At 37.4% G+C, this 115343-nt stretch carries 128 protein-coding genes and 4 pseudogenes (1 of these 132 running past the window's edge); 100 read left to right on the forward strand and 32 right to left on the reverse strand.

Going from position 1 to position 115343, the window contains the following annotated elements; translation table 11 throughout:
• Window positions 1-536: pseudogene (locus CIL05_RS09470) on the forward strand (peptidase S8); the annotation flags it as partial.
• Window positions 537-676: 140 nt separating this feature from the next.
• Here the strand turns inward: CIL05_RS09470 and CIL05_RS09475 are convergent.
• Window positions 677-906 (reverse strand): annotated as a pseudogene (locus CIL05_RS09475) (IS3 family transposase); the annotation flags it as partial.
• Window positions 907-1524: 618 nt separating this feature from the next.
• On the opposite strand from CIL05_RS09475, the gene CIL05_RS09480 reads away from it, so the two are divergent.
• From CIL05_RS09480 to CIL05_RS09495, 4 genes are all read left to right on the forward strand, one after another.
• A complete protein-coding gene (locus tag CIL05_RS09480; protein WP_095655296.1) occupies window positions 1525-2241 on the forward strand; it encodes a FadR/GntR family transcriptional regulator in 717 nt (238 codons plus the stop codon).
• 132 nt (window positions 2242-2373) lie between these two features.
• The gene (mqo, locus tag CIL05_RS09485; RefSeq protein ID WP_095655297.1) at window positions 2374-3852 is read left to right on the forward strand and encodes a malate dehydrogenase (quinone); all 1479 of its coding nucleotides are present in this window, start codon (window positions 2374-2376) and stop codon (window positions 3850-3852) included.
• Window positions 3853-3968: 116 nt separating this feature from the next.
• Window positions 3969-5114, forward strand: coding sequence for a trans-sulfuration enzyme family protein (locus tag CIL05_RS09490; protein ID WP_095655298.1), 1146 nt, complete (start codon window positions 3969-3971; stop codon window positions 5112-5114).
• A gap of 324 nt (window positions 5115-5438) precedes the next feature.
• Window positions 5439-6125 carry a copper homeostasis protein CutC gene (locus CIL05_RS09495; RefSeq protein WP_095655299.1) on the forward strand — a complete coding sequence of 229 codons (687 nt, stop codon included), beginning with the start codon at window positions 5439-5441 and terminating at the stop codon, window positions 6123-6125.
• A gap of 123 nt (window positions 6126-6248) precedes the next feature.
• Here CIL05_RS09495 and CIL05_RS09500 read toward each other — a convergent pair whose 3' ends face one another.
• Window positions 6249-6902, reverse strand: coding sequence for a glycine betaine ABC transporter substrate-binding protein (locus tag CIL05_RS09500; RefSeq protein WP_095655300.1), 654 nt, complete (start codon window positions 6900-6902; stop codon window positions 6249-6251).
• 1176 nt (window positions 6903-8078) lie between these two features.
• Between CIL05_RS09500 and CIL05_RS09505 the strand changes: the two genes are divergently transcribed.
• The gene (locus CIL05_RS09505) at window positions 8079-9488 is read left to right on the forward strand and encodes a PQQ-binding-like beta-propeller repeat protein (RefSeq protein WP_095655301.1); all 1410 of its coding nucleotides are present in this window, start codon (window positions 8079-8081) and stop codon (window positions 9486-9488) included.
• Window positions 9489-9553: 65 nt separating this feature from the next.
• The gene (locus CIL05_RS09510) at window positions 9554-10291 is read left to right on the forward strand and encodes a hypothetical protein (protein ID WP_095655302.1); all 738 of its coding nucleotides are present in this window, start codon (window positions 9554-9556) and stop codon (window positions 10289-10291) included.
• 127 nt (window positions 10292-10418) lie between these two features.
• Here CIL05_RS09510 and CIL05_RS09515 read toward each other — a convergent pair whose 3' ends face one another.
• A complete protein-coding gene (locus CIL05_RS09515; protein WP_095655303.1) occupies window positions 10419-11321 on the reverse strand; it encodes a glycine betaine ABC transporter substrate-binding protein in 903 nt (300 codons plus the stop codon).
• 537 nt (window positions 11322-11858) lie between these two features.
• Between CIL05_RS09515 and CIL05_RS09520 the strand changes: the two genes are divergently transcribed.
• The 6 genes from CIL05_RS09520 (at window position 11859) to CIL05_RS09545 (ending at window position 17083) form a co-directional block, all read left to right on the forward strand.
• Window positions 11859-12044 carry a PspC domain-containing protein gene (locus tag CIL05_RS09520; protein WP_095655304.1) on the forward strand — a complete coding sequence of 62 codons (186 nt, stop codon included), beginning with the start codon at window positions 11859-11861 and terminating at the stop codon, window positions 12042-12044.
• Between the two features lie 111 nt (window positions 12045-12155).
• Window positions 12156-13385, forward strand: a complete 1230-nt coding sequence (fabF, locus tag CIL05_RS09525; RefSeq protein WP_095655305.1) for a beta-ketoacyl-ACP synthase II — start codon at window positions 12156-12158, stop codon at window positions 13383-13385.
• 37 nt (window positions 13386-13422) lie between these two features.
• Complete coding sequence (locus CIL05_RS09530; RefSeq protein ID WP_095655306.1) at window positions 13423-15168, forward strand: class I adenylate-forming enzyme family protein; 1746 nt, start codon at window positions 13423-13425, stop codon at window positions 15166-15168.
• A 51-nt stretch (window positions 15169-15219) separates the two neighbouring features.
• Complete coding sequence (locus tag CIL05_RS09535; protein ID WP_095655307.1) at window positions 15220-15684, forward strand: acyl-CoA thioesterase; 465 nt, start codon at window positions 15220-15222, stop codon at window positions 15682-15684.
• A gap of 215 nt (window positions 15685-15899) precedes the next feature.
• Complete coding sequence (locus CIL05_RS09540; RefSeq protein ID WP_095655308.1) at window positions 15900-16550, forward strand: hypothetical protein; 651 nt, start codon at window positions 15900-15902, stop codon at window positions 16548-16550.
• Window positions 16547-17083, forward strand: a complete 537-nt coding sequence (locus CIL05_RS09545; protein ID WP_095655309.1) for a redoxin domain-containing protein — start codon at window positions 16547-16549, stop codon at window positions 17081-17083. Before CIL05_RS09540 ends, CIL05_RS09545 begins: the two co-directional genes overlap by 4 nt.
• A 328-nt stretch (window positions 17084-17411) precedes the next feature.
• Here CIL05_RS09545 and CIL05_RS09550 read toward each other — a convergent pair whose 3' ends face one another.
• Window positions 17412-18065: a carboxymuconolactone decarboxylase family protein gene (locus CIL05_RS09550; RefSeq protein WP_095655310.1), complete on the reverse strand. Its 654-nt coding sequence runs from the start codon at window positions 18063-18065 to the stop codon at window positions 17412-17414.
• 384 nt (window positions 18066-18449) lie between these two features.
• On the opposite strand from CIL05_RS09550, the gene CIL05_RS09555 reads away from it, so the two are divergent.
• The 16 genes from CIL05_RS09555 (at window position 18450) to CIL05_RS09630 (ending at window position 36760) form a co-directional block, all read left to right on the forward strand.
• Complete coding sequence (locus CIL05_RS09555; protein ID WP_240510154.1) at window positions 18450-19664, forward strand: Rho termination factor N-terminal domain-containing protein; 1215 nt, start codon at window positions 18450-18452, stop codon at window positions 19662-19664.
• A 78-nt stretch (window positions 19665-19742) separates the two neighbouring features.
• Window positions 19743-20372 (forward strand): ribonuclease H1 domain-containing protein, encoded by a 630-nt coding sequence (locus tag CIL05_RS09560; RefSeq protein WP_095655535.1) that lies wholly within the window; start codon window positions 19743-19745, stop codon window positions 20370-20372.
• Window positions 20373-20480: 108 nt separating this feature from the next.
• Window positions 20481-20813, forward strand: a complete 333-nt coding sequence (locus CIL05_RS09565) for a hypothetical protein (protein ID WP_095655311.1) — start codon at window positions 20481-20483, stop codon at window positions 20811-20813.
• A 539-nt stretch (window positions 20814-21352) separates the two neighbouring features.
• Complete coding sequence (locus CIL05_RS09570) at window positions 21353-21967, forward strand: NEAT domain-containing protein (RefSeq protein WP_095655312.1); 615 nt, start codon at window positions 21353-21355, stop codon at window positions 21965-21967.
• Between the two features lie 30 nt (window positions 21968-21997).
• The gene (locus tag CIL05_RS09575; protein ID WP_095655313.1) at window positions 21998-23752 is read left to right on the forward strand and encodes an NEAT domain-containing protein; all 1755 of its coding nucleotides are present in this window, start codon (window positions 21998-22000) and stop codon (window positions 23750-23752) included.
• 623 nt (window positions 23753-24375) lie between these two features.
• Entirely contained in the window at window positions 24376-25326 is a 951-nt protein-coding gene (gene isdE, locus CIL05_RS09580) for a heme ABC transporter substrate-binding protein IsdE (RefSeq protein ID WP_095655314.1), read from the forward strand.
• A 25-nt stretch (window positions 25327-25351) separates the two neighbouring features.
• Window positions 25352-26335 (forward strand): FecCD family ABC transporter permease, encoded by a 984-nt coding sequence (locus CIL05_RS09585; protein WP_095655315.1) that lies wholly within the window; start codon window positions 25352-25354, stop codon window positions 26333-26335.
• The gene (locus tag CIL05_RS09590) at window positions 26325-27095 is read left to right on the forward strand and encodes an ABC transporter ATP-binding protein (RefSeq protein WP_095655316.1); all 771 of its coding nucleotides are present in this window, start codon (window positions 26325-26327) and stop codon (window positions 27093-27095) included. Before CIL05_RS09585 ends, CIL05_RS09590 begins: the two co-directional genes overlap by 11 nt.
• Window positions 27096-27125: 30 nt before the next feature.
• A complete protein-coding gene (srtB, locus tag CIL05_RS09595) occupies window positions 27126-27896 on the forward strand; it encodes a class B sortase (protein WP_095655317.1) in 771 nt (256 codons plus the stop codon).
• A 933-nt stretch (window positions 27897-28829) separates the two neighbouring features.
• Window positions 28830-29966, forward strand: coding sequence for an ABC transporter ATP-binding protein (locus tag CIL05_RS09600; protein ID WP_095655318.1), 1137 nt, complete (start codon window positions 28830-28832; stop codon window positions 29964-29966).
• Window positions 29967-30632, forward strand: a complete 666-nt coding sequence (locus CIL05_RS09605; RefSeq protein WP_095655319.1) for an ABC transporter permease — start codon at window positions 29967-29969, stop codon at window positions 30630-30632. It abuts the gene before it with no gap.
• 16 nt (window positions 30633-30648) lie between these two features.
• Window positions 30649-31536, forward strand: coding sequence for a glycine betaine ABC transporter substrate-binding protein (locus CIL05_RS09610; RefSeq protein WP_095655320.1), 888 nt, complete (start codon window positions 30649-30651; stop codon window positions 31534-31536).
• Window positions 31537-31548: 12 nt separating this feature from the next.
• On the forward strand, window positions 31549-32181 hold the full coding sequence (locus CIL05_RS09615) for an ABC transporter permease (RefSeq protein WP_206207769.1): 633 nt from the start codon (window positions 31549-31551) through the stop codon (window positions 32179-32181).
• A 280-nt stretch (window positions 32182-32461) separates the two neighbouring features.
• The gene (locus CIL05_RS09620; RefSeq protein WP_240510155.1) at window positions 32462-33421 is read left to right on the forward strand and encodes a C-terminal binding protein; all 960 of its coding nucleotides are present in this window, start codon (window positions 32462-32464) and stop codon (window positions 33419-33421) included.
• Between the two features lie 82 nt (window positions 33422-33503).
• Entirely contained in the window at window positions 33504-35174 is a 1671-nt protein-coding gene (locus CIL05_RS09625; protein ID WP_095655322.1) for a thiamine pyrophosphate-binding protein, read from the forward strand.
• 113 nt (window positions 35175-35287) lie between these two features.
• Window positions 35288-36760, forward strand: a complete 1473-nt coding sequence (locus CIL05_RS09630) for an aldehyde dehydrogenase family protein (RefSeq protein WP_095655323.1) — start codon at window positions 35288-35290, stop codon at window positions 36758-36760.
• Between the two features lie 111 nt (window positions 36761-36871).
• On the opposite strand, the gene CIL05_RS09635 is transcribed toward CIL05_RS09630, so the two are convergent.
• The gene (locus CIL05_RS09635) at window positions 36872-37441 is read right to left on the reverse strand and encodes a TetR/AcrR family transcriptional regulator (RefSeq protein WP_095655324.1); all 570 of its coding nucleotides are present in this window, start codon (window positions 37439-37441) and stop codon (window positions 36872-36874) included.
• 268 nt (window positions 37442-37709) lie between these two features.
• Between CIL05_RS09635 and CIL05_RS09640 the strand changes: the two genes are divergently transcribed.
• Together CIL05_RS09640 and CIL05_RS09645 are read left to right on the forward strand one after the other, a co-directional pair.
• Window positions 37710-39656, forward strand: a complete 1947-nt coding sequence (locus CIL05_RS09640) for an efflux RND transporter permease subunit (protein ID WP_240627127.1) — start codon at window positions 37710-37712, stop codon at window positions 39654-39656.
• A 2-nt stretch (window positions 39657-39658) separates the two neighbouring features.
• Complete coding sequence (locus CIL05_RS09645) at window positions 39659-41470, forward strand: YhgE/Pip domain-containing protein (RefSeq protein ID WP_338066930.1); 1812 nt, start codon at window positions 39659-39661, stop codon at window positions 41468-41470.
• Between the two features lie 314 nt (window positions 41471-41784).
• Here the strand turns inward: CIL05_RS09645 and CIL05_RS09650 are convergent, their stop codons facing one another.
• The 3 genes from CIL05_RS09650 to CIL05_RS09660 form a co-directional block, all read right to left on the reverse strand.
• A complete protein-coding gene (locus CIL05_RS09650; protein ID WP_095655327.1) occupies window positions 41785-42090 on the reverse strand; it encodes a monooxygenase in 306 nt (101 codons plus the stop codon).
• Window positions 42091-42197: 107 nt separating this feature from the next.
• Entirely contained in the window at window positions 42198-43109 is a 912-nt protein-coding gene (locus CIL05_RS09655; protein ID WP_095655537.1) for a DsbA family protein, read from the reverse strand.
• A gap of 95 nt (window positions 43110-43204) precedes the next feature.
• Entirely contained in the window at window positions 43205-43765 is a 561-nt protein-coding gene (locus tag CIL05_RS09660) for an NADPH-dependent FMN reductase (protein WP_095655328.1), read from the reverse strand.
• Window positions 43766-43947: 182 nt separating this feature from the next.
• Here CIL05_RS09660 and CIL05_RS09665 point away from each other — a divergent pair, with 182 nt between their 5' ends.
• From CIL05_RS09665 to CIL05_RS09675, 3 genes and pseudogenes are all read left to right on the forward strand, one after another.
• The gene (locus CIL05_RS09665; protein WP_095655329.1) at window positions 43948-44514 is read left to right on the forward strand and encodes a TetR/AcrR family transcriptional regulator; all 567 of its coding nucleotides are present in this window, start codon (window positions 43948-43950) and stop codon (window positions 44512-44514) included.
• Between the two features lie 170 nt (window positions 44515-44684).
• A pseudogene (locus tag CIL05_RS09670) lies at window positions 44685-45771 on the forward strand (oxidoreductase).
• Window positions 45772-46047: 276 nt separating this feature from the next.
• Window positions 46048-46176 (forward strand): acyl-CoA dehydrogenase family protein, encoded by a 129-nt coding sequence (locus CIL05_RS09675; protein ID WP_439144832.1) that lies wholly within the window; start codon window positions 46048-46050, stop codon window positions 46174-46176.
• A 78-nt stretch (window positions 46177-46254) separates the two neighbouring features.
• On the opposite strand, the gene ytxJ is transcribed toward CIL05_RS09675, so the two are convergent.
• The 3 genes from ytxJ to CIL05_RS09690 all read right to left on the reverse strand — a co-directional run bounded on the left by ytxJ (window position 46255) and on the right by CIL05_RS09690 (window position 48480).
• Window positions 46255-46605 carry a bacillithiol system redox-active protein YtxJ gene (ytxJ, locus tag CIL05_RS09680; protein WP_095655331.1) on the reverse strand — a complete coding sequence of 117 codons (351 nt, stop codon included), beginning with the start codon at window positions 46603-46605 and terminating at the stop codon, window positions 46255-46257.
• A gap of 251 nt (window positions 46606-46856) precedes the next feature.
• Window positions 46857-47678, reverse strand: a complete 822-nt coding sequence (locus CIL05_RS09685) for an SDR family oxidoreductase (RefSeq protein ID WP_165769094.1) — start codon at window positions 47676-47678, stop codon at window positions 46857-46859.
• Window positions 47679-47718: 40 nt separating this feature from the next.
• Window positions 47719-48480, reverse strand: a complete 762-nt coding sequence (locus CIL05_RS09690) for an SDR family oxidoreductase (protein ID WP_095655333.1) — start codon at window positions 48478-48480, stop codon at window positions 47719-47721.
• A 144-nt stretch (window positions 48481-48624) separates the two neighbouring features.
• On the opposite strand from CIL05_RS09690, the gene CIL05_RS09695 reads away from it, so the two are divergent.
• Entirely contained in the window at window positions 48625-49209 is a 585-nt protein-coding gene (locus tag CIL05_RS09695) for a TetR/AcrR family transcriptional regulator (RefSeq protein ID WP_240510156.1), read from the forward strand.
• Window positions 49210-49374: 165 nt separating this feature from the next.
• Here the strand turns inward: CIL05_RS09695 and CIL05_RS09700 are convergent, their stop codons facing one another.
• Genes CIL05_RS09700 through CIL05_RS09710 form a run of 3 tightly spaced genes read right to left on the reverse strand, consistent with a single transcriptional unit; the run spans window position 49375 to window position 51342 of the window.
• Complete coding sequence (locus tag CIL05_RS09700) at window positions 49375-50109, reverse strand: glucose 1-dehydrogenase (protein ID WP_095655335.1); 735 nt, start codon at window positions 50107-50109, stop codon at window positions 49375-49377.
• Window positions 50110-50124: 15 nt separating this feature from the next.
• A complete protein-coding gene (locus tag CIL05_RS09705) occupies window positions 50125-50559 on the reverse strand; it encodes a MarR family winged helix-turn-helix transcriptional regulator (RefSeq protein WP_095655336.1) in 435 nt (144 codons plus the stop codon).
• Between the two features lie 27 nt (window positions 50560-50586).
• A complete protein-coding gene (locus tag CIL05_RS09710; protein WP_095655337.1) occupies window positions 50587-51342 on the reverse strand; it encodes an SDR family NAD(P)-dependent oxidoreductase in 756 nt (251 codons plus the stop codon).
• Between the two features lie 163 nt (window positions 51343-51505).
• Between CIL05_RS09710 and CIL05_RS22190 the strand changes: the two genes are divergently transcribed.
• The 8 genes from CIL05_RS22190 to CIL05_RS09745 all read left to right on the forward strand — a co-directional run bounded on the left by CIL05_RS22190 (window position 51506) and on the right by CIL05_RS09745 (window position 60804).
• Window positions 51506-51670 carry a hypothetical protein gene (locus CIL05_RS22190; RefSeq protein ID WP_165769095.1) on the forward strand — a complete coding sequence of 55 codons (165 nt, stop codon included), beginning with the start codon at window positions 51506-51508 and terminating at the stop codon, window positions 51668-51670.
• A gap of 333 nt (window positions 51671-52003) precedes the next feature.
• Window positions 52004-52279, forward strand: a complete 276-nt coding sequence (locus CIL05_RS09715) for a DUF485 domain-containing protein (RefSeq protein WP_095655338.1) — start codon at window positions 52004-52006, stop codon at window positions 52277-52279.
• Window positions 52276-53820, forward strand: coding sequence for a solute symporter family protein (locus tag CIL05_RS09720; protein ID WP_095655339.1), 1545 nt, complete (start codon window positions 52276-52278; stop codon window positions 53818-53820). Before CIL05_RS09715 ends, CIL05_RS09720 begins: the two co-directional genes overlap by 4 nt.
• Entirely contained in the window at window positions 53817-55583 is a 1767-nt protein-coding gene (locus CIL05_RS09725) for a LytS/YhcK type 5TM receptor domain-containing protein (protein ID WP_095655340.1), read from the forward strand. Before CIL05_RS09720 ends, CIL05_RS09725 begins: the two co-directional genes overlap by 4 nt.
• On the forward strand, window positions 55580-56344 hold the full coding sequence (locus CIL05_RS09730; RefSeq protein WP_095655341.1) for a LytR/AlgR family response regulator transcription factor: 765 nt from the start codon (window positions 55580-55582) through the stop codon (window positions 56342-56344). Before CIL05_RS09725 ends, CIL05_RS09730 begins: the two co-directional genes overlap by 4 nt.
• A 707-nt stretch (window positions 56345-57051) precedes the next feature.
• Window positions 57052-57402 (forward strand): DUF485 domain-containing protein, encoded by a 351-nt coding sequence (locus CIL05_RS09735; RefSeq protein WP_095655342.1) that lies wholly within the window; start codon window positions 57052-57054, stop codon window positions 57400-57402.
• Complete coding sequence (locus tag CIL05_RS09740) at window positions 57402-58937, forward strand: solute symporter family protein (RefSeq protein ID WP_095655343.1); 1536 nt, start codon at window positions 57402-57404, stop codon at window positions 58935-58937. Before CIL05_RS09735 ends, CIL05_RS09740 begins: the two co-directional genes overlap by 1 nt.
• A 154-nt stretch (window positions 58938-59091) precedes the next feature.
• A complete protein-coding gene (locus CIL05_RS09745; protein WP_240510157.1) occupies window positions 59092-60804 on the forward strand; it encodes a sulfate adenylyltransferase in 1713 nt (570 codons plus the stop codon).
• A gap of 76 nt (window positions 60805-60880) precedes the next feature.
• Here the strand turns inward: CIL05_RS09745 and CIL05_RS09750 are convergent, their stop codons facing one another.
• Complete coding sequence (locus CIL05_RS09750; RefSeq protein ID WP_240510158.1) at window positions 60881-61249, reverse strand: hypothetical protein; 369 nt, start codon at window positions 61247-61249, stop codon at window positions 60881-60883.
• 220 nt (window positions 61250-61469) lie between these two features.
• Between CIL05_RS09750 and CIL05_RS09755 the strand changes: the two genes are divergently transcribed.
• The 3 genes from CIL05_RS09755 (at window position 61470) to CIL05_RS09765 (ending at window position 63834) form a co-directional block, all read left to right on the forward strand.
• Window positions 61470-62114, forward strand: a complete 645-nt coding sequence (locus CIL05_RS09755; protein ID WP_095655345.1) for a YczE/YyaS/YitT family protein — start codon at window positions 61470-61472, stop codon at window positions 62112-62114.
• A gap of 49 nt (window positions 62115-62163) precedes the next feature.
• Window positions 62164-63123, forward strand: coding sequence for a cation diffusion facilitator family transporter (locus tag CIL05_RS09760; protein WP_095655346.1), 960 nt, complete (start codon window positions 62164-62166; stop codon window positions 63121-63123).
• Window positions 63124-63306: 183 nt separating this feature from the next.
• Window positions 63307-63834, forward strand: coding sequence for an AAA family ATPase (locus CIL05_RS09765; RefSeq protein WP_095655347.1), 528 nt, complete (start codon window positions 63307-63309; stop codon window positions 63832-63834).
• A gap of 288 nt (window positions 63835-64122) precedes the next feature.
• Here the strand turns inward: CIL05_RS09765 and CIL05_RS22800 are convergent, their stop codons facing one another.
• The gene (locus tag CIL05_RS22800) at window positions 64123-64518 is read right to left on the reverse strand and encodes a helix-turn-helix domain-containing protein (RefSeq protein ID WP_107505451.1); all 396 of its coding nucleotides are present in this window, start codon (window positions 64516-64518) and stop codon (window positions 64123-64125) included.
• 188 nt (window positions 64519-64706) lie between these two features.
• Between CIL05_RS22800 and CIL05_RS09770 the strand changes: the two genes are divergently transcribed.
• Window positions 64707-65402, forward strand: a complete 696-nt coding sequence (locus CIL05_RS09770; protein ID WP_095655348.1) for a hypothetical protein — start codon at window positions 64707-64709, stop codon at window positions 65400-65402.
• Window positions 65403-65572: 170 nt separating this feature from the next.
• Here the strand turns inward: CIL05_RS09770 and CIL05_RS22195 are convergent, their stop codons facing one another.
• Window positions 65573-65716, reverse strand: a complete 144-nt coding sequence (locus CIL05_RS22195) for a hypothetical protein (protein WP_165769096.1) — start codon at window positions 65714-65716, stop codon at window positions 65573-65575.
• Between the two features lie 246 nt (window positions 65717-65962).
• On the opposite strand from CIL05_RS22195, the gene CIL05_RS09775 reads away from it, so the two are divergent.
• The 3 genes from CIL05_RS09775 (at window position 65963) to CIL05_RS09785 (ending at window position 68663) form a co-directional block, all read left to right on the forward strand.
• Window positions 65963-67420: a SulP family inorganic anion transporter gene (locus CIL05_RS09775; protein WP_095655349.1), complete on the forward strand. Its 1458-nt coding sequence runs from the start codon at window positions 65963-65965 to the stop codon at window positions 67418-67420.
• Between the two features lie 44 nt (window positions 67421-67464).
• Entirely contained in the window at window positions 67465-67881 is a 417-nt protein-coding gene (locus CIL05_RS09780) for a universal stress protein (protein ID WP_095655350.1), read from the forward strand.
• Between the two features lie 218 nt (window positions 67882-68099).
• A complete protein-coding gene (locus tag CIL05_RS09785) occupies window positions 68100-68663 on the forward strand; it encodes an SCO family protein (protein WP_095655351.1) in 564 nt (187 codons plus the stop codon).
• A gap of 38 nt (window positions 68664-68701) precedes the next feature.
• Here the strand turns inward: CIL05_RS09785 and CIL05_RS09790 are convergent, their stop codons facing one another.
• A complete protein-coding gene (locus CIL05_RS09790; RefSeq protein ID WP_095655352.1) occupies window positions 68702-69817 on the reverse strand; it encodes an NAD(P)/FAD-dependent oxidoreductase in 1116 nt (371 codons plus the stop codon).
• Window positions 69818-70270, reverse strand: coding sequence for a DinB family protein (locus tag CIL05_RS09795; RefSeq protein ID WP_240510160.1), 453 nt, complete (start codon window positions 70268-70270; stop codon window positions 69818-69820).
• 135 nt (window positions 70271-70405) lie between these two features.
• Here CIL05_RS09795 and CIL05_RS09800 point away from each other — a divergent pair, with 135 nt between their 5' ends.
• Window positions 70406-70957: a hypothetical protein gene (locus CIL05_RS09800; RefSeq protein WP_095655354.1), complete on the forward strand. Its 552-nt coding sequence runs from the start codon at window positions 70406-70408 to the stop codon at window positions 70955-70957.
• Between the two features lie 126 nt (window positions 70958-71083).
• Window positions 71084-72013 carry a manganese-dependent inorganic pyrophosphatase gene (locus tag CIL05_RS09805; protein WP_095655355.1) on the forward strand — a complete coding sequence of 310 codons (930 nt, stop codon included), beginning with the start codon at window positions 71084-71086 and terminating at the stop codon, window positions 72011-72013.
• Between the two features lie 158 nt (window positions 72014-72171).
• Here the strand turns inward: CIL05_RS09805 and CIL05_RS09810 are convergent, their stop codons facing one another.
• The 3 genes from CIL05_RS09810 to CIL05_RS09820 form a co-directional block, all read right to left on the reverse strand.
• The gene (locus CIL05_RS09810) at window positions 72172-73095 is read right to left on the reverse strand and encodes a glycine betaine ABC transporter substrate-binding protein (protein ID WP_095655356.1); all 924 of its coding nucleotides are present in this window, start codon (window positions 73093-73095) and stop codon (window positions 72172-72174) included.
• 491 nt (window positions 73096-73586) lie between these two features.
• On the reverse strand, window positions 73587-73787 hold the full coding sequence (locus tag CIL05_RS09815) for a cold-shock protein (protein ID WP_095655357.1): 201 nt from the start codon (window positions 73785-73787) through the stop codon (window positions 73587-73589).
• 195 nt (window positions 73788-73982) lie between these two features.
• Window positions 73983-75722 carry a SulP family inorganic anion transporter gene (locus CIL05_RS09820; protein ID WP_095655358.1) on the reverse strand — a complete coding sequence of 580 codons (1740 nt, stop codon included), beginning with the start codon at window positions 75720-75722 and terminating at the stop codon, window positions 73983-73985.
• Between the two features lie 128 nt (window positions 75723-75850).
• On the opposite strand from CIL05_RS09820, the gene CIL05_RS09825 reads away from it, so the two are divergent.
• Together CIL05_RS09825 and mscL are read left to right on the forward strand one after the other, a co-directional pair.
• Entirely contained in the window at window positions 75851-76003 is a 153-nt protein-coding gene (locus tag CIL05_RS09825; protein WP_095655359.1) for a small acid-soluble spore protein P, read from the forward strand.
• Between the two features lie 210 nt (window positions 76004-76213).
• Window positions 76214-76606 (forward strand): large conductance mechanosensitive channel protein MscL, encoded by a 393-nt coding sequence (mscL, locus tag CIL05_RS09830; protein WP_095655360.1) that lies wholly within the window; start codon window positions 76214-76216, stop codon window positions 76604-76606.
• A 52-nt stretch (window positions 76607-76658) separates the two neighbouring features.
• On the opposite strand, the gene yidC is transcribed toward mscL, so the two are convergent.
• The 3 genes from yidC to iscB form a co-directional block, all read right to left on the reverse strand.
• Window positions 76659-77438, reverse strand: coding sequence for a membrane protein insertase YidC (yidC, locus tag CIL05_RS09835; RefSeq protein WP_095655361.1), 780 nt, complete (start codon window positions 77436-77438; stop codon window positions 76659-76661).
• Window positions 77387-77761 (reverse strand): hypothetical protein, encoded by a 375-nt coding sequence (locus tag CIL05_RS09840; RefSeq protein WP_095655362.1) that lies wholly within the window; start codon window positions 77759-77761, stop codon window positions 77387-77389. Before CIL05_RS09840 ends, yidC begins: the two co-directional genes overlap by 52 nt.
• Before the next feature lie 84 nt (window positions 77762-77845).
• A complete protein-coding gene (iscB, locus tag CIL05_RS09845; RefSeq protein ID WP_095655363.1) occupies window positions 77846-79081 on the reverse strand; it encodes an RNA-guided endonuclease IscB in 1236 nt (411 codons plus the stop codon).
• A gap of 425 nt (window positions 79082-79506) precedes the next feature.
• On the opposite strand from iscB, the gene CIL05_RS09850 reads away from it, so the two are divergent.
• From CIL05_RS09850 to CIL05_RS22860, 7 genes are all read left to right on the forward strand, one after another.
• On the forward strand, window positions 79507-80340 hold the full coding sequence (locus tag CIL05_RS09850; RefSeq protein ID WP_095655364.1) for an MBL fold metallo-hydrolase: 834 nt from the start codon (window positions 79507-79509) through the stop codon (window positions 80338-80340).
• 187 nt (window positions 80341-80527) lie between these two features.
• Window positions 80528-81511: an ABC transporter ATP-binding protein gene (locus tag CIL05_RS09855; RefSeq protein ID WP_095655365.1), complete on the forward strand. Its 984-nt coding sequence runs from the start codon at window positions 80528-80530 to the stop codon at window positions 81509-81511.
• Window positions 81489-82262: an ABC transporter permease gene (locus tag CIL05_RS09860; RefSeq protein WP_095655366.1), complete on the forward strand. Its 774-nt coding sequence runs from the start codon at window positions 81489-81491 to the stop codon at window positions 82260-82262. The genes CIL05_RS09855 and CIL05_RS09860 overlap by 23 nt, the downstream gene beginning before the upstream one ends.
• A 95-nt stretch (window positions 82263-82357) precedes the next feature.
• Window positions 82358-82813 (forward strand): spore coat protein, encoded by a 456-nt coding sequence (locus CIL05_RS09865; RefSeq protein WP_095655367.1) that lies wholly within the window; start codon window positions 82358-82360, stop codon window positions 82811-82813.
• A gap of 65 nt (window positions 82814-82878) precedes the next feature.
• Window positions 82879-83433: an SLOG family protein gene (locus tag CIL05_RS09870; protein ID WP_095655368.1), complete on the forward strand. Its 555-nt coding sequence runs from the start codon at window positions 82879-82881 to the stop codon at window positions 83431-83433.
• 152 nt (window positions 83434-83585) lie between these two features.
• On the forward strand, window positions 83586-84242 hold the full coding sequence (locus tag CIL05_RS09875) for an SIMPL domain-containing protein (RefSeq protein WP_095655369.1): 657 nt from the start codon (window positions 83586-83588) through the stop codon (window positions 84240-84242).
• Window positions 84243-84360: 118 nt separating this feature from the next.
• Window positions 84361-85266, forward strand: coding sequence for a GNAT family N-acetyltransferase (locus CIL05_RS22860; protein ID WP_095655370.1), 906 nt, complete (start codon window positions 84361-84363; stop codon window positions 85264-85266).
• A 300-nt stretch (window positions 85267-85566) separates the two neighbouring features.
• Here CIL05_RS22860 and CIL05_RS09885 read toward each other — a convergent pair whose 3' ends face one another.
• The 4 genes from CIL05_RS09885 to CIL05_RS09900 all read right to left on the reverse strand — a co-directional run bounded on the left by CIL05_RS09885 (window position 85567) and on the right by CIL05_RS09900 (window position 87663).
• Window positions 85567-86328, reverse strand: a complete 762-nt coding sequence (locus CIL05_RS09885) for a glycoside hydrolase domain-containing protein (protein ID WP_095655371.1) — start codon at window positions 86326-86328, stop codon at window positions 85567-85569.
• A gap of 362 nt (window positions 86329-86690) precedes the next feature.
• Complete coding sequence (locus CIL05_RS09890; RefSeq protein WP_095655372.1) at window positions 86691-86966, reverse strand: YesK family protein; 276 nt, start codon at window positions 86964-86966, stop codon at window positions 86691-86693.
• Between the two features lie 46 nt (window positions 86967-87012).
• Complete coding sequence (locus CIL05_RS09895; RefSeq protein ID WP_095655373.1) at window positions 87013-87411, reverse strand: type II toxin-antitoxin system death-on-curing family toxin; 399 nt, start codon at window positions 87409-87411, stop codon at window positions 87013-87015.
• Window positions 87412-87663: an AbrB/MazE/SpoVT family DNA-binding domain-containing protein gene (locus tag CIL05_RS09900; protein ID WP_095655374.1), complete on the reverse strand. Its 252-nt coding sequence runs from the start codon at window positions 87661-87663 to the stop codon at window positions 87412-87414.
• 143 nt (window positions 87664-87806) lie between these two features.
• Here CIL05_RS09900 and CIL05_RS22200 point away from each other — a divergent pair, with 143 nt between their 5' ends.
• The 19 genes and pseudogenes from CIL05_RS22200 to CIL05_RS09985 all read left to right on the forward strand — a co-directional run bounded on the left by CIL05_RS22200 (window position 87807) and on the right by CIL05_RS09985 (window position 97195).
• Window positions 87807-87980, forward strand: coding sequence for a hypothetical protein (locus CIL05_RS22200; RefSeq protein WP_165769092.1), 174 nt, complete (start codon window positions 87807-87809; stop codon window positions 87978-87980).
• 136 nt (window positions 87981-88116) lie between these two features.
• Window positions 88117-88605 (forward strand): GNAT family N-acetyltransferase, encoded by a 489-nt coding sequence (locus CIL05_RS09905; protein WP_095655375.1) that lies wholly within the window; start codon window positions 88117-88119, stop codon window positions 88603-88605.
• A gap of 48 nt (window positions 88606-88653) precedes the next feature.
• A complete protein-coding gene (locus CIL05_RS09910; protein WP_095655376.1) occupies window positions 88654-88911 on the forward strand; it encodes a hypothetical protein in 258 nt (85 codons plus the stop codon).
• Between the two features lie 17 nt (window positions 88912-88928).
• Window positions 88929-89282, forward strand: a complete 354-nt coding sequence (locus CIL05_RS09915) for a cupin domain-containing protein (protein WP_095655377.1) — start codon at window positions 88929-88931, stop codon at window positions 89280-89282.
• 48 nt (window positions 89283-89330) lie between these two features.
• Entirely contained in the window at window positions 89331-89843 is a 513-nt protein-coding gene (locus CIL05_RS09920) for a GNAT family N-acetyltransferase (protein ID WP_095655378.1), read from the forward strand.
• A 13-nt stretch (window positions 89844-89856) separates the two neighbouring features.
• Window positions 89857-90054, forward strand: coding sequence for a hypothetical protein (locus CIL05_RS09925; RefSeq protein WP_095655379.1), 198 nt, complete (start codon window positions 89857-89859; stop codon window positions 90052-90054).
• A 34-nt stretch (window positions 90055-90088) separates the two neighbouring features.
• Window positions 90089-90982: a GNAT family N-acetyltransferase gene (locus CIL05_RS09930; RefSeq protein WP_095655380.1), complete on the forward strand. Its 894-nt coding sequence runs from the start codon at window positions 90089-90091 to the stop codon at window positions 90980-90982.
• A gap of 28 nt (window positions 90983-91010) precedes the next feature.
• Window positions 91011-91286, forward strand: coding sequence for a 2TM domain-containing protein (locus CIL05_RS09935; RefSeq protein ID WP_095655381.1), 276 nt, complete (start codon window positions 91011-91013; stop codon window positions 91284-91286).
• A 108-nt stretch (window positions 91287-91394) separates the two neighbouring features.
• Window positions 91395-91742: pseudogene (locus CIL05_RS09940) on the forward strand (ASCH domain-containing protein).
• Window positions 91743-91830: 88 nt separating this feature from the next.
• The gene (locus CIL05_RS09945; RefSeq protein ID WP_095655382.1) at window positions 91831-92547 is read left to right on the forward strand and encodes an alpha/beta fold hydrolase; all 717 of its coding nucleotides are present in this window, start codon (window positions 91831-91833) and stop codon (window positions 92545-92547) included.
• A gap of 85 nt (window positions 92548-92632) precedes the next feature.
• Window positions 92633-93229 (forward strand): YgaN family protein, encoded by a 597-nt coding sequence (locus tag CIL05_RS09950; RefSeq protein WP_095655383.1) that lies wholly within the window; start codon window positions 92633-92635, stop codon window positions 93227-93229.
• Between the two features lie 72 nt (window positions 93230-93301).
• Window positions 93302-93802 carry an NUDIX hydrolase gene (locus tag CIL05_RS09955; protein ID WP_095655384.1) on the forward strand — a complete coding sequence of 167 codons (501 nt, stop codon included), beginning with the start codon at window positions 93302-93304 and terminating at the stop codon, window positions 93800-93802.
• Between the two features lie 81 nt (window positions 93803-93883).
• Window positions 93884-94171, forward strand: a complete 288-nt coding sequence (locus CIL05_RS09960) for a hypothetical protein (protein WP_095655385.1) — start codon at window positions 93884-93886, stop codon at window positions 94169-94171.
• Window positions 94172-94353: 182 nt separating this feature from the next.
• Window positions 94354-94458 (forward strand): small protein YxzF, encoded by a 105-nt coding sequence (yxzF, locus tag CIL05_RS23055; RefSeq protein WP_500691346.1) that lies wholly within the window; start codon window positions 94354-94356, stop codon window positions 94456-94458.
• 194 nt (window positions 94459-94652) lie between these two features.
• Window positions 94653-95129 carry a GNAT family N-acetyltransferase gene (locus CIL05_RS09965; protein ID WP_095655386.1) on the forward strand — a complete coding sequence of 159 codons (477 nt, stop codon included), beginning with the start codon at window positions 94653-94655 and terminating at the stop codon, window positions 95127-95129.
• 34 nt (window positions 95130-95163) lie between these two features.
• On the forward strand, window positions 95164-95649 hold the full coding sequence (locus tag CIL05_RS09970; RefSeq protein WP_095655387.1) for an HIT family protein: 486 nt from the start codon (window positions 95164-95166) through the stop codon (window positions 95647-95649).
• 67 nt (window positions 95650-95716) lie between these two features.
• Window positions 95717-96139 (forward strand): FosM family fosfomycin resistance protein, encoded by a 423-nt coding sequence (gene fosM / locus CIL05_RS09975; RefSeq protein WP_095655388.1) that lies wholly within the window; start codon window positions 95717-95719, stop codon window positions 96137-96139.
• A gap of 13 nt (window positions 96140-96152) precedes the next feature.
• Complete coding sequence (locus CIL05_RS09980; RefSeq protein ID WP_095655389.1) at window positions 96153-96539, forward strand: VOC family protein; 387 nt, start codon at window positions 96153-96155, stop codon at window positions 96537-96539.
• Window positions 96540-96628: 89 nt separating this feature from the next.
• A complete protein-coding gene (locus CIL05_RS09985) occupies window positions 96629-97195 on the forward strand; it encodes a DUF6241 domain-containing protein (RefSeq protein ID WP_095655390.1) in 567 nt (188 codons plus the stop codon).
• A 113-nt stretch (window positions 97196-97308) separates the two neighbouring features.
• Here the strand turns inward: CIL05_RS09985 and CIL05_RS09990 are convergent, their stop codons facing one another.
• Entirely contained in the window at window positions 97309-97746 is a 438-nt protein-coding gene (locus CIL05_RS09990; protein ID WP_095655391.1) for a DUF6376 family protein, read from the reverse strand.
• Between the two features lie 183 nt (window positions 97747-97929).
• Here CIL05_RS09990 and CIL05_RS09995 point away from each other — a divergent pair, with 183 nt between their 5' ends.
• Entirely contained in the window at window positions 97930-98484 is a 555-nt protein-coding gene (locus CIL05_RS09995; protein WP_095655392.1) for an NADPH-dependent FMN reductase, read from the forward strand.
• A 27-nt stretch (window positions 98485-98511) separates the two neighbouring features.
• Window positions 98512-99300: an ABC transporter ATP-binding protein gene (locus CIL05_RS10000; RefSeq protein ID WP_095655393.1), complete on the forward strand. Its 789-nt coding sequence runs from the start codon at window positions 98512-98514 to the stop codon at window positions 99298-99300.
• 62 nt (window positions 99301-99362) lie between these two features.
• Here CIL05_RS10000 and CIL05_RS10005 read toward each other — a convergent pair whose 3' ends face one another.
• On the reverse strand, window positions 99363-99926 hold the full coding sequence (locus CIL05_RS10005) for a YusW family protein (RefSeq protein ID WP_095655394.1): 564 nt from the start codon (window positions 99924-99926) through the stop codon (window positions 99363-99365).
• Window positions 99927-100610: 684 nt separating this feature from the next.
• Between CIL05_RS10005 and CIL05_RS10010 the strand changes: the two genes are divergently transcribed.
• The 9 genes from CIL05_RS10010 (at window position 100611) to CIL05_RS10050 (ending at window position 108537) form a co-directional block, all read left to right on the forward strand.
• Window positions 100611-101528, forward strand: a complete 918-nt coding sequence (locus CIL05_RS10010) for an aldo/keto reductase (RefSeq protein ID WP_095655395.1) — start codon at window positions 100611-100613, stop codon at window positions 101526-101528.
• A gap of 155 nt (window positions 101529-101683) precedes the next feature.
• A complete protein-coding gene (locus CIL05_RS10015; protein WP_095655396.1) occupies window positions 101684-103102 on the forward strand; it encodes an MDR family MFS transporter in 1419 nt (472 codons plus the stop codon).
• Between the two features lie 152 nt (window positions 103103-103254).
• Window positions 103255-103914, forward strand: a complete 660-nt coding sequence (locus CIL05_RS10020) for a DUF3889 domain-containing protein (RefSeq protein WP_107505452.1) — start codon at window positions 103255-103257, stop codon at window positions 103912-103914.
• Window positions 103915-104073: 159 nt separating this feature from the next.
• Complete coding sequence (csaA, locus tag CIL05_RS10025) at window positions 104074-104403, forward strand: chaperone CsaA (protein WP_095655397.1); 330 nt, start codon at window positions 104074-104076, stop codon at window positions 104401-104403.
• A gap of 238 nt (window positions 104404-104641) precedes the next feature.
• The gene (locus tag CIL05_RS10030) at window positions 104642-106009 is read left to right on the forward strand and encodes an FAD-binding oxidoreductase (protein ID WP_123056249.1); all 1368 of its coding nucleotides are present in this window, start codon (window positions 104642-104644) and stop codon (window positions 106007-106009) included.
• A 17-nt stretch (window positions 106010-106026) separates the two neighbouring features.
• Complete coding sequence (locus tag CIL05_RS10035) at window positions 106027-106980, forward strand: carbon-nitrogen hydrolase family protein (RefSeq protein ID WP_095655399.1); 954 nt, start codon at window positions 106027-106029, stop codon at window positions 106978-106980.
• Window positions 106981-107014: 34 nt separating this feature from the next.
• Window positions 107015-107407, forward strand: a complete 393-nt coding sequence (locus CIL05_RS10040) for a hypothetical protein (RefSeq protein ID WP_095655400.1) — start codon at window positions 107015-107017, stop codon at window positions 107405-107407.
• A gap of 104 nt (window positions 107408-107511) precedes the next feature.
• A complete protein-coding gene (locus tag CIL05_RS10045) occupies window positions 107512-107781 on the forward strand; it encodes a nitroreductase family protein (protein ID WP_095655401.1) in 270 nt (89 codons plus the stop codon).
• Between the two features lie 378 nt (window positions 107782-108159).
• Window positions 108160-108537 (forward strand): YdeH family membrane protein, encoded by a 378-nt coding sequence (locus CIL05_RS10050; RefSeq protein WP_095655402.1) that lies wholly within the window; start codon window positions 108160-108162, stop codon window positions 108535-108537.
• A 237-nt stretch (window positions 108538-108774) separates the two neighbouring features.
• On the opposite strand, the gene CIL05_RS10055 is transcribed toward CIL05_RS10050, so the two are convergent.
• Entirely contained in the window at window positions 108775-109260 is a 486-nt protein-coding gene (locus tag CIL05_RS10055; RefSeq protein ID WP_095655403.1) for a hypothetical protein, read from the reverse strand.
• 167 nt (window positions 109261-109427) lie between these two features.
• Between CIL05_RS10055 and CIL05_RS10060 the strand changes: the two genes are divergently transcribed.
• The 9 genes from CIL05_RS10060 to CIL05_RS10100 all read left to right on the forward strand — a co-directional run.
• Window positions 109428-110219, forward strand: coding sequence for an HAD family hydrolase (locus CIL05_RS10060; RefSeq protein ID WP_095655404.1), 792 nt, complete (start codon window positions 109428-109430; stop codon window positions 110217-110219).
• 148 nt (window positions 110220-110367) lie between these two features.
• Window positions 110368-110877, forward strand: a complete 510-nt coding sequence (locus CIL05_RS10065; protein ID WP_095655405.1) for a YfiT family bacillithiol transferase — start codon at window positions 110368-110370, stop codon at window positions 110875-110877.
• Window positions 110878-111491: 614 nt separating this feature from the next.
• Window positions 111492-111566 (forward strand): hypothetical protein, encoded by a 75-nt coding sequence (locus tag CIL05_RS10070; protein ID WP_240510166.1) that lies wholly within the window; start codon window positions 111492-111494, stop codon window positions 111564-111566.
• Between the two features lie 118 nt (window positions 111567-111684).
• Window positions 111685-112017, forward strand: a complete 333-nt coding sequence (locus tag CIL05_RS10075) for a GntR family transcriptional regulator (RefSeq protein ID WP_240510167.1) — start codon at window positions 111685-111687, stop codon at window positions 112015-112017.
• Between the two features lie 16 nt (window positions 112018-112033).
• Window positions 112034-112915, forward strand: a complete 882-nt coding sequence (locus tag CIL05_RS10080) for an ATP-binding cassette domain-containing protein (protein WP_095655407.1) — start codon at window positions 112034-112036, stop codon at window positions 112913-112915.
• Window positions 112902-113684, forward strand: coding sequence for a hypothetical protein (locus CIL05_RS10085; protein WP_095655408.1), 783 nt, complete (start codon window positions 112902-112904; stop codon window positions 113682-113684). The genes CIL05_RS10080 and CIL05_RS10085 overlap by 14 nt, the downstream gene beginning before the upstream one ends.
• A gap of 160 nt (window positions 113685-113844) precedes the next feature.
• Window positions 113845-114348: a hypothetical protein gene (locus CIL05_RS10090; RefSeq protein WP_095655409.1), complete on the forward strand. Its 504-nt coding sequence runs from the start codon at window positions 113845-113847 to the stop codon at window positions 114346-114348.
• An 89-nt stretch (window positions 114349-114437) separates the two neighbouring features.
• Entirely contained in the window at window positions 114438-115220 is a 783-nt protein-coding gene (locus CIL05_RS10095; RefSeq protein WP_095655410.1) for a class I SAM-dependent methyltransferase, read from the forward strand.
• Between the two features lie 107 nt (window positions 115221-115327).
• A protein-coding gene (locus CIL05_RS10100; protein ID WP_095655411.1) for a helicase crosses the window boundary here: on the forward strand, window positions 115328-115343 show its 5' end (the start). 542 nt of this gene lie beyond the right edge of the window; 16 of the gene's 558 nt are visible here — the first part of the coding sequence; its start codon is at window positions 115328-115330; the stop codon falls past the right edge of the window.

A 115343-nucleotide genomic window follows, 5' to 3' on the forward strand; every position in this document is an offset into this window, starting at 1 on the left:
CTGATGGTGATGAAACAAACCGTGAAACAGTGACAGTTGAAGGTACTGTATCAGATGCTAATCTTGACTATGTAGAAGTAAATGGTCGAGAGGCAGCTGTAACGGATGGAAGTTATTCCAAACGTATCCTGCTTGATGAAGGGGAAAACACAATAGAAGTTGTTGCAGCTGATTTAACTGGAAAAATATCAGAGGAATCTGTAACAATTAATGTGGACTTCACTCAACCGAAAATTGAAAACTTAACACCAACTGAAGATGTATATATCAATGCTGGTGAAAACGTGAAATTTGAATTTGATAGTGAGCCTGGATTAAGAGCAACATACTTTATCCACATGCCACTAACAAATACTGTTGCCAATGCGACAGAGCTTCCAATGATGGAAACATCTGAAGGTCACTATGTTGGTTACTGGACAGCAACAAGTGATGCTTATGCTGAAGGTGCGGTTATTGAAGTGAAAGTAGTAGATGACTTTGGTAATGAAACCCGTGAGCAAGCGGAAGGTAAATTGTTTATTAATGTTGATTGATCTAACATTAGTTGAGCTTTGAATAAGAAAAAGCATAGGGGCGTTTTGAAATGTACCTTTTGTCAAGGACATTTTAAAGAAGACTATGCACCATCCAAAAGATGATTCCTGTAATGTACGGGAGTCATCTTTTTTAGATTCTATTGATATCTATAGTTATTGTAGTAAATCATGTATTGTTTAACTTCTTTCTTTAGCTCTTCTAGCGTTTCACGCAGTTTTATATACGCTTCACCTTTAAAATGGCCAAAGAACGATTCCAGGGAAGCGTGATCCCACAGTTTCCCCGTCGTGACATTGATTGTCCTAAGTTGTACTTCTTTAATAATGCTTGGAACTCTGGGCTAGTATAGTGAGCTCCTTGGTCAGTAATGACGACGCCCACTCGGTTTTATCCTTACATATCAACGATTATTTGATTTTAACATATGATTTAGCATACGAAATCACAAATCAAAGATTATTGACAACAGATGACATTATTTAGTGAGTTTTAAAGAGATTTATAAAACATTCAAAGTGTGGTTGAACAGTTTTGCAGGCCGTTATTCAGTAGAAATGTCTATTGATGAAAAGGGGCAAAGGTTATATTGGAACTTTTAATAAACGTCTCGATAAAATGAAGAAAGAATTTGCTTAGTTTTTTATCAAAATAGATTCTTTCTTTGCTTAGGTAATACTGAACTTATATTCAATTTATTGCACTTGCTAATTATAATGAAAGCGTTTAATATATATAGGTGAGGTCATCAGATGACCTTACCGGTTGTTTTTTCATTGTTTTTGTTTTTTAAACTTAGATTCTAGCAACTTTGAAAAGATTGTTAGGGAGATTATCCAAATTGGATATTTAATCTGGTTGTAAGCATGGTACAACAGGATTTGTATTACTAACCTTATTTAAAAAGGTTTCCAAAGCCTAAGTTCTTCTATTGAAATTCATCTTTTTTCTTTGCAGATAGATTATAGAAACAAGGGGGATCATGTTTTGGAGTATAAGAGCATTCGTGCAAAAAAAGTTTATGAAGAAGTAGCAGACTCTCTTTTAGAGATGTTAAAGACTGGAGTGCTAAAGCAAGGAGATAAATTGGATTCAGTTGATCGGATGGCGGTTCATTTTAATGTGAGTCGATCAACCATTCGGGAAGCACTTAGTGGATTGCGTGCAAAGGGGATAGTTGAAACGCGCCAAGGTGAAGGTACCTATATTACCAAGTTTGATCCTTCAACGTTTTCCATTCCAATTGAAACTGGCCTATTAATGAATCAAGAAGACATTAAAGAACTGAATGAAGTTCGTAAAATACTTGAAGTTGGTGCGGCTAGATCAGCAACCATACATCATCAATTAGAGGATTTAAAACCAATGGAAGAAGCCTTACTCGCAATGGAACAGGCAAATGGCGAAGGAATGATTGGAGAACAAGCGGATTTAGATTTCCATATGGCAGTCGCTGATGCAACCCATAATCAAATGTTAATTAATTTAGTACGAAGTGTATCAGATACAATGGTTATGTCAATGAGAGAGACTCGGAGATTATTATGGCAATCGGAAGAAGGAATGACTTCGTTACTAAGGGAACATCAATTAATTTTTGAAGCAATCAAATCAAGGCAGATGGATTTGGCCGATAAGAATATGTTAAGTCATTTGCTAGAAGTAGAAAAAGCACAATCCAAATACTTAGATTTAGGAGAGTAATAACCCACATTCCGCACCCTTATAAAGAATAAAATTATTTGAGTTCCCTTTAGCAGGTGCGGAATATAGGTAACTTAGATGTTTACTTAATCTTATAATACATGTTTTGGATATAATCTGGAGGTAAAAAAGATGTATGATAAACAAAAAAAAGATGTTATTTTAATTGGTGCTGGTATCATGAGCGCAACACTTGGCACGCTCTTAAATAAATTAGAACCAAATTGGAATATTAAACTTTTTGAAAAGCTTGACCAAGCCGGAGATGAAAGCTCTAATGAATGGAACAATGCTGGTACAGGACATGCTGCATTATGTGAGTTGAACTATACCGTTGAACAACCAGATGGCTCCATTGATGCAAGTATGGCGGTTGAAATTAATGAACAGTTTCAAATATCAAAACAATTTTGGGCCCATTTAGTAGAAGAAAATGACATCCATGATCCACAAAGCTTTATTCGAGCCTTACCACATATCAGTTTTGTATATGGTGAAAAACATGTCGACTTTCTAAGGAAACGTTTTAACGCCCTATCCCCCCTTCCAATGTTTGAAACAATGATATATTCTGAGGAACCAAAACAATTATCAGAATGGATGCCATTAATAATGGAAGGGCGTACGTCGGAAGAACCTATTGCTGGAACTAAAATGGATTCGGGAACAGATGTTAATTTTGGTGAGCTGACTCGTAAAATGGCTACCAACTTAGAAAAGCAAGATAATATAAGTGTCCAATACAACAGTACTGTCACAGATATAAAACGCGTAGAAAATGGAAAATGGGAGGTTAGCGTACGTAATTTGGAAGATGATACAATTGAACACCATACAGCTGATTTCGTATTTATTGGTGCAGGTGGCGGTGCTATTCCTTTATTACAAAAAACAAAAATTCCTGAAAGTAAGCACATTGGTGGCTTCCCAATCAGTGGAGAATTTTTAGTTTGCACGAATCCTGATATTGTCAATCAACATGAAGCGAAAGTTTATGGAAAAGAACCCGATGGTACCCCACCAATGACCGTACCTCATCTGGATAGACGTTATATAGAAGGTAAAAGTACCCTATTGTTTGGACCGTTTGCAAGTATTGGTCCAAAGTTTTTGAAGAAGGGTTCTAATATGGATTTTTTCAAATCAATTAAACGAGATAATATGTTGACACTGCTGGCTGCGGGTGCTAAAAATACTTCACTTATCAAATATTCAATTGAAGAAGTTCTTGCTTCCAAGGCAAAACGGATGGAAAAATTGCGTACTTTTGTGCCACATGCAAAAGATGAAGATTGGGAATTAGTCGTAGCTGGTAAACGTGTACAAGTAATTAAGGATATCGATGGTTCGGGAAGAGGAATGATTCAATTTGGAACAGAAATTATCCATTCAGAAGACCATTCAATGGTAGCATTGCTCGGCGAATCACCAGGTGCCTCAACATCTGTCGCAATTATGCTCGATGTATTGAAGTACAACTTTTCCCAATATCTCGGGAGTTGGCAACCAAAACTAAAGGAAATGATTCCTTCTTTTGATGAATCATTAGCGGAAAATGCAGAACTTCTCCAAGCGGTGGATAACTCAAGTTCACGATCATTAAATTTGTAAAATGACGTAAGATAAGTAGCTTAGTTTTCGGTGCAAACCGTATGTTGGTATTTTTACTTTTGGTGCGTTAAAGTAGATAGTATTATTATGTGAATAGGGTAAGGGAGAGAGATAATATGACACGACATTTTGATACAAGAGCAGTCCACCTATCCAATAAAGAAAAGAAATCATTTACTAGCAAGGTAACTCCCATCTATCAGACCTCTGCCTTCAAGTTTACCGATCTTGATGATATAGAAGATTTTTTTAGCGGGAAGAATGATTATTTATACACCCGGGTTGGCAATCCAAATCCGGATGAATTGGGTGAAGCAATTGCACAGTTGGAAGGTGCCCCGCATGGTGTGGCAACTTCTTCAGGGTTGTCGGCGATTTTAGCAGGGATATTGAGTGTGGCTAAGCATGGTGACCATATTGTTGCATCTAAGGATATCTATGGGGGTACATATGAACTGTTAGCAAATGAATTGCCGGATTTTGGGATTGAGGTTACATTTGTTGACTTTACTAGCCGGGAAGAAATCTCCGGAAATATTAAATCTACTACAACACTGGTTTATTCGGAGTCTGTAACGAACCCATTACTGCGTGTGGAAGATTTGTCTGCACTAGTTACTATTGCGAGGAACCACAATCTTTACACGATGATTGACAATACATTCGCAACCCCTTATTTCTGTACGCCATTTGAAGAGGGCGCTGACCTGGTTGTGCATAGTGCAACAAAATATATTGGCGGGCATAGTGATATTACTGCAGGTGTGCTAGTCGGCAGGGAAGACCTGATTGCCAAAGCGAAATCAAAAGTAGTTAATTTAGGCAGTAATTTGAGCCCATTTGAAGCATGGCTTGCTTGCCGCGGTTTAAAGACTTTAAGCGTAAGAATGGAGCGTCATGCCAAGAACGCTCAAGCTTTAGCCAATGCACTAAAAGAAAACAAAGCCGTGCAAAAAGTTTATTATCCTGAGAATGTGTCATCGAAAGGAAACGGAGCGATCGTCACAATTGATATCACCGGGAAATGTAAGGTAGCCGACTTTTTCAAATCGTTAGACTGGATAAAAATAGTTCCTACGTTGGCAGGTGTGGAGACATCTGTTTCATATCCACTATCCACTTCGCACCGTTCTGTTCCTGAAGCTTCCAGGAAGGAGCTTGGCATTACAAAAGGCCTCGTACGGATTTCGGTAGGAATAGAGGATGCAGCCGATATTATCGCTGCCTTTGAACATGCATTAAAGGAATCTGTTCTGTCTTAGAGATAACTAATAATGCTAGAATTAAAATAGAAGCAAGCCAGAAAAATGGAAATAATAATGATTTTGTGAATAGATTTGTTGGGGCGATTTCAGCACATCGCTATTGAGATCGGAAAGTTAATTAAAGAAGATACGCTTTTGATTGAAATAAGTGTGAGACCGCCTGTAAATATACGGGCGGTTATTATTTTTTAGACCTTTATTTATTAAACTTTCAGGCAGTATTATCGAAAAACAACATAATATTAGAGAAGATGATACGATGTTTCTAAAGCATCGGGATTTAGCGTGTGGCTATTGAACTAAATTAGGGGGAGAACAATTATGATTATCGAAGTAATCGTCCAAAACAAAGAAGAAGCAATGGAAGCTCAAAAGCTAGGTGCAGAAAGACTTGAATTGGTATCAGCAATTGGCGAAGGTGGATTAACTCCAAGTTTCGGAACCATTAAACAGGTGCTCGGCAGTGTTTCCATACCTGTGCAAACAATGATACGACCACATAGTTATCATTTTGAATACACAGAAAGTGATTTAGCTACGATTTATGACGATATCAAAAATGTAATTAATCTTGGAGGCACTGGTATTGTTTTCGGTGCACTTCATAAGGATAAGACGATTAACCAGGAAGTACTGCGAGACATCATAAATATTTCAGCAAAACTGGATATCACGTTTCACCGTGCATTTGATGAAGTACCTTCTCAAGAAAAGGCTTATCATACATTACTGGAATTCAAACAAAACGTGCGACGTATTTTAACGTCAGGAGGAAAAGCCGATTGTGAGACTGGTAAATATAATCTTAGTAAATTAGTAGAGCTGTCCAAAAAATACGATGGACCAAAGATACTGCCTGGTGCAGGTTTATCGGGGAATAATATCGAAATGATTCATCAGACTGTCAGGGCGGATCAATATCATTTTGGAAAAGCAGTAAGGAAGGAAAATAGTTTTGCAAACGGATTTGATGAACAGGAGTTTGAAAAAGTAAAGAAATTGAGGTAAATATAATCTCTAGAACTAACTATTGTATAGCAGCATGAGATAGTGGGACTTCGTATAGGAGTTTGTAAAACAACGAAATAAAAAAGAGAACTCACGTTTGAAGTTCTCTTTTATTGTTAGCTTTTATTCTTTTGGTTGTAAATCTTCAATGGAATCAATATCCATATACGATGGGACAGCTAGTCCAACCTTGGCACCGTTTAAGTTTGGACCTATATCCTCAAAATCACCCTCATACTCATCGTATAATGCTGCATGTGTCGATGGCATCCATACTGCTAGGGATGCATCAGCGTCTCCTGTTGCTATTGCTTCAAACATAATAGCTGGAAATCGATCAATAATTGTATAAGCCTCAGGCATTTCATTCTTTAAATCTTTTTTTACAATTGTTGTGATTTGCTCATCCTCTCCATAAATACCTTGGGGATCTTCTAAATACTTTAAATCCCATTTGGCAAACTTATAATGAGGAGACCATGCACTAAAGACGATTGGTTCTTCATTATCAATAGCTTCACTTAATTGTGTTAACATTGCACCTGCTGAAGATAAGTCCTGTTTCCAACCAGCAAGATTTTCGTATGCAACTAAAGCTTCTTCATTTTTTTCCGTTTGTCCAGCACCAGGCTCGGTACCAGTAATTGTGTATTCCATTTTTTCACTAACAGTAGCATCAGCCTGTGCATTCCCGTCATTGGATCCACAACCTGCAACAATAAGGGATAAAGTTAAACCAGTAATTAATCCTACTTTTTTCCATTTAAAGTTAATCATGTTGTATAATATTCCTCCATATTTACATATTGCCATTCCATTATATGTATGAAGGGTGCGCACCACTTTCATCACGAACAACTTATTTAATGTTACATCCTTCATTTGTATAACTCAAACGGTAAATATAGTTATTTCTGCGCAAATAATACGTACATCTGGCAGAAAACACTGCATGGATGATTGAGAAGTTCATTTTATTCGCTTTACTTTGTAATACACCCCTATTTGATGTTTCGGTTATGTTGCAAAATAACAACAGTTGCCCAAAAGTCACTGACTATTTTGGAATATCGTCTGTAATGGTTAGATTACTTTTTATCCTTTTTTGTCTGCTAATTTGATCATTTATATTACTCTTGCAAACTCAATTCCTGACAGCCCTCCAACACTAGTGGCATGGGTGGATATTTAGCCCTTGATCTAGAAAATTGTAGTAATGATAATGCTACACTGTGGTTTACCAATGATCAGCCAGAATACGGTGTTGAATTTTGGGATGTTGCAGATGAATGGTTCTTCATTGGATTTGAAGAATAGTAACTTTAATTATGACAAATTAATGTATACACTTAAATTTGATTCATTTTAATCAAGTAATACCAACTTAAATTGCTCTTTCAATTGTTGCGGAAATAATTGCATTTGCCCGACTATCTATAAAAGATCCGAGATTTTACTCGAAAAAAGGAGATGATAAGGCAGGTATATGAAAAGATAAAGATACACACCCGAATTCAAATATCATATCGGGGTTGGAAATCTTGCAGGAAGAAAAGACAATGAGCCAGTTTGCATTGGAACGCGATATTCATGTGAATCTGCATAAATGAAAAAGTACATTCTCCAAGAAATGGCAAGGGATTCATAAAGAATTTCAAACAAGTAACAATTTGAAAAATGGATGCAGGTTCATCAGCTATGCCCTCAAGGAGAGTAATAATTGTTCCAAATGATTTTAAGATTATTATTGAAACGTTTAAATAATTGATGTTTTTTTGAAAAATGCTAGGATAAAGTGAAAGCCAAAATATAGTAATGCGAGGTGAAAAAAAGGAAGATTAAAAGTAATTATGACAATTGTAGCGACAACTTTAGGAGGGGTGAAATTTCACTGAAAAATAAAATTGATTTAATGATACTATCAAATTTCTTAAAAGCGGAAGGTGAAGAATATTGAAAAAATACATAACGGTTTTTGCCATTTTATTTACATGCAGCTTTATATTAATGGGATGTAGTGATGATAGCGAGGAAAAGACAAATGGTGAAGAAAATATTGCTGAAGGAACTGAGAATGATGATCAACAAGATAATCATGAGTCGGATAATGAAGATACAGTAGATAATGGAACACAAGATGAAGAGATATCCGGTGATGATGAAAAGTTGCAAGAGGAAGAGAAAAATCAACCAGATAACACTGGAAAGTTGATAGACACGGATATTGATAGTGTATATGAAGACATTGTTCAAAATGAATTATTGAATGAAGATGCGATGGAGATGGAAAATTCTAATTTGGATTGGAACGTTACTGAATTAGCGAGTTTTTCAAATAAGAGTATTACGTTTCATAAGGACAAAGCTTTTTTTACATATTATATGGGTACGTATTCAATAAATATGAAAGATATCACTTATTCAGAAGAAATAGATGTAGAAACAGACGCGCAAATGGTTTCTTATGAAGATAATTTAGTGTTTTTACAAACGGATAAAGGTGAAGTTTACCTTCATTTCTTAGATACGGAAACGGAAAAAGTAATAGATACGACAAAGCATGATTTAAAAAAGCAGACAGATTCTATTTCTAATACTTTTTTGTATGGAAATAAACTAATTGGAATCACAGGGTTGAATGGGGATATTTACATATTTGATCTTGCAAGTAAATCGCTAGAAAACATAATTAGTATGGAAAAAGTATTAGGAGCAAAAACGGATATTAATACTTTGGGCTTTGATGAAGGATTATTGTATATGGGAAATATGGGAATAAATAGTTTCTTGTATGCCCTTGATGTAGATACAGGGGAATTAGCCTGGGAGTTGGAATTAGGAGAAGAAGATATTTATGCACAGGTACCAACCTACCCGAGGGAAGCGGTATTTATGGGAGATTCCATGCATATTCTTTTAGAAAATAAAGCCTACGTGGAACTCGATAAAAACACAGGAGAAGTATTGAATGCTGCTGAATTTGGTGTAACAGCCCATCTTTTGCATGTGACAGAAGAAAATATCATTATGGCACATGAAAATATGAATGAAGAAAATGAGTACATTGTGTCGTTGAACAATAAAACATTTGAACCCAATTGGGCTGTTCGTGTTGATGGGGAGCATCATGATTATTCTGCTGCTGTCCATGATGATTATTTATATACCAGTGTTTTAAATCGATCTTTGGACTCTGATGGAACCGACTGGTATAAAATAGACATTCATACAGGAGAAGTACTGGCAACAGATACGATTGAAGAACTTCAGCACCAGAATGCAGAAGGGTTGTTTTTTGAAATTTCCAATGAAAGGATGTTTTTGTCCGATGGTAGTACATTGGCCATTACACCTATAGAATAAGTTTAGATAATTTATGGAAAGAATGAAACCAATTTATAATATAATAGTAAACAAGGGGAATTTATATGAAAAAATTAACAAGTTTATTAATGTTACTTATTTTTTTAACTGGATTGTTGGTGGCATGCTCATCAGGTGAGTCAAATGAATCCGGTGCGGACAAGGGGAAAGAGAAACAAGATAGTGAAGACTCAGGTCTGAATGGTAAACAGTATCATGTTGTTGGTGAAGATGTATTCACTGATTATGTTGAAGACCGCTATAAAGGATTAGAGATTAAGCTTATATCAGCAGGTTATGTGTCACCGATGACAGATGAGATACACGAAAGATACCCTATACCTGAAACTCATGATGGCCATCTTTTGTTAGAAGTTGAAATCACAAATACTACGGATGAGCCAATTTATAATTACGAACTCGCTTTAGCTTCTGAACCAATAGAAGATTGGCAGGATGATGAGGAATTTAATGACAAATACATTGCCAGTTCAGCGACTATCATGTTAGAGGATTATGATTTTGATCAGGAAGAATTTGAGGAACAATTGGATTTCTTAGAAAAATATAAACTCCTAGAAAATGCTGAGCATGCGTATTTACCTAATTCTAGTGAAAGAGGTTTACATTTGATTTCGTTTCCAAGTGATGAACTATCAGGGAATGTTTTTATTCATAGCACAACTTTAGAAGGAGAATTAATGTTTGAATTGGAACCTTCTGAGAAATCTTGGAGTTTTTCTGATGTAGAGTATACAGTTGACTATGAAAACTACGAAGAAGAGCTTGACAAATACGAGTGATTCAAGATCTACAGTATACAAACAGAACGCCTGGATTTGAATATCCAAGCGTTCTGTTTGTAATTTGTACTGATAACCACGGTATCGGAACTACTGAATTATAGAAGTTCTCTTTTATTGTTAGCTTTTATTCTTTTGGTTGTAAATCCTCAATGGAATCTATATCCATATAAGATGGTACAGCTAGTCCAATCTTGGCACCTTCTACGTTTGCTCCAAGATCTTCAAAATTGCCTTCATGCTCAGCATATAATGCGCCATGTGTTGCTGGCATCCATGGTGCTAGCGATGCATCAGCGTCATCTGTTACTATTGCCTCAAACATAATAGCTGGATCAACTGGTGTAAGCGTGACATTAAATCCTTGTTGTTCTAATACAACTTTAGCTACATTTGATGTAAAAGTTTCTGCATCCCAAGGAGTTAAAACTAATTCGATTGAAGTGCCATCTACAGGCTCTACTTCTTCTGTCCATTGTGCAACTGTTTCTTGATTTTCATCTACCCACTCTTGGGCTACTACTTCAAATTCCTTATCTTGGGCTGCTAATAAGGCTTCTTCTACGTCTGATATCTCCCACTTTAATCGATCAAGAATTGTATAAGCCCCAGGCATTTCATCTTTTAAGCCTGTTCTTGCAATTGTAGTGATGGCTTCATCTTCGCCATAGAGACCTTTAGGATCTTCTAAGTACTTTATATCCCAATTAGCAAACATATAATGAGGAGACCATGCACTAACGACAATTGGTTCTTCATTATCAATTGCTTCACCTAATTGTGTTAACATTGCTCCTGTTGAAGCCAGTTCCTGTTCCCAACCATCGAGACTATCGTACGTAGATAAAGCTTCTGTATTTGTTTCCGATTGTCCAGCACCAGGCTCAATACCAGTAATTGTATACTCCATTTCTTCACTAACAGTAGTTTCAGTCTGTGCATTCTCATCATTGGATCCACAACCTGCAACAATAAGGGATAAAGTTAAACCAGTAATCAATCCCGATTTTTTCCATTTAAAGTTAATCATGTTGTATTACATTCCTCCATCTTTAGCCATTCCATTATTTTTATGTATGAAGGGTGCGCACCACTTTCATCACGAACAACTTAATTAATGTTACATCCTTCACATGTATAACTCAAACAGTAAATATAGTTATTTCTGCGCAAATAATACGTACAGCTGGCAGAAAACGCCGCATGGATGATTGAGTAGTTCATTTTTTTCGCTTTACTTTGTATTACACACCTATCTGATGTTTTGGTTATAATAATTGCATTTGGGAAGTGTTGTTATTTTGCCCGAAGAACAACTTTGATATACAGGTTCACCTAAAGAATGTATGGAACATTTTAATGTAAACAATTTGATTAAAAAGGATTATTCATATCTTTGTAGAACTTAATTAAAAACACCAAAATATGTAGGCGGGATTAATTGATTAATAAAATCGGATAGATTAAGTTGTATGTAAACAACTGGCAAAGTATTTAACTTTGCCGATAGTGAAAATAATTATTTTGCGGTCATGCAATAGAGAGTTAAATAAGGGAGGGATCCATATTGCAAAAGAAGTTAAGAAAATCATCAACAGATAAGGCAATATCCGGAGTTTGTGGAGGAATCGCTGACTTTTTTGGAATATCCTCTTTCGGGGTTAGATTACTTTTCATCCTTTTTTTGCCTGTTAATTTGATCGTATATATTATTCTTGCAAATACAATTCCTGATAGCCCACCATCATTGTAGATACATGTTTTGGTCAGAACTCCTAATTCACAAAATAACAAACTAATCCTAATTATGATAAAATACGATTGTATGAATCGAAAACTAAAAACGTTGAAAGGAAGATAAAACTTGAAACGTAGAGTTGTGGTAACTGGAACAGGTGTTGTTTCACCGCTCGGAAATGATATAGAAACCCTTTGGGATAACATAAAAAAGGGAAAGTCCGGTATTAAGCGGTTGGAATCCGATGAATTTAAAGATATTAACACAAAAATTGCAGGTTATATAGATGATTTTGACAGCGAGAAGTATCTTGAAGCAAAAGAAATAAAAAGATATGATTTGTTTACACAATATGGATATGCTGCGGCCATGCAGGCATTGGAACAGTCAAAAGTAAATTTGGATAAGGTGGATAAAGATCGTGTTGGGATTTATATTGGATCTGGTGCTGGGGGTCTGCAAACACTATTAGATAATCACAAAACAATGCTGGAAAAGGGAGCGAAGCGGGTGTCACCGTTCTTAATTCCAATGGCGATAAATAATATGGTTTCGGGATTAGTTGCGATTAAGACAGGGTTTCGTGGGCCAAGCTTTGCTGTCGTGTCAGCTTGTGCGACGAGCAATCATGCTATTGGTGAAGCTTATTTTAATATAGCGCATGGGTACTCTGATGCGATTTTAGCTGGAGGGGCTGAGGCTACCATTACTCCACTTTATTTTGCCGGTTTTTCGAAAATGCGTGCAATGTCAACGAAAAATGATACGCCTGAAAGAGCTTCACGTCCGTTTGATCTAGATCGTGACGGATTTATTATGTCTGAAGGTGCAGGTGTATTATTTTTGGAAGAATATGAACATGCAAAGAAACGTGGTGCTACGATACTTGGTGAAATTATCGGTTATGGAAGTACGACGGACGCTTACCATATAACCGCACCGGATTACCAGGGTGCTGCAAAAGCAATGAAGCTGGCAATTGAGCGTGCAGAGATTCAGCCGGAAGATGTTGACTACATTAATGCTCATGGGACAAGCACTCCAGCAGGCGACATATCTGAGACAAAAGCGATTAAGGAAGCCTTCGGTGAGTCTGCATATGATCTCAAGGTTAGTTCCACCAAATCCATGGCTGGACATTTGTTTGGTGCAGCAGGGGCAGTCGAGGCTATAATTACCTTGAAAAGCATGGCAGAAAGTATTTTTCCACCAACGATAAACCTGGAAAATCCAGATCCGGAATGTGACCTGGATTATGTAGAAAATAAAGCAGTGGAAGGTAATATTAATCTTGCTTTATCCAATGGGTTTGGATTTGGCGGCCATAATGCTGTCATTGCTTTTAAAAAGGGCTAAGTCATCATTAACTTTATTTTTATAGAGGAGGAGTAAAATGTCTACAACAACGAAACAAACAACTCTAAGTCAAAGTGTTTTGGACAGACGAAAGGCACTCGAGAACCGTTTTCCAGTATGGCCGCGGGATACAATTGCCGGACACTTTCGAAAAGCATGTGCTCAATATAAAGATAGACCGTATATCTACATAAATGATGAAGAATTTACATATGGGGAAGTTTGGGACAGGGCAGTTCAATATGCAAAGGCATTTATAAAGCTTGGTGTGAAACGAAGAGATCATATTGCGGTTTTAATGAATAATGATTCCACCTATCCATCATTGATGATTGCCTCTTCCATCGTTGGAGCAGTATTTATTCCGATCAATGCAATGCTTGCAAAAGACGAATTGAGATATATTATTTCCCAGTCAGATACACAGTTTTTGATTTTGCAGCAAAAGTTAAAGGATAAACATCATGGTGTGGCAGTTTCGGAATTACTGAATGAAGCGGATTTCCAGGAAAATAGTAAGTTGGATCAGGTTATTTGTTTTGAAAATGAAAAACAGGATTCCGTTGATGACAGTTTTTTAACATGGGGTGATTTTATCAACGAATCAGAATCTGTTACAGATGAGGAACTAGAACAAAGGTGGAGTGAATCGCATTATCCGGATGAAGTTGCGATTATTATGTATACTTCAGGTTCTACCGGGAGTCCAAAAGGTGTCATGCTTTCAGATGATATGCTTCTTCGCGCTGGGTATGGTACATGTATGAGCAGGGCAATCGAGGACGGAAGGGTGACGTTTGCTCCGCTGCCATTTTATCATTGTTTTGCTATTATTGAAGCGATTTTTGCCATGTCGTTTGTTGGGGGTTCGTTCATCTCAGCACTCGGCGCATCTCCACTTTTATCACTGCAATTAATGGAGAAATACAAAGCTAATGATTATCTATGTGTACCATCGACATTAGTACCATTATTAAATCACCCGCGTGTTTCGGAATTTGATTTATCCAATCTTTTTGCCATGTGGTGTGGCGCAGCACCAGCGCCGGTTCCTGTATGGCAGCAGGCAGTGGACGTGCTTGGGTTAACCGAAATAATTACCGGTTATGGGCAAACAGAGGTGGCATCATCAGGTGTCACGACGGAAATTGGTGATTCGCTGGAACGTATTTCCTCACGGGTTGGCCGTCCGAAACTTAATGGAGTCAGTGGTCTGCCAGAATTTAATGGCAGTTCCGTTCAGTATAAAACGATTGATCGGGATACAGGGGCAGACTTGCCAGCAGGTTCCGTTGGCGAACTTGCCGTCAGGGGCGTTACAGTTACCCGCGGTTATTATAAAAAACCGGAGGAAACGGCGAAAGCAATTGATAAGGATGGATGGCTGCGTACGGGGGATGTTGGACGGATTGATGAAAACGGATATCTTCAGGTTCTTGGCAGAAGTAAAGAGATGTACAAGGTATCTGGAGAATTGGTGTCGCCTCGTGAGGTAGAAATCGTAATCTCCAATCACCCAGCAGTAAGTCAGGTTAACATTATTGGCGTCCCGGATGCTTTAACAACGGAAATAGGTGCAGGATTTATTGAACTAAAACAGGGTGAAACCTGTAAACGTATGGATATTATTGACTGGTGTTCTTCCCGTCTTGCCCGTTTCAAAATTCCTCGGCATATTTGGTTTATTGATTCTTCTGAGTGGCCAATGACGAGCACAGGTAAAGTGCAAAAATTTCGTTTACAGGAAATGGCTGAAGAAAAACTTTCGGGAAAAAACAGCTAAACTTTTAAGGAAATTATGTTATGAGAAATTTTAATATCAGGGGGGATTCAAATGGCAGAAGCCTGGCATCAGCATAATATGCGTGTCCAGTATAAGGATACGGATCGAATGGGCGTCGTGCATCATGGCAATTATGTAACCTGGTTCGAAGTTGGCCGTACGGAATGGATGCGTCATCACGGGATGGCTTATCATAAAATGGAAGATCAGGGCCTTCTACTTCCAGTAATGGATGTAAATGTGACCTATAAAAAATCCGCCTACTTTGACGACTGTGTCGCTATTTTTACGAAAATAGCCAACTATTCTCCGGTGCGATTAGAGTTTGAATACGAAGCGAGAAAGATTAGTGAGGAAGAGTTTGTTCGGAGTGGGGAAAAAGAAACAATTGAGTCTTTTGGGGAACTGCTCGCAAAAGGTTCTACGATGCATATGTGGGTGAATTCGGATTGGAAACCGGCACGGATTAATAAGGTTGCTCCTGAGGTTTATGGTGTTCTTCAGAAATTGGGGTAGAGCAAGAAGATGGGGTAACGATTTTAACGTGTTAAATTCTTGTTGAATCTACTATATAATTAAAACTATTAAACGGACAACGAAGGTAAATCTTGTTGTCCGTTTTATCGCTATAAAAAGGACTATAGTCTTCCTGATTGGCATTATTTTCATCAAATCTTCATAATGAGTATGTACCATTGGAATTGAAAGTCGTGAAATGGAGGAAATGCCTTATGGTGATTTTAAGCAAATTAATACCAATCAGCATCATTGTTTTGAGTTTTGCCGTAGGAATTACTTCCTTCTATATAATGAGTGATCTATCAAAGGAACAGAAGAAAAAGCAGATGGAGGAATTGATTTCACAGCTTGTTAATTTCGTTATCTTTATCTGGCTTGGTAAAATCATATGGCATTTATCTGTTTTTATAAAAGATCCTTTGGCAATATTGGCTTACCCAAGTAATTCGGATTCATTTTACATAGCTGTATTATTTATCGCAGGTTTACTTGTTTATAAGTCTTTCAGAAAACAGCTGAATGTGCTTACATTTATGGAATCCTTTTTGCATGTATTTTTAGTGGCCTCCTTTTTGTATGAATTTATTCAGTTCGTCTGGAATAACAATCCATACGCTTTTGGATATCTGATTTTACTATCTGTTCTTCTGATTTTATACTTTCTCCTTTCTAGAAGGATTACGGGAAGTTTATTGATCATAGTGATATTAATCGGATGGACTCTGGGAATGTTGATTTTAACAAGTATCCAGCCATTCGTAACGGTATTTGGTTATATTATGGAAGCCTGGTTTGTGGGATTATTTTTTGTCTTAAGTTTTGCAATACTTATTTATAAGCGAAGAAAAGGTGATGTTCAATGAAGAAGGGAATTTTCATCGTCATTATTGTAGGAATGATCGGTTGGGCTATTTATGATTTTATCGATTCATCTGAAAATAGTTCGTCGGGAGAGAACAACGGCTCGGGCGCTGCGGATGAAATTGGAATTGCTATGGGGGATATTGCCCCTGATTTTGAACTGGAAACTTTAGAGGGGGAGCCAGTACGTTTATCTGATTACAGAGGTAGTCGCGTTATGCTTAACTTCTGGGCAACCTGGTGTCCGCCATGCAGGGCAGAAATCCCTGATATGCAAAAGCTGTATGATAATAAAGATGTTACCATATTGGCAGTTAACATGGCAGAATCACAGGATACAGTTACTAAATTTGTGAAAGAATTTGAAATGACTTTCCCAGTGCCGATGGACGTGGAATCTGAAGTCATGGAGACCTATCAAGTTCAGGCATACCCAACATCCTATATGATTGATTCAAATGGCCGTATACAATTCATACGATTGGGCGCCATGAATTATGATCTTATGGTACAGGAATTGGAGAAGATGGAATAGCGGCAGGGGGAATTTTCAAAAGGTTATTGGACAGTGGGTACTAATTTTGTCTCTGTTCGGTCGTATAGAGGCGTTCTATTGGACAGTGAGCCCTAGTTCTGACTCCGTTTGGTCGTATAGAATCAGTCTATTGGACCGTTTGTACCAGTTTTATCTCCGCTCGGTCGAATAGAAACGTTCTATTGGACAATGAGCACTAGTTTTGTCTCCGCTCGGTCGTATAAAAGCACTCTATTGCACTTGACTAGTGAAAATTAAATTATGAAAACATACAACGGAAAATTTAAATTAAGCCCCCAAATCCTCCTGGGGACTTATGCATATTCACTTATTCCTGATAACTATCAAACATAATCCGCATATGAGCATAGGATCCACCCGCACGCAATGCGGCAGTTACCATAATCGCTTCTGCAAGTTCCTCACTTGTTGCACCTTCACGCTCTGCACTTTTGGTATGAACGTCAATGCAATAAGGGCATTGCGTTGCATGTGCCACAGCCACGGCAATGATTTCCTTAAATTTTGTACTTAATTTCCCTGCTTTTGTTGCGGCATCACTAAAGGCCTGATATCCTTTAAAGCTTTCTCCAGCAAGTTTATTTAACTCATTTAAATGCTTCAAATTGGAACGCTGATAGAGTGAATCTGGTGCTTCTTTATCTGTTGCATTATGAACATGAGTACTATGGGTGACTGCACTTCCAGCCTCCACAGCAGCTGTTACAAATGCAGCTTCTGTTAGTTCTTCCAGTGTTGCTCCAGCTTTTTTAGCATTTTTTGTATGTGACTCAATACAATATGGACATTGCGTCACATGTGTAGTCGCAACAGCAACTAATTCTTTTTCCTTCCGTGTTAAGGCCCCATCCTTAAATACCTTCATGTTAAATTCATTAAATGCTTTCAATTGATCAGGTGCGTGTTCCTTTAGTTGCTTGGGGAAATCATGCGTATGTTCTTTTGAATAAAATGAAGACATGGACAAAACTCCTTTACAATTTTTATTAATGATTCTGTATATTTATGGTAACACTGTATATTATTATTTATAAAGATTATGCTTATTAAGGAACATTCGTTGGAGGATTACCTGATGTTCGGAGAATTTATTACAAAAATACAAATTAGAGAATAGCTTCATTAAAATGGACGGCGATAACCTTTATATTCATTTTCTCAAAACTATCAAAGCTGTATAACCCTCTAGGTTAATCGGATTTTCGTTTATCATGGTACCTATGCTAAAATATATTTAAATTAATATAAAGGAAAAGGGAGTAAAAGATACTGGATAAAGGACGATCACACTGGGCTAGGACAGCGTGCATCAATATTATAATTCCATAGAAAGCAGGTATATGTTTTGACTAAAAAAGCGGATGTAGAATTGGAAAAGAATATAAAAAAGGTTATTACCGGAGCAAAGAAATTCAGAAAAGAGCAGGAAGAAAAACAGTATCAAAAGTTCTGGGCTGAAATAAAAGTTCCTTTTACGCTCGATGAAGGTCTAAAAAAATATACAAAATATGAACTGGATGCGATCCGAAAAACATTAAACATAAAAAATGCCAGCACCTTGAAAAAGGGCGAGCTGATTGCATTGTTACAAGAGAGAATACCTGAATATCTTGAGTATATCGCTTTTCATTTGGATTTGGAACGGTTCAGATTACTGACAAATATAGCGAATAATAGCGGTCAAATGATTGCACCAATGCTAAAGGATAATCAAATTGAGTATTTTCGCAAAAATGGTTTGCTTTATACGGGAACTTTTGAAGGGAAAAAGATATTGGCTGTACCTGATGAGCTTGTCGAACAAATTTCTGCCTGGAAAAATAATGTGAAGCTAAAGGCAGCTGTAAGCAGAAATACAGAGTGGATCAAGCTAACACGAGGAATTTTGTATTATTATGGAACTTTAAGTGGAACACAGCTGGTAAATATGCTGGAAGAGTTTACAAAGGAAACAGTAGATTTTGCAGAATACCTTACAGTAATTCACCGGGCCAATTCTTATCATAAGGAAATATATATAGATGAGCGTTACTTTTCAAATAATCGAGTGCTTGATCCGGAAAGAGTACAAAAGGAACATCAATCCAGAAGCAGTGTACCATTTTATCCATTTACAAAACAGCAGCTTCTTGCAGCTGGTGAACCTGGATTCGTTGAAAAGAATCAAAGCTATATGCAATTAGTCAAATTCCTCACCAATAACTTTGAAATAGATAGAGAGGAAGCGGATGACTATGCGGAAGAAATGGTTTATGCAGCCAGAATCGGGGATGGACCGAATGATGTTTTAAGTTATTTAAGTCACACATTTGAACTTGATGATATGGAAATCGTCCAGTATTTAACGGATAAAATTACCCATCTAATGAATAACACGAGGGAATGGTTCCTGAAAGGATATACGTCAACAGAGTTATTTGCACAGGAGAAAAAACATTTACGCCCATTGCCAACAACCAAACTGAACAGTAGTGACGACAAAAAAGCTGTAAAAGTAGGCAGGAATGATCCCTGTCCATGTGGAAGCGGGAAAAAGTATAAGAAATGTTGTGGGAGATAGGCAAGTGGAAATATATAACATCAGAATATGACCGGGAAACCTGATAATTTAAATGATATTGTTGCTAAGGAGGATACCATGGCTAAAAAGAAATTCTATGTTGTTTGGTCTGGAAACAAAACGGGTGTTTTCGAAACCTGGGACGATTGTAAAAAACAAGTTAATGGAGTAAAAGGTGCAAGATACAAATCTTTTCCTTCAAAGCAGGAAGCAGAAATTGCTTTTGAAACCGGATATGCTCCAACTAAAGGCAAGAAACAAACTTCAAGTGTAAAGCAATCATCACATCTTGAAGAATCAAAGTATATTAAAGAGAGTATAAGTGTAGATGCCGCATGCAGTGGAAATCCTGGATTAATGGAATACCGGGGTGTCTACACGGAAAATGGTAAAGAAATTTTTCATTACGGTCCTGTTGACAATGGAACAAATAATATTGGTGAATTCCTAGCTATTGTACATGCACTTGCCTTAATGAAACAAAAAAATAGTAATCTACCTGTTTATTCAGACTCGAAAATAGCCATTGGTTGGGTACGGAAGCGGCAAATGAATACAAAAATACCAAGGGATCAATCGACAGAACATTTATGGAAGGTGATTGATCGGGCAAAGCACTGGCTAAACACGAATACATACGCTAATGAAGTACTTAAATGGGAAACAAAATTATGGGGAGAGAGTAAGGCTGATTTTGGAAGAAAATGAGTATACTTTTACGGGGGACTTTACTAGTAGACAAAACTTCTTATGAAATTATGTATCTAAAGAAGATGGATATATTTTCTTAGGCACATTAAAGGAGGTACTGAAGTAATGTCAGGATTTATGAAAAAAATTCAAATCTATGAAGAAGATATTTTTGATTTTGAAGTTAGTCCTTTTGAGACTATTGCCACTCTACACTTAAGAAGTGAATTAGAAAAAGATTTCCAAAAAATGATTGGCGAAGAGCAGCTGAAGCTATTGTCGATTGATGTAAATGTAATTAAAAATGCAAGGAAAATCGTAAATCATATTAGTGAAGTTTATGACTTTTCTTCCACTAATAAGCCTGAAAAGGAATGGTGGTGGCATTTAGACAAAGTTATATCAGGAGAGTTTGTAATTAAAGGTAATTTATTTGTTGAAACAGATGTAGCCTTATAATAATGAGATAAAACTAAAAGAGGTTCTGCTTTTTGTGGATTCCCTCTTTTTATTTTGTCCTTTTTTTGAACCGGGGCATAACCTTTCCAAAACCCACGAACCGTTCAGACACCTTTTTTACATGCTTCCTCTCTATAAGTTCACAAAAATGATATTTTTATAATAAAGTGTGTGAGGTACATCACATTATTTTTTTGAAATTGTATTATCCTTGGGATGTACTTATTTTTCGACAATAATCGAGGAGTGTACAAGTACCGTGAAAACAACATTTATCACTTTAATAAAGTTCGAAAATATGTCGGTATTTGTTCATTTTTTGTCTATTGTTCTTATAACCTCTCATTGATACATTAAGTAGTGTCTGAGAGCTTTATCAAATTTAAAATATATAAGCTAGGAGGTTTATGGGGAGGATTCATGTGACTTTAGCTTTTGATGTTCACAAGTTTTAGCCACAGTGTAGCCTGGCATAATGAGGGGATCATTTTGCTTCTATACCAGGAAACTTTTTATAAATTATTAGGAGGAAAAAAGGAATGAAAAAGAGATTTCCATTATTCATGGCGCTAACTGCTATGATTTTGATTAGCTTCTTAGTTGTGTCACCTGTATCTGCACAAGTTGCGGATGGTACATATAAGGTGAATTATGAAATGAAAGAGGCTGATAGTGAAAATACATCCATTGCGGATGGTTATTTTACAAAGCCTGCGACATTAATCGTGGAAAATGGTGTTCAACATATTCAGTTAACCGTTACTGGCAGCAATTATATTGAATCACTTACTGCACCATCAGGTCCCGTAAATGTTATTAGTGAGGATACAGCAAATCGTACAAGAGTAGTGAAGTTTAGAGTGGATGGTGACCTGTCACAGGCCGTTAATATGGAAATGCATATCATTGTTCCAGATATGTATGATATGACCCATACTGCCCGTGCTGTTTTTGATGTAAGCGGATTAGACCAAGCTGCTGCAGCTGGAGAAAATGAATCAAATGCTAGTGATTCTGAAACTGAGGCAGGAGCTGAAACAGTGGAAAATCCAAAAACCGGTGATGACTCATCCATTGCACTTTATGCTCTATTAATGGTTGGATCAGCAGTTGCTTTATTTGCAATTTGGAAATTACGACCTGTACGTAACTAATTTAGATAACTTGCAAGGGGAGAGAAAAAGATGCGAAATAAATGGATTCTTACATTAATCATTGCAATTCTAGCATTGCCGATTTTAAGTACTTCCGTATTTGCAGAAGAAACTGTTGTGTATGAAGATGGTGAATATCTGATAACTGCCAAAGCTATCAATGCTGACACAAGTGAAAGATCAGGTGCAGCAGGATTTCTGAATGAGGAAGCTACTTTAAATATTAAAGATGGTGAAGCTACACTTACTATCACAGTACCGCATAATGAAATGGCAGAAATCACTGGACTGCAAGTTGAAGGTGATAAGCCTGATGTAACAGAAGATGAAACTGCAAGGTATATGGCATTTAAATTAGCAAACTTAAAATCTGAATTAAATGCTCAAGTTCAATATGAAGTTCCTTCGATAGGTTTAGAGCATGATGTTCCTTTTAAATTTGTTTTAGAAGATTTAGATGAAATACCGGTTGTGGAAGAAGAGCCTACTGAACCTGAAGAAGAACCAACCGAGCCGGAACAACCGGTTGATCCTGAGGAACCATCAGAACCTGAAACAATAGATTTAGCAGATGGTTTCTACACTATCAATGGTAGTTATTTACATCTGGAAGAAGAAAAAGCTTCTACAATGACTAGATATTTAGATAGCTCATTGTTCTTAGAAGTTGTAAACGGAAAAGTAGAATTAACAGTAACTGTAAATGCAGATGAAACTGTAACGCTACTTAAAGTTGATGGCAAAAATGCAATCGAAAGTAAAGTTGATGGTAAAAAACGTTATGACACATATGAATTAGATAGTTTAGCATCTATTCATCATGGTTATGTGGATTATCAAGCTCCAATGAAAGATGGATCAATCCATTACGGTAAAGCTAAATTCAGAATTTCATTAGCTGAAGATAGTATTGCAGAAACGGACGCTTCAGCAAAACCAGGTTATGAGGAAGAGTCTGAAGTTCCAGAAGAGCCAACAGAGCCGGAAGAACCTTCAGACGGTGAAGACCCAGCTGACAAAGAAGAAGATAACAACAACAAGCCAGAAGATAAAGAAGATCCTGTTGATAAAGATAACAGAGATAAAACTAAACCAGAAACTCCTGAAAAGAAAGATCAATTAGTGCCAGATAAAGCATATGAAATTGATTTTGAAATTAAGCATGAATCTGAAGATAAAACTTCTGCAGCTGATTCATTCTTTAAAGGACCAGCAATTTTATTAGAAAAAGATGGTGAAAGATATCTTCAAATTACGGTAACAGGCAAACAATATATTGAATCACTGAAGAATAAATTCGGTGATATGGTTGTAGTTAAAGAGGATGGAAATACAATCGTTTATCAATTTAAATTAGATGGTAGTATATCTGATGTTATTTTACTAGATATGATTATTACTGTTCCTGGAATCTATGAAGGACAGAATCATAAAGCCCGTCTATTCCTTAACGAAAGCAGCATGAAAGAAATCGACGCAAGTGCTTATCGTTTAGTAGCTTCTGACAATGGTAATGGACCAACAGTGGATGGAGAATCTGGTGATGGAAATCAAACACCGGATCCGGGTAACGATAAACCAAAAACTGATGACGATAAAACAACTCCGGAAAAACCTGAGCTTGGTTCCGGCGATGATAATAATCAATCAGGCGATCAAACAGAAAATGGCGAAAAAGCACAGAACCCACAAACAGGTGATTCAACAAACATCATGCTTTATGTAATCCTATTGATTGGTTCAGCTATTCCGCTGGCATTAAAATTAAAAAGACGTTTCGTTTAATCCAAACATACGAGTCTTACTGTACATAACAAACAGTAAGACTCCAAGTTATTTCTAAAGGGCTGTTTTCACATAGTTTATTGTTATTTGCCCTGTAGTTGACAGAAAATGTGACGTAACTGTTTATACACCGCTACGGAAATACACTACGCTTTCCGCGGGCGGCTGATGAGCCACCTCGTGCTTCGCACTGCGGGGTCTCATCTAGGCCTCTGCTCCCGCAGGAGTCTTCGTGTATTTCCTCCGCTGATATTGCGATTACTGCCGATTAATTGTATTGGTAATCAATATAAAAGTATCGAGAAACAACCTCACCAGTTCGGGTGAGCAGAGGGAGGTGACTCCTGCGGGAAAAGCACGTGTCCGAAGACCCCACAGGAAGTGGGTTTCTTCCGAGGAGGCTGAGGCCGTGCCCGCGGAAAGCATCCGCCCGGAGCGATCCCGAACGGCAATTATAGCAAATACCTATAGAAAACAGTAATTATGTCGCAGTTTATCGAAACTGCGGCAGTTAATAAAGTAACAAATCTTTTCGATGGGACGAGTGACAGCAGTCCTAAAGTTTACGAAAAGATCCTTCTAAAAAGATTCAGATGCATTATTTGGAAAGAGGTGTACCAGTCATGAAAAACAAATTAAGTTTCTTTCTCATTATATTCCTTCTTATCGTTTTAGCAGGTTGTGGCACGGATGGAGAAACAACTGCAGCAGATAGTCAATCCTCTAAGGCTGATAATCAAACAAGTACAGAAGAAGCAGATGCAACTGAGGAAACAGATGCACTTGAAACGGATGGTCAAATCATTTCAACGACCGTTGCTTTAACTGAAATTATGGATAAATTGGAATTGGATCTTGTTGGTGTTCCAACAACTTATAAGGATTTACCGGAGCGATATAAAGATTTACCTGAAGTTGGACTTGCGATGACGCCAGACATGGAATTAATTAGATCATTAAAACCAACAGATGTATTAACCGTTACAACACTAACATCTTATGTAGAAGAAACATTTACTCAAAACGATACACCAGCGACATATATCGACTTGGAAAGTGTAGAAGGAATGAATGCGAGTATCCTGTCACTTGGTGAGAAATATGATCGCACGCAGCAAGCGAAAAAAGTCGTAAACAATTTTAAAGAAAAAATGACGGAGATCGAAACAAAAGTAGATGGTAAAGAATCGCCAAAAGTACTGATTTTACTCGGAGTTCCGGGAAGTTATCTTGTTGCGACAGAGGATTCCTATGTAGGTGACCTCGTAAGACGTGCTGGTGGCGTAAATGCTATGGATCAAAAAGGTGTAGAATATGTTGCAGCAAACACAGAAAACTTGCAGCAATCCGATGCTGACGTCATCTTGCGTATGGCTCATGGTATGCCTGAGGAAGTTGTCGAAATGTTTGACAAGGAATTTATAGAGAATGATATATGGAAGCATTTTAAGGCGGTACAAAATGATCGGGTTTATGATTTAGAAGAAACACTTTTTGGAACAACAGCGAATTTAGCTGCTGCTGATGCAATGGAAGCGTTAGTTGGCATGCTTTATCCAGAATTAGCCGAGTAGGGGCCCTGAGAAAGAGGTTTTCATGATGTATAAAAAGATGATTAGTTTTATCGTCGTAATCGGTTTGCTTCTTGTCGTAAGCCTTTATTCGATGATAACCGGGAGTATTGAGATTACGGCAGGGGAATTGTTTAAGGGGCTCTTTACAGGCACCAATGAAAATGTAGAAATTATTAAGGATTTACGCTTGCCACGGATTGTGATTGCACTATTTGCCGGGGCAGCCTTAGCGGTATCGGGTGTGCTCCTGCAAGCCGTCATGCGTAACCCATTGGCTGAGCCCGGGATTATCGGTGTATCATCTGGTGCAGGGTTTGCATCCATTATTATGATTACATTCTTTCCTACTTTATTTTTCTACACACCTTTATTTTCCTTTATCGGTGGAGCGATTGCCTTTTTACTCGTCTATATGTTCTCCTGGAAATCCGGACTCAATCCACTGCGAATGATTTTAATTGGTGTCGCCATCAATGCGGTATTTACTGGATTAAGTGAATTAACCAGTTCGATGAATGCGAGCAGCATGATGTCCGGTATTTCTGTTACATCCTCAACACTTACGATGAAAACATGGGATGACGTGCAAGTGATTGTCCTTTATGGTTCGATTGGACTTATACTGGCTTTCCTCGTTTATGCATGGTGTAACCATTTGGGACTGCGGGATAAAACATTGAAAAATCTTGGGTTTAGCGTGAACCGGGCACGATTCGTTATTTCCATCATTGCTGTTTTGCTTGCATCTATTGCCACAGCTATAGCAGGTATGTTTACGTTTGTCGGACTGCTTATCCCACATATTGGGAGAGCGCTTGTTGGTAATGATCATAAACTGCTTATTCCGTTTTCGGCAGCAGCTGGGGCGTTGCTAATCCTAACAGCAGATACATTGGGAAGAACGCTTTTCTCACCAATTGAAATTCCAGCCTCTATTATCGTGGCGGTCATTGGTGGACCATTCCTAATCTTCCTGCTTAGAAAGAGTGATCGTATTTATGGAAATTAAGGATATTTCTTTTTCATATCAAGATAAAGTTAAACGTCTGCACCATGTAGAGGCAGAGATTACTATAGGTCAAATTACTACGATTATTGGGCCGAATGGTTCTGGTAAGTCAACACTGCTTGGGGTTCTGACGAATAATCATCAGCCACAAGCTGGGCAAGTCATCCTTGATGGGAAAGCGATCAATAAATATAAGCCGAAAGAACTTGCCAAAAAATTAGGCGTTGTGCACCAGCAAAACACGGCTCCAGCAGATATGACAGTGGAAAAACTTGTCCATTATGGACGCTTGCCACATAAAAATACATTCTCAGGGAAAGTCGACAAAGACGATGAGATGGTGGAGTGGGCGCTTGAATGTACAGGGTTGTATGAAAAACGTAATGATGCAATTGATACGTTATCCGGTGGTCAGCAGCAGCGTGTTTGGATTGCAATGGCACTTGCCCAGGACACACCATTTCTGTTTTTGGATGAACCAACCTCCAATTTAGATATTTATTATCAATATGAGATACTGGAGCTTGTTAAACAATTATGTGAAGAGCACGGCTTAACTATTGTTATGGTTTTACATGATATCAATCAGGCAATTCAATATAGTCATCACATTATTGCGATGAAACAAGGAAAGCTGATCGAAAAGGGCAATCCGAAAAAGATAGTGACGAAACAAATGATCCAAGAGATTTACGGTGTGAATGTTGTTGTGAAAAATGATGATGATGTTGGTATGTACATTGTACCTTTAGGAATTTAACTGACTTGAAATAGACTGGGGTGACATTTGATGAGTACAAAAATGAAGCGGATTCTATCTGTAACACTGACGGTTTTATGTTTGGGTGTGTTTATTTATGCAGCATATGGACTTATTGATACCGCAATCGATTACTATAAAAACTGGAAAGTACTAAACAATGTCCAGGAAAAATTCTATGCAGCTGGTCCTGATGAGGTCGATGAGAGTGTAATTGACAGTAATTCCGATTCCATCCGTTCAGGGTTTGATATCCTGCTAAAAGAAAATGAGGATCTTGTCGGCTGGATTACGATAGAGGATACACAAATTGATTACCCCATCCTGAAAGCAGACAATAATGTCGAATATTTAACACAAGGTTTTTATAAAGAGGACAACATTGCTGGTAGTATTTTTATGGATTTTCGCAATGACGTTGAAACTCCTGGTCTAAATACGATTGTCTATGGACATCGAATGAAAGATGGTTCCATGTTTGAACAACTAGAGAAGTATCAGGATAAGGACTTTTTTAAGAGCCATCAAACATTCCAATTTGATACATTGTATGATAGTTATGAAGCAGAGATTTTTGCTGTTTACAATACCACGACTGATTTTAATTATATACAAACTGATTTTGCAAGTGATGCAGCGTATGAACAGCTGCTTACAAGAACTAAAGAGGAATCCATGTATGAAACAGATGTGGAAGTGAGTGCAAGAGACCAGATTATTACATTGTCAACATGTGATTATGAACTTGATGATCATGATGGAAGGTTGGTAGTGCAGGCGAAGTTGGTGAAGAAGGGGTAATGGTTGGCTGTCTTATTGAGCAGTGGAATTAAAAATATGCCAGTAGTTCATAAACTAGCTTTAAGTGTTGAAGACAAAAGAGGCCGGCAGTAAAACAGAAGGAATTCTGATTAACTGCGGGTCTTTTGTTATGTAAAACATTAAAAATAAAATCTAGTATGATGAAATTTGTCGAATTACTAAGTTCTTTACTCCTATTTCTAGTTAATTAGTATTATCTGCATATTATATACAGTATATTTTGTCGAGAAAACAGAAAAATCCAATATGTTTGGAGTTTTTAAAGGATATAGAAGGTTTTTAAAAGGATAAGCTACATTTCACCTCTAATACGGTGAAATATGCTGATTAATCAAAGAATATGCTAGATTATCAGATTTGTTCTTATTTTATTATTCCTCTATACTTTTATAGTAGCCTTATGCCTTCCACTCTAAATAAGGATTAAATGTATATCCTTCTAGGTCAAAATAAGTATCCTCAACCAACCAGAAAAAACTATAATGTAGCATAAAATACTTCTACATTATGTTTTACTAAATAATATATTGATTTCTACTATTCTATTATTAATAAAAAAATCAATGAAAAGTTTTTAAAAGGTTGTTGTTAAAAACAAGGGAGATGAATATAAGGTTCATAAAATGAATGAGTATTCATTTTGCTCAGTATTTCACATGCATTCCAGGATATGCAAAACGTTGTTTGGATATTGTTATCCTTTATAAACAGTAATCTAAAATGAACTATTGACTGGAAGTAAATTTGTAAATAAAGGATAAGTGCTAGAATCCTATAAAAGTGTAAAATTTACATAATATAATCTAATTGAGTACTTTTGGTATTTTGTATTAAGAGTGAACTATTGCAACATTGTTGTAGACAAAATAGTTTTTGAAGGTAATAAAGAAACAACAGAGGGAGGATAATTACTTGATTGAACTTAAAAATGTAAAAAAAGAGTATGATAATGGTTTCGTAGCATTAAAAAATATTAACTTACATTGTAATGAAGGGGAAATCACCGCACTTATCGGCCCTAGTGGTTGTGGTAAAACGACGCTGATGAAGCTCATTAATCGGTTAGATAACCCAACGAAGGGCAGCGTTTCGATTAAAGGTAAGGATATTTCGAAGATCGACCCGGTTGAATTAAGAAGAAGTATAGGATATGTCATTCAACAAATTGGATTATTTCCACATATGAATATTGCCCGAAATGTAGGGACTGTCCCCAAGCTACTTAAATGGGATAAAGAACGTATAAAGAATCGTGTAGATGAACTATTGGAGTTGGTGTCTCTTGATCCTGAAATTTATCGTGAAAGATTTCCATCCGAACTAAGTGGTGGACAACAGCAACGAATTGGGGTAATACGAGCTCTTGCTGCTGAACCCTCGGTTATTCTCATGGACGAACCATTTAGTGCCCTTGATCCTATCAGCCGTGAACAGTTGCAGGATGAACTTGTCCGACTACAAAGAGAAATAAAAAAGTCAATTGTTTTCGTTACGCATGATATGGATGAAGCATTAAAAATTGCTGATAGAATTGTATTAATGAAAAGCGGTGAAATAGTTCAGCATGGCACACCTGAAGAAATATTACGCCACCCGGCTAATGCGTTTGTTGAAGAGTTTATTGGTCAAAAAAGATTGGAAAGATTTCAGGATATTCCTCCAGTAAGTCAGGTAATGGTCAAGCGTCCTATTACGGTAACACCAAATCGTGGTCTTGCAGAATCGATGAGGATAATGGAAGACAAAAAAGTGGACTCACTTATTGTAGTTGATGAAATGAACCATCTTTTAGGATATATTACTGTGTTTGACGTTGTGAAGGCATATTCAAACGAGTATGCCCTTGTAAAACATATCATGCATTCATTTAATACTACAGTAGAGCCAGATACATTGCTTCCAGATGCGATTCAGTTAATGACTGAATTGCAAACCCCTTATCTACCTGTTGTGAAGGAAAAAGGAATTTTGGAAGGATTACTTACACGAGGCAGTATTGTAGGTTTTATAGGTAGTGCTTACCCATCTATAAAAGAAGGTGCAGTTTAAATGAATGATTATGGATATTTATCGGTCTTTTATGAACGTATGCCGGATTTACTCAGTAAGCTTTACGAACATATTTATTTAACCGGGATCTCCGTTTTCTTTGGCTGTTTGGTAGCAATTCCATTAGGGATTTTCTTGGTAAAAACCTCAACACAGTGGGTAAAATCGATAACATTTAATGTAATTAATGTTTTTCAAGCTATTCCAAGTTTAGCGTTACTAGCAATGATTGCTACCGTGCTAGGTTTCGGAATAGAATCAGCCATTATGGCATTGTTTTTATATTCTTTAATGCCAATTTTAAAAAACACATATGCGGGTTTTGATTCCATTGACCCTCAAATAAAGCAATCTGCGGAAGGGATGGGTTATAGTCCAATGCAAAAATTAATGCAGATTGAATTTCCCCTAGCCCTTCCTTATATTATGTCAGGTATTCGACTTACTACCGTTTATATTGTCAGTTGGGCAGTATTGGCCGGATTAATTGGTGGTGGAGGCTTAGGTGAATTGATTCTCGCATCCTTGTCACTGAACGACAAACCTCTTGTCATCGCAAGTTCTGTTATGGCAATGTTACTGGCTTTAGCTGCTGACTTTATTCTAGGAAGATTGGAGAAATTGTTCTTAAATAAAGGTCGAGTAGAAAAACAACATCAAACTTAAAATACGGAGGATTCCAATGAAGAAAAAATTAACTATTTTTATATTATTATTGTTGATCTTTGTCCTTTCAGCATGTTCAGGAGGGGACAAGCTTATTGTCGGAACTCAAACATATTCAGAAACAAAAACAATGGGCTATATGTATAAAGAATTAATTGAGGCTAATACGGATTTGTCAGTAGAAGTAAAGACTGATATGGCGACAGATACCCTGGTATTAGAATCGATGATGAGTGATGAATTAGAAATTGCTACAACGTATACTGGTACGGCATTATCAAGTTTCTTTGATATAGAAAACCCGAGGGATCGTGAGGGCACAATGAAACAAACCCAAAATGACTTTTCTGAAGAATACAACATAAAAGTTTATGATGCACTTGGGTTTGCCAATACGTACGCATTGGCTGTAACACAAGAGTTTGCTGATGAACACAACCTTAACACCGTTTCCGATTTAAAAAGTATTGCGGGTGATTTAACTTTTGGTTCAGATACAAGTTGGTTAGAACGTAAAGGTGATGATGGATATGCTGCTTTTACAGAGCTGTATGGTTTTGAATTTGGTGACGCATCTCCAATGAGTCCAACGCTTGTGTATGATGCTTTGAAAAATAATGATATGGACGTTGTATTGGCATATTCAACAGATGCTCGTATTGATACTTATAATCTAAAGACACTAGAAGATGACATGCAATTTTTCCCACCATATGATGCTTCTTCTTATGTTAAGCAGGAAACACTGGATGAATACCCAGAATTAGATGAAATCTTCAGTCAGTTAGTGGGGAAAATTGATCTTGATACAATTAGAAAATTAAACCGTAAAGTAGATGTTGACGGTGAAGAACCTCATGATGTAGCTATCGAGTATCTTAAGGAGCAAGGACTGCTAGAATAGGAGGTTTTTTAAATGGAATTCATATCTAACTTTTTTAGCTATGTCGTTGATAATTGGGCCCATCTCGCTTCTTTAACTTTGGATCATATCTTAATGGTGGTAATTGGATTGATTTTGGCGCTAATTGTTGGGATTCCACTTGGAATTCTTTGTGCTAAAAATGAAAAATTAGCAAAAGTCATTTTAGCTACGGTTAGCATTATTCAGGTATTCCCAAGTATTGCACTGCTTGGAATATTAATGGTATTTTTTGGTCTTGGTTTTAAAACAGTAATTGTCGGGTTGTTTTTATATTCACTTTTACCGATTGTTCGTAATACGTATGTTGGGTTAAGAGAAGTGGATGAAAACATCTCTGAAGCTGGAAAAGGTGTAGGAATGACAATTACTCAACTTCTGTTAAAAGTGCAACTACCTCTTTCTTTACCATTTTTACTTGCCGGTATCCGTGTAGCTGCGGTTATTGCGGTTGGAGTTGCAACACTTGCACCTTTCATTGGAGGAGATGGATTAGGTAGAGATATCCTTGCGGGCATTAACACAAGGCAACCAGTGAAAATTTTTAGTGGTGCGATAATTGCTGCCATTCTTGCTATCATTGCCGATGTGACTCTTGGAAGGACACAGGAACGTTTGGAACATTGAGAGAGTAGTACAACTGATTAAGATTTACCTTTTCATATGGAATAAAAACTATTTTCCGTATTCCTAGAATCGGAAAATAGTTCTTTTTTACACTGATAGGAAAGTATAACTTTGTTAGGAAATCAGTATAAGTGCAACTAAGGCTTTCGCCATTAATGCTTGGCGATAAGCCAAGTTTTCTAAAGAAAGATAAAAAAACTGAGACTACTACAGTCTATTAAATTGATAGAGTCTGAGCCACTAAGGAAGGTCTAAAACATAATATATGAGGAGGTTTCTCTTGAAAGTAGTAATTACTGACTATAATAAGATGGAATTTGAAGAAGAAAAAAGAGTTTTTGAATCAGTTGGTGCTAAACTTGAAATAGCCCAATGCAGGACAGAGGATGAAGTTATTGAGGCATCCCTTGGTGCAACTGGTTTAATTAATTCAGAAATTCCGATTACACGAAAGATTATTGAATCACTACCCGAATTAAAGGTAATTGCAAAATACAGTATTGGGGTCGATAACATTGATGTGGAGGCGGCAACTGAAAATAATGTTTTTGTAGCAAATGTACCGGATTATTGTCAGGAAGAAGTTTCAAATCATGCCCTTGCACTCATCATGACTTTAACCCGGAAAATAGTCTCGTTAAATCAATCAGTAAAGCAAGGAAAATGGTCCTTCCATGAAGGGGTTCCTTTACACCGGTTTAGCACACAAACTGTGGGCTTAATAAGTTATGGAAGTATTGCCCGTAATTTGTCAAAAAAATTGACGGCAATAGGCTTTAAAGTGATTGCTTACGATCCCTACTACCAAAGTGCTAATCAAGAGACGAATGTCGAACTTGTTTCCCTTGAAGAATTAATGGGACGATCTGATGTGATAAGTATTCACTCTCCTCTAATAAAAGAGACTTACCATCTGGTAAATAAAGAAGTTTTAGAACTAGCAAAACCGGGTGCCATCATAATAAATACTGGAAGAGGATCGGTAATTAATGAAGCCGATTTAATTAATGCCCTGAAAACAGGGGAAATTTCAGGAGCTGGACTTGATGTTTTAGAGCAAGAGCCAATGGATGTAAGTAATCCATTGTTATCAATGGAAAATGTTATTTTAACTCCTCACATAGCTTTTTATACAGAGGAATCAATTCAGGAATTAAAAAGAAAGACTGCTTTAAATATTGTGGATGTTCTGCAAGGAGGAAAACCAAGATATCTTGTAAACAACCTAATCAAAATATAAGGATTGACTTTTTTGTCATGGTACCGTTTTGTCCGATAAACCACTATTACATAATTAATGAATAATCAAGGGGGAAATAACAATGAATAATCAAGCGTATACGGTTTCTGATGCAATCGTGGAAGAGCTGGTTGCAGCGGGAGTTGAAGTCGTCTATGGCATAGTCAGTGTTCACAACATGCCTATTTACAATGCAATGCTCAACAATGAAAATATCCGAATAGTCACAGCACGTGGAGAAAGTGGCGCAGTAAACATGGCTGATGCCTATGCACGTGCGACCGGTAAACTCGGTGTTGTATTTACAAGTACAGGTACTGGGGCAGGAAATGCTGCCGGTTCATTATCTGAAACATGGAATTCTGGTACCCCACTCCTTCATATTACAGGTGAAGCAGATTTCAACTATATTGGAACGGATCAACGTTATATTCACGAAAGTAAAGACCAGTTGAAAATGATGGATGGCGTAAGTAAAAGTGCTTATTTGCTGAAGCGTCCAAAATTGATCACGCCATTTATGCGTAAGGCTATTAAAGAGGCTCAGACTGTACCTACAGGCCCTGTTACAATTCAGATTCCAACAAATTTCCAAGCGAAAATTATTCCGAAAAATCAATTAATCGAAGTGTCAACGGTACAAGATTCAGAAAGTAGTATCAATCTTCCGGCTGAATTAGTTGAAAAAATTGCGGTGGCAAAGAGACCTGTAGTTTGGGCAGGAAATGGAGTTATTAAATCAGGTGCTTCTGAAGAATTACTTGCGCTAGTAGAAAAAATCCAGCCTGGAGTTGTTACAAGTGGATCCGGAAAAGGTTCTATCCCTGAAAACCATCCACTTTGCATCGGTAACTTTGCTTTTTTCCCTCAATTTGAGGAGCTTTTAAAAAAGTCGGATTTGCTTATCAGCATCGGTGTCCGTTTCCGCGCTGGTGAAACAAATGGCTGGACATCTCCAGTACCTGAAAATCACATAAATTTAGATATGGATCCAAATGCGTTCAACCGTAATTTCGATACACTTTATGGTGTGGCAGGTGATGCTAAAGCTGTTTTACAGGAGATTAACAAAACGTTGGCAGGCATGGATATCACTCCGGATGCAGCTTATGTGGATGAAGTAAAAGAAACACGTCAAGCTGTTCGTGACGACCTCCATAGTTCAATTGAGCCTTACGGAGATATTGCAGCTATCATGAGTGAACACCTTCCTATAAATACCGTCCTGGTAACAGACGTGACCATCCCTGGATATACTTGGGCGAATAAATTGTTTGACATACACGAGCCAAGAAATTATCTTCACATGACTGGCGAAGGAATTGGACAAGGTTTGCCTATGGCGATTGGAGCAAAAATTGGCCAGCCAAAGAAACCGGTCGTTCTAGTTGCGGGAGATGGCGGTTTTATGGTGAACGCGGGTGAGATGATTACTGCAATTCAGGAAGATACACCAATCATTATTTTGCTATTCGATGATGGGGGTTATGGCATTTTAAAATACTATCAAGAAGCAGCCTATGGCAGAAAGACTTCTGTTGATTTGAAAAACCCGGATTTCGTCATGATGGCTAAATCTATGGGATTTGAATCGGAGAAAGTAACATCTGTTGAGGAATTTGATAAAGGATTAGCCAACGCCATCGCCAGCAGAAAGGCCTACATGGTTGTTGTTGATGTTGAGGTGGTAGGAATTCTAGATTATAAAGATTCTGATGAATATATTCGTTCTTTCCGCCCACATGGCGAATAATAATTGTGATTGACAGTCATATGTAGGGCCCGACCTGATATGGCTGACGGTTTTACTTTTAAAAGCAGAATGACTTATAGGGAAAAACCGGAAAATGGGGAGGTATAAGAGTTATGACAAGAATCTTGAAATTATATAGCAACGGGGAATGGGTGGATTCAAGCAACCCGATAAAGCAAGATATTCTAAATCCCGCTAATCAGGAAATTATTGCAAAAGCTCCCGAAGCGACTAAGGAAGAGACAGAGGAAGCGATTAAAGCTGCTAAAAGTGTGTTTGAAAGCGGCATTTGGTCTGAATGTACTCCGCTGGAAAGGGCTAACGTTTTACTGCAAATCGCTGATATGATGGAAGATAATATGAATGAATTAGTTGCCCTTGAAGTGGAAAACAACGGGAAAACGAAACGGGAAGCGGAATCGGATGCATCAGATGCTGCTGACGCTTTCCGTTACTATGCCGGCCTTCTCAGCAATACAAGTGGACAAACGTATGAAGCTTCCTATGATTTGCAAACAATGATTATCAAGGAGCCGATGGGAGTTGCGGGCTTGATTGTTCCCTGGAATTTTCCATTGTTGATGAGTGTGTGGAAAATAGCACCAGCTTTAGCTGCAGGAAATTCAATTATTTTAAAACCAGCTGAAATTACCCCTATGACAGCTGTGAAATTATTTGAGCTGATGGACCAAACGGATTTACCAAAAGGTGTTGCACACCTATTGATGGGCTCAGGCTCAATCGTCGGTCAGACAATTTCCGAAAGCAATGATGTGGACGTTGTTTCCTTTACGGGAAGTACAGAGGTTGGTCGCAACATCATGCAGGCTGCTACAGGCAACTTGAAAAAGATTTCTTTGGAACTCGGTGGGAAATCACCAAACATTATTTTTGAAGATGCAGATTTTGATACAGCTGTTGATCATGCTTTGTTCGGAATTTTTATGGGTTCAGGACAGGTCTGCACGTCGGGAAGCCGGATATTGGTTCAAGAAGGAATCTATGAAGAATTCATTAAAAAATATGTGGAAATAGTAAAGGGGATTAACGTCGGTCCGGGAAATGATGAAAACTCCGAGATGGGGGCAATTGTTAGCGAAAAGCACATGGAAAGCATCCTAGAATATATCCGAATCGGAAAAGAAGAGGGTGCGCGTTTAGCTTTTGGTGGAAACCGTATTGTACAGGACGGCATGGAAAAAGGATTCTTTATTGAGCCAACTGTTTTCGCTGATGTGACTAGCGATATGAGAATCGTCAAAGAAGAAATCTTCGGCCCTGTTGTCGTAATTCAAAAGTTCAAGGATGAAGCGGAAGCTATTAAACTTGCGAATGATACGGAATTCGGCCTGGCAGGTGCAGTATTCTCGAGCGATCAAAATAAAGCAATGCGCGTGATTAAAAAAGTACGTGCTGGGATCACTTGGGTAAACACCTACCATCTCACAAATGTCCAAGCACCATGGGGCGGATATAAGCATAGTGGTATCGGCAGAAGTCTTGGAACATACGGATTGGATGAATACCAAGAGACAAAGCAAATCAATATCAGTATGGATCCAAAACCGATTCAATGGTTTAAATAATAGAATAGACAGTGTGTTTTGAGTGAAATGCTACATCGAGGATTTTCTAAAAGAAGCTTCCCATTAGTTGTGAAAACTTTTTGGGAAGCTTCTTCTTTGGTGACCCTCCCTTCACCTCAACCCCAAAATCCCCTTATTAATCACATTAATTATTATCTCAGCCATTTCCTTCGGTGATTTGTCCATGCCGTTGTTCAACCACACTTTCATCACTTGAATACTGCCACTTACGATAAATGTGCTTAAATACTCGGAAATATCCTCATCGAGATGCTTAACCTCCATCCAGTCTTTCATAATGAAACGTTGAGCAACAACCATCACTTTCTTTTCAAAGGAGGAATCGACATTTTCGTTGAGGAGTGTTTGGCATTCATCTTGCTTGGAAGCAAAGTATTTAATCAATCTTTCTGTCATTTGTAAGGCTTCATCTTCCTTCTCAAAATCGTACGTTCTCAAGTACATAATCATTTCCTCGATCAGTTCTTCTTCTATTTGTTCAAGCAGGTCAAATTGATCGGAGTAATGTGCATAGAAAGTAGAGCGATTGATATCCGCCAGTTCACATATTTCCTTGACCGTAATCGTAGAAATTTGTTTTTCCTTCAACAATTTCATCAGGCTATCCTTTAAAACCATCCGGGTATATTTTTTTCGTCTGTCCAATTTATCAGAAGTCATAGGAATCCCTCCCTTAAAATTTCACGTTCTCCAACAAAATAAAACAGTATGTTGGAAAACATACGTATTTTGCAAAACTGGTTGTTGTAAAAGCAACACCGTGTTTTATATAATGATATAGTGGAATTTTTTATAAAGCAAGAGAGGGTGAATTATTATAAACATTGCAGCACGAATCATAAAACATAAAAAGCCCATTGTACTTACTTTTTTAATCATTGCAGTAATCAGCATCGTTGCTCAGTTCACCGTTTCTGTTAACTACAATATGGTAGATTACTTGCCGGAAGATGCTCCATCTACGAATGCAATAGAAGTAATGGACCAGGAATTTGATGGTTCTGTTCCGAATACTAGCGTCATGATTAATGATGTTACCATACAGGAAGCACTTGATTACAAAGATGAACTCGCCTCCATTGATGGCGTGTCAGATGTGACCTGGTTAGATGACGCCATCGATATAAAAACCCCGATCGAAATGGCCGATCAGGATACGGTAGAATCTTATTATAAGGATAATAATGCGTTATTTTCCTTCAGTATCCGTGAGGGAGATGAAGTGGCGACTACCGATGCCATTTATGAGCTGATAGGTGAAGAAAATGCCATGGCAGGGGAGGCGCTGAATACAGCGACTCAACAAAAGATGGCTTTGACCGAAACTATGTATGCCGCAGCGTTATTGATACCAATTATTATTATCATTTTAGTTCTGTCCACCAGTTCCTGGATTGAACCGGTATTTTTCCTGACGGCTATTGGTGTTTCGGTATTGATTAATTTAGGAACGAATATATTTCTAGGTGAAATATCCTTTGTCACGCAATCGGTGGCGCCGATTCTACAGCTTGCGGTTTCGCTGGATTATGCTATTTTTCTGCTTCATAGTTTCTCAGATTTCAGGCAGAAAGTAGCTGATCCCAAGGAAGCAATGAAGCTTGCGATGAAGCGATCATTCCCAGCGATTGCAGCAAGTGCGTCAACGACTTTCTTTGGTTTTATCGCACTGACGTTTATGAATTTTGAGATTGGTTCCGATTTAGGAGTCAACCTTGTAAAAGGAATTCTATTAAGCTTTATTAGTGTCATGGTATTCTTGCCAGCGTTGACAATTATGCTTTATAAATGGATTGATAAAACCCAGCATAAGCCATTACTTCCAAGCATTAAAAATGTTGGAAAAGGGGTAATGAAACTAAAAATCCCAAGTTTGATTCTCGTATTAGTTCTCCTTGTCCCGGCATTTTTAGCGCAAGGTCAAACTAATTTCATTTATGGAATTGGTGAACAACCAGAATCAACCCGTGCAGGCAGTGATGTAATAAAGATTGAAGAGGAATTTGGAAAAAATACCACCATGGTTCTCCTTGTTCCAAAAGGGAATGTCGCAAAAGAAGAAGAATTAGTGGAAGACTTAGTGAACACAGCGCATGTGAAAAGTGTTCTATCCTATGTCAACACAGTCAGTGCAGCAATTCCACCTGAGTATTTGGATGAATCCGTGACGGAACAGTTTTATTCCGAAAATTACAGTCGGATCATTCTTCAGACAAACACCGATACGGAAGGGGACACAGCATTTGGCTTAATTGAAGATGTCCAAAAGACAGCTGAAGGTTATTATGGTGATAATTTCTACTCACTAGGGGAAAGTGTGACACTGTACGATATGAAAAATGTTGTGCAAAAGGATAATAAGGTTGTTAATATACTAACTGTTATCGCCATTGCACTTGTGTTGCTGGTCACGTTTAAATCCATTTCTTTTCCAGTGATTCTTCTGCTGACAATTCAGTCGTCCGTTTGGATTAATTTATCGATTCCTTATTTTACCAATTCCTCTCTGGTGTTTGTAGGATACTTGATCGTCAGTACGGTACAGCTAGCTGCGACAGTTGATTATGGTATTCTGCTGACGGAAGCATTTAAAGAGAATAGAAAAGAAATGCCAGCACTACAAGCAATTAAGAAAACCATCGATGAGAAAATTTTCTCGATTGCCATTTCTGCTTCCATTTTATCCAGTGTCGGGTTTATTCTATGGCTTACTTCGTCCAACCCGGTCGTTTCATCCATAGGATTATTACTAGGACGTGGAGCATTGCTTGCCTTTATTATGGTTGTGTTATTCCTACCAGCCGTTCTATTGGTATTTGATAAATTGATAGAAAAAACAACATGGAAAGCAAATTATTATAAAAGGGAGAAATGATGATGAGAAGAAAAATACTCCTAGTTTTGGCAGCCGTGATCCTTGTCTTGCCGTCATTTCTTGTAACTGCTTCTTCAAGTGACAGTAAAACACAGGAAGCAAAGCTTGAGCAGGATGGAAAAATTTCCTCAAAGGATGAAGTGGTATATGCAACACTAAGTCCAACTGGTGATAGACAGGAAATTTATGTTGTGAATACATTGGACGTTAAAAAAGAGGGTACAGTTGTTGATTATGGCTCGTATTCCAGTCTGAAAAACTTAACCGATTTATCAGAACTGGATCAAAGTGACAATAAGGTACAATTCACAGCATCTGAGGGTAAGTTTTATTATCAAGGGAATACGGAAGATGCTGCCTTACCTTGGGATATTGCTGTTTCTTATTCCTTGGATGGGAAGAAAATATCCCCGGAGGAACTGGCCGGGAAAGACGGTCGCTTAAAAATCAGGATAGAAACGTCTGCCAATGAGACGGTTAATCCGGCGTTTTTTGAAAACTATCTATTGCAAATCTCGCTTACACTCGGCTCAGAAATTGCCAGTAACATCAAGGCGGGAGACGGAATGGTCGCCAATGCTGGGAAGAATAAGCAAGTGACATTTACCGTGATGCCAGAGCAGGAGGAAGAGCTATTGGTGGAAGCGGATGTAGTAGATTTTGAGTTAGACGGAATTGACATCACAGGTGTTCCTTCATCAATGTCCGTAGAAGCACCGGATGTAGATGAAATGACAGGTGACATGAAATCCCTGACTGGCGCCATTACTGAAATAAACGATGGTGTGGGAGAACTGAATAATGGCGTTTCTGAATTAAATAACGGTGTCGCAGAATTACATGACGGTTCCGCGCAGTACAAAAATGGAATCGCTAATCTTGACGGATCCTCCTCTGAATTGATAAATGGATCTAAAGAGATTGAAGAAGCCCTTGGAGCATTGAGTAATTCCCTTGGTAATACGGAAGGGATGGATCTAAGTGGAATGGAAGGTTTAGTCGAAGGACTTACTGGAATTTCGAGTGGCTTAGGGGAAACTGCAGATGGTCTAGGGATACTAAAACAGAATTACGCAGAAGCTTATGGTGCACTAGATTCTGCAATAACAGCTATTCCTGCAGATGTTACAAATGAAGAAATTCAAGCATTGAAAAACAGTGATGCAGATCAAGAAGTAGTTGGAAAGCTACTTGAAACCTATACTGCTGCCCAAGCTGCAAAAGGAACCTATGCTGAGGTGAAACAAGGCTTTGATGCAGTAGATGTTACATTGGAAAAAACTATTGGTGGTCTCACCGAAATGGCTGATAATTTAGAGTCACTCGCAAATGGGCTCACGTCATCTCTGGAAAACATGGATAGCATGGAAGGCTTTAAAGAGTTGCAGGAAGGGATAGCCAGTTTGTCCAGTAACTATAAAACCTTTCACTCTGGCTTAGTAGAATATACTGGGGGAGTAAGCCAATTATCCAGCTCTTATCAGGACCTGCACAATGGAATCGGAGAATTGTCTGTGGGAACTGGAGAGTTAGAAACTGGTGTTGGTGAACTTCACAATGGTACAACAGAATTACATGAATCAACTAAAGATTTACCAGAACAAATGACAGAAGAAATCGATCAAATGATGGCAGAATACGATAAATCCGATTTCGAAGCCGTATCCTTTGTTTCTGATAAAAACGAAAATGTAAATTCGGTTCAGTTTGTGTTGAAAACAGAGAGCATTAAATATGAAGAACCGGAAGCAACGGAAGAGCCTGTTAAGGAAGAAAAAGGAATCTGGGATCGTTTTAAAGATTTATTTTCATAAAGAGAGTGAATGAAGGTGCTGACCCTGGTGAGGGGAGGCACCTTTTTTGTAAGGGAAAGCGTTAAAAGTCGTGCAGTAGTCCGCAAAAGCTGTGCAGCATCCAAGAAAAGTCGTGCACCTCCACCAAAGTCGTGCAGTACCCAAGCAAAGTTGTGCATAGGCGTATACCCAAAAGGATTATGATGACTTTATTTGGTTAGCCGCAATGGAAGTAGAGGATTCGATAGATTTGTTTTTAAGTGCAATTGAATGATGTTTTGTGTGACAGAGGGACCTTGGTCTAGCTGGGACAAGGTTCCTCCGTCTCATATTATTTACTTTACTGGTCCTTTTGTGATCTCAGTAAGTTTAGAATTGATGGCAAAGATTTTTGCGTTGACATCTGTTATTCCAAAGCCAGCTAATCTTTTCGCGTGCATATCTATATATTTTTCAGCTGTTTCTTTGGTTTGAAATATATAAATTCCACCGGCCTCATTTGTTTCGGGACTCTCTGTCCAGATTTTCCATTTGAAGCCATCTTCTTCATTGATACTTTTTGCTAAATCGGAAAACGCCTCTGCCATTTCATCTCCGAATGGTCCATTCATTTTAAAATCGACTTGTAATACGTATGCCATGGTTATTCTCCTTTTGTTTCTGTAGTTGTTAGAAGACCCGGCTTATCGCCAAGCCTTAATGGCGAAAGCCTAAGTCGCACTTATATTGATTTCTTAAAAAAATTAGTCTATCTGATCAGTGAAAAATAAAACTCCCCTAGAATTTCCTTCATTTGATATTGATCTGGTGAAAGCTCTTTTTCAATAAAAGAGTTAACATCTGATTGTTCAACATCGTACATTACTTCAATTTCTTTGGAAAATAGCAGTTTTTCCTTTTCAAGCAAGCTGTAAAGGGACGGTTGTTGTTTTGGTTGCAGTTCTTCCTGATTTAGAACTTGTTTTAATCCATCAACATAGTATTCAAACGGACGGCCACCAACAATTTTTACACCTTTATTTTCCTCATTGATCATGATAATGGTAGGAAAACCTCTCGCACCCAAGCTTCCAACCAGACCAAAATCTTCATTCAGTAATTGTTGTCCGATTGGTTGTTCCGCTTCATTTACAATGGCTTCTCCATCAAGATCAAGTTTATTTACGATTTCAATCATAACGGATTTATCTGAAATATTTTGATTAAATGCGAAAAGTGCTTCTCTTGCACGGCGCAAATATTCAAATGCTTTTTTCTCATTATGATTTTTTTGAATCACCTTGAATACATGAGAGGGTGGATAGGAGGATTGAACTGGATTATCAATCATTAAAGTACCATCAATTGGCATTCTTGAATGTTCTCCAACTTCTCTCCAGTGGCCAGCAACGTCGGCTGGTTTATAGATTCCGTTTGCAGGGTCAATTGGTCCGTCATGCCATTTTTCCAGCAAGCCACCCATAACTGTATGAAGGTTAAAATAATCACCATACTGCTCTGCAAAACGACGAAGAACAGGTTCAATTGCCCAGCAATGAGAACAAATAGGATCAGTCACATAATAAAGATTAATCGATTTCTTTGGTTGATTGAAATCTATAACCTCCATTTCCTCTTCCCCAGCTTCTCCGCATACACCTGTTTCTAAATCACAAATCATATTATTATTGTTCCTCAATTCATTTCCCCCATTCTATAGAATTAGCGAGGGAAAAAGCAAAACGCTTAGACCTCGCTTTAAATCATTCTTAAAAATTATTTTCTAATTGTTTTCAATGCAGTAGACCAATCTACGACCTCATTCAACATTGTTTGAACGGTTTCTTGATGAAAAGGTGCCGGTTTAAATGTTCTCATTTCTTCAAAATCAGTAAAAAGACTTAGTGCCGGCTGCGTTCCTACCGTTGCAACTTTTGGTACAGTTAGAATTAATCGTAAATTATTAGCGGCTGTAACCCCTAGAGTAGAACCATAACTTACAATTCCCGCAGCTTTATTATTCCACTCAGGATATAAATAATCGATGGCATCTTTCAACCCGGAAGTAACCCCTTTGTTATATTCCGCAGTGACAAAAACAAACCCATCAAGTTCACTAATTGTTTCTGACCAAACTTTTGCTTCTGGTGTTTGATAATCCTGTGACATAATTGCAGGAACAGGTTCATTAAATTTTGGCAGATTGTAATCTTTAATATCCACCAACTCAAATTCAGCATCTGTTCTTTGATCTGCAATGGACTTCACCCATTCTGCAACTTGTAAATTCACTCTTGCATCTCTTGTGCTTCCAGTAACTATACCAATTTTAACCAATTAAATTCCTCCTAAAATGTGTTTTATAAAGTGTGCTATTAAACATCGCACCTGAAAGTTAATTATTTGCTTACAATTGAATTTTAGAACATAATGAAAATCATCAACACCAATAATTCGTTGAAAATGTCGTTTATACAACACATTGAAGAAATTGTTTAAAAAGTAGGAGAGAGATCAACATGAATAAGGTCAAGACGGATCCCCGAATCCAACGTACCCGTAAATTAATCATGGATTCTTTCATGGAGCTTTCAAGTGAAAAAGAATTTAAGGATATTACCGTTAAGGATATAACAACTGAGGCTATGATTAATCGTGCCACATTCTATTATCATTTTGAAGATATATATGACTTATTGGAAAAGATACTATCTGAAGTATTGTTAGTTAATCTGGATTGTGATTACTACCAAAATAACAATCTAAATGAAAAAGCGTTGGTTAACATATTCATAGCGATCACAAATTTTCAAAAGTCATTATCCAATCGTTGCCATAGAGGATACGAAGATACGATTGCCCGTATCATTCGGGAACAGCTTGAAATCATTTTTTACAGAATGTTGTTAAAGCAGAATAAAAAGGAAGAAGATGAAGCCCTGAAAATTACTGCTGTCATATTAAGCTGGGGAATTTACGGGGCTTCTGTAGAATGGAGAAGAAATAGCAAGAAGATAGAACCGGAAGAATTTATCAAATCAGCAATTCCTTATATAATGTCCGGGGTTGATTTTGGACTCGCTTGAAGGATTTATTTTCATAGAGAGTGAATAAAGGTGCAGACCTGATGAGGGAAGGCGCCTTTTTGTATGGAGAAGCGTTAAAGTCGTGCATCCTCGAAGAGAATGGTATGTGGTATGGAAGGATGTTAAACAATATACTATGAATTGTTATAAAAGAAGGAGTTTTGGCAATAATGACAGACGCAAAAAAGTTATTTGAAAGTTTTACATTAGGTAATATAACATTAGATAACCGGGTAGGTGTTGCACCCATGACACGGATCAGTGCAACATCTGAGGGATTGGCAACAGATCAAATGAAGTCATACTACACTTCATTTGCCCGTGGAGGATTTGGACTCATTATTACTGAAGGTATTTATACTGACGACAAGCATAGCCCGGGCTATATTTATCAGCCGGGTATTATTAATGATGAACAAGAACAAGCATGGAAGAAAGTAGTGGACTCTGTTCATCAGGCCGGTGCGAAAATAATTGCGCAGTTAATGCATACAGGAGCCGTTGTTCATGGGAACCCTTTTAATCAGGATTCAATCGGTCCCTCTGTTGTTAAGCCTAAAGGGGAGAAAAGTGAAATTTATGAAGGGAAAGGACCATTCCCAACTCCAAGAGAAGCAACAAAAGAAGAAATTACAGAAGTGATAAACGGATTTGTTAATGTAGCTAAACGTGCAAAATCAGCTGGATTTGATGGAATTGAAATTCATGGAGCCAATGGTTACTTGCTTGATGAGTTTCTAACTGACTATACGTACAGATGAATACGGTGGTTCAACGGAAAACCGGGTTCGTTTATTAGTAGAAGTGTATAAATCTATTCGGGAAGCAGTTGGGCAGAACTTTACCATTGGTATTCGGATTTCACAAGCAAAAGTAAATGATAACACACACAAGTGGACAGGTAAGGAACAAGATACTGAAATCATTTTTGGTCAATTAGGGAAGGCTGGTCTAGACTTTATTCATGTTTCGGAATACGAGGCATGGAAGCCTGCATTCGACACAAGCGGACCATCACTAGCTTCACTTGTCAAAAAATATGGAAAAGCTCCTGTAATTGCCAACGGTCATTTAGAGGTTCCAAAAAGAGCTGAGGAAATGATCGAGAATGGAGAAGCCGATGTGATTACATTAGGTAAAGGGGCCCTGGCTAACCATGATTGGGTGAATAAAGTTAAGAATGGGGAGCCAATGGCAGATTTTAACCCAGAAGAAGTGTTAAGCCCGAATGTGAAAATCAAGGAATTTGAACTGTAAATCCTCTGCGTTTGCTTCGCTGGAATCCAATTAAAATAGGTTATAAATTCTTGCTGAAGAGATTTTGAAAGCAATTGAAGAAATGTTTGTAGAAGCCAGCAGGAGAAGAGAAAGGAATTTGGGCTCGTTTTAAGGATTTATTTTCAAAAAGCGTGAATGAAGGTGCTGACCCTGAAGAGGGGTGGTGCCTCTTTTGTGTGGGAAACATGTAGAATTCTATCTACTTTGGTTCTTTAAACTATTGATAAGAGAAGTCATGCACCCTTCATCCAAGTTTTGCAACATCTTAGAAGGCCACGGGATTACCCAGTTGAACGAATGATGCGTGATACAAAAATAACACAAATTTACACTGGCACTGTAGAAATGCAACGGATTGAGATTGCTGATAAGATTTTGGGCTAGTTTATAACAAAACTCAGGTTTCTGCTGATTCAGCAATACCTGAGTTTTATTTTTTGAATAGAAATGTAAAAGTCTTTTCTATTTTGCTACTCCCCGAACCGCTTCACCAATATTCTCAACCGTTATTTTAGAATGTGAAGTATGCCAAAGAATTTCCTTATCCTTAATTAAAAATATTTGCGGGGATTCATGCTTCACGTCTGTCATTTCAGCAATTTGATTAGACACCGCTCTATCCTCGATCACTTTTACCAAATAACTATCAAGCGCCTGATCGGCAGATTCCAAAAAGGTTTGAAACTGTCCGTAAGCCTTGGCACTAATTGGGCATGTCGTGCTGTGCTTGAATAATAGAACTGGCTTTTCAGTACTGCTCTCCCAGACTTGTTCCAATTCATCATTTGCATGAAGCTCTTTATATTCGATCATTATTATCTCCTCCTATTAAAAATAAGCCTTTTCTCGAACATACTCTTTTCAGGTAAGTCTTGCAACCAATTAGCATATAGTATAATTTTTTCTGTCACTCTATTATTGGTTGAAAAATATATTTAACGTTACTTTTAAATAGGATAAATATTAAAAGAAAACGAAGAAATAATCTGGGGTGCGGCAGACGAGTAAAAATGAAATAAGGCAGTGGCCATTTCGGATGGACACTGCCTTTTAATATTCATACCTTATTTATTCTGTGCAGCACGAAGCTTGGCCATATTAGCTGTTGTCCCGCCATCAACACGAATATCAGTACCAGTAATGTAGGATGCTGCATCACTAATTAGAAAATCAACAACGGATGCAATTTCGATTGGTTTGCCTTCACGCTGTAGTGGTGTATTCTCTAACATTACCTTCATTTCCGCTTGTTGAGAAGCTTCTTGTCGTCCCATTGGTGTATTGATTGTTCCTGGTGATAAGGAAACAATACGAGCACCTTTTTGCCCCCAAGCCCATGCTTGTTCTTCAACAATTAACATCACACCTAATTTCGATAAACTGTATGCAGCTCCTGGATTACCTTGTGTGATTTCTTCCATTGTTTCCAGTACATTTTCGTCTAATGGGTTTTTTAAGATCTCTGTGTATGGGCCTTCTTTTGGTACAAAATGGCCACTCATGGAAGAGATACATACCGCAACTGTTTCTGGTCCTGCTCGTCTAATAAATTCATCTAATACAATTCCTGTACCTACCAAATTTACTTCTGTAATACGATTGGAATTGCCCATTGTAGGAGACAATCCCGCAGTATGAATAATGGATTTTAAAGTGCCTAATGATGCAGCTTTATCAGCTAAAGCCTTAACATTTTTAGTGTCTGTAATATCCACTGTTTGGTGGTGAACATTCGTAATTCCTTTTGCTGCCAGCTCTTCTTTTGTTTGTACTAGCCGTTCCTCATTCACATCTGCTAATAGAACCGTTCCTTTTTTGCCAACTAATTCTGCAATCGCTTTTCCCATACCGCCTGATCCACCTGTAATGACGTATACGTTTGACATCATTAACCTCCTTAAAGATCTGATTACACTTTTATCGTTTTTAAAATGCAGCAGTCCAACCGCCGTCAGCAGTAACTACAGTACCGTTTACAAAGCTTGAATCATCCGACGCGAGGAACAGGGCTACTTGTGCGATTTCTTCAGGCTGACCAACTCTTGGCATAACTCCCTGTACTGCTTTGGTGCGCTCCATACCAAATTGATTAACATTTTTCATGGATGATGCAATATTTGTTGCTACACCACCGGGAGCAATGGCATTACAGCGGATACCTTTTTGAGCATACATATAGCCAGTGTTTTTTGTAAGTCCGATAACTGCATGTTTTGATGCTCCATAAGTTGCGCCCGCATGAGCACCAGTCAACCCACCAGTTGAAGCAGTATTAATGATTACTCCATTTTCCTTTTCCAGGAAAATTGGCAGAGCTTTGCGCATCGCTCTCATAACGCCTTTCGTATTAACATCAAAAATCAGGTCCCAGCTTTCATCAAGAATATCCGCAACAGGTTCAAATCCATCCATAATACCAGCATTATTTACCAGAATATCCAGGGTTCCAAACTCATTAACGGCTGTGTCAATCATAGTATCAATGTCCTTTTGTTCAGCAACATTTACCTTAACTGCTTTAGCAATGCCATTATTTCCAGTGATTTCTTTAACTACCGCTTCAGCACCATCCAAATTAAGATCAGCAACAATTACTTTTGCCCCTTCTTTGGCATACAATTCTGCAATGGCTTTACCCATTCCTGAAGCAGCACCTGTTACAACAGCAACTTTGTCTTTTAATTTCATATTCTTTTCCTCCAATGTAGATTGATTTTATTGTACATCTGTCTAATAAAAATTATAATAGATAAGTGAAACAAGCACAAACAACGGAAAACTTGTAATGTGTTGAGTAATAAACACTTATTAATGAAGGTGTTCAATAATGGAGTGAAAAAATTGAAACAGGATCTGCGGATTATAAAAACTCAGGAAAGTTTGCGCCATGCTTTATTATCATTGTTAAAATCGAAACCATTGGAATCTATTACAATCGCAGAGCTATGCCGCTTGGCAAAAATTAACCGCGGAACTTTTTACTTACACTACAGAGATGTTCATGGTGTTTTTAAACATTACCTGGAGGTGATTGTCGAAGATTTAAGACAATCCTATAAGGAACCATATTATAAGACGAACTTTATTATTAAAAATATCGAAGCAGACATGATTAAAATATTTCATCATGTAAAGAAATATCAGGACTTTTATAAGATTATTTTTGATGAAAAAATGCCGATAACGTATTATTATTTGCTCTTTGATACTGTCCGTTCATTTATGAAAGAAACCGTAAATAAAGAAATTCAGGAAACAGAATCTGATATAAAAATAGACTATCTTATTAGCTATCAGACAAATGCTATTCTGGGAATTTTAATTGAATGGCACCGCGAGGGATACAGAACTTCTATCGATGAGTTGAATCAGCAGCTGATCGCAATAATATCGATTAATAGCCCGTTTAAGAAATGAATAAAGGATAAATGGTGTTAAAGGAATTGCAGTTTTAAAGAGTGACAGTTTCTGGAATTTGCAGATATGATACGCCGAGCCACACCGGAAGAAGGGGATCAAAAAGCTCTTGTCCCTCAAATAGAAAACATGTACCTGAGGAACAAGCAGAGAGTCCTGATCTACTTACTGCGCAGTCAACCCACCATCAACCACAAACTCGGCTCCAGTACTATAACTTGAATCATCAGAAGCAAGATACAAAACAAGATTTGAAACTTCTTCAGGCTTTGCAACTCGTTTATTTGGAATATATTTTGCAAATTCTTTAATTGCATCCTTGGAATCTCCTTGTGCAATCATTGGGGTTTCAATAACTCCGGGATGAACAGAGTTTACACGAATACCAGAATGAGCAAGTCCAAGGGCGGCAGCTTTTGTCATACCTCTTACAGCAAATTTCGAATCAGTGTAGCCAATTGCGCCACCAACAAGACCATTTATTGAAGAAATATTTACGATTGAACCATTATCACTCTTTTTCATAGAAGGTATGACTGCTTTCATGCCGAGAAATACGGATACCTGGTTAATGTCGATGATTCTTCTATATTCCTCTTCCGTTATTTCTTCAATTGATTTATTCATACTGATACCAGCATTGTTAACTAATACATTAACTGGACCAAATGCCTCCTCAGTTGCTGCAACGGCTTCCTGCCAATTTGCTGCTTTTGTTACGTCGAGTTTGATGAATTTTGCATTTTCTCCAAGTTCTTTAGCTAATGCGTCTCCTTCATTTTCCTGAATATCTGCAATCATTACTTTAGCCCCTTCATTAATGAACAACCGGGCATGAGTTGCTCCCATTCCACGTGCTGCCCCTGTAATAATTGCTACTTTATCGTTTAATCTTTTCATATGAATTCCTCCAATTTAAGATTTCCTGTCTTGAATGCCTTTTACTAATTTCTCCTGAATCACTAGATATTGATTGATTTCTTCTTCACTTAAAACATCAAAAAGTTCCATAAACACCTTTTGGCCAATTTCTTGTGCCTCATTCAACGCTATTTCACCAGCAGGTGTAATTTTCAATTGAATTGTTCTGCGGTCACTCTCATCATATAGTCTCTCAGCTAGTTCTAATTTCGTAAGCTTTGTTGCAATGTTTGTCATTGCTCCCTTAGTATAGCCTAGCGTTTCAGCTAATTCGACCTGCTTCCTGGGACCTTTTGATTTTAATTCAGACAATACCAGAATTGGCGAAATTCCAAGGGGATGTTGAAATTCCTTTGTGAATCTAATAATGTTTTCATTATTCATTTGTTCGATTGCATGAATTAGTTTAAAAATATTTCTCTGACGCAAAATAATCCTCTCCAGTAGATAAGAATATTAACGCAGCATAATGGAGCCGCCATCAACCATGATTGTTTGGCCTGTAATATATTGCGAATCCTCAGATGCAAGGAAGACTGCAACCCGGCCAATATCCTTTTCGACATCACCAAAACGTCCCATTGGAATTTTGTTCTTAACTGCCTCATAATATTCAGGCTGTGCTTTTGCCCATGCTTCAACTCCAGGCGAATTTGCGATTGGGCTTATTAAATTTACGTTAATGCCAAATCTGCCCCATTCATTTGCAGCTACGCGTGAAATCCCGCGAATAGCTTCTTTTGCTGCTGCGTATGCACCCTGCGTTTCATGACCATCCAATCCTGCACCGGATGCAAAATTTATTATATTTCCTTTTGATTCTTTTAAATAGGGAAGTGCAGCCTTCATTAAATAGAAGGTTGGATAAAATCCAGTTCCAAATGATAAATCCAGATCTTCCTGTGTTGTTTCTTCAATAGTAACTTGTTTTGATGCATGTGCATTATTTACCAATACATCAAGCTTTCCGTACTTTTCAATTACTGTTGTAATAATTTGTCCCAAGTTTTCCCGATCCATTAAATTAGCCTGAAGAAACATGGATTTAGGAGAAACAGTCTGTAATTCCTTTTCCATTTCTTTCCCGGTCTCTTCATTAACGTCAACAATCGTAACGATTGCTCCTTCTTTGACCATTACCTTTGCCATACCGCTGCCAATTCCACCAGCGCCACCAGTAATGATAGCTACTTTATCCTGTAATTTGCCCATTTTCCTCATCTCCTTGAAAGTGGTTTAGCGTTAAACTACCATATTTAGTTTAACACTAAACTATATTTTTAAACAGAAAATATTGTTATGCTATCCCACTAAAAACAGTTGACGTATATTTCCATTTTTACTCCAAATAATAAAGTAAAGAAGGAGGGGTATTATGGCGAAAAGGACAAAGAAAAATGATCCACAGCAAAAGAATAAGCACGGATTTGATTCCAGCAAACAGGATTCTGAGTTCTCAAAGGAAATTGGCAGTGCGGAGGCTAATAAGGAACATAAGGAAAAAGCAAAACAAAGAAGGGCTGACAACTGGGATCTTTAGGTGCGAAATTTTTGATATAATTCTTGCTACGAAACAGGCCGTTTGCTATAAGCAAGCGGCTTACTTGCGTTTAGCCTTTGTTGTGATAAGATTGAAAATTAGATGAATTAAATTTTCACTACATATCATAGTACGTAAAAATCGAAAGGGGATGTAGATGCTCGTATTGATTCAGGACATTAATCGATATCTATTTTTCTAGTTGTAATGGCAGGTTAATGAGATTTATGAAAGCCAATTACCCTTTACAACCTTCTTCCATTCATCTATATTAGAATAAATAAAATTTACAGATTTTTATGTATAATAGATAGAATTCATGGGGGAATGGGGATGGATGAGACGTTCCAAAAATTGATGCAGGAGAAGAAGCGGTTTCTGCTACCCGCTCTGATTTTCTTGTTTATCTTTTATTTTATGCTTCCATTGTCACTGATATTTTTTCCGGAGGCGATGAATCAGACAAGCTTTGTTAGCGGTGTCACGTGGGGCTGGCTTTATGCATTTATGCAAATTCCGATGACGTGGACGATGGCGTGGATCTATCATATAAAATCAAAACGGTTTGACCGGATCGTGGAAGAAATCAAACGGGAGGAGTTGTTGTGAACCTTACCTATTTTCTGTTTTTGATTTGTATTATTGTTTGTACACTGATAATTACATATTGGGCGGCAAAACGCAGTAAAACTACGAATCGGTTTTATACAGCTGCTGGCAGCTTAACAGGATTTCAGAATGGAATGGCAATTGCCGGTGATTTTATTAGTGCAGCTTCATTTCTGGGGATTGTTGGGACAATTGCTATTAATGGCTATGATGGATTTTTATATTCCATTGGTTTTTTAGTTTCCTATTTAATAGTCTTATTTCTGATAGCTGAACCTGTACATCGTTTAGGTACCTATTCACTTGGGGATGTTATCTGTTCACGTTTTCCAGGTAATAAAATGCGCTGGTTGATGGCAATTGGTGCATTTATGATTTCGATTCTGTATATGATTCCCCAGCTCGTCGCATCCGGCTTTTTACTGCGGTTATTATTGGATATTGATTATTCCATTTCTGTCGTTGTCATTGGTGGTTTAATGACGATTTATGTTGTTTTTGGAGGTATGGTTGCAACCTCATGGGTTCAAATTGTTAAAACGGTTGTGCTTATGTCAGGAACTTTTTTACTCTCACTCATTGTTTTTTCAAATTTTAATTGGAATGTTGCTGATTTAATCGAACAGGTAAAAGAAGGGACCCCTTTGGGAGATCAATTTTTCTTCCCTGGTCATCTGTTTGACAATCCGCTTGAATTCCTCTCGCTTCAGCTTGCTCTAGTACTTGGAACTGCTGGCTTACCACATATTTTAATCCGGCTTTTTACTGTACGAAATACGTTGGAAGTCCGCCGTTCCTTAATCAGTTCAACATGGATTATTGGGCTTTTCTATTTGATGACACTTGTTTTGGGGCTCGGAACAGTTGCGTTGTTAGGCTATCAGAAAATGGTTGCAGCAGATCCAACTGGGAATCTTGCTGCACCTTTGCTGGCGAAAGAGGTAGGAGGAGACTTTCTCTTAGCATTCATTTCGGCAATTGCTTTTACAACCATTGTTGCAGTAGTGGCAGGCCTTGTTATATCGGCAACAACTGCTTTTTCGCATGATATTTACCATCATATAATAAAAAAAGGAAAATCCACGGAAAAAGAGCAGTTAAGGGCAGCAAGGTGGACAGCACTTGGGATTGGTTTTATTTCAACATTGTTTGCACTGCGATTGGAAACGATCAATGTAACGTTTCTTGTTTCCCTGACATTTATTGTTGCAGCATCAAGTAATTTCCCTGTTTTGCTTTTGACGATTTATTGGAAAAAGTTTAATCAGGTCGGTGCCATCTCAGGAATGGTCAGTGGTCTGGCGGCATCACTAATCCTTGTAGTTTTGGGTCCTCATATCATGAATCCGGACGGTGGTTGGATAGCCAGGGAAGCGGTTATTTCCTTACATAATCCTGGTATTATTGCCATTCCAATTGGCTTTTTAGGTGCATATCTTGGTACTATTTTCTCACGTAATCAACCACAGTCAGAAGCCGAATACCAAAGATTTTTTAAAAAATCACAGACTGGTATTAGGCCAGGAAGTGAAAGCTCATGAAGGATTTAACGATTATTCTGTTTGAGAGACTGGGTTTATTGCTCGTTATTGCCTTTGTGATGACCCGTACACCAGGCTTTAAGTCTATGCTGTACAGGGAATTCAGTTGGAAAATGTCTATTGTTCATGCATTGGTATTTGGGATATTTGCAGTTGCAAGTACGGTAAATGGAATCATCATCACAGGCGAATCCGCAATTTCACGTGATTTTGTTATTTATCCTGTAGAAAATAATCAAATGATTGTCAGCTCAAGCTTGGTTGCGGTTGTTATTGCCGGCCTGCTTGGCGGTCCGATCGTCGGTCTGGGTGCTGGGCTTATTGCTGGTGGACATCTGATCTTTCTTGGTGGAATTGGCTCACTTGCTAATGGTCTGGTCAATCCATTGACAGGACTGTTGGCAGGGATGACGGCACGTTTTTTTTCCAATGAGCGGGTTATTTCACCATTTAAGGCATTATTTATTGGTGTGTTTCCACCTGTTTTACAAATGCAATTATTGCTGATCATTCATACAGACACGGGCAATATGGTGGAGATTGTTGACAGGATTGGCTTGCCGCTCGTCCTATCCAATAGTATTGCCATTGCTATATTTACAGCGATGATTGGGATTGTTTTGAGTGAACAGGAAAATGAAGCTGCCTTGGCTTCCAGGAAAGCATTAACGATAGCAGAGGAAGCAATGCCCTATTTAAAAAAAGACTCTCCTTCTGAAATGGCAAAGGGGATCGCCAAATTACTTTACGACCGGCTGGAGCTTGCAGCAGTCTCAGTTACTAACCATCAGGAGGTACTGGCACATATTGGGCTGGGCGCTGAGCATCATCAGCCTGGAGAACAAGTTACAAGACCACTCTCACTTGAAGCAATCGAAACAAATAAAATGAAAGTAGCCTATAACAGGACAGAACTCCAGTGCAAGCATGAGGATTGTCCACTGGAAGCTGCTATTATGATTCCAATAATAGGGGTAAATGATTTTTCAGGACTTATTACATTTTACTTTCGAAAAGCCCAGCATATTTCACCTGTTGAGCTAATGATGGCTCAAGGGTTAGGTCAATTTATTTCCAACCAGCTGAATATCCTGACAGCGGAAAAACTAAAAACCCATATACGCGATGCGGAGCTGAGAAATCTACAGGCCCAGATTAATCCGCACTTTCTATTTAATACACTCCAGCTCATTGCATCTTTATTTCGGGAAAATCCAAAAACTGCACGAAGAATCACCTTGCAATTAGCCAGTTATATGCGGTTTAATTTGCGGCTTGTTTCCAGATCACTTGTTGAGCTTGAAAAAGAGTGTGAGCATGTAGAGTCATACACATCAATTATCCAGGAACGCTTTGCAGGGCGCTTGCAAATTGATTTTATCAGACCGGATGATGTTACGGATATTTATATACCACCATCGACTATTCAGCCTTTAGTTGAAAATTGCATTCAGCATGGGCTGAAGGATGTAGCGGATAATGGCAGGGTGGAAATATTGATTCGAAGGCTGGAGCGAACTGTTCATATTGCAGTTCGTGATAATGGGTGTGGATTTCCGGAGTCTATTTTAGATCTGGTAAGTCACATACCTTTATCAGATATAAAAAATGGTGGAACTGGCATTTATAATGTAAATAAACGACTGATTAGTCTATTGGGAGAATCGGCAAAGCTGGATATTCGCAACTTACCTGAAGGGGGCAGTGAAGTGTTATTTTCAATCCCTGAACAGATTCAAATGGAAAGGCAGGCGGTAACATGAAGATTCGTGCAATGATTGCTGAGGATGAATTAATGGCAAGAAAAGAGCTGCTATACTTGCTCAAAGAAGAAAAAGATATTATTTTATCGCCACATGCCGAAACCGGGGAACAATTAATTGAATTATATTCTGAGCATCAGCCTGATCTTATATTTCTCGATGTGGAGATGCCTGGTTTAACAGGTCTGGAAGCTGCCAAATATATTGCTGAACAATCTGACAGCCGCGACCAGCCACCGTTGTTTGTTTTCACTACGGCATATGATGAGTATGCACTGGATGCATTTGAAATGGAGGCGGTAGATTATTTATTAAAACCTTATGATGAAATTCGTTTTCAGAAGGCCATGTCCCGGATACGCAAACATATTCAGCAAACTGAAAGTGAGATGGAAAAGGCTGTTAAACTGGGTAATGAGCAGCTGGCAGCCTCCAAATTACTCGTTGATGACGGGGAGCGGCTGGTAGTTTTATCCCCTGATTCAATTTATTATGCTGTTCCGAATAACAGGATGCTGGAAATTCATACGAAGGATAATACGCTGATGAGCCGTATGACATTGCAGGAGCTGGAGGACAAGCTATCAGATCACTCCTTCTTCCGTACACACCGGAGCTATTTGGTTAACTTAAATCATGTTCTGGAAATAACACCATGGTTTAATGGGACAAGTAATGTGACACTTAAGGATAAACAAAAAACAAAAATACCGGTTAGTCGCTCAGCAAGCAAGGTAATCTTAAAAACATTCAAAATCTAACCATTAAACAGTAAATTAAAACCATTCACACATAAAAATCAACCGTTGGTACTGTGTTCCTACTATGACTGGCTCAAATACTTATAATGAAGAGTAAGCGCTTACAAAAAAGAAGGGGGTTTATTAAAAGGCTGTATTCTAAAAGATTATTGTTTTGACACAAAAGATATAAAGTGCGACATAGTGAAAATTCATTTGCAAACGCTGGTTGAGAGCAGGGATTCGCTACGGAAACACATTTCGCTTTCCGCGGGCGGCTGGTGAGCCTCCTCGTGCTACGCACTCCGGGGTCTCACCTATGCCTTTCCTCCCGCAGGAGTCTTCAATGTGTTTCCTCCGCTGGAATTGTGCTTTTAAATTTTTTAAAAATTTCTTAATTAATTTAAACAAATACTTGCACATTCATGCGGTTGTTTGGAGCGAAGGACCGTTGACTCCTGCGGGAAAAGCACGTGTCTGAAGACCCCGCAGAGTGGTTTTCTCGAGGAGACTGAAGCCGTGCCCGCGGAAAGCAACGGGTCCGTAGCGGAAAACAACTTAGCGCTTACGTCGCACTTTACATCAAATCGGAAGGTTAAAGAGCAATAATATTTACGAAAAAGGCCTATTAAAGTGAAGCGACGATCGTTATGAGCAACAGTGATTTTGAAAAGGAATATGTACATCACACACTCGGCGAAAGTGAATAAAACGAGGAGGATGGTTTTGTGAATGGTGAACACGAACGAGTAGAAACGTTAGAAAAGAATGAAATTGATTATGTGGAGGTGGCAAAAAGCAGTCAATTTAAAAGTTTTATAGAAGGTAAGAGAAAGTTCATTGTGCCATTAACGATATTTTTTCTTGTCTTTTACTTTTTACTGCCATTATTAACGTCTTATACCACATTTCTGAACACACCATTATTTGGGGATATATCATGGGTCTGGTTATTTGCAGTCTCCCAATTCATCATGGTTTGGGTGCTAAGTACGATCTATGTAAAAAGGGCAGCCTCCTTTGATAAAGAAGCTGATCAGATTATTGAAGATCAGATAAAAAAGGGAGGTAATTCCTAATGGATACGACGGTTGTTGTCCTATTTCTGGCAATTGTTCTACTGACACTTGTAATTACATTTTTTGCAGCAAAACAAACGAAATCGACTGGTGATTTTTATACAGCCGGTGGTGGGCTTACAGGCTGGCAAAATGGTCTAGCGATAGCAGGTGACTATTTATCAGCAGCCTCATTTCTCGGGATTGCCGGTGCCATTGCATTAAATGGTTTTGATGGATTCTTTTATAGTATTGGTTTTCTGATTGCATATCTTGTTGTTCTGTTTTTAGTTGCAGAACCATTGCGTAATCTTGGTAAATATACGCTTGCCGATATGATTAATTCCCGCTTTGATGCCAAAAAGATTAGAGGGGCAGCGGCATTCAGCACGATAACCATTGTCCTGTTTTACATGATTGCACAGCTTGTCGGAGCAGGAGCACTCATCCAGCTATTATTTGATATTGATTATTGGATTGCTGTTTTAATTGTTGGTGTCATGATGACCATTTACGTACTATTTGGCGGAATGATTGCAACAAGCTGGGTTCAAATTACCAAAGCAGTACTTTTAATGGCCGGGATGGTTATTATTTCATTCCTAGTTCTAATGAAGTTTAACTTTAATATATCTGCTATGTTTACAGAGGTGAAATCTGCTACAAGCCACGGGGCTGATTATTTAAAGCCTGGTTTAAAGTATGACGATGCTTTGGGTACCATTTCGTTAATGATTGCATTAGTTCTGGGTACATCCGGTTTGCCTCATATTCTTATGCGATTTTTCACGGTTAAGGATGCGAAAACAGCAAGAAGCTCTGTAATAACAGCAACCTGGACAATTGGTATTTTCTATATTTTAACGTTATTCCTTGGATTTGGAGCAGCTATATACGTGGGTGAAAGTGAAATACTTAGTGCAAACCCTGGAGGAAATATGGCAGCACCATTGTTAGCTGATGCGATTGGTGGAAACATTCTATTTGCATTCATATCCGCAGTAGCATTTGCTACGATCCTGGCAGTTGTTGCAGGACTTGTTTTATCAGGTGCTTCTGCATTTGCTCATGATATTTATGGACAGATTATTAAAAAAGGAAAAGTCAGCGACCGGGAACAGATGCTGGCGGCACGTTATGCGGCGTTAGCAGTTTCTGTCGTTTCGATTCTTCTGGCATTAGGTGCTCAGAACTTAAACGTTGCATTCCTAGTATCACTGGCATTCTGTATTGCAGCAAGTGCGAATCTGCCGGTTATTCTGTATACGATCTATTGGAAAAGATTTAATACCCAAGGGGCTCTTATGGCAATATTGTTTGGCCTCATATCCGCATTGGTACTTGTGTCAATCAGTCCAAGTGTATTCTCGCCGGTAGAGGGTGCAGCTTTATTCCACGGGGATCCAATCTTCCCACTGGAAAACCCGGCAATAGTGAGTGTGCCACTAGGTTTCCTGGGTGGTTATCTTGGAACGATATTCTCGAAGGAAAATGATTTAAAACGCTACGCTGAAGTAAAAGTAAAAGCACATACCGGCTACAGAAAATCAAGTTAAGGTTAAATAAAAGGTTAAGGGAAAAGGGGCTGTCACAATTAGACTGACAGTCGCTTTCCAATGTATATCAATAAAGACTTCTAAAGTAGATTTGTCATTAATATATTTTCAGTAAAAGGTTAATAGAAAACAAGGGAAATGAGGAGGAGTTATAGTGAGTGTTTTGAATAAAGAAAAATCAGTGAAATATCCACATAAGCCACATGGTGGGAAATTAGTAAATCGTGTTCTTACTGGTCAGGAACGGGACGAGACAATGGAGAGAGCGAAGCAGTTACCGGTGATTATGATTGACATGGAGGCTGTTATCACACTGGAAATGATTGCTACTGGGGTTCTCTCGCCTAATGAAGGTTTTATGGTCGAGGAAGATTATAAGTCAGTTCTGACGGATGGAAGATTAAAGAATGGTATTGTTTGGCCAGTTCCACTCAGTTTTGCGCCAACTGGTGACCGAAACGAGGAGATTATTCAAACACTGTCTGTTGGTGATGAAGTAGCACTTGCGGATGAGACGAAAGAGCCTGTTGCCATTCTTAAATTGGATGACATTTTTCATTATGACAGAGATTTTCGTGCGTCACATCTTTTTGGAACAAAGGACCGCAATCATCCAGGAGTTGACTCCATTTATCGGAGAATGGGTGATACGGCTTTAGGTGGCCCTATTCAATTACTTCGCAGAATGCATTGGGGTCCGTTTGAAGGTATTCGCATGGAGCCAAAGGATACCTGGGAGCTGTTTTTTGAAGAGAAGAAATTTAAGTCAGTTGGTGGGTTTATAACCGGGGCCAATCCGATGCATAGGGGACATGAGTATATTCATAGAAATGCTTTGGAAGAGCTGGATGGCCTGTTTGTTCAGCCACTGGTTGAGATGGCAAAACGTGAATATACCCGCCATGAATTTAGAATGTTATCCTACCGTAGTGTTTTGGATACCTATTATCCAAAAGATAGAACAGTTCTCGCACCACTCAGGGTGACATATATTTTTGCAGGTCCTCGTGAAGCCGTTCTTCATGCCTTAATTATGAAAAATTATGGCTGTACCCATGCATTAATTGGGCGGGATCATGCAGGAATTGGTGATTATTATGATAAATATGCCAGCCACAACATTTTTGATGAGTATACTGAAGATGAATTAGGAATTGATATTCGTCTGTTTCATGAAGTATTTTACTGCACACGCTGTGATAATCCGGCAACAGATCAAACCTGCCCACATGATGAGCGTTATCGAATTAATATTTCGGGTACGGGAATTAGGGAATTGCTGCGTTATGGTGTACTGCCACCGAAGGAAATTGTCCGTCCGGAGTCAGCTCGGATTGCGATGCAGGGAGTTCAGCCTAAGGGTGTTGATGTAAATAATCAGGCTGTTTCACCAGTTGGAAAAACAATAAAAAGTCTTTTCCCATATTATTTAGAAACATCCGGACTTGGTGGCTCAAAGCGAAACAAACCGCTGGATGTGGAAGAACTGACAGTTGAAGATCTGGAAACAGCAATTAAGGATGTTCGTTCAAATGCTGATCGTGTCTATAAAGAAATATTTGATGAATTTAGCTATGTCACTGACACCCTTCGTTCCACACAGCCGGACTGGGTAGCTGACGCTCGGGAGTCGATCCATAAACAGCAGGAAATGGTTGTTGAGTATCTGGAGGAAAAGGTTAATAAAGCACCAGAGAAGGCATCGGATGAGTTTATGTATCAGGATAAAGGAGAAGCAGAACACGAATTGGAAGTAGCAAAGAGAATTTTCAACGACCTCCCATCCGCATTGCGTTCCGAAGAATTGGAATATCGAACATGGAATCCACTGCCATATCAGCGCTACCGTGGAAGTGATGAAGAGTAGTTATGTAAAGTTAAGTTAGTTAGGTATTGTTTCTGAGGTTGAGCGATCTTTGAGTTATATGGATCGCTCAACTTTTCTATTGAAATTCTCTCAAAAATATTACATCTTCATTTGATAAAGGCAGATTGTAAATCATTGTTTTTCCACCTTTTGTTTTACGCAGTATTACTTTTCCGTCTGCCAATTCCCTTTCAGTCAGAATACACGGGATTTCATTCTTAATAAGCTTTCCTTCATGATCATAAAACAAATAAGCTTCTTTATCGTCATATATAAAGGAGTTAATTTTTATATTTGGTGTAATGAACAATGTTACCTTTTCATGGTCATTCCACATGACTTTTACAAGAATTTTTTTCTTCATCTTCTTTTCTATGAAAGCTTTCAATGCATGTAATGAAATGGTTTCTTCCATGGTTATTCCTCCAAGTACTTTTTTCAGCATAGTTGCCCACTCTTAAGTGAAATATTAGTTGAACAATTTCATATACTGTTTGATATTTTTACCTTTTTTTTGCTTCATTACTCTCAGGGTTCTCATTCACCAAATATTTTAATGTGAAACAACCTGAAATTTTATGCTCATTTTAAATAAATAAGCGTCTTATCTTTTATATTTTTCGAATTCATACTATTATTATAATAAGACAGAAAGAAGGGAAAATATGATTCATGTAATTCGCTGGATATTTTACATGTCCGGTCTGATGGTGTTTAGCTTTGGTATTACAGTTACCCTAAAAATGCAGCATCTGGGGGTACACCCGTGGGATGTTTTAAATGTTGCCATGTATGAAAAAGTGGGCTTATCTATTGGCTCATGGGCAATTATATTTTCAATTGTATTGATTATTGTTTCATGGATACTTGATAAAAGCTATATCAAAATTGGAACATTTTTAAATGCCATTCTTGTAGGGGCATTTGTCGATCTTTTCCTATGGTTGGATTTTCTCCCAAATGCAAGTCATGCCTGGACAGATATCCTTATCATTATTATTGGTATTATCATTATGGGAATTGGTGGTGGCCTGTATAATTCGGCTGAAGTTGGTGCAGGACCAAGAGATGGATTCATGCTGTCCATTTCAGATAAAACCGGTGCATCTGTTGGCAAGGTGCGGATTATTACGGAAACGCTGGTGTTGATTATTGGACTGATCTTAGGTGGACCAGTATTTGTTATTACATTTATTTTTACCTTTGTACAAAGCCCAATATTTGCTTTTTCCTTTGAAAAATTTAAAAAGGTTATTGCTTTTATACAATCCCGGCATATTAAAAGACAATATTCCAGATCCAGTGCATAATTTTCCCTACACTCATAAAACAACTATCCAGGGGGCATAAATAAACTGAATGGGGGTTGTTTTTGTGAGTTTATTGGAAAAGTTTAAAAAAGGTAATACTTCATCAGGTATTGCGGCATTGGGGAACTCATTTCTAGCTGTAATTAAGGGAATTGCTGCAGCTTTTAGTGGAAATGGTTCCATGTTTGCCTCAGCCATGCATTCGATGGCAGATGCGGTCAATCAGGGGTTTGTTTACTTCGGAAGTGTGCTCTCGGAATTCCCGGCATCCAAACGCTTTCCTACAGGGTTTGGACGTGTCATTAATATTTTTTGTATGGTAGCAGTTATTGTAGTGACTGTTATGGCTTATGAAACGATAATGACAGGCTGGAATTTATTCCAAAATCCTGAAGAATCAGGTGGTTTGCTCTTAAACTTTATTGTGTTACTGGTTTCTTTAGTGGTTGATGGATTTATTTTATACAAAGCAATGAAAGAAATTGCTGTTGAATCAAATAGTGAATCAAGTGGAATTTTACGTACAGCTTTTACGAATGTAGGAAAAGCCTCGCCGGCAACTCGTCTCGTATTTTACGAAGATTTAGTTGCAACATCCGGTGCAGCTTTGGCAATGCTTGGAATTGTTCTGTCACAGTTTTTCGGTATTCTCAAGGCCGATGGCATTATTTCAATTATAATTGGTCTTTTGATGCTCTTTGTCGCATTTCGAGTCGGGTATGATAATATGGTTGGGCTGATTGGTGTCGCTGCTCCGGCGGAGGTACAGAAAAAGCTAACCTCGTTACTCCTGGATGATGAAAATGTCGTGGATATTTATAAGGTTCGAATTATTCAGGAAGGTCGCTTGTACCATGTCGAAGGGACTGTTGAACTTAAAAAGGGATTGACCCTTGCAGATGCTGATGACATTAAATTTCGCCTTACAGACAAGCTTTTAAGGCAACCCGAAGTCGCAGATGTTGTGTTGGGAATAATTGAAGATGATGACAAAAAAAGTTGGAATTAGGAAAAGTGAGCAAACAAAAGCGTATAAATAGAGAAAATAGTATGATGCAAAAATGCTTCATACTATTTTATTGTTGCTAATGATAGTCAGAAGTTTATGATAATATAGGAGGTATGAGAGTTAGTCTAAAAATGAAGAATGATGTCAGTTCTAAAAATTTATTCAAAATGAGGTAAAATTTTAATGATAATCATGATAAATGGTGCGTTTGGCGTAGGAAAGACAACTATTTCTAATGGACTGCTAGAAGAGTTGGAAAATAGTATGATCTATGATCCAGAAGAGGTAGGATTTATGCTAGGAAATATTATTCCGGAGAAAGTAAAACAAATCGAAGCGGGGACAGGTGATTTTCAAGACTTGCAACTATGGAAAGAATTAACTGTTAAGGTAGCAAAACTATTGATTACAAAATATAAAGTTAATCTTATAGTACCTATGACTATTCGAAAACCAGAATACTTTAGTTACATTATAAATGGATTTAAAAATATTGATAAACAAACGTATCATTTTTGTTTGACAGCAAGTAAGCATACGATTTATGAAAGATTGAGGAAGCGAGGAGAGGAGGAAGGAAATTGGTGTTATCAGCAAACTGAAAAATGTTTACAATCCTTTAATGAATACGATTTTGGAGAGTACATTGACACTGAAAATGTGAGCACGACTGTTATTGTTGATCAGATAGTGGAAAAAATAAATCTTTAGATGCTTTTTGTGAGTTTTTTGTTGTAGTTGATATAAACTGCGACGTAAGGAAACTTCCCTTGCGCGATTTACTTTCTCTTACAAATATTGGTTGAGTGCGTGGATTCGCTCCGGAAATATACTTCGCTTTCCGCGGGCTCGCGCTGAGCCTCCTCGGTCGCAAAGAACGCTCCCTGTGGGGTCTCATCGTCTTCGCTTTCCCGCAGGAGTCTACGTATACTTCCTACGCTGAGACGGTGCTTTAACTTCAAGAAGTAATTTATTTCTTGATGGAAGAAACATTAGATATTATCCGCTTACATGGCGGTTGTTTGGAGCGGAGGATCGTTGACTCCTGCGGGAATAGCACGTGTCTGAAGGCCCCGCAGAGTGACTTTCTCGAGGAGACTGAAGCCGTGCCCGCGGAAAGCAACGATCCGCAGCGGAAAACAACCAAGCGCATACGTCGCAGTTTATATATTTTGTGACAATAACAACAGTTCTTTTTGATGGGACGAGTAACGAGAACTCGGAGATTATTTGCATCTTATCTTTACCTGAATTTAGAAAAGCAAAGCATTCATTCAAACCACCAAGCGAACTATAGTCGTCCCTTCTACATTCTAAAACATCTCCCAGCTGACAGCCCAAAGCCTTACAGTCAGCATCCAAAGTTGATAAACGTACCTTCGTATTCTTCCCCATTGAACATTATCATCTATGAATAGCTAAAATTACAAAACCCATTCCTAAACCGGCCATAAAATTAAAATTTACCCTAGGGGAAAATTGATTTTTTCCGACTGGTACTACTCTTATAATGCAATTTTAACTTCTGCAGCATTTTCGAATACATGCTAGAATAATGAAAATTCGAAAGGAGCGGAAGCATAATGAAAACACAAACATCCAATTTAATTTATTTTCCGGATAAAACCCAGGAGAAATTATTCGAGATCTTTGATGATGTATTTTCTTTTTCAGTGAATCAATTTTATCAAACCATTTTGGAAAGTATGGAAGAAATGATTTCGAATATGAACATTTCAGATGAATTATCGGAAAGGATTTTTCCACAATTAGTATGGTGGATTATATTTTGTTCCAGAACAGGTAAAAATAAATTAACGATTTACCAACAATATTTACAGCATAATAAGAATCAATGGAAGAAAATAAGTCCTAATGTACAGGAAGTATTAGTAAGCTGGCTTCATCTAAATCCTGGTTATTATTATGTTGATAATACAGAGAGCAAAAGTGGGAGAGTTTTTTTATTCAATGATGTATTTGAAGGGAAGAATAAAGTTGTAGGTATTTACAATAAAAGATTCCAGGCTCCTAAGTATGGGCAATTGATAACTGGCTTCCTGCTGCCAATCGGTGAGGGAATCTATACTACGCCAGGTGGGTTATTTCATATTCCTAAGTCATTAACTGAGAATATCGATCAGGAAATTGTTTCATACTTTAAAAAGCATTCAACATCGCCAAATTACCAGTTTAATCCACAGCTTTACCCTACATTAATTAAAATAACCCTTGAGACATTGGAAAAATACACACAAGGGGGATTCCCAAATGAATAAAGCAACGGAACAAATTATAAACAAATTATCTACTGGTACTATAAAAATTATTTTTGTTAAAAATGTTAAAAGAATAAAATGCAAAGCGGTTAAAGGGCCAAGCTAAAGGTAATGGCCTAAGAAATATTCATTTTTTCTAGGCCATCCATCCATTCAGGTCATCCACTCAGTTAATATATATTCATTTCAATCATTTCAGTAGTCGCTCGATCCAAATCATATTCTTCAATGATATTTTGAAGAAAAACCCAACATAGTGCGAGAACAGCAAGTGTGGCCAATATTACTATAAAGACGACTATTTTACCTTTCATCATATATCCCCCTTGAAGTTTCTAGCATAAGCGTACCAAATCAAAGCATAACTGTAAATAACTATAGCTAATATCACTTTATATACGAAATGGGAGAAAAACAACAAATAATGGAGATATTGCTCAATGATTACGCTTTCTTGGTGTTTTGTGAATAATAGACGATATGGTACAATGTATTGGTTTATTGCGGACCCATGCTTATAGAAAGCTTGGAACACTATACTATAGAAAGAGGTAAAACACTTGAGAGCAGAACAATTGAAGCAAGAATGGTTTGGCAATGTCAAGGGTGATGTTTTGGCAGGAATTGTAGTCGCATTGGCGTTGATTCCTGAAGCTATTGCCTTTTCGATCATTGCAGGTGTAGATCCGATGGTAGGATTATATGCATCTTTTTGTATTGCAGTAGTAATTGCATTTGTCGGAGGCAGGCCGGGTATGATCTCCGCAGCAACAGGTGCAATGGCATTACTAATGGTGAATTTGGTTGCTGATCATGGGCTTGAGTATTTACTGGCTGCAACGATTTTAACAGGTGTCATTCAAATAATATTTGGTATTTTTAAACTGGCAAGTGTAATGAAATTCGTACCACGTTCGGTGATGGTTGGTTTCGTTAACGCATTAGCTATTTTAATCTTCACAGCACAGCTTCCACATTTCGTTGGAGAAGGCTGGGTTATGTATGTACTAGTTGGTTTAACGTTAGCTATTATTTATTTATTACCACGTATTACAAAGGCTGTACCATCAGCACTTGTGGCAATCATTGTAGTGTCGGTAATTGTTGTATTTGGTAATATTCAGGTAGGTACTGTTGGTGACATGGGATCACTAACACAGCAACTGCCAGTTTTTCTAATTCCATCAATTCCGTTTACATTGGAAACATTGATGATTATTTTTCCATATTCATTGGCTTTGGCAATTGTAGGGTTGCTTGAGTCCTTATTAACTGCAAATATTATTGATGATATGACAGATACGGAAAGTAACAAAAATAGAGAAAGCCGTGGACAAGGAATTGCCAACGTTGTAGCCGGATTTTTCGGAGGTATGGCAGGCTGTGCAATGATAGGACAATCCGGCATTAACGTCAAATCAGGTGGCAGAGGGCGTTTGTCGACATTTGTTGCAGGTGTATTTTTAATGTTTCTGATTGTTGTATTGGGTGGACTTGTTGTTCAGATTCCAATGGCAGCATTGGTTGGTGTCATGATTATGGTTTCAATTGGTACGTTTGATTGGTCATCTGTTAGAACCCTTCATAAACTGCCACGAACTGATGCAATCGTTATGGTTGTAACAGTGGGGGTGGTTGTGTATACAAATGATCTTTCCAAGGGAGTTTTAGCTGGCGTATTGTTAAGTGCCATTTTCTTTGCAGCGAAAATTTCCAAAGTAAAAGTTACGGAAGAACTGGTTATGCGTGAGCAAAAACGGATTTATCGTGTCGAGGGTCAATTATTCTTTGCATCTGTCAGTGATTTTCCTGGGAAATTTAATTTTACAGATTCTGTTAAAGAAGTTGAGATTGACTTGACTTATGCACACTTATGGGATGACTCGGCAATTGGAGCTTTGGATAAAATTGAAATGAAATTTGCGCAGAATAATATCGAAGTTCATTATACAGGTCTAAATACTGCGAGTAGACAATTGAAAAATCGAATCGGTGGTCTTACAAAAGCAGAACATTAATATGATATAATAAGATTATCCTGATCTCTAAAGAGGTGGAGAAATTGTTTAGAAAAATATTATTGGCAGCAGATGGTTCAGAGCATTCCATACGTTCTACAAACTATGCGATTGAACTTGCGGAAAAGTTTAATGGAATAGTGGAAGCTGTTTATGTTGTGGATGGAAGTACCGCTAAATCTGATGTTCTCCATGCTGCAACTAAATTTGAAATTGAATTAAAACGCAAAGAGAAAATTAAAGTCGTTAAGGATTTATTGGAAGCATCAGGTGTTGAGTACAAGACGAATATATTGCATGGAGAAGCAGGACCAACGATTGTAGATTATGTTAATGAAAATGACTTTGACTGTGTCGTTATTGGAAGTCGTGGATTGAATAATTTACAGACATTTATACTCGGAAGTGTCAGTCATAAAGTCGCCAAACGAGTGGATTGTCCTGTTTTAATTGTGAAATGATAATTTTGTAGGAGGTGTCCCGGGTATGGGATGCCTCTTATTTTTATTGGTGGGACTGAAGTTCAGAAATACATTATTGACATGGAAAGAATGTGAAATATGTTTGAACAATGATTCCTAAACAATCATAAATAGGAGTTTGATGTTAAAATTAAGTCTACCTTAATAATGATCAGTCAATGATATGGTTAAATAATAGGAGAAAAGGATGAAAATATATGAAACGCATTTTAGTAATCTGCTTTACCCTTTTTCTAGTTGCTTGCGGGGCAGAAATTGAATCAAATATGTCGAATGAAGTGAATGATTTCTCGTTTAAAACTCAAGATAATGAAACATTATCCTTAGAAGAATTGAAAGGGGAATGGTGGGTAGCTGATTTCATTTTTACAAATTGTACAACAGTTTGTCTGCCAATGACATCGAACATGTCTAAGCTTCAGGATAAAATGGAAGAAGAAAACCTGGATGCTCAGCTCGTTTCATTTAGTGTTGATCCCGAATTTGACACACCTGAGGTTTTAAAAGAATATGCAGAAAGCTATCAGGCTGATTTAAGCAATTGGACTTTCACAACGGGCTATGACTTTCAAACGATAAAAGAGTTTTCGGTAAAATCGTTTAAGTCTGCTTTGGAAAAGCCACTGGAAGGAGATGATCAGGTAATGCATGGTACCAGCTTCTTTTTAGTGAATCCAGAGGGTGAGGTTATTAAACGGTACAGTGGAGTAGAGTCTAAAGCGATGGATGACATCATAAAAGACCTTGAGTTAGTTCTTTAGCAGTGCAAAAAAGTAGAATAGACTACTATCAGTCCATTCTACTGTATCGCACCGGCCACACTATAATCGGCTAAATCGAACTCAAGCTCCTCACCAAGCGCTAATTGAGCAAGTTGCATACCAATGTATGGTCCCATTGTTAAGCCGGACGCACCTAGTCCATTGGCAAGCAATAGGCCATCAAAGCCGGGAAGTGGACCGATAACAGGCAAAAAGCCAGGTGCTACCGGACGGAAGCCCACTCTCGTTTCCAGAACTGTACTTGAAGTGAGTCCTGGCGCTACGTCCAATGCTTTTGTTAATATTTCATGCTGACCTCCTGCTGTTACCCGGTAATCAAAACCGGAATCATCTTCATGTGTGGAACCAAGAACAATCCGGTCGTCAAAAGCTAGTAGATATTGATTTCCAGGTGGCATGACAACAGGCAATAAAGAATTATCCATATCTGGTACATGTACATGCATGATTTGTGCTCGTTGTGGAACGATGTTAAATTCTACATCCAGTGGTTTGAAAAGTTCGCCCATCCAGGCACCGGTTGCGGCAATCACTTTGTCTGCTTCAAAGATTTCATCATTTATTTTAACACCTGTAACCTGCGTACCTTTATGAACGATGCTGGCATCACCATGAATTACCGAAGCACCATGTTTTTGTGCCCCTCTGAGTAGTGCATCCCGAAGTTTTCGACCATCGACTCTGGCAGCACCACTTACATGAACCGCTCCATACCCATCTTTCAAAAGTGGAAACATTGCCTTTGTCTGCTCAGGATCAAGTAGGGTAACCTCACCAATCTCAGGTGCATCCTCCCGTCGTTTCAATGCTCGATCACGCATTGCGGTTAGCTTCACTTCGTCTGTATGAAGACTAATTGCACCAACACGCGCATATCCCGTATCTTCTTCTCCATCTGCCTGTAGCTCCTGAATCAGCTGGGGATATACACGTGCACCATTTTTCGCTAAATGATACCAGGCTTTATTCCGTCTTTGGGAAAGCCATGGACATACGATTCCAGCCGCTGCGTCCGTTGCCTGACCATCATCTCTCCGGTCTGCAACAATGACTTCAGCACCGCTTTTTGTGAGCTGATATGCAGTGGTGGCTCCTACGATACCTGAACCTATTATTATAAATTTTCCGGCCATTTACTGTGCCTGTACAACTTGTTTCATTGCTTTCATTTTCCCTAGATGTTCGCTTTCATGCTGGATTATCATTTCATAAATGTCTCCATAGGTTTTAAAATTACCGAATGGCAATGTGTATGGCAGATCCTGCTTAAAGAAATCTTCGGATAGTTCGTTAATTCGTGGCTGTTGCTCTTCTAAACATTCTACAAGTACAGAAAGTTCCGGTGCCTCTGTATCCCAGTCAGCCGGTTTGGTTCCAGAAGCAAACAGCTTATTATAGCCTTCCGGGAAATTTGTTGATTGTTTCGGATAACCAAACAGCAACCCTTCAGCAGTTACGAGCACATGTCCAATATGCCAGCGTATGGTATTATTAAAATACCTTACTTGCATATCAGCTGTTTCTTCATCCAGATCCTTCACAAATGATAGAAAAGCACTCCGAGTCATTTCAAATTGTTTCGACATATAAAAAACCTCCATTAAAATGTATTCTTTATTTATCATAGAAATAATGAAGGCAAATGTAAAATTAATTGACTTTTAAAAGGGAAATAGCGATTATTATCGAATAATAATAGAGAGGGGAAGGGGGTAGAAAAAATGAAACAGAATATATTAGGAAGAATCATATTTTGGTTTGGTATTGCTGTTATAGTTATAGGAATTATTCAAGCATATATTATGGCGAGTAATACATTTTATGATGATGGCTTCGGTCATCAGGAGGTTAGGATTGAATGGAGATTTTTCTTTCAAATGGCATTCCAGTATTTGGTGGATGGAATGATTATTATTGGAATCTCAGAGGTAATTAAATTACTACATAATGCAAATGGTAAAATTTCCGGATTAAAATTATTTAAAGCCGATAATCGACCAGAGCATCAATCAGATATAGCCAATGAAGTTCCCGAGCAATCATCAGACTGGAAACTGGAGGAAATGGATGTAGAGAAAATTTATGAATTATATTCGGACGCTGCCATTATTGAACTTTTACCATCCCAAATGGAAGGTTATTGTGTTGTAAAGCTCCAAAAGGATGAGGGGGCATTCATTAAAATAGTGGATGTTGGTGGATTTAGTGCACAGGAAGTTCAAAATCCGGAGATCAAAAAGAAAGTTACGGACTGGTATAATGACAGAATTTGATGCATTGCGGCAGCTCCTGGGATTATGATAAAATTTGAATGAAGAGTTGAAGTAATTTTCTATTCATCCATCAATAAATTATGGTAATCTAATAAGTGGATAAGTGATATTGGAAGGAGAATGAACATGAGTAAGACATTAATTTTTGGACATAAAAGTCCTGACACGGATACAATTTGTTCCGCACTGGCATATGCTGATTTGAAAAATAAATTGGGTGTTAATGCAGAGCCGGCAAGACTGGGCGGGGTAAGCAAAGAAACACAGTTTGCATTGGACTATTTTGGTGTGGAAGCACCACAATTCATTGAAAAAGTAGATTCAGATGTGAAGGACGTTATTTTAGTTGACCATAATGAATTCCAACAAAGTGTTGATAATATTAAAGATGTGCGCATTGCAGAAGTAATTGATCATCATCGCATTTCTAATTTTGAAACGAAAGAGCCATTATATTTTCGAGCAGAACCAGTGGGATGTACTGCAACCATTTTGAATAAAATGTATAAAGAAAATGGAGTTCCCGTTTCTAAAGAAATTGCCGGATTATTGGTATCTGCAATTGTATCTGATTCGCTATTGCTGAAATCACCAACATGCACAAAAGAAGATGTGGATGCAGCATATGAACTGGCTGAAACTGCTGGTGTAAATCTGGAAACGTATGGACTTGAGATGCTTCAGGCCGGTGCAGATTTAAGTGATAAAACTGTTTTAGAACTGTTAACAATGGATGCTAAAGTATTTGCAATGGGTGATGCTAAAGTGGAAATTGCCCAGGTCAATGCAGTGGATACAAGTAAAATCTATGCATTCCAGGATGATATTACTACTGAAATTGCACAAATTATCAAGGATAAAGAGCTTGACCTTTTCCTATTTGTTGTAACAGATATCTTGAATAATGACTCGGAAATTCTGGCACAAGGCAGTGGAGAGAATAATGTAGAGCAGGCATTTGGAATTAAACTTGATAATAATAGAGCACTTCTAAAAGGTGTAGTATCCCGTAAAAAACAAATTGTTCCAAATTTAACAGAGGAATTTGGTAAATAATATAATTTAATTTAAATAGAAGGATTGATCCCGAATATTAATGTTCTAACAGCATTAGTATTCGGGTTATTTTTGTTTCCAAAAGCTGATTGAAATACACATAAAGAAAAAGGCCAGATCACTTTATAAAAACAAGTAAATCTGACCCTGAAATAATATTATTCTTTTGGCTGTAAATCCTCAATCGAATCAATGTCCATATATTCAGGAACAGCTAAACCAATTTTTGTACCTGTTAAGTTTGGACCTAAATCAACAATGTCATCCTTATATTCTTCATAGAAAGGACCATGTGTTATAGGTAGCCATGGAGCAAGCGACGCGTCAGCTTCACCGTTAGCTATTGCTTGAAACACAATTGCTGGGTCGACAGGTGTTAATGTTACCTGAAACCCTTGTTCTTCTAATACAAGTTTCATCACTTCACCAGAAGCGCGTTCTGAATCCCACGGGGTTAATACTAGTTCAATTTCTTTTCCATCTACCGGCTCTACGCCCTCTGTCCATTCATCTACCTTGTCTTGATTATCTTCTACCCAAGTACTTGCTGCTTCCTCCATGGAAACATCTTGTGCATCAAGCATGACGCCTTCCATATCTTCTACTTCCCAGTTAAAACGATCAAGAATTTTAGTGGCACTCGGCATGTTATCTTCTAAACCTATTCTTGTTATGGTATTGATGTTCTCCTTTTCACCAAATGTACCTTGTGGATCCTCTAAATATTTCAAATCATGGGAAGCAAACATATAGTGTGGATTCCAACCTACTACAATAATTGGTTCTTCGTTGTTAATTGCCTCACCCAGTTCAGTCATCATACCTGCAGTTGAGCTTTCTAAAAGCTCCCAACCCTCCAGGTTTTCATATTCCTCTATAGTGGTTGCTGCAAGCCCCATTGCTCCTGCTCCGGGCTCAATGCCTGTAATTGTATATTCTAGCTCCTCACCTAGATTAGCAGTATCTTCTCCCACATTACCATTATCCTGTGCCTCTTCTTCGTTACCTTCATCACCGCAGGCAGTTAACAGTAAAGAAAGAGATAGGGCAAATGTAATACCAATTACTTTTAATTTTGTCAATTTTCCTTCCTCCTTCTAAGTTAAAAAGGACTATACATCTTAGTATGTCCTACATGTTTCCATATTAATTTACACATAACTAACGTATTAATAAGTTTTTGGAAACCCAATGAATAATTTTACTATAGATATAGTTTCCAGTAAATTTGGATAAAACGCCGTATCATGGAATTTAAGATAATAAAGTTATATTTGACCACTTAGACTATATAATTCATAGAAATAATCGTTTATACTCCAGATTACGATATATTACATGAAGAACGGTCACATAGAACCCTTCAATGAGCTCGAACGAAGCCGAAAGGGGTTCAAACAGTCACATAGTACGCTTATATATGCCCGAAAGAAATCAAAACAGATTCAAACGGTCAGATAGAACACTTATGAATCCGAACGTCGCAGTATATATCGACTACTGTTCAGAATCACTGCGAAAAAAGCCAAAATAAAAAGGACTTCTCAATGAGAAGTCCTTTCATATTGGTTACTTACGCTTTTTCAACGTTAGTAGCTTGTGGGCCACGGTTACCTTCTTCGATTTCGAAAGTTACAGCTTGACCTTCATCCAAAGTTTTAAATCCTTCGCCCTGAATTGCTGAGAAATGTACGAATACATCGTCTCCACCTTCAACTTCGATAAAACCGAAGCCTTTGTCTGCGTTAAACCATTTTACTGAACCTTTGTTCATGTTAAATTCCTCCAAGTGCATTTGTAGCACATTATTACTATTTTTGTTCTAATTCAAGACGATAATCATTAAAAGTTTAATACTTATATCTTGTATTGCTAACGAACATCAATAATTAATATTAGTATACCACATATAAAAAAATATATAAACCTTTATTTAAAAAAACTTGATAAAATATGTTTTTCTTCATAACTAACTGGATTTATGAATCGATTTGCTTTCTATAAAAACCTGACAGGTCGCCTGATTAGTGTGGGAGCATTTCGGACATTTTCCTACATTAATTATTTGTAATCCATAATCGACAGCATCTGCTGCACTGTTATAAAAATTCTCTTCGCCTATTTCATCATATAATCCGCTGGTTTTAAACGTCTGAGTTACTTCATCATTAAGTTCCGCAATTAAAGTGGTTCCACCCATTTTTTTAAAGTCTTTAATAAGGGATCTTAAATTAGCCCCGCCTGTTGCATCGATAAGTGAAACATGCTTCATTTTCAGTACAAGTACAGTTGGACGCTTGTTGATGGACCGGGTAATCATGGATTCAAATTTATCTGCAGCCCCAAAAAATAAAGGACCTTCTACTGTGAAAAAAGCAAGCTGTGGACACTTGATGCCGAAATTCTCTGATTCGGTTAATTCATTTGTGCCTTTTGACATTGCCGGTATAACTTTCTCAACCTCCAGTACCTCACTCATCCGTTTAATAAATGAGACCATTGCCAGCAATAACCCAATTTGTACAGCAACAGTCAGATTGACTAAAACAGTTAATAAAAATGTAGCCGCCAACACAAGAGAGTCACTGGATTTTAGTTTTAGTACATGAAAAAATGATTTGTATTCACTCATATTAAAAGCTACGATCATTAAAATTGGCGCCATACTTGCCAATGGAATATGGGATGCATATGGAGCAAGTAGTAACAATGTACTTAAAACGAATAAACTTTGAAAAACACCTGAAAATGGACTGACTGCACCACTTTTAATATTCGTAGCAGTTCGGGCAATTGCCCCTGTTGCAGGAATACCTCCAAATAAAGGTGTCACCATATTGGCAACTCCCTGTCCCATCAGCTCACGGTTTGAATGATGACGTTTGCCGGTCATCCCATCAGAGACAACTGCTGATAATAAAGATTCAATCCCGCCAAGCATGGCTATTACGAAAGCAGGCTGCCAAAGCATCAGTATTTTCTCCCAGGTTATTTCCGGTATATGAAAGCTGGGAAGCGATTGTGAAATCCCCCCAAATGCAGTTCCGATTGTTGCAACCTTATCAGGATAGAATAAAAATGCAATTAAGGTTGGTACCAGCAGTGCAACTAAAAGTATTGGTACCCTTGGAAAAAGCTTTGGGATAAAAATTATAATTAACAATCCGGCAGCGGCAGTGAAAAAACTGTACCAATTAATTGTATTGATCTGCTGCAATAGTTGAATAATATTTTGATGGAAATATTCCTTTTTCTCAAGTCCTTCCAAACCTAAGAAATCACCAATCTGACCACTAAATATGATGACTGCAATTCCGGCAGTAAATCCGATTGTAACTGAACGGGGAATGAACTTTATTAAACTTCCCAATTTAAAAATACCCATGATTAAAAGCATTATCCCTGCCAGGAATCCTGCAATTAAAAGATTCTCATAACCGTATTGTAAAACAATTGCCAATAGGATTGGGATGAATGCACCGGTTGGTCCAGCAATCTGAAATCTTGAACCACCGAGTAATGCGACAAGCAAACCCGCAATAATTGTTGTGTAAAGACCATATTCCGGCTTTACTCCTGATGCAATTGCAAAAGCCATTCCAAGCGGTATTGCAACAATCCCAACCGTGATTCCGGCGATTAAATCTTTTCTTAAATCATTAAAGGATAATCCTTTGAAGCGATCATCTTTGAACAATTTTTGTGTCATCTCCTATAATAATTTTCTGAAAGTAATAAATAAGTCTCCACAGCTATCTTACCACGTAAAATAAATTAATGAATAAATTACTTTCATAATCGTAAAACTAAATACAAATTGGAAAGGGGGAATTTTAAATGGCAGGGAAACCTAAGGGACCGAAGCAGCAGGAACGTCCCAAATTGCCACAAAGTCCACAGCAACCATATGGGGAACCTTTAAGTGGATCGAAAAAGGTTAAAAAAGCAAATCATTCCAGGCAAAACCATAATCCACATCATGGTTTATAGTAGAAAGCAAACGAGTATCCTAATTGTAATTGGGATACTTTTTTTGCACTGATAGGAGAGTTTAAAACTTTCCTATTTGCATAAGTTCAACTATGGCATTCGCCTAAGAGTTGGCAAATGCCAAGTTTTCTAATATTATTCTTACTATGCGTTTTATTTAAACCTAATATTGTTTTGATAGTATACTTATTAAGATGGGAGATGAAATAAATGTGGAATGATTTTAAAGAATTTGCATTTAAGGGAAATGTAATGGATCTGGCTGTTGCAGTCGTTATTGGCGCAGCTTTTGGAGCAATTGTCACATCATTGGTCGATAATATTATTACACCTCTTGTCGGGATTATGGCAGGTGGCATTAATTTTACTAGTTTATCTATTCAAGTTGGGTCTTCTGAGATTTTATATGGTAATTTTATTCAATCTATTTTTGACTTTCTGATTGTCGCATTTTCCATCTTTTTATTTATCCGGTTGTTAATGAAATTTAAACGAAAAAAAGAAGAGAAAGAGGTTGTAGAAGAAGCAGAGGTAAATGTGCAGGAGGAGCTTTTAACAGAGATTAGGGATTTATTGAAGGAACAAAATAGAACAGGTAACTAGAAATAATGGTTGTATTGCTTCCAAGAAAGAAGCAGATACAACCATTTTACGTTTAAGAATATAATTTTCTGGAAATCAATGTTTGAAAAATCAAGAATATGCCACCAATTGTCCAATATAAAGGCAAAGCAGCTGGTGCATTAAAGGAAATGATTCCAATCATGAGTGGTGAAATTAATCCTAAAAGTGCCATTTGTTTTTTCTGCTGGGCATTCATACCCATTTGGGAAATTTTAAATTGTAAAAAATATACGGCTACAGCAATAAGTGTTAGCAGAATATTTGCCTGACCTAAATGAAACCAAAGAAAAGAATGTGCAGCAATTTCAGGTGTACCTAGAATCGCATAGTAAAAACCAATTAAAATTGGAAATTGTATGAGCATCGGTAAGCAGCCGGCAAATGAAGCAAGTGGATTCATATTGTGCTTCTGGTAAAGCTCCATGAGCTCCTGCTGCTTATTGGTTTGTGATTCACTATCTGTTTTATCTTTATATTTTTCTTTCAATAAATCCATTTCAGGTTTCAGTATACTCATTTTTCCACGCAACTGAAGACTGCTTTTTGTTTGCTTCAAAAAGAGTGGCATGATTGCAAGTCGTATCAATAATGTGATTAGTATGATCGACCAACCATAATTACCATTCAGAAATGATGCGAAACTCTTTATTAAAAAAGAAAATGGATCTACTAAATAATTACCGAACCAACCAGTTGAATCAGAATCAATTGGCCCAGTTGCCACACCTTGACAGCCAGCTAAAAATACTAGTAATAAGACTAAGGTAAAGCTATATTTTTTAAAGAAAGTGAATACAGAATGTTTTTCCATTGTTGTCCTCCTCGTTTTATGGTTCTTTTGTTTACTAACGAGAAGGAGTGAATTTCGGCATCATCATCCGGTGCTTCAATTCGCTTCGTTTTATTTGTCAGCCAGTCTCTTTTTTCAATAACTTCACCAACAACTGACACTAATGGAATTTGTCGTGCCTGTATGGAATGATGCTCTCTTGTATAACATTCATTCATTTTCTTTATGTTAAATAAAGAAAAATGGGTAATTTGATAGGCACAAAAAATAGATAAAATTATACTGACATAAAAATAAAGCAAGGAAAAATCACTCAGTATATCAAATAAAATCTCAATCAACATCTGTATTCACCTCCTTAAATTAAAGTAAAACAATTCATATCAAATCGTTAAAAAATAACCAGGATTCACCTCCTTAAACTATTTTTAAAACCAATAAATCTTATTAAATCTCCATAGTAACTGAGCTGACTTTATTCCATATTTTTTTAAGGTTTTCCCATCTAATGTTTTCATATCAAATGTTTTACGTCTGGGATTTAAAACAGTAATGTACCCCTCGTAGGTCTCTCCATTACGTTTCGTATATCGGACAAAATCCCTGTGTTTAAATCCTGCTAATTCATCTATTTTATATTTCCTTTTCCACCTCATAGGTTTAATCGTATAATCTTTGATTTCACACTGATCTGACCGAATAGGTAAGTTGGAAATAACAATCGCATCATCCGAATGGGACTTTTCAATTCCCCAATCAATTCGTTTATTCGCCGTATCCCCACCTGTTGTTAACTTAACAGGTGCCACTTTTTCTAACTCTTTTTTTAGATAGTTCTTCCCTTGCATGACATGCATTGCATATGTGAAATCTAACTTTTTCCCCTTAATTAAGTTAAAGAAATGATTAACGTATTTCAACTCTTTACCTGTAACAAGCGCATGACAATCTGAACAAAATGTGATTAGATTGTGAATGGAATTAGAACCATTTAATCTTTTTGGAATGATATGATGAACCTCTAAACGACAATTCTTTTGACCACATTGTTTACACTGGTGTTCATCTCTAAGTATGGCGGCTTTTCGAATGTTTTCATCTAAGCGGTTGCTCTTCTGATATTGCCATCGATACGGTTTATATCCGGATTCCAGTGCTCGTATATCAATTGCTACATCTTCAAGATGAATCGTATCCATCCTTATCCATTTATGAAGCTGTTTCGTTATACGTAAAATTGATTCTTTCTTCTGAAGGATACTGGGTGCAACTCTCCTGGATCTCTTTGATGATAAACGATTATCAAATCGTTTTTTCCGATATCTTTTGTGTGATCTTCTATAACGTCTGTAACCTCTTCTTACATTCATTTTGTCTTTTACATCTTGTCTTATTTCAATCGTACCTTTAAAAATAGGTTTGTTCTTCGTACTACATTCTTGAACGATTGCTACACCAGCAAATTTCGATCCATCATCTATATTGAAATGAATAGCGGAACGATCAATTTCTTCTACTTCCACCTCTTTGGTTAATTGAATAACCATAGGAAACTTAGATATTAAATTGGCTCGTTTTTTTCGAATAAGAAACCAAGCTTTATTTACTTTCGTAGGGGATAGTTTTTTTCCTTTTCCGTCAATTACAAAGCTAAACTCAGTCATTTCTGACTAACCTCCCATCGGGGAATTTTCCACCTTGCCCATGTTAAAGGACGGGTTTTGTACTTTTGGGGTTAGGGTTGCCACAACCTAGGCGAACTTTCTTCCTCAGTACTTACAGAGCATGCGGACTGGTAGAAGATCCACAGGTGTATCTTTACCGCTCCCCTCTAACGTAGTTCATCATGCTATTTCTTTTTCAAGAAACTACACTCACTTGGGCTTGAAAGCACTGAACAGTACATCATAAAACAAAATGGTCTGAGTTTTATAATGCTTTTTTATAATTTGCTATGGAATTATGTCAACTGTTTAGAGCTCCTTTTGAAAGTTATATGTGTATAACCTTAGTACGTTTCAATTCATGTAAAGGTTTCAATTTACAAGCTTAAGATTAAAAAATACACAAAATTATAACAATATTTGTTATGATTAGCTTAAGTTTTCTAAAATTTAGAGATGGGGAAAATAATTTGGTTTACATACAAGATCCATGGTTTACAGTAGAAAAATTAGATGATACAACATTTGCCATTAGTGAATACGGGCATTGGGAAAAAGTGCATTCTTTCTTGCTGATTGGAGAAGAAAAAGCCGCATTGATTGATACGGGACTCGGCATTGATAGTATAAAAAGGATAACAGATCAGTTAACAGACTTACCAATAATTGTGATCACCACACATGTACATTGGGATCATATTGGAAGTCATGCGGAATTCAATGAGATTTATGTACATAAAGCGGATGCAGATTGGTTAATGAACGGGATTAACGGATTAAGTATCGAGCATATTCGAAAGGATATTGGCAGGGACATAACAAAGCCAACACCAGCTACATTTGATCCATCAACTTTCAAGCCATATCAAGGGAAACCAACAAGGGAATTGAATGATGGTGAAGTTATTGACATAGGAAATCGCAAACTAACTATGCTACATACACCGGGACATTCACCAGGACATATTTGTATTTTTGATCAGCAGGATGGCTACCTGTTTACAGGGGATTTATTGTATACCGGGACTCCAATCTATGCATTTTATCCAACGACAAATCCTTTAGACCTGGTCAATTCATTAGATAAAATTGCCAAGCTGGAGGGCGTAAGTAAAGTATTTGGCTCACATAATCAGCTGGGATTGGATGCTGCTATTTTAGACGAAGTGCAAGAAACGGTTAATCAACTTCGGGAAAAAGATGTTGTTAGGCATGGGACAGGAATTCATCAGTTTCAAAGTTTTAGTGTACAGTTTTAATTTCTTAGATAATGCGGGGAAACTTTTTTCACACTTCCAATAGTACGTCACTCACTTATCAAATAGAATCTCCGCCCCAGGTCTGAGAATATTTCATGCTGCAGATAGTAGAGGGAAAAGTGATTACATAGTAGAATATTTTATAGACAGGGAAATCAGAATTTTCGCAATAGAAAGGAAGAAATGAATGGATAAGATTATTGAAGTAAACCAGCTTAAAAAATCCTACAAAAAAAGGAGATCAAAAGAATATATACATGCAGTAAATGATATTTCTTTTACAGTGAATCGGGGAGAAATTCTTGGACTGCTTGGTCCAAATGGTGCGGGAAAAACAACGACAATTAAAATGATTTGTGGGTTATTAATTGCTGATTCTGGAACAATTACCGTAAATGGGATTAATATTCGTGAAAAACGGCTGGGTGCCCTGAACCATATAAGCGCAGTACTTGAAGGGAACAGGAATTTGTATTGGCGCTTAACAGTTAAGGAAAATCTGGAATACTTTGCCGGGAATCGAGGATTGTCCCGTAAAGATGTAAGGGAGCGTATTGAGGATCTTTTAGTGAAATTCCGGCTGAAGGATAAGGAAAGTGAACTCGTAAATCGTCTGTCACGGGGGATGCAGCAGAAGCTGGCGATAGCTGTTGCAATGCTTGCAGAAAGTGATGTTATTTTACTAGATGAGCCTACACTTGGACTCGATGTAGAAACAGGCTATGAGGTGCGTGAATTGCTGAAAGAAATTGTCCGGGATTATAAGCGAACGATTATCATTAGTTCCCATGATATGGACGTTGTACAGGATTTATGTGAGCGCACTGTAATCATTAATAAAGGAAAAGTTGTTACAGATGACAAGGTTGAAAATTTACTAAAACTTTTCGATGTTCGTGCATATACACTGAACCTTGGAGGACTTTTGAGTGATGAACAGCAACAACTATTACTACAAAAATTTCCACAACATGAATACACACCAGATACGTACGAGTCCATCCTGCAAATTAATTTGGCAAAAAGTGAAGAAATCTATGATTTATTCGATGTATTAAAGCTGGAAACTACTCCGGTTGAATCGATTGACCGCAGTATCGTAAACTTCGAGCAAATTTTCATGAAAATTGTAAAGGGGGATACAGCGGATGAAATGGCTCAATCTTCTTAAAGCAAATACCAGAAAGGAGTACCTTGAATTAAAGCGATATTTGCCAAATACAATTGCAATGCTTTTTACCTTTTATATTGTATTTCTTGGGCTATTTGGGACTATTCAATTTATTGGTGACCCAAGCACACAGGACGTGAATACACAGTACGTAATTGTCAATTATATTTTTTGGTTTTTAACGATTACGGTAATCAACAGCATTGGGTATGAAGTAATTAATGAGGGAATGCGGGGAACACTTGAACAGCTATCCATGTCTCCGATGGGGATTAGCCGCATCATGGCCGCACGTTTAATTTCTACAACTTTCATTAATCTTATCATTGTTATTGTCCTACTCTATATATCGATGCTCACATCCGGTCAGTGGCTTAATATTGATGTTATTACAATTGCACCAATTTTAGTGTTGACATTGATAAGTATGTTTGGGGTTGGCTTTATTATTGCAGGAATCTCGATCATTTTAAAGCAGGTTCAGGCATTTCTTCAGATTTTGCAATTCATTCTGATGGGATTGACGTTTGTTCCACTGTCATTATCACCGGTTATAGCTTATTTGCCTTTTGTAAAAGGAATAGACCTTGTACGTGAAGTTATGATTGATGGTTTAACATGGAGTCAGTTTACGATGGGGGATTTCATGCTACTTGGATTTAATGCAATATTTTACTTTGCCTTAGGGCTTGGGGTGTTTGTCTATTGTGAAAGAGTAGCCATGAGTAAAGGATTATTAGCGCATTATTAAAAAAATTTTTGATTAAGTAGGTACTTGGCTTATACATATCCTTGGCTTTTGCCATAGGTTAATAGTGAACCTATAACAAGAAAGGGGATTTTTTTATGAGACATCGTCATAGGCCGGGTTGTGGTTGCCATGCTTGCAAAACTATTGTTCACCCTACCAAGTATAATTGTGTCGATCAATACTCAGAAAGTACGGTTAACCATGTGCATCCTTCCCATACGACTGTAATGAATCATCATACTGTTAAAAATAACCATGTATTTCCGCATTCAACATCTGTTCAGAATTCAACAAACAGTGTAGATTCTTATGGAGGATCATTCAATGTTCCAGCTGGCCCGGGGAATCAGGTTGCGGGAGCAATGAGTCCAGGTGCAGGACCAGGAAATGGGTATGGACCAGGAAACCAGGTAGCCGGAGCAACGCAACCAGGATATGGATGTGGACCAGGAAATCAAGTAGCCGGGGCAATGAAACCAGGAATGGGATCGGGATATCATGGACACGGACATGGACCAAATCATTGGAAAAAACCGAATAAATGGTGTTAACTAAGGGTAAGGAGCTGGCATGTAATACTGCCGGCTTTTTATTTGATCCGAGGTGAATAATACATATGAAAATTTTAACAGTAACAGGATATAAATCGATGGAATTAGGTATTTTTAAAGAGGATGACCCGAAAGTAAAGTTTATTAAAACGGCACTTGAAAAAAGATTAATTGGTTTTATTGAAGAAGGACTTGAATGGGTTTTGGTTTCAGGACAAATGGGTGTGGAGCTTTGGACTGCTGAAGTTGTGCTCGACCTGAAAGAAATGTACGATATTAAAATTGGCATTTTCCCACCATTTGAAAATCAGGAAAACCGCTGGCCGGAGCAACTTCAGGAAAAATATCAGGAATTAATTACAGTTGCTGACTTTTATAAACCTATTTATCAAGGGGATTACAAAGGAGCATATCAATTTAAGGCGAAGAATTTGTGGATGGCTGACAAAAGTGATGGATGCTTACTCCTGATGGATGATGAATTTCCAGGCAGTAATAAGTTTTTTTATGAAGCAGCAAAAAATGCAAATGGAAATTATCCTATATATATAATTACCCCAGCCGATTTGGATGATGTGGTTGAAGAGCTGAGAATGGAGGATCCTGAATATTGGGACTGAGGCGCCTGAGCGTTACGGTTAGTGGAAAATGCCAAAGTTCATATTCTTATGCCAGCCACACCCGCACATTAGGCTGTAAACTGCAAAAAGTCTTAATCATTCCACCAAATACTGCATAGTATCTAAGGTAATGAAAGAAGGGTGGAGTGAAAATGTATTATCCGTATGTAAATCAACCTCAGCAATTCAGGCAAAGCTCACAACGTATGATGACAGTTACAGGGACAGGAACGACATCTGTAAGACCGGATACAGTCAGCATTCAGCTGGAGGTTCAAACGCAAAGTGAATCACTCAGTCAGGCCCAGCAGGAAAATACCCAAACGATGAATCAGGTAATACAAACTCTCCTGAATTTAAGAATTCCAGAAGAAAATATACAAACAACGGGTTTTAACATTTTTCCAATGTATGATTATGTTGATGGGGAACAACAATTTAGAGGGTACCAGGTTACGAATACGATCACTGTTAAGCTGACAAATATAGATCAAGCTGGTCATGTGATTGATGCTGCTGTTAAAAATGGTGTAAATCAAGTCTCCAACATACAATTTTCTATTGAAAATCCTCAAAAGTATTACCAGCAATCTTTAAATGAAGCACTAAAGGACGCCCAGGCTAAAGCACAAACAATTGCTGGAAGCATGCAGCTTAATCTCGATCCTGTACCAATTAAAATCATTGAACAAATAAATGAACCTCCAACAACCTATAAAACATTTACCGCAACAGATGGTTCCTCCACACCGATTCAATCAGGACAATTAAGTATTAACGCTACTGTGAAAGTTAAATTTCAATATTAAGCTGACTTTATTTTTTAATTCCATAGTTTGAGCAGGAATAATCAATTTAAAATAGAATAGATACTGTATATCGACTTTGATGTTGAAATTTGTCAGAAACTGCAAGGGGATAACTTTTATGAAAAAATTTCCAGAACTTGAGACTGCACGCCTGAATTTAATTAAAATTGATCATCAGCATGTTGAGCCGTATTTTAATATAATGCATTTAGATGAAGTAACAGCATATTATGGAATGGATAGTTTGAAAAACAAAGAAGAAGCTGTAAAGATTATTGATTCATTTCATACATTTTTTGAAGAGGGTCGCAGTATTCGGTGGGGGATAGTATGGAAAGATACGGAGGATTTCATTGGTACTATTGGCTTAAATCAACTTAATTCCAGAGGCAGAAAAGCAGAAATAGGATTCGAATTACATCCATCCTACTGGAAAAAAGGAATTACAACCGAAGCCATTGAAGCGGTTCTGGATTATACATTCAATGAACTGAATCTATTCCGAATGGGAGCTGTTACTTTTCCTGCTAATACAGCTTCCAATAATCTATTGAAGAAAATCGGTTTCATTCAGGAAGGGAAGCTGAGAGGCTGCCTCTATCAAAATGATCAATCACATGATGCATTAGTGTATTCTCTATTGAAACCAGAATGGAAAAATAAGCATGAAAAAGAAGAATTCGAGATTGAAGAAAGACTTCAGTATACAGACCATATGTCTGCGATTATAAAGAATGCAGAAAAAGAAGGACATTTTGATAACCTTCCAGGAAAGGGAAAACCACTCGACCTCGGCAGAGATTATTTCAATCCACCGGAAAAGCAGCTTTATAAAACTTTGAAAGATAACCACATACTACCAAGGTGGGTTGAGCTTGCCAATGAAATTGACCAATTAAAAGAAGAGGTCATTACACTGGATGGAAAAGAGAAACGTAAAAAAACGAAAGAGGTAAATAAGAAGATTAAAGAATACAATTATGCTTGCCCACCATCCCTGCAGAAAAATAAAGTTGTGGAATAGAAGATCTATTTTCTAGTCAGTATAACTACTTACTTCCTGCATAAGTGGACAAAGGAAAGCTTCGCAAGCAATACATCGTAGACGAAAAAGGACTTTTTCGTCTAACTAAGGCATACGCCTAGGTATAAGATTTTTTAGCTACTCTTTAAATTAGAAATCTTGGTTGTCACCAAGATTTTGGGTGACAGCCTTAGTTGCACTTATGCAAATAGGAAAGTTTTTTACTTTCCTATTTGCCAAAAAAGGAAGCAAGATAATTGCTTCCTTTTCACTTGGAATCAGTTACCAAATCAAAAAGTTCTACCATAGATAATCCATCATATCTCCTGTAAATAAATTGGTATCAATATTACAAGTCTCGGCATCAATCGCATATTGCCAGCCATAAAGCATTGCATTGTCTGGTCCTTGTGGGTTAAATTCTGGGGCATTTTCTTTTGTGGTTATCTCTTCTTGGGGGTAAGCGGTCCAAACAACCGTATTTTCCTGAACATCCTGATTCATAGCAATATAGGCTTCAAACAGAGCACTTCCTTGGTCAAAAACACCATATATTCCTGGTTGATAAAACGAATCTGACAACGTATCATGCCAGCCTTCCATAAACGCAGAATCCACTGGATAATCCGGTTCAATGTCGCCAAAAATAGCTACACCTTCAGGAATACCAAGATCTTCTGCATAGGCAATCGCCTGATTAGCGTGCTCAACACCATGGTCATAACCTGTGGCATCATTAACGTGATTATATATAACCAATATTTGTATATCATTTTCATGCAGGTAATTTACTTCATCAGTATCCAAACCTGCAGAAATTCCTTCTCTATCTCCTAAATAACGACCCCATACTTCCGGTTGACCAAAATTATCAATTACACATTGAAATAAATTTTCATCCGTGTAACTGGCAGAATCAACTCCCCAGTACAGTTCTTTACCATTACCATTATTCGGATCAGATCCATTACCGTTACCATTACCATTTTCTTCTTCCTGCGGTGGATCTGTCGGAGCAGGTTCTTCACTATTGGAAAAGAGATTTATAAGAAACGGAATCATCAGAATAACAGCAAGCCCAATGATTACATAAATCCCATATTTTTCATTTAAACCCTCCCTTCGTACTATTGCAGTATATTGAGGGGAGGGAGAGCTTGTGTAGGCAAAGAAATGATTAGAAAACTTGGCTTATCGCCAAGCTTTAATGGCGAAAGCCTTAGTTGCACTTATACTGATTTCCGAAAAACTTTATACTATCCTATCAGTGTAAAATAAGAGAACAAACAAAAAGCCATCATAAATGGCTTGAATCATTTCTGAAAAATAGAAATGACATAAATAGTATTTCAGTTTTCTATATTACTGAATTTGGTAGTAGCATTAATAAGAGTAAGGAAGAGAGGAATCATATGGTCTACTCTCTACCTTATATTTTTCTTGAGATCTCGAGCACTTGTGACAAATGCTGTAATAATTAAAGCAAAGGCGGATCCGATAAAAATAGCAAATCCATAAAGCCCGATTCCCATGCCGGTCCAGTCACTGACAAAAAAGGAAATTATAATTAACAGGACGCTTATAAGTGTCACAATTAATGGAATAATATATCGCATTGAAGACTTCTTTTTGCTGAAAACGAAACTTATTCCAAGTAAGAGAATTGCAGTGATTATGGATATAATGAGAAAGTTGGACATGTGAAATAACACTCCTTACTTAATGCTGGTAAGAATATTTTTCTGGTCATTTACGAAGAGGAATACTATATTTTTCAATTATCTTTACTAATTCCTCAAAGTTATATTCTTTATTTACCACATTGACTGTGAAATTTGCTTGCTCTGTTTGACTGCTCATTTCAAAGTCATATCCGTTGTAAAATAAAAATTGTGTTAAGTATAGAAAAGCCGTACGCTTATTGCCATTATGAAAAGCATGATTTTGAGCAACAAATTCAAATAGTGCACCAGCTTTCCGGAATACAGTCTGATATGCATCATTCCCAAAAGCAGATTGTTGTGGTCGGTGAATAGCAGAATCCAATAGTTCAGGTGACTTTATCCCAATCTGCTCCCTGGGGCTAAATCGTTCAATTACATATTGGTTAATAGCAGCAACCTCCGTGTAGGATAAATACCTCATTTATCTATCCACCAATTCTTCAATGGTTTCTTTATGCTTGTTTGTATTACGTTCCAATACTTCAAAAAAGTCAGCACTGATACCTTTTGGAAGCCTAATCTCTTCCTTCTTGCTTAAAACAATTTCTCCGTTTTTTAATTCAAGTTTTATATCATCACCATATGACAATCCTGATTCTTTCAGTAATTCCTTTGGAAATGTAATGCCATAACTGTTACCGATCTTAGTTATCTTTCGTTCATGTTTACTCAATATTTTCACCTCGTTTTATAGATTTCATTATAGTAATCATAACACGTTATAACAGTTATAACAATTTTACAACGCAATAAATCATGGCAGGAATTCAATTTTAGCATTATACTAGTGTATATATTGAAGTAGGAGGAAATTCAGTGGATTTTATTCAAGTAATCATGACAATGGTGGTGTATGTTGCCCCGTTCATCATATTATATTTTGTAGTGGCAGCAGCGGTAAAAAAGGGAATTGACAGCTCACAAGCGGGACGAGCATTGGTAGAAAAGTTAGATGAAAAGGCATCAAGAAATGGTACAAACAAAAAATAATTCATACGAAAAACGATTGGTAACTAATATAGAAGCCAAGCGTTTTTTTATTTCTCCAATATATTAATTTAATTATATAGTAATTGGAAAAATTCAGTGATAATATAGTGTTAACATATTGCTGAGGGTGATTTAAATGGGATTTACAATACGTAAAATGAAAAGGTCAGACATAGCACAAGTTCAACATGTCGCCAAGTCGAGCTGGCATGCTACATATGAAGGGATAATACCACGAAATATTCAGAATAATTTTCTGGATGCTGCTTACAGTGATGAAGCGATGAAGCAGCGTTTGGAGGGTTCCCATATTTTTGTTGTCGAATCGGACGGAACGGTCTTTGGCTTTGCGAATTACTCACCAGTTACCAAGGATGGGAAGTCAGAATTAGGGGCTATTTACTTGCTTCCGGACTACCAAGGGAGCGGGGCAGGCACTGCCTTATTGCGAGAAGGAATTAATGAATTAGAAGGAATTAAAGAAATTTATATCAATGTCGAGAAAGATAATGAAATCGGGAAGAATTTCTATCAAGCAAAAGGATTTGAGGTTGTCTCTGAATTCGATGATAACTTTGACGGACATATTTTAAAAACAATTCGTATGGTATTAAAGGTGAAGTAAAGAGACAAGGGAATTTTGGATATTTAAAATAGGTAATGAGGTGTACCAGTGAATAAAACACAATTGTATATCGGCTTAACTGTATTTGTATCAGGTGTTATATTGTTTGGAATCATGCATTTAGCAGTAGCTGTATATCTTCCTCACATAACAGGTTGGGGCAGTGCAGGCAGGTTTGCTGCTGTACTCGATGAGATTGGTGGATGGATTCCATATATATTAAGTATCGCCTTGATGATTATAGGGCTAGTGATAACATTATCAGGAAATCAAAAGGTCAGAGAAACCTTTAATCTGGAAGAGTAAAGTGAAGTGATCAAACCATGGAAATCTATCATTTTAAAAAAGAAGCAGGCAAAAAAATTACACAGTTCAATTCAAATTTTGTAATGTCAAAGATCATTAATACGGATTCAGCTGTTCATATTGGCTGTATGTACCTTGAGGCAAATGGGATTATTGGCTACCATCAAGCTGTTGTTCCACAATTATTGCTTATTCTGGAGGGTGAAGGGACAGTAAGAGGAAAGAATAGCAAAACTGAACACGTGAAAAAAGGTGATGCTGTCTTTTGGAAAAAGGGAGAATGGCATGAAACCGTGTCTGAACATGGACTAACTGCAATTGTGATTGAAGGAGAAGAGCTTAATCCTGCCATGTACATGAATTTACGTTAATCATTTGCTTGGATTGCTGCATGAATTCCTATGTAATGGAGGGAAAAAATGAAGATCAGAAAAGCTAATCAAACTGATGCTGTATCCATCGCCCAAGTACATGTGGACAGTTGGAAATCTGCATATAAAGATATTATTCCAGATGAGTATTTGAAAAGTTTAACTTATGAGAGTCGAACAAAATTATGGGAGAACAACTTGGAGAAACAACAGGTATATGTCGCTGAAAATAATAATGGAAAGATTATCGGTTTTTCAGTAGGTGGAAAAGAAAGAACGGGTAATTATGCGGGTTATAGTGGTGAAATTTATGCCATATATATAGTAGAAGAATATCATGGGAATGGCATTGGGAAAATGTTGATGCTACCAGTGATGGAAGAGCTAAAACAAATGGGAATCCATTCAATGATCGTACTCGTTTTAGAAGATAATCCTGCAAGGTATTTTTATGAATTTTTAGGTGCAAGGAGAATAGGCACACTTAAAGTTAAAATAGCTGGTAAAGAACTAAATGAATTAGTGTATGGATGGGATGACTTGAATAAGAAACTGATGTAAAGGGAGATGAAAAGTGAAAAATAACCCAAAGCTTGCATTAATAATATCTCTGATTGTGATCGTCGGTATTCCACTTTTCTTCTTGGTTCTCTCGTTGATTACTGGTAATTGGAATTTTTTCTACTTTAGTCTGATACCAGCATGGTTCGCTGGCTTTACAGGTGTAATTCATTCGATCAAACAATTGAAGGAAATAAAAGGTAAGGAATAAGGCGGTTAATAAAGCATTGAAGGATTGATAAACAATGATGCAAATTGCTATTAAAGAATACGAAAGTAAAGATGAAGACCAGGTAAAGAAATTAATAAAAATATGTTTTGAGGAAAACTATTTGCTAAGTATATTAAAAAGTCCAAAGCTTATAAAGGCATTTTCTGCTTATCATAAAAATAAGTTAATAGGAGTGGCGTTTGCCTGGAAAAGTGATTTTCATCCTTATTGTACCTACTTTCGACTGCTGGTTAATCCGTTTTATAACACGAAGGAAATTGCAGGGAATTTACTATTAAAAATGGAACAGCTTGAATTTGACTACCCAGTGCAAACTTCCATATGGGAAACGAATGTAGGTTTAAAATATTTTTATGAACAAAATGGATTTAGAACTATAAGAAAGACTTATATGCCGAAATTGGAAGTATCAAATATGACAGATTTCATGCCTGAAATATATTCGGGAAGTTATAGTTTGAAAACACTAGCAGATATTATGTCAGACCATCAATTAATGGAAAAGTTGATTCTTTTAGTGAAAAAAGTGTATGAACAGACTCATCTTGCAAACCCTGTGGCAGAAATGAGCTTAGATAGCTGGAGAAGCCTGGTTTTAGCAGATGATGTTATAACAGATGGAAGTTATATTTATGTAAATGCCGATCACAATGAAATTATGGCATATTCTTTTCTGCATGAATCTGAAGATACAGAAACCCTGGAACTTGGCTGGTGTGGGTCAGTCGACAATAAAAGGATAAGTTTGATCCCACAGCTAGTAATGCAGCAGATTGCATATACAAATAATCACGGATATAAGTATATGGAAGGTGAATTCGATACTACAAGTGAATATGCAATGAAAGTACTTCGGAATATTCCCTTTCCACCAACTGCTTTATTGATTACATTACAAAAGAGTTAACACGACTAATAAAAATGGAGGAGTCCGAATGGATGAAAATGAAAGATATGAAAGAGCTAAAAAAAGAGTGGAAAACCTAAAGGCTTTTTACTCACATTTAACTGTTTTTATCCTTGTAAACATCATGCTTTTTACGATTAATATGCTGAATGATCCGGGACATTGGTGGTTTATTTATCCACTTGGCGGCTGGGGTATTGGATTAATTGCACATGCACTTTCTGTTTTTTCTTTCGGCTTTTTTGGATCGGAGTGGGAAGAAAAGAAAATCAGGGAGTATATGGAGAAAGATAAAAGAGATTGATCGAAAATGTGGAGCCGATATTGGCTTCTTTTTATTTTCTAATAGATAAACAATTGCAGGAAAAAGTATTAATTTGTCGAATTAATGTAAACATGGGGTGAATACATGATGATACATAAAATGGGACTTTATAATGGACCTTATCAATCCATAAAGTCAGGAAAGAAAACAGTTGAGGTACGATTGAATGATGAAAAAAGAAGAAAGATAAAATAAGGTGATTTTATTGAATTTCTCAAAGTACCAGAAGAAAATGAAAGACTGAAGGTAGAAGTGTTGGAACTGAAAAAATACGATACTTTTCACCAGATGTACGACGATATTTCTGCTAAAGATCTGGACGCTGAAGAAAGGTCAATAAATCAAATGGTGAAAAATACTTATAAGATTTATTCGTCTGAGCGGGAAAAAGAGTGGGGTACATTAGCAATTAGAATCAAATTGGTTGAAGGTTAGAACAAGGGAAAGGCATAATTAGAGCAGACACTCATGAAGAAACTTGATAAAATATAGCAGTTTACAAAGATAAAGGAGTCAGGGAATTATGATTTTACATACAGAAATAACTGGAAATGGAGAACCAATGATAATTCTTCATACAGGATTACAAACAGGACAAATAGATTTCGAGGATCAGCGGGAGCACTTTAAACAAAAATATCGAGTAATTACACCTGATTTACGAGGACATGGAAACTCGGTTGCAACTGATTTCTCCAATTACTTACAGGATTCAGTACTTGATCTAAAAGAAACTTTGGATGATTTAGATGTTGAGCGAGCACATATAATAGGTTGTTCACTAGGAGCTCTTGTTGGGCTGATTTTTGCAAAAAGGTTCCCTGAAATGGTGCATAGCTTAACAATCTCTGGAATCATTCCGGAAAAACCGGCTAATTGGAATGAAATAAATGCTGAGGATGTACAACAGCAATCACAAATATTGAAAAATGAAGAAGCAGTTGCATACTTTGATAGTATACACAAAAGTAATTGGAAAGAATTACTCAATGTTACTAATAATGATGATTGGTATCCATTTAAAGAAACTAGCAATTTATCCTTGTTAGACATGCCTGTATTGTTTTTAGTCGGTGAAGGAAGCCCGCTGGAGACCCAAGGAGCAATTTTATATCCTAAAGAAAATAAAAATATCCATGTAGCTATCATTCCGTTTGCAGCACATAACGTGCATCTTGAACAACCGGAGATTTATATTAAGGTGGTAGAGAAATTTTTAAGTGAAATAGCTGGGGGTTAATTACGATGGGTTCAAGAATTATGCATATAGAAACCTCTGTAGAGAAGGGCTGCTTATTACTAACAAAGAATGAGGTGAACATCAAATGAGGTACGTCCCGGTTTTTTTCTTAATTACCCTATCACTCCTTTCAGCCTGTTCAAATGAAGTCGAGAGTGATGCGGTTATTGAAGAAGCAGAACTAACAGAATTTGAAAAAAATCTTATAGAGCTTACAGGTGATCAATCATTTGTTTATGATTATGAGATAAATAATGATGAAGTAAAGGAAATACATACATTTATAGACTATTACGAAAAGGGAGAGCTAATAGAAAGAGTGTCAGAGATGGGTACAACACTATCAGAAACTCAAAGCGATGATCCTATGAGAACAGTTTTTATAAGGAAGCAAGTTAATGAAAATGAAGAACAATGGATTACTTCCATTATGTCAAATAGTGGAAGTAGTAGTGCTGATGCGGTAAATGATATTTCAAAAAGAAAGGAAATGAACTCCGCTTCCTGGGGAGGAATAACATCCCGAACGCCAGTAAATATAGGTGAGAAACAAGTGGTAGCTTCGATTGTAAAATCGAACAAGAACGGAGTATCAACATACAACATTATTGAAACAGAAGATGATTTAAAAAGAGCGACTGATTATGAACAGGTATATATTATTTCAATTGAATTGAGGTAAGGACTACAGAAAGAATCTCTTGAAGAAAAAGAAATGCAATTACAAATGTAGTCAGAAAAATGAGGTGTAAGTATGACAACGACTTATGTGAATTGGGGAGAATCTAAAGTTAAATTAACATGGAAACAGAGCGTCCACCTGCCACAGCAAAACTTAATAACAAGTGTTCATGGATTTTGCTTTTATAAAAATCAATTAATGATGGTAGATTTAGAAGATCGTGGTTGGGATTTCCCCGGTGGTCATATTGAACCGAATGAAACGGCTGAAGATTGTTTTGTGCGTGAAGCAATGGAAGAAGGTTATGTAGAAGGAACATGCCATCTTCTGGGATACATGGAAATTGATCACCATGATAATCCGGTATGGAATGAAAATAGTCCCTATCCAAAAGTTGGTTATCAGGTATTTTTTCGAATGGATATTCAGCAACTGCATCCATTTGAGGCAAATTTTGAATCAACAAAAAGAACATTTATTGATCCGGTTAAAATTGCAGAGTATTATCATGACTGGCAGAATGTTTATCAAGCAATATTGAAATGTGCTTTAGAAGAAGGGGATTGGAAGTAAACTGATATCAAGAATTAACAGCGAAGCACTGCCAGGAGCCAATGGAAAATATACTGTGATGGGTATGAATGGAGGAAAAGTATGAAGGTTTTGCTGGAATTACTGCGCATTATCTTAATATTAGCCATACTTGGTGGAGTAGCATGGGTTATTTTAGATCAGCTTTATTCAAAGAATGAAGTAGTACAAGAGAATAGATGGCTGGGGGCAGTAGGTATTTACGCATTGCTTTTTGTCTTTTATCGAAATAAATTGCAGTTTTCCGGATGGTATAAAGGAAAAGGCAGGGAAAAACTATCTAAGAAAATATCACTAACAGTAATTGCAGTATCTATTTTAATGATAGCGTCACCTATTTTGTTGAGGTAGTTAAAGAGTAGTATCAAGCATTATTGACGTAGTCTCTGTTAATTTAAATGAAGAAAAAGATACTGTTGCTATGTTATTAAAGATAGCTTGTGCAGGAGTTTATAAATATGTTGTTTAAAATCCTCTAATTAAAGGAATTATAAACCTAAACGTACATTACAAAAATGATGGAGGATACCACAATGGGACGTCTACTAAGAAAATTGATAAGATATGGTCCAATTATTTATCCTATCGTTAGGAAGTTTTTGAATAAGCGAAAGAGGAAAAAGGAATATAATCGTTAGTAAAATAAACCTGGTTTGATTAACATAACCAGGTTTGTTTTTTTTATTATGCTTAAAAAGCAGGATATTTCCAATTTTTCCAGAATAATAGTATTTGGGTGTAAACATAAATTGACTGAAATTAGAATGAAGAGAGATTAGTTTAAAGAAAATAGTTATCAACTTAACATCATAGAAGAAAATGAGGGAAATTAATGCAGCTACTTAGTAAAAATATGACTGAGAAATTTGCGATGGAAATTCTTAGTTGGCAATATACAAAACCCTATGATTTTTATAATAATGAATTAACAAGTGAGGCAATCAAAGAAATGCTTGAGGAGTCATACTATGCAATAGTGGATTGCAATGATGAATTGATTGGATTCTTTTGTATTGGAAAATCTGCACAAGTACCTGTTGGAAATCAGTATGGTGCTTATGTTGAAGACTTTGTCGATGTTGGGCTTGGAATGAACCCGGTATTTACCGGCAAAGGGAATGGCTTTCGATTCTTTTCATATATTCTTAGGGCTATTCAAGAAAGCTTTCCTGCTAAAGATATTCGTTTAACTGTTGCAACCTTTAACGAAAGAGCAATTCATCTGTATGAAAAACTCGGGTTTAGTAAGGAAGTTAAATTTCATACAGATACTGCGGAATTTATAACGATGGTGAAGCAGGTGAAGTAATATAATATACTAGTGGTTAAATAAGGAGAATTATATGCGGGAAATTAAGTTATCAAATGGGCAAACAGTTGAGGTCGAATGTTTGAGTTGTGCATTAACAAGTGGAATGATAGATCCGGACGGCGGTATAATCATGGAAACCGAGCATTTTCATGCCCATCAGGATGTTGCATATCCTATAGTAGGATTAGTAATATTAGCTTCAAAACGGCATATTACTTGTTTCGATGAATTAAACGAAGCAGAAAAACTCGATTACATAAATTGCTTAACTAAAATTCGAAAAGCGCTACGAAAGGTATTAGGAATTGAATACGTATACTATTTTTATAATGAAGATACAACTCATCATTTCCATACATGGATGGTTCCAAGATATGAGTGGATGTATGAATTTGGGCGTTCGGTGGAGTCAGTCAGACCGGTTTTATTACATGCTAGAAATGAGATGAATGATGGTGGAAATCTGGCTAATGTCATATTAGGGATTGATAAACTAAAGAACGAATTGAATGTTTAACTGTATATTTAGTAAATAAAAGTAGAAAATGATACAAAATTAATTTCACAATACGAGGTGAATTCCAATGAAAATACAAGGTATCAATCATCTTCTATTTTCTGTATCAAATATAGAAACAGCCATAAACTTTTATCAAAATGTTTTTGATGCCAAGCTTTTAGTAAAAGGAAAAAGCACTGCCTATTTTGACCTTAATGGTTTATGGTTAGCACTGAACGAGGAAAAAAGTATTTCGCGAAATGACATTCACGAGTCATATACGCATTTGGCATTTTCTATGGATGAGAAGGATTTTGAAGAGATGTATAACAAGCTAGAGAAGCTTGAAGTAAATATTCTTACTGGACGTCCGAGGGATAAACGTGATAAAAAGTCCATCTATTTCACTGACCCGGATGGTCATAAATTTGAATTTCACACTGGGACTCTAAATGATCGATTGGATTTTTATAAACAGGAAAAAACGCATATGGAATTCTTTGATTAAATGGGGGATAAAAATGGAATTAACGCATACTCGTCTACTTGTAGACAATTATAAAGAATGTTTTATATTTTACCGTGACATCTTGGGATTTGAAGTAAGCTGGGGTGATGAAAACTCTTTGTATGGAGATTTTCAGGTCAGCGAAAATATCAAATTAGGATTATTTGAACGCAGACAGATGGTCAGTGCTATAGATGAAGAATATAGACCTGCTCTAAATGCCCAAGACAAAACAGTACTGATTTTTAAGGTGGATAATGTGGACAGTAAGTACAAAGAATTATTGAATAAAGTTGAATTCATCACGGGTCCCACTGAGCAACAGGACTGGGGAATTAAGGTTGCTCATTTTAGAGATCCTGCTGATAATCTTGTAGAAATATATGAACATTTAGATTGAGTATACCATCACTATGGAAATTTCAAACGAGGAAATGAGAAAAATTTCAAGAAGAAATAATCGGATATATGCATTAATGGAGGGATTTAATGAAGAAAGCTCCAATAATTATTATTTGTGTAGTTGTATTATTAGGTGCAGTAGGATGGGGAGCTTATAAGTGGTTAAGTAAACAGGAAAATGCACAGGTAAATAACGAGGAATCATCTGAAGAAAATGAAGCAGAAAGAGAAGAACTTGCCGAACAGAGAGAAGAGATACAAGGTGTCATTACTGAAGAGAATCTGACAGAGTTTAATGAAAAAGGACTCAATCCATTTGGTCAGGAGAAACAAAAGAATGAATTAACCGATAATACATATCAGGAATATATCCATGGAATGTCACATCAGAAAGTAAAAGCAAATAAGAAATGGGGCTTCTATGAGATTCATCCACAGCGTATCGAGTGGCTTTTGGATGGATTGGATGAAGTTGATGTAAAACATGAAAATGTGTACCGGGATATTTTGGGGAAATGGAATGCTGGTGATTTTGCAACTGCAGACCATGATCATAATGCAATCTGGGAATTGCAGGAAGGCACTGTTGGAAGAGCAACAGGTATATTAAGTGCCGGGGAGGAACAGGAATATGTGAATAGTAATTCGGATTAATGAATAGAGAATATTTCTTTAATCCGAAAGTATTTTTTCAGCATTTACTATAATTAACTTCTCAAAAATCTCACACAATGAAAAGCCGCTTCACAGGCAGAAGCGACTTTCCATTATAATCCTAACTCTTCAATTTGATTCATAAGACCTGTTATATTTTCGATGGTCTGATATATTTCTGATTCCTGTAATTTCTCAACAGCAACCTCACCATTTTCCATGACATTATTTGTGATGTCCAGCAGCTGTTGATTTTTCTCTTCTAAATTTTGGTGAATATCATCAGCAATACCAGGAACTTCAACATTATTGAATTCCGTAATTGTGTCTTCTAGTGATGTCAGTTTCGATTCTAATTCGGCTTTTGCTTCTGGATTATTAGCAGCTTCTTGCACAAGGGAAGAAGTATCTTCTGCAAAGGTACTTAATTCATTTATATATTCAGTAGCTTCAGTAGCATAATTTATCGAGTCATTAGCTTCTTCGAGGAAAGAACATCCACTAAGAAGGAAAAATACAGATACAAATATTATACTAATAATTTTTTTCATAATATTCTCCTTTTCAATTTTAATGTAGTAATAACTTAGCATTTTATCAATGATATGTATATGTAAAAATTTGCCAATGGCACACTGTCAATTTGTGAGACAGATCACATTTCTTGATGTTTCCATATATCTTTGCTAATAATATTGTATGTCAATCAACTAGGGTAAACGGAGGAATATATGATGAAATTAGTAGCAATGGTAGGAAGTAACAGAAAAGATTCATACAATATGAAACTCGCTTCATTTATGCAAAAAAGATATCATGAAAAGATAGAAATTGAGATTCTGCCGATTGGTCAGCTTCCTTTCTATAATCAGGATGATGAACTGAATCCACCGGCAATTGTTGAAGATATTCGGAGTAAAATTAAAAAAAGTGATGGAATTTTGTTTGCAACACCAGAGTACAATGCTTCTATTTCAGGGCTGATGAAAAATGCAATTGACTGGTTTTCGCGTGTGGACAAAGTAATGGTAAATAAGCCGGCGATGATTGTTGGTGCATCCATGGGGAAATTGGGCACTGTAAAAGCTCAGATGCAGCTTCGCCAGATATTAAATGCACCAGGTGTTGGTACAATTACATTACCTGGAAATGAAGTCTATGTTGGAAGTGTGCATGAAAAAATAGATGGAAACGGTAATTTGAACGATGAACAAACGGTTCAATTTATCGATTCTGTCGTAGATAATTTTATTAATTGGATTGAGAAAGTAGGCGTCTTAAATAAATAACAGCTTCGCCCAAGGGAGTTAGGTACAATGTCTGATAGCATAAATATAGAAGATGTTTCATGGAAAAGACAAACGAAAACAATTCTTTCGCATGTGAACTGGAAAGTGAAAACAGGTCAGCACTGGGCTGTACTTGGTTTAAATGGTTCAGGCAAAACCACGCTGCTTAATATAATAAATGGTTATATTTGGCCAACGACAGGTGACGTCAGGGTGCTGGGGAAACAATTTGGCAAAACGGATCTTAGAGAATTAAGAAAATCGATCGGCTGGGTCAGCTCTTCACTTCAGGAGAGGATTAAAGAAACAGAATTAGCCGAAAATATTGTTGTGAGTGGAAAATATGCATCTATTGGACTGTATGAAAGTCCCTCTGAAGCGGATTATCAAAAAGCATCGGAAATTATGCAACAGCTTGGCTGCAGTAATTTGGCGGGGCGAACGTATCAGACATGTTCCCAGGGAGAAAGGCAAAAAATCTTGATTGCACGTGGGTTAATGAGCTCACCGGAGTTGCTCATATTGGATGAACCCTGTAGTGGACTTGATTTTATTGCCAGGGAGGATTTATTGTCAGCAATAACGGAGTTGGCAAATAAGGAAAACACTCCAACAATTATATTTGTTACTCATCACATAGAAGAGATATTGCCCATTTTTTCACATACGCTTTTATTACGAGATGGGAAAGTATTTGATAAAGGTGATAATGAACAGGTGTTAACAGGTGACCGCTTATCTCATTTTTTTAGCAAACCCGTTCAAATAAAGTGGCATAAAGATCGGCCTTGGATGACACTCCTAGATGAATCATGAAAAGGATTGTGCAGAGATTTAAAGGCTGTTCGATCAAATGGATCGAACAGCCTTTAGTCAGCTTATTTCCTATATACCTTCTCCGTACCATTTGAAAAATCAACTTCCAGTTCAACATTTTTGGCATCATCAGGAATGCTGAATGCTTCACTTACGGCAGCTAGTACATCTTCATCTGCTGTACTTTCATCAAAATCAAAGTTTGAAAATATTTTATCAAGTTCCTCCATTGCGGCATCACCTTGAAGGTTAATGTTTTGTGTTTTATCCTCATACGATGCTTCTGTCTCATTTGTTTCATGATCATAGTCAACATCTAAGGTATCATTCGTATCATCAAAATCAGCCTCTAAAGAAAACCCGGTAAATGCATAAGCTGTGTTTCCATTTGAATCTGAAGTGTTGTCATCATTATCGTTATCGTTATCGTTCTCAGTATTGTTATCATCATTATTATTGTCATTCGTCTCGGTGTTGGTATTGCCGTCATCATTATTCGTGTCTTCCTGCTGTGTATTATCAGTTGTATTTTGTGGCGGATTTTCTACCTCGTCATCATCCCCGCAAGCCGTAAGTATTAATCCAATAAATAAAAGAGGAAATAGCCATTTCATTTTATTTGTCATTACCGATCACTCCAATCATATCATTATATTTATTAATATTACCTGTATGGGAAAATTTAAACTTGGGGTCTATTAGAAAAGCTCTATACTAAACTTTATTGTTTTTTACCTTCACAGTTTCTATAAAGTACGACATAGTGAAAATTCATTTGCAAACGCTGGTTGAGAGCAGGGATTCGCTACGGAAACACATTTCGCTTTCCGCGGGCGGCTGGTGAGCCTCCTCGTGCTAGGCACTCGGGGGTCTCACCTATGCCTTTCCTCCCGCAGGAGTCTTCAATGTGTTTCCTCCGCTGGATTTCCGGTTACTCCCGATGTACTGCATTAGTAATCAATTTTCAAAACATCAAACCACTCCACCAGTCCGGGTGAGCGGAGGGCGGTGACTCCTGCGGGAATAGCACGTGTCCGAAGACCCCGCAGAGTGGGTTTCTCGAGGAGGCTAAGGCCGTGCCCGCGGAAAGCATCCGCCCGCAGCGATCCCGGACGGCGACAATAGCACATGTTATTGGATTCAATCCCGATTTACTTCGTAGTTTATATCGACTATGGTGCAGATAAAAATAATCTATGCGAAAACAGCCATTAGAAAAGACAAGATACTAAACCATCCGAATCACCTTCCTATAAAACCTTTCCATAAAATGCTAGAATGGATGAATCAAACAAATGAGGTGCTTTTTAATGAAAAAAATGAAGTTGGGCAAAAGTAATTTGGAAGTATCCAATATTTCTTTGGGATGTATGCGGATGAGTGAACTATCGATAAAAGAAGCGGAAACAGTTATTCGTAATGCTATGGAACTTGGAATTGACTTTTTTGACCATGCGGATATTTATGGTGGTGGTCAATCGGAAGAAATATTTGCTGAAGGAATTGGAATGAACCCAGCTGTAAGAGAAAATATGTTTTTGCAGACGAAAGCTGGTATTCGCAAAGGGTATTTTGACTTTTCTAAAGAACATATTATAGAAGCGGTTGATGGGAGCCTTAAGCGGTTGAAAACGGATTATATTGATACTTTCTTGCTTCATCGTCCGGATGCACTGGTTGAACCGGAAGAGGTTGCCGAAGCTTTTACAATGTTGAAAGACAGTGGGAAAGTCCGTCATTTTGGAGTTAGCAATCATAATCCCATGCAAATTGAATTGCTTAAAAAATATGTAGAACAGGATTTGATTGTGGATCAATTACAGCTGAGTATTATGCATACAGGGATGATTGATGCAGGACTTCAGGTGAATACAAAACATGACAATTCCATCAACAGGGATGATAGTATTCTTGATTATAGCCGCTTAAATGATATGACTGTTCAGGCCTGGTCACCATTCCAATATGGATATTTTGAGGGAGCTTTTATAGATAATGATAAATTTCCCGAACTCAATACGAAACTGCAGGAAATTGCCTATCGAAAAGGAGTAAATAAATCTGCAATAGCTATTGCTTGGATTCTCCGTCACCCGGCAAAAATTCAGGCGGTAGTCGGAACAATGAACCGGGAACGCTTATCTGGTATTGCAAAGGCTTCAGCTATTGAATTGACAAGAGAAGAATGGTATGAAATTTATCTTGCTGCAGGGAATGAGCTGCCTTAAAAAGTGAGGCGACATTTAACTTTCCAAGACAAGTTGTTAGTGATATGATTATTAATTGTCTCTATCAGACAGAATAAGGTATGAAATTTTCGTTCTGCAGCAATACATAATTATGGTCTGTGGAAGAATGGTTTAATTTAGAAAGAAGGAATACAATGGGTAATGATCAAGTTCAGTCCCAAACAGGGGCGCAGGCATTTAATAAAGTTCCGCTTATTATTGTTCTGATTTCAGGTGCATTTGTCGCTATTTTAAATCAGACTCTTTTAGGGACTGCTCTGCCCCATATCATGCGGGATTTAAAGGTAGATGAAAATACGGTTCAATGGCTTCAGTCCATTTTTATGCTGGTTAATGGGATTATGATTCCAATTACCGCATTTTTTATTGAAAGATTTACAACAAGAGGTTTATTTCTTACAGCAATGAGTATTTTTGGCTTGGGTACATTAATTTGTGCCATAGCTCCGGATTTCGGCTTTTTGTTAGCGGGTAGAGTCCTGCAGGCAGCCGGCGCTGGAATCATCATGCCATTAATGCAAACACTGATGTTTCTTATATTTCCGATTGAAAAACGAGGGTCAGCCATGGGGATGTTCGGTTTGGTTATTGCCTTCGCGCCAGCTATAGGCCCAACGTTATCTGGTTGGCTTGTGGAGCATTTCCCATGGAGAAGTTTATTTTATGTCATCCTGCCAATCGTTATTATAGATATCGTGGTTGCTTATTTCATATTAAAAAATATTACCAAAAGGACATTTCCAAAGGTTGATACCCTATCAATTATCTTATCCACCTTAGGATTTGGTGGTTTGCTGTATGGATTCAGTACAGCCGGAAGCAGCGGTTGGGCAAGCATTCCAGTTGTTATATCTATGATCATTGGTTCGATTACATTGACCTGGTTTATCCTCAGACAGCTGAATTTGAAACAGCCAATTCTCGAGTTTAGGGTATTTAAATATTCTATTTTCACCTTAACTACTGCCCTCGGTATGACAGTATTTATGGCTTTGATTGGGACTGCGATTATCGTACCAATATTCATGCAGAATATGCTTGGTTTCTCTGCTGTGGAATCAGGGTTAGCATTAATGCCTGGTGCAATAATTATGGGTCTGATGAATCCTGTCACCGGAAGATTATTTGATAAATTTGGTGCCAGATGGCTTTCAATTATTGGGTTATCTATTTTAGTTGTAACAACATTTATGTTTGCTGTTTTTACAAAAGATACAACGTTTACGTATATTGCTGTCGTTAATGCTGTCAGAATGCTCGGTATTGCGATGGTGATGATGCCTGTCACAACAGCTGGTCTGAATCAGCTTCCAACTAATTTAATACCACATGGAACAGCGATGAATAATACGATGCGTCAGATGGCAGGTGCTGTTGGAACCGCACTGCTTGTAACGTTGATGACGAACAATGCTGTGCCAGGTGAAGGAATTGAAGGAGCAATTCATGGTGTGAATGTATCCTTCTTTGTAGCGGGTATATTTGCAGTTGTTGGACTTGTATTGTCCTTCTTTATTAAAAATTCCCGTCCTGGGCTTGGTGATATTCATTAATTTCTATATTAATTTAGGAGATCTTCAATCTATTGATTGGAGGTCTTTTTTTTAGGGAGATTTATTTTATAGAACTGATCGCTTCTTGTCACAGGTCAACCCTGTTTTAACATATGTTATCCAGGGTTTACCTTAACAAAGGAGGAAAAATTATGTATTCAAATTATCCTTATATGCATCATCCAAACAGATTTGTAAATTATCCTTATTGGCAGTATCCATATGCCGGGATATACAATAATAATTCAATGCTTCCTGATGTCACCGAGCGGCAGCAGGCTGTTAGGGGTCAGGCAACATGGACTGAGGGAGGACAGGTTACACAGTGTGGCATTCCCTGGTCAGATAATCAGTATATGACAGCAGCTGTTGGAACGAATTCTCCTTATCAATGTGGACAGACACTTAAAATAAGGAATCTGTCCATACCGGGTCAAAGAGAAGTGCTTGTAACGGTAGTTGATAAAGTTCCGGGATATCCGGCAAACAAAATTAACCTTCACCGAAGAGCATTTGAAGCACTGGGTACGAACCCAAATGTGGGGATTATAAATGTCACGATTACACCTTCACCGGAATTAGAAGAGGAGAAGTGGGGAAAATATTTGTTGGAAATTGCACAAACTGCTTATCCGGACTATAACGTTACAGAATATGAAAAAATTGGAGAAAATCAAATAGACCAAACTCAAACACGTGAAGTCTATGAATATTTATTAACCTCTTCCCAGGGGGATATTAGAGTAAGGGGAACCGTTATTTATGATACACAAACAGATCGGGTCATTTCTTTCGATCTACGGGAAGTGTGAATCATCGAAACGATACAGCTCATTCAATATCCTGAGCACTGTATCGTTTTTTATTTTTAAAAAACTGAAATTTACTTAATAAAAAAGGGTTTTCAGGAAAAGAATAGAAATTAAAACTTATGATAGATAATTTACGCAAACATATGGGAGGCAATAATGATGGCAATAATTGAAGACTTTATGAAACTGGATATTCGCATTGGTACTGTCCTGAATGCAGAACCTTTTCCTGAAGCAAAAAAACCCGCTATTAAGCTGGAAATAGATTTTGGTGAGGTGGGAGTTAAAAAATCTTCCGCTCAAATAACCAAAAGATATGATCCTGAACAATTAATCGGAAGACAGGTGGCTGCCGTTATAAACTTCCCGCCAATGCGTGTGGCAGGCTTTAAATCTGAAGTGCTGGTAATAGGCGGAGTGGAGGAAGAAGGAGATGTTGTGCTTCTAAAGCCGGATGAACCTGTTGAAAATGGTACACCTGTGTCGTGAAGTATTAATAGAAAAACATTTTTAAAAGGTATAACCCTTCATCAGTAACAAGAGCATGACAATCACAAAATGTGGTCATGCTCTTTTATCTTTTTAAAATTGCCGGGAGTCCATATTAGCTGTTTTGCTGTGGATTTTAACTCGAAATTAGCCCATATTCAAAAACAATATGATAGAATTATTATATTGCAGTGAATTTTTAAATAAATCATGAAACAGCATGAAGGAGATGAACCCTATGGGTCTTTTTGAAGAATTAGAGAAAGCTTTGTCACCTGAGCGTGTAACCAATAACGAAACAATTCTGGAATTACATAGTAAAGATGAATCCTATCATACGCCACATTTACCAGATGTCGTAGTATTTCCTGAAAACACGGAAGAAGTAAGCGAGATTATGAAACTGGCAAATAAATACGAAACAGTAGTTGTTCCATTTGGGCTTGGATCAAGTCTTGAAGGAAATATGATCCCGTATGATCAGGGAATTATGATTGACTTTTCCATGATGAATAAAATACTTGAGGTAAAGCCTGAGGATTTCCTTGTTAAAGTACAGCCTGGTGTGACACGGACACAGTTGGATAAAGCACTGAAAAAACATGGCTTATTTTTCTCGGTAGATCCAGGTGCAGATGCGACACTTGGGGGTATGGCTGCGACAAATGCAAGTGGTACGACTTCCGTGAAGTATGGAATTATGCGAGATAATGTTCGTGATTTAGAGGTTGTGCTTGCAGATGGTACAGTTTTTCATACAGGAAGCTTAGCTGCAAAATCTTCATCCGGATATCATCTAAATGGTATTTTTGTTGGGTCTGAAGGGACGTTGGGATGTTTTACAGAGTTGACATTAAAAGTGTTTGGCATACCTGAACATACAATGGCAGGAAGAGCAGCTTTTAGTTCGGTTGAAGATGCTGTTGATGCGGTTATTGGTATACTCCAGGCAGGCATTCCTGTTGCACGGGTTGAGCTTGTTGATGAACAGTCAATGAAACAGATCAATTGGTTTAGCGAAACAACTTACGCGGAAGTGCCAACATTATTCTTGGAATTTCACGGAAATGAAGCAGGGCTGGAGCAGGATGTTGATTTCACACGTGAAATTGTAAGTGATTTTAACTGTAAAGAACTTTCTTTTGAGACAGATACTGCCGCACGAAATCGCCTGTGGGATGCACGGCACAATGCAGCATATGCATATATTCATGGTAATCCCGGGAAAAGGCAAATGGTAACAGATGTCTGTCTTCCGATTTCTGAATTGGCCGGAGCCATAAAAGACGCAAGAGAAGCAATTGAGAATTCCGGGCTTGTCGGCGGAATCGTCGGACATGTTGGTGATGGCAATTATCATATATTATTAATGATTGATGTAAATAATCCATCAGATATTGAAAAAGCCAATCAAGTAAATGAGCGGATCGTTGGTTATGCGCTCACCAGAGGTGGTACATGTACGGGTGAGCACGGTGTTGGTGTCGGGAAAAAGAAATATCAGGAACAGGAACACGGACCCGCGCTTGATGTTATGCGAAAGATAAAAGCTGCCCTGGATCCTGCTGGTAAGCTTAATCCCGGAAAAGTTGTTGATCTGGATTAAATGAGGAGAGAAAATGAATGAAAAATTACACGAATCCAACCATTGCTGCCATTCAAGCAGCTCCTGAGCTTTTCAATCTGGAAAAAAGCCTTGAGAAAGCAGCAACGCTTACAAAAGAGGCTGCTGCTAAAGGAGCTGACATCGTTGTCTTTCCGGAATCCTATTTGCCCGCATATCCAAGGGGGATGAATTTTGGAGCGATTATAGGGAGTCGCACAGATGCCGGGCGGAGTGACTTTATCCGCTTTGTGGAAAACTCTGTTGTGGTTCCTTCAGAGGAAACGGAGTATCTTGGAGAAATAGCAAGAAATAATAATGTATATCTCATCATGGGTATAACGGAGCGTGATAGTAAGTGGAGTGACACAACACTGTATTGTACTGTGTTGTTCTTTAGCCCGGACGGTAAGTTGCTCGGAAAGCATCGCAAGCTTAAGCCTACTGGATCGGAACGCCTTATCTGGGGTGAAGGTGATGGAAGTACAATGCCTGTTTTTGATACCCCTTTTGGAAAAATTGGTGCACTCATCTGCTGGGAAAATTACATGCCACTCGCTCGTGCAGCTATGTATTCCAAAGGAGTGCAGATTTACCTTGCCCCCACCGCAGATATGCGTGAATCCTGGCAATCAACACTGCGCCATATTGCCATGGAAGGACGTTGTTTTGTCGCTGGGGTCAATCAGTATGTAACAAAATCCATGTATCCTGAAGATTTGGCCTGCTATGCTGAACTGGAAAATGCACCAGATGAAATGTCTAAAGGCGGAAGTGCTATTGTTGATCCTCTGGGCAACTATCTCGTGGAACCTTCCTGGGGACGTGAAGAAATCCTGATTACAACATTTGATTTAGACAAAATTACTGCTGCAAAATTCGACTTTGATCCAGTAGGACACTATGCACGTAATGATATCTTTCAATTACAGGTTAATGAAGAAAAGCAAGAACCCAGGAAAAATTTTAACTGAAAATCCGCTTCAGCCAACAACATGGGGGTAAGAAATGAAAGAAATCATTATCATATTGGCAGAAATAGTTAATACAATCCATGATATATTGATCGACATGTTTGGCCTGCACCTGACTGACAAGCAGCTTCATTTTTGGGTGATAGGGATCATCGGGATTGTAACCTTTTTCTTTGTTTATATTTTCTTTAAAATAATCGAAATGATGAAATGGAATATTACCATTCTGGCATTTATTTACACATTTACAGTCATGGTAGTTTTAGTTTTTGCGATTGAGCTGCAACAGGCAATTACAAATCGGGGAAACATGGAATTTGCAGATGCTGTTATGGGATTATGGGGGTTTCTGGTGTTCTTCCTGGTCTATGCCGTTGTCGCTTTCGTAATTTACATGATTGTTAAATCCTTTAAAAAGAGAAAATAAACGACATGGAGGAGATTTACATGGATGTTTTTCAAGCAATTCAAGCACGTCGGGAAATTTAAAAGTACCAAGATAAGCCAATAGCTGCTGATATTTTAAAGAAGGTGGAGGATGCGGGATTTTTTGCACCGACAGGCAATAACCTGCCATCCAAAAATTTAATTGTTGTGCAAAATCGTGATAATTTGGATAAACTTGCTGAAACAACACCTTATATGAAATGGCTGAAAGAAGCACCTGCAGCTATTGTTATTAGTGGGATACCTGAAGCCAGCAAGTATTGGCTTCAAGACAGTTCCATTGCAGCAGCGTTTGTCTGGCTGAAAGCGGTGAAAGTCGGATTAGGGTCAGCATTTGGTGCAGTTTATCATTGATACTCCTTATGGGTCATGAAAATTATAAAAAATCCAGATGGTAATGAACTGGGGTTTGTTCAGGAATAGGGAGCTTTTCTCTAATAAGGGATAGTGCTTATATCGCGTATATACAAAGTGCCATCCATATTGCTGAATAACATATTGTGAAACTGATATAGATTTGAAATAATTGTTATTAAGTTAAATAAACTTGAGTTTTATAAGGCGCAGGACTTAGCTTAAAATACTTCTCAGGTTCATTACTATGAATTCATTCGTACGGTAAGATGGAATTAATTATAAAGAAAGAAGACCATAGCGCTCGTATTGCGTATAATAGCAATATTGCGGAACATATCGTTATTCAAAAGTAGTCAAGGGGGAGGTGTTCTAAGTATGTTTAAAAGGGTTTTTATGGTTTTTTTAACTTTAATAATAGCTGTTGTTGCGGTTTTACTGGCTGCGAAACATCCAACAGGTCCTAACACTGTTTCATACGATGAACCAGTCGGTTTATGGATATCTCTTGGAATGATAATAGTACTTTTTTTGCCACCTTTGATTTTATCGCTATTTAACAACCGTATTGTGAAAATTATATCTGTTGTGTATCAAGCGTTTGTAGTGATTTCATTTTTAGTTCTTATACCAATTGGATTTCTTTTTCCTGATAATGTTGGAGTCAGCTTGATTGCAATTTTAGGAGCTTTAATCAGTATAGGTAGTGTTGTTGTAACCTTAAAAAATGATTCGATTAAAGAAGTCAAAGTTTGATTTTAAATACTGTAAACGTGCGCATTAACTGAACATCATAAAATGATCAAACATTACTATTGAAAATAAAATCAAAACTACTGAAGAAGAATCCATTTCAAACAATCTTCTTTTAAAATGAATTCTTCTAATTTATCGTAATATATGGATTTGTGAGGTGTTTTTTAAATAAACTTTATTCGCTGCAGTAGTAATATTGTTCGCTGAAAATATATAGATCTATAAAATTTTTAACTCTTATAATGAAATCATGAGATAAATAAGAATGATAAAACAAATAACTTCAACCGACTCTAATGCGGCTAGTCTGATTAACTCCCGTGTTAACGGTTTTTTATTACCATCTTCTGCTTCACGCCATAGGAAATCATCTGTAAAGATCATCATCATCTCTCGATATCCAACAATTATTCCCCAAACCAATGTGAAGGTACCAATGAGCAATGCTGCAAGCCAGGTGTTTCCATATGCCGTATCCCATAAAATATCCCACGTGCGAATGGGACCAAGTATTGTGCCAAGTAAAATTCCTGTAACGATAACAAAGAATCCGGCCAATGTAAGAAAATGATGAGCCCATTTCATAAGGGAGGTAAGAAGTTTCCGTTGAATAGTAAGTGACAGACTCATTGATGCAGGATAAACACCCCAGCCAATAAACATAATTCCCCCTGCCCAAACGATGGCAAGAAGTATATGAATTAAAAGAATAATTTCCCGCATTATACTCACCCCTCGTCCCTTATGTATAGTGTAATACGTTTTTTGCTATCAAAATGTGATAATTATCACGTTTATAATTATGAATGCTACAGAATTGTGAACAAAAATGATTAGCGATGTTATGATAGCGACAGAGAATAGATTAAAAAAGGATGGGAGATTTATAGATGCTTAAAGCAATTATTTTTGATTTGGATGACACCCTGCTCTGGGATAAAAAGAGCGTTGCAGAGGCTTTTAAATCCACTTGTGAACTTGCCGGGACAAAGTATGACATTAATCCAGCAGAATTAGAAGAGAGAGTAAGAGAAAATGCAAGGACGTTGTACGCTTCCTATGATACATATGAATTCACACAGATGATTGGAATCAACCCATTTGAAGGACTGTGGGGGAACTTTTTAGACGAGGGTGATTCTTTTCAGAGATTAAAGGAAATTGTACCTGGCTATCGAAAAGAGGCGTGGACAAAGGGATTAAAGGATTTGGGGATTGATGATCTCGAATTTGGATCGGTACTTGCGAAAGACTTTCCAGTGAAGCGTAAGGAAAAAGCATTTGTATATGAGGATTCGTTTAGCGTTTTGGATCAGCTAAAAGGGAAATATCAATTGCTGCTACTTACCAACGGATCACCAAGTCTTCAGCAAACAAAGCTTGAACTCACACCTGAATTCAATTCCTATTTTGATCACATCGTAATCTCGGGTGCGTTCGGAAAAGGAAAACCGGAACCGGCTATTTTTGCACATGCGTTGGAACTTCTTTCTGTCAAAAAAGAAGAGGCGTTAATGATTGGAGATAACTTAAATACAGACATTCTTGGAGCAGTACGGTCCGGGATAGACTCGGTTTGGGTGAATCGCCATCAAATGGAGAAAGGCGATGCGACTCCAACATATGAGATTACAGGTTTGAGTGAGCTTTTGCCGCTGATTCGGAAGGTTGACCAGCAATAAATAGGGTAAGTTAATAAGGGACTCGGTTATAAGGGAAGAATAGCACAAGGAATCTGTATTACGTCAATAGGTTTACAAGAACTAAGTAGATTAGGTATATTATATGTTAATATCAAAATATAATGAAATAGGGAAAAGGTGATTAAAAATGGATGAAAGATACCCAATTGGCAAATTACAAGTACCTGAAAAAGTAACACTTGAAAATATTCAAGAATGGTTAAAGCAAACCGAAACTTACACGATTCGATTAAGAGAAACTGTCGACTCATTAAGTGATGAGGAATTAAGCAAAACTTACCGTGATGGTAGTTGGACAGTTCGCGGGCTTGTTCATCATATTGCTGACTCTCAGTTGAACATGTATCAACGTTTGAAGCTGGCTTTAACAGATGAGAATCCAACAGTGCCAGCTTTTGATCAAGACGAATGGGCTATTCAACCGGATACAAAGCTTCCTGTGGAAAGTTCTATAAAAATGCTGGAAGGCATCAATGAGCGCATCGTATCTTTGGGGCATAGTTTAACTGAAGCGCAATTGACCCGAGCTTTTACTCACGAGAAAAACGGTAAAATAACGGTTGCAACAAAGGTTGCAAAATTAGCTTGGCATGAAGAGCATCACTTGGCCCATATAAAAATCGCATTATCAAAATAGCATACTATTTTAGGAATTGGCTTATCAAATCACTGGTAAGCCAATTTTTAAATGGGGAAAGGAAACAGAAGTTCTTCAAGTAAAGCACCATTAGCAAAACAATGAGAGTCCATGTGATGGTCTCTTTATAGCTATTAAAGAACCAGAGCAGTTAAACTATAAACATGGATTATTATGGGAGTAATACTGAAAATGTATATATGGGGTGAACTGAAATGATTATACTTATCACAATAATTTTAATAGTTTTTTTATTCGATTTTACGAGAATTAGGAATCAAAATGATAAGCTGATAGAACAAAATGAAAAGGTAATATCTTTATTAGAAGAAATTAAAAACAAGTAATAGAAATGACTCAACTAAAGCGTTCGGTCTGATTAACTCTCATCAATTGGGTCATTTCAGAATAAAATTATAAGTAGCAGGAATGATCTTGTTTAATAAGTGAAGGAAGATTCTATCATGGGGTTTGTCATGGCAATTGCACCTGTTGTCATAGGGAGGAATTGTAGTATTTGTAATCGAAAGGCTTAAACATAATTATACCTAGGAAACTTAGGTGAGAAAAAACGCAAGGTGCTCAAGATTTATTAGATAGTTGAATGCCTCAATATGAATGACTTATTTGATGTAATCATTACTGGTGATGACGTTGATAGACCAAAACCCCATCCAGACAAGAATTAAGGGCTTAGAGAAATAAAATCTCTAAGCCCTTTTAATGTGAATTTGTACGTGAACAGAGCAATTCTTAGAAAACTTGGCATTCGCTTTAGGTTGGGTGAATGCCTTAGTTCAACGAAAAATACTTTTCGTCTGCGATGCAAAAACTTCGAAGGATTACTTATGCAGTAATAATCAATTAAAAGAAGGGGAGCAAGCACCTTCGACAAACCAACTTGTGAATTTTTACAAAATCAACCATGCCACCGTTTCAAAAGGAATAAATCAGTTAGTTGATGAAGGAATTCTTTATAAAAAGCGAGGGATTGGTATGATTGTCGCAGAAGAAGCGAAGGAAAAACTGATCGGACAGCGAAAAGAGGCATTTATTGAGGATTATGTTGTGAGGCTTGTGCATGAAGCTGAAAAACTGGAAATTACAGAAGCTGAAATTATTCAATTTATAAAAGAGTGAAAGGTCGTGACTTGTAATGAATGTTAAAGTCGAAAATTTAGGGCTGCATTATGGTAGGGATGAAGCATTAAAAAATATTACATTTGAACTAACGGAAAAGAAAATATATGGGCTACTCGGAAGAAATGGCGCAGGAAAAACATCCTTTCTTTCTATTCTTGCATCCTTTAGAGAAGCAACATCTGGGTCAATTACGATGGATGGGGAAGTACCGTTTGAAAATGCGAATATCATGCAGCAAGTATTATTTTTGTATAACAAAGATTATAAAGATGAATCAGATAATGTAAAATCACTTCTTGAAGATGTACAAAGATATCGACCAAATTTTGATATAGACTATGCGGAGCATTTGATAAAGCGATTTAAACTGGATAAGAAGAAACCGCTCAAAAAGTTTTCAAAAGGAATGCAATCCGCATTTAATGTGGCGGTTGGTTTAGCAACGAGAGCTGAGATAACCATATTTGATGAAGTATATCTTGGAATGGATGCACCTTCAAGGGATATTTTTTACAAGGAACTCTTGCAGGATCAAGCAGACCATCCTCGGGTCTTCATTCTTTCCACCCATCTTGTTTCCGAAATGGATTATTTATTTGATGAAGTTATTTTATTACACAAAGGAGAAATTTTACTTCATGAGGATGTTGATTCCTTTACTACAAAAGGGGCAAAAGTAACGGGAAGTAAGGATTTAGTGGATGAATTTGTAGGGTCCAAGAAGCAATTAAATACAGAACAACTTGGAGATACAAAAGCAATTTTCATTTATGGTGAGTTTAGTCAAGAGGAGCGAAAAGCTGCATCGCATGCTGGGCTCGAAATATCAAACCTTTCATTACAGGATTTATTTATCCATTTAACAGGGGAGGAAGAGGAATATGAAACAAAATAATCATTTCCCTAAAGTTGCTTTAGACATGTATATGATGCAATTGGCTTGGACATTGGGGTTCTTTGGTATCATGTTAATCATTCATTTTTGGAGAATAGGAAGGCTGACATTTTTCCAGGGAGATGAAGTTGATACCTTTTATAATTCAGTATTTACTACGGCAAATATTTTCATGCTTGTAATAGGCATTATCTGTATTCACTTTCTTCCGCATTATGTAGAAAATGGTGTGACAAGAAAGGATTATTTTAAAGGTGCACTTCTTGCATCGATTGGGTTATCTATTTCTCTTCCCGTATTGGCATTCATTATTTCTTCAATAATCAAGGCGATAGTGAATATAAATTATCGGGAAGCGGACATTAATTCCGTCATTCAGGAAATAGATGGTGATATTGGTGATATCATTGGTGACATAGTCCAGGCAATTATATTATCACCACATGTTGATCTCAGTAGTAACTGGCTACTAGCCCTAGGAGTTTTTAGTCTAAACTTATTTATGTATTATTTACTTGGTTGGTTAATCAGTGCAAGCTTTTACAAATATGATTTTATAATTGGTATAGTTTCCATTGTTGCTTCTATCCTTATTTTAATGTTTGGAGACACCATGATAAGAATAGCCTTGGATTTGCCTATATTTGATAGGTTTTCTGCATTAGCATCTCTCCCAACGAGTATTACTTTATTCGTTATATTGCTAGTCATTCTTCTTCCTGTTTGGATTATTCGTCAGCTAACGAAGCGGGTTACGATCAAAATGTAAGTGTACTGGGAAGGGCAGGGGGCAGATTCCAATTGGGATGTGGCTCCTTGTCTTTTAATAGTTAGGTCGGTGTTATGCAAAATATAAAGAGGATTTTCTAATAAGCTAAACTGAATTATTCAAGCCGTTTAAATAAAAAGGTTTTTATTAGAGGTGAATGATGAATAGAAACATTACTGTTGCTGAAAAGCTTTTTGTTACCGGATTAGGACTAATTTTATTGTTTATGTTATTTCATGACTGGTTACCTTTGGGGAATTTAAATGATATTCATGGAATTCAAGAAGTAAATACATTAAAGGAGTTAATTGTAAACACTATAATCAATGTCGTTTCTATCTTAGTAGTGACCGTAATTGCACTTCTTTTTATTGGAAAAAGATACCCAATTTGGGCAAAGGTTTGGCTAATCATTCATCTTGGTAGTATTTTTTATGGGGCTCTCTCAGCCTGGTGGATTCCTTATCTTTTTGGGGCAGTAAATGAGAGAATAGAAAGATATAGTATGATGTTTGGTGAAACCCATACTTTTTTACCAGTGATGAATGGGATTGTACTAAATACGATACATGTACTGTTTCACCTAATCCTTTTAATTACTTGGATTCTATCAATCTATATTAGTTTTAAGTTCAGAAACATGTATAGGGAAGCTGTGAAATAGTATGCTTAAACGGATATAAATCTTGAACAAGTAATTACACTCTTGTTCAATTAAGCAGCATGGTAGCTGAAGAATAAGGGGGGATTATAATGGATATAACACAACAAAACAGCAACGCTTGGGACAAGAAGGTTGAAGAGGGTTCTAGATACACCCAAACTGTAAGTAGCGAAATAATTAAAAAAAGTAAATCAGGTGAATGGGAAATTACAGTCACTACTGAAAAAACAGTTCCAAGGAATTGGTTTCCACCATCTTTAGAGGGTTTAAAAATCCTCTGTTTAGCATCTGGTGGAGGGCAACAAGGGCCAGTTTTAGCTGCTGCCGGAGCAGATGTAACGGTTACTGATATTTCAAAAAAACAATTGGAACAAGATGAAAAGGTTGCCAAACGGGATGGATTAACTTTAAAAACAGTGCAAGGAGATATGTCAGACCTTAGCGATTTTGAAAATGAATATTTTGATATTGTCGTTAATCCTGTTTCTAATTTATTTGTGGAAGATGTTCGTCCTGTATGGAATGAAGTTTCAAGAGTATTAAAGAATAGAGGTATTTTAATTGCTGGATTTACGAATCCTCTGCTATGGATTTTTGATGATAATCAAGAAAGAAAAGGCATTCTTGATGTGAAACATTCCATCCCTTCATCCACATTGGACTATCTGCCTGGGGATGAAGTTCAAGACTATATCAATTCAAGTCAAACAATAGAATATGCACATACTTTGGAAGACCAAATTCAAGGACAAATAGATGCTGGCTTTGTTATTTTAGGTTTTTATGAGGATGATTTTGGTGGAACAAGAATACTAGACAATCATATTAAGATTTTTATTGCAACAAGAGCTATAAAGTTAGAGGTCGATTAAGAACTACTTGTGAAAGGTAGGGTACTAGATAAGGCTCTTTAAAAAGCATGACACGCCTAGTGACGCCCCTAAATCTAGTAAACCCATTTCGTTAGGAGTGATTACGAATGAATATTGAACATG

The sequence above is a fragment of the Virgibacillus profundi genome, from assembly GCF_002287375.1.
Classification (GTDB): domain Bacteria; phylum Bacillota; class Bacilli; order Bacillales; family Amphibacillaceae; genus Virgibacillus_K; species Virgibacillus_K profundi.

What these genes read in the sequence shown, in the direction of transcription:
- CIL05_RS10035 (WP_095655399.1), top strand. Translation starts at nt 106,027, where the DNA reads ATGAAAAATTACACGAATCCAACCATTGCTGCCATTCAAGCAGCTCCT.
- CIL05_RS10030 (WP_123056249.1), top strand. Translation starts at nt 104,642, where the DNA reads ATGGGTCTTTTTGAAGAATTAGAGAAAGCTTTGTCACCTGAGCGTGTA.
- CIL05_RS09665 (WP_095655329.1), top strand. Translation starts at nt 43,948, where the DNA reads ATGAATAAGGTCAAGACGGATCCCCGAATCCAACGTACCCGTAAATTA.
- CIL05_RS22195 (WP_165769096.1), bottom strand. Translation starts at nt 65,716, where the DNA reads ATGAAAGGTAAAATAGTCGTCTTTATAGTAATATTGGCCACACTTGCT.
- CIL05_RS10015 (WP_095655396.1), top strand. Translation starts at nt 101,684, where the DNA reads ATGGGTAATGATCAAGTTCAGTCCCAAACAGGGGCGCAGGCATTTAAT.
- CIL05_RS10000 (WP_095655393.1), top strand. Translation starts at nt 98,512, where the DNA reads ATGTCTGATAGCATAAATATAGAAGATGTTTCATGGAAAAGACAAACG.
- yidC (WP_095655361.1), bottom strand. Translation starts at nt 77,438, where the DNA reads ATGGAAAAACATTCTGTATTCACTTTCTTTAAAAAATATAGCTTTACC.
- CIL05_RS09750 (WP_240510158.1), bottom strand. Translation starts at nt 61,249, where the DNA reads ATGCTGAAAAAAGTACTTGGAGGAATAACCATGGAAGAAACCATTTCA.
- CIL05_RS22800 (WP_107505451.1), bottom strand. Translation starts at nt 64,518, where the DNA reads ATGGGGAAGAATACGAAGGTACGTTTATCAACTTTGGATGCTGACTGT.
- CIL05_RS10005 (WP_095655394.1), bottom strand. Translation starts at nt 99,926, where the DNA reads ATGACAAATAAAATGAAATGGCTATTTCCTCTTTTATTTATTGGATTA.
- CIL05_RS09930 (WP_095655380.1), top strand. Translation starts at nt 90,089, where the DNA reads ATGATGCAAATTGCTATTAAAGAATACGAAAGTAAAGATGAAGACCAG.
- CIL05_RS09805 (WP_095655355.1), top strand. Translation starts at nt 71,084, where the DNA reads ATGAGTAAGACATTAATTTTTGGACATAAAAGTCCTGACACGGATACA.
- CIL05_RS09550 (WP_095655310.1), bottom strand. Translation starts at nt 18,065, where the DNA reads ATGTCTTCATTTTATTCAAAAGAACATACGCATGATTTCCCCAAGCAA.
- CIL05_RS09840 (WP_095655362.1), bottom strand. Translation starts at nt 77,761, where the DNA reads ATGTTGATTGAGATTTTATTTGATATACTGAGTGATTTTTCCTTGCTT.
- CIL05_RS09935 (WP_095655381.1), top strand. Translation starts at nt 91,011, where the DNA reads ATGGATGAAAATGAAAGATATGAAAGAGCTAAAAAAAGAGTGGAAAAC.
- CIL05_RS09495 (WP_095655299.1), top strand. Translation starts at nt 5,439, where the DNA reads ATGATTATCGAAGTAATCGTCCAAAACAAAGAAGAAGCAATGGAAGCT.
- isdE (WP_095655314.1), top strand. Translation starts at nt 24,376, where the DNA reads ATGAAAAACAAATTAAGTTTCTTTCTCATTATATTCCTTCTTATCGTT.
- CIL05_RS09905 (WP_095655375.1), top strand. Translation starts at nt 88,117, where the DNA reads ATGGGATTTACAATACGTAAAATGAAAAGGTCAGACATAGCACAAGTT.
- CIL05_RS09865 (WP_095655367.1), top strand. Translation starts at nt 82,358, where the DNA reads ATGAGACATCGTCATAGGCCGGGTTGTGGTTGCCATGCTTGCAAAACT.
- CIL05_RS10065 (WP_095655405.1), top strand. Translation starts at nt 110,368, where the DNA reads ATGGATGAAAGATACCCAATTGGCAAATTACAAGTACCTGAAAAAGTA.
- csaA (WP_095655397.1), top strand. Translation starts at nt 104,074, where the DNA reads ATGGCAATAATTGAAGACTTTATGAAACTGGATATTCGCATTGGTACT.
- CIL05_RS10085 (WP_095655408.1), top strand. Translation starts at nt 112,902, where the DNA reads ATGAAACAAAATAATCATTTCCCTAAAGTTGCTTTAGACATGTATATG.
- CIL05_RS09635 (WP_095655324.1), bottom strand. Translation starts at nt 37,441, where the DNA reads ATGACTTCTGATAAATTGGACAGACGAAAAAAATATACCCGGATGGTT.
- CIL05_RS09820 (WP_095655358.1), bottom strand. Translation starts at nt 75,722, where the DNA reads ATGACACAAAAATTGTTCAAAGATGATCGCTTCAAAGGATTATCCTTT.
- CIL05_RS09945 (WP_095655382.1), top strand. Translation starts at nt 91,831, where the DNA reads ATGATTTTACATACAGAAATAACTGGAAATGGAGAACCAATGATAATT.
- CIL05_RS09740 (WP_095655343.1), top strand. Translation starts at nt 57,402, where the DNA reads ATGGATACGACGGTTGTTGTCCTATTTCTGGCAATTGTTCTACTGACA.
- yxzF (WP_500691346.1), top strand. Translation starts at nt 94,354, where the DNA reads ATGGGACGTCTACTAAGAAAATTGATAAGATATGGTCCAATTATTTAT.
- CIL05_RS10050 (WP_095655402.1), top strand. Translation starts at nt 108,160, where the DNA reads ATGTTTAAAAGGGTTTTTATGGTTTTTTTAACTTTAATAATAGCTGTT.
- mqo (WP_095655297.1), top strand. Translation starts at nt 2,374, where the DNA reads ATGTATGATAAACAAAAAAAAGATGTTATTTTAATTGGTGCTGGTATC.
- CIL05_RS10095 (WP_095655410.1), top strand. Translation starts at nt 114,438, where the DNA reads ATGGATATAACACAACAAAACAGCAACGCTTGGGACAAGAAGGTTGAA.
- CIL05_RS09795 (WP_240510160.1), bottom strand. Translation starts at nt 70,270, where the DNA reads ATGTCGAAACAATTTGAAATGACTCGGAGTGCTTTTCTATCATTTGTG.
- CIL05_RS09960 (WP_095655385.1), top strand. Translation starts at nt 93,884, where the DNA reads ATGAAGGTTTTGCTGGAATTACTGCGCATTATCTTAATATTAGCCATA.
- CIL05_RS09640 (WP_240627127.1), top strand. Translation starts at nt 37,710, where the DNA reads ATGGTAGATTACTTGCCGGAAGATGCTCCATCTACGAATGCAATAGAA.
- CIL05_RS09790 (WP_095655352.1), bottom strand. Translation starts at nt 69,817, where the DNA reads ATGGCCGGAAAATTTATAATAATAGGTTCAGGTATCGTAGGAGCCACC.
- CIL05_RS09890 (WP_095655372.1), bottom strand. Translation starts at nt 86,966, where the DNA reads ATGTCCAACTTTCTCATTATATCCATAATCACTGCAATTCTCTTACTT.
- CIL05_RS09770 (WP_095655348.1), top strand. Translation starts at nt 64,707, where the DNA reads ATGAAAACACAAACATCCAATTTAATTTATTTTCCGGATAAAACCCAG.
- CIL05_RS10010 (WP_095655395.1), top strand. Translation starts at nt 100,611, where the DNA reads ATGAAAAAAATGAAGTTGGGCAAAAGTAATTTGGAAGTATCCAATATT.
- CIL05_RS09565 (WP_095655311.1), top strand. Translation starts at nt 20,481, where the DNA reads ATGTCAGGATTTATGAAAAAAATTCAAATCTATGAAGAAGATATTTTT.
- CIL05_RS22860 (WP_095655370.1), top strand. Translation starts at nt 84,361, where the DNA reads ATGAAAAAATTTCCAGAACTTGAGACTGCACGCCTGAATTTAATTAAA.
- CIL05_RS09510 (WP_095655302.1), top strand. Translation starts at nt 9,554, where the DNA reads ATGAAAAAATTAACAAGTTTATTAATGTTACTTATTTTTTTAACTGGA.
- CIL05_RS22190 (WP_165769095.1), top strand. Translation starts at nt 51,506, where the DNA reads ATGGCGAAAAGGACAAAGAAAAATGATCCACAGCAAAAGAATAAGCAC.
- CIL05_RS09710 (WP_095655337.1), bottom strand. Translation starts at nt 51,342, where the DNA reads ATGGGCAAATTACAGGATAAAGTAGCTATCATTACTGGTGGCGCTGGT.
- CIL05_RS09850 (WP_095655364.1), top strand. Translation starts at nt 79,507, where the DNA reads ATGATTAGCTTAAGTTTTCTAAAATTTAGAGATGGGGAAAATAATTTG.
- CIL05_RS09730 (WP_095655341.1), top strand. Translation starts at nt 55,580, where the DNA reads ATGAAGATTCGTGCAATGATTGCTGAGGATGAATTAATGGCAAGAAAA.
- CIL05_RS09545 (WP_095655309.1), top strand. Translation starts at nt 16,547, where the DNA reads ATGAAGAAGGGAATTTTCATCGTCATTATTGTAGGAATGATCGGTTGG.
- CIL05_RS10080 (WP_095655407.1), top strand. Translation starts at nt 112,034, where the DNA reads ATGAATGTTAAAGTCGAAAATTTAGGGCTGCATTATGGTAGGGATGAA.
- CIL05_RS09610 (WP_095655320.1), top strand. Translation starts at nt 30,649, where the DNA reads ATGAAGAAAAAATTAACTATTTTTATATTATTATTGTTGATCTTTGTC.
- CIL05_RS09995 (WP_095655392.1), top strand. Translation starts at nt 97,930, where the DNA reads ATGAAATTAGTAGCAATGGTAGGAAGTAACAGAAAAGATTCATACAAT.
- CIL05_RS09870 (WP_095655368.1), top strand. Translation starts at nt 82,879, where the DNA reads ATGAAAATTTTAACAGTAACAGGATATAAATCGATGGAATTAGGTATT.
- iscB (WP_095655363.1), bottom strand. Translation starts at nt 79,081, where the DNA reads ATGACTGAGTTTAGCTTTGTAATTGACGGAAAAGGAAAAAAACTATCC.
- srtB (WP_095655317.1), top strand. Translation starts at nt 27,126, where the DNA reads ATGAGTACAAAAATGAAGCGGATTCTATCTGTAACACTGACGGTTTTA.
- CIL05_RS09700 (WP_095655335.1), bottom strand. Translation starts at nt 50,109, where the DNA reads ATGAAAAGATTAAACGATAAAGTAGCAATTATTACAGGGGCAGCACGT.
- CIL05_RS10020 (WP_107505452.1), top strand. Translation starts at nt 103,255, where the DNA reads ATGTATTCAAATTATCCTTATATGCATCATCCAAACAGATTTGTAAAT.
- CIL05_RS09685 (WP_165769094.1), bottom strand. Translation starts at nt 47,678, where the DNA reads ATGTCAAACGTATACGTCATTACAGGTGGATCAGGCGGTATGGGAAAA.
- CIL05_RS09490 (WP_095655298.1), top strand. Translation starts at nt 3,969, where the DNA reads ATGACACGACATTTTGATACAAGAGCAGTCCACCTATCCAATAAAGAA.
- CIL05_RS09855 (WP_095655365.1), top strand. Translation starts at nt 80,528, where the DNA reads ATGGATAAGATTATTGAAGTAAACCAGCTTAAAAAATCCTACAAAAAA.
- fosM (WP_095655388.1), top strand. Translation starts at nt 95,717, where the DNA reads ATGAAAATACAAGGTATCAATCATCTTCTATTTTCTGTATCAAATATA.
- CIL05_RS09725 (WP_095655340.1), top strand. Translation starts at nt 53,817, where the DNA reads ATGAAGGATTTAACGATTATTCTGTTTGAGAGACTGGGTTTATTGCTC.
- CIL05_RS09895 (WP_095655373.1), bottom strand. Translation starts at nt 87,411, where the DNA reads ATGAGGTATTTATCCTACACGGAGGTTGCTGCTATTAACCAATATGTA.
- CIL05_RS09500 (WP_095655300.1), bottom strand. Translation starts at nt 6,902, where the DNA reads ATGATTAACTTTAAATGGAAAAAAGTAGGATTAATTACTGGTTTAACT.
- CIL05_RS09615 (WP_206207769.1), top strand. Translation starts at nt 31,549, where the DNA reads ATGGAATTCATATCTAACTTTTTTAGCTATGTCGTTGATAATTGGGCC.
- CIL05_RS09630 (WP_095655323.1), top strand. Translation starts at nt 35,288, where the DNA reads ATGACAAGAATCTTGAAATTATATAGCAACGGGGAATGGGTGGATTCA.
- ytxJ (WP_095655331.1), bottom strand. Translation starts at nt 46,605, where the DNA reads ATGATCGAATATAAAGAGCTTCATGCAAATGATGAATTGGAACAAGTC.
- CIL05_RS09950 (WP_095655383.1), top strand. Translation starts at nt 92,633, where the DNA reads ATGAGGTACGTCCCGGTTTTTTTCTTAATTACCCTATCACTCCTTTCA.
- CIL05_RS09875 (WP_095655369.1), top strand. Translation starts at nt 83,586, where the DNA reads ATGTATTATCCGTATGTAAATCAACCTCAGCAATTCAGGCAAAGCTCA.
- CIL05_RS09970 (WP_095655387.1), top strand. Translation starts at nt 95,164, where the DNA reads ATGCGGGAAATTAAGTTATCAAATGGGCAAACAGTTGAGGTCGAATGT.
- CIL05_RS09650 (WP_095655327.1), bottom strand. Translation starts at nt 42,090, where the DNA reads ATGGCATACGTATTACAAGTCGATTTTAAAATGAATGGACCATTCGGA.
- CIL05_RS09990 (WP_095655391.1), bottom strand. Translation starts at nt 97,746, where the DNA reads ATGAAAAAAATTATTAGTATAATATTTGTATCTGTATTTTTCCTTCTT.
- CIL05_RS09860 (WP_095655366.1), top strand. Translation starts at nt 81,489, where the DNA reads ATGAAATGGCTCAATCTTCTTAAAGCAAATACCAGAAAGGAGTACCTT.
- CIL05_RS09690 (WP_095655333.1), bottom strand. Translation starts at nt 48,480, where the DNA reads ATGAAATTAAAAGACAAAGTTGCTGTTGTAACAGGTGCTGCTTCAGGA.
- CIL05_RS10060 (WP_095655404.1), top strand. Translation starts at nt 109,428, where the DNA reads ATGCTTAAAGCAATTATTTTTGATTTGGATGACACCCTGCTCTGGGAT.
- CIL05_RS09815 (WP_095655357.1), bottom strand. Translation starts at nt 73,787, where the DNA reads ATGAACAAAGGTTCAGTAAAATGGTTTAACGCAGACAAAGGCTTCGGT.
- CIL05_RS09590 (WP_095655316.1), top strand. Translation starts at nt 26,325, where the DNA reads ATGGAAATTAAGGATATTTCTTTTTCATATCAAGATAAAGTTAAACGT.
- CIL05_RS09625 (WP_095655322.1), top strand. Translation starts at nt 33,504, where the DNA reads ATGAATAATCAAGCGTATACGGTTTCTGATGCAATCGTGGAAGAGCTG.
- CIL05_RS09765 (WP_095655347.1), top strand. Translation starts at nt 63,307, where the DNA reads ATGATAATCATGATAAATGGTGCGTTTGGCGTAGGAAAGACAACTATT.
- CIL05_RS09985 (WP_095655390.1), top strand. Translation starts at nt 96,629, where the DNA reads ATGAAGAAAGCTCCAATAATTATTATTTGTGTAGTTGTATTATTAGGT.
- CIL05_RS09965 (WP_095655386.1), top strand. Translation starts at nt 94,653, where the DNA reads ATGCAGCTACTTAGTAAAAATATGACTGAGAAATTTGCGATGGAAATT.
- CIL05_RS09605 (WP_095655319.1), top strand. Translation starts at nt 29,967, where the DNA reads ATGAATGATTATGGATATTTATCGGTCTTTTATGAACGTATGCCGGAT.
- CIL05_RS10055 (WP_095655403.1), bottom strand. Translation starts at nt 109,260, where the DNA reads ATGCGGGAAATTATTCTTTTAATTCATATACTTCTTGCCATCGTTTGG.
- CIL05_RS09920 (WP_095655378.1), top strand. Translation starts at nt 89,331, where the DNA reads ATGAAGATCAGAAAAGCTAATCAAACTGATGCTGTATCCATCGCCCAA.
- CIL05_RS09825 (WP_095655359.1), top strand. Translation starts at nt 75,851, where the DNA reads ATGGCAGGGAAACCTAAGGGACCGAAGCAGCAGGAACGTCCCAAATTG.
- CIL05_RS09755 (WP_095655345.1), top strand. Translation starts at nt 61,470, where the DNA reads ATGATTCATGTAATTCGCTGGATATTTTACATGTCCGGTCTGATGGTG.
- CIL05_RS09800 (WP_095655354.1), top strand. Translation starts at nt 70,406, where the DNA reads ATGAAACAGAATATATTAGGAAGAATCATATTTTGGTTTGGTATTGCT.
- CIL05_RS09570 (WP_095655312.1), top strand. Translation starts at nt 21,353, where the DNA reads ATGAAAAAGAGATTTCCATTATTCATGGCGCTAACTGCTATGATTTTG.
- CIL05_RS09585 (WP_095655315.1), top strand. Translation starts at nt 25,352, where the DNA reads ATGTATAAAAAGATGATTAGTTTTATCGTCGTAATCGGTTTGCTTCTT.
- CIL05_RS09530 (WP_095655306.1), top strand. Translation starts at nt 13,423, where the DNA reads ATGTCTACAACAACGAAACAAACAACTCTAAGTCAAAGTGTTTTGGAC.
- mscL (WP_095655360.1), top strand. Translation starts at nt 76,214, where the DNA reads ATGTGGAATGATTTTAAAGAATTTGCATTTAAGGGAAATGTAATGGAT.
- CIL05_RS09785 (WP_095655351.1), top strand. Translation starts at nt 68,100, where the DNA reads ATGAAACGCATTTTAGTAATCTGCTTTACCCTTTTTCTAGTTGCTTGC.
- CIL05_RS09655 (WP_095655537.1), bottom strand. Translation starts at nt 43,109, where the DNA reads ATGATTTGTGATTTAGAAACAGGTGTATGCGGAGAAGCTGGGGAAGAG.
- CIL05_RS09955 (WP_095655384.1), top strand. Translation starts at nt 93,302, where the DNA reads ATGACAACGACTTATGTGAATTGGGGAGAATCTAAAGTTAAATTAACA.
- CIL05_RS10040 (WP_095655400.1), top strand. Translation starts at nt 107,015, where the DNA reads ATGAAAGAAATCATTATCATATTGGCAGAAATAGTTAATACAATCCAT.
- CIL05_RS09540 (WP_095655308.1), top strand. Translation starts at nt 15,900, where the DNA reads ATGGTGATTTTAAGCAAATTAATACCAATCAGCATCATTGTTTTGAGT.
- CIL05_RS09715 (WP_095655338.1), top strand. Translation starts at nt 52,004, where the DNA reads ATGGATGAGACGTTCCAAAAATTGATGCAGGAGAAGAAGCGGTTTCTG.
- CIL05_RS09535 (WP_095655307.1), top strand. Translation starts at nt 15,220, where the DNA reads ATGGCAGAAGCCTGGCATCAGCATAATATGCGTGTCCAGTATAAGGAT.
- CIL05_RS09980 (WP_095655389.1), top strand. Translation starts at nt 96,153, where the DNA reads ATGGAATTAACGCATACTCGTCTACTTGTAGACAATTATAAAGAATGT.
- CIL05_RS10090 (WP_095655409.1), top strand. Translation starts at nt 113,845, where the DNA reads ATGAATAGAAACATTACTGTTGCTGAAAAGCTTTTTGTTACCGGATTA.
- CIL05_RS09645 (WP_338066930.1), top strand. Translation starts at nt 39,659, where the DNA reads ATGAGAAGAAAAATACTCCTAGTTTTGGCAGCCGTGATCCTTGTCTTG.
- CIL05_RS09575 (WP_095655313.1), top strand. Translation starts at nt 21,998, where the DNA reads ATGCGAAATAAATGGATTCTTACATTAATCATTGCAATTCTAGCATTG.
- CIL05_RS09760 (WP_095655346.1), top strand. Translation starts at nt 62,164, where the DNA reads ATGGGGGTTGTTTTTGTGAGTTTATTGGAAAAGTTTAAAAAAGGTAAT.
- CIL05_RS09515 (WP_095655303.1), bottom strand. Translation starts at nt 11,321, where the DNA reads ATGATTAACTTTAAATGGAAAAAATCGGGATTGATTACTGGTTTAACT.
- CIL05_RS09915 (WP_095655377.1), top strand. Translation starts at nt 88,929, where the DNA reads ATGGAAATCTATCATTTTAAAAAAGAAGCAGGCAAAAAAATTACACAG.
- CIL05_RS09560 (WP_095655535.1), top strand. Translation starts at nt 19,743, where the DNA reads ATGGCTAAAAAGAAATTCTATGTTGTTTGGTCTGGAAACAAAACGGGT.
- CIL05_RS09885 (WP_095655371.1), bottom strand. Translation starts at nt 86,328, where the DNA reads ATGATTCCGTTTCTTATAAATCTCTTTTCCAATAGTGAAGAACCTGCT.